The organism is Pseudomonas sp. GW822-FHT03F08, assembly GCF_058801265.1.
This window is the reverse complement of the sequence record NZ_JBXANC010000001.1, coordinates 1-113,632: the sequence shown is the minus strand read 5'-3', so window position 1 is coordinate 113,632 and position 113,632 is coordinate 1. Positions and strand designations below refer to the sequence as shown.

The window sequence follows — 113,632 nt, the reverse complement described above, 5'->3', positions numbered from 1 at the left end:
GGGATATCGACCCAGGACTGATGGTTACTGATCACCAGATACGACGTGTCGCCACGCAGATCATCGCCGCCACGAATGTCCCATTGCGTCGGGATGCACAGGCGGAAGATCAGTTTGTCGATTTCCGCCCAGGTCTCGGCAATCCACATCACCGCCCACGAGGCGTAATCGCGAAAGCGTCCCGGCAGGATCAGCTTGAGCAGGGCGAACACCATCAGCGGGCCGAACAGCACCAGGGTGTTGAGCAATAACAGCAGGGTGACGAAACAGCCGGTGAGCAGGCGGCGCATAAGCAACTCTATGAAAGCGGATGGGCGCGCCATGATAAGTGGCTTCGGGCGACAGGCCAAATCGCGGGTTACGAATGTTTCACCTTTGGCGCGTTAGCCTTGCGGGAACGATCAAGTGAACAGCGGTCTAAAATCTCGCGTCTGACGCCCCATTTCTCAAGGAAGCCCCTTACGTGAAATCCCTCCTTGCTTTGCTTTCCCTTGTTGCCCTGCCGGTGCTGGCCGCCGAGCCGACCCTGTACGGGCGTTACGAATACATCGCGCTACCGGAAATCGGCGGGCAAGTGTTCAAGGCAAAAATGGACACCGGCGCGCTGACCGCCTCGCTGTCGGCCAAGGACATCGAGACCTTCACCCGCGACGGCGAAGACTGGGTGCGTTTCCGTCTCGCGACCAAGGACGCCAGCAACAAGGTGTTCGAACACAAGATCGCGCGGATCAGCAAGATCAAGAGCCGCTCCGACGAGGACGACGAGGATCGCGACACCACGGAAGCCGCCAAGCGCCCGGTGGTCGATCTGGAGCTGTGCCTGGGCAACGTCAAGCGAACCGTTGAGGTCAACCTGACCGACCGCAGCCATTTCAACTATCCACTGCTGATCGGTGCCAAGGCGCTGCGTGAGTTCGGCGCAGCGGTAAACCCGGCGCGTCGATTCACCGCCGACAAGCCAGACTGCTAAGTGGTCTCATTGACGTAACGTCAGGCTTGGGGCACCGTTCGCGCACTTAATCCACAGGCTCGGACGCCATGCCTCATATCCTGATTGTCGAAGACGAAGCGGCGATTGCCGACACGCTGATTTTTGCCTTGCAGGGCGAGGGTTTCACCACGACCTGGCTGAGCCTCGGCGCGGCGGCGCTGGAGCATCAGCGTCAGACGCCGGCCGACCTGATCATCCTCGACATCGGCCTGCCGGACATCAGCGGCTTTGAAACCTGCAAGCAACTGCGCCGGTTCAGCGAAGTACCGGTGCTGTTCCTCAGCGCCCGGGATGCCGAAATCGACCGCGTGGTGGGCCTGGAAATCGGCGCCGACGACTACGTGGTCAAGCCGTTCAGCCCTCGTGAAGTGGCGGCGCGGGTCCGGGCAATTCTCAAGCGCATGGCACCGCGTCCGCCGGCCGAAGCCTGGTCGGGGGTGTTTCGCATCGATCCCGAGCGCGTGCAGATCAGCTATCGCGGCCAGGCGTTGAGCCTGACCCGTCATGAATTCCGTCTGCTGCAATGCCTGCTCGAACAACCGGAGCGGGTGTTCAGCCGCGAGCAACTGCTCGATGCGCTGGGGGTGGCAGCGGATGCCGGCTACGAGCGCAGCATCGACAGCCACATCAAGAGCGTACGCGCCAAGTTGCGCCTGATTCGCGCCGAAGCCGAGCCGATCCAGACCCATCGCGGCCTCGGCTACAGCTACAGCCCGGGGCACAGCTGATGTCGTTGGGGCTGCGGATTTTCCTGGTGTACGTGCTGTTTATCGGCCTCACCGGTTATTTCGTGCTCAACACCGTGATGGAGGAAATCCGCCCCGGCGTGCGCCAGTCCACCGAGGAAACCCTGGTCGACACGGCCAACCTGATGGCGGAAATCCTCAAGGACGATTTCAAGGCTGGCACCCTCAGCCAGAATCGCTGGCCGGAACTGCTCCGTGCCTATGGCGAGCGCCAGCCGAAAGCGACGATCTGGGGCCTGCCGAAAAACCAGGTCAACCACCGCATCTACGTCACTGACGCCAGGGGCATCGTGGTGCTGGACTCCAGTGGCCTCGCGGTCGGTCAGGATTACTCGCGCTGGAACGACGTCTACCTGACCCTGCGCGGCGAATACGGCGCGCGCTCCAGCCGCAGCGACCCCAATGATCCAAACTCTTCGGTCATGCACGTCGGTGCGCCGATCCGCGACGCTGGCCAGATCATCGGCGTGGTCACCGTGGCCAAACCCAACAGCTCGTTGCAACCCTATGTCGACCGCACCGAGCGTCGCCTGCTGGGTTATGGCGCCGGGCTGATCGTCTTGGGTCTGCTGCTCGGTGCGCTGTTGTCATGGTGGCTGAGCCGGGCACTGCACCGTTTGACCCGTTATGCCGAGGCCGTGAGCGAAGGGCGTCGGGTGGAAGTGCCGCATTACCGTGGTGGCGAGCTGGAACAACTGGCGAGCGCCGTGGAACAGATGCGCACCCAGCTTGAAGGCAAGGCCTACGTCGAACGCTATGTCCACACCTTGACCCATGAATTGAAGAGCCCGTTGGCGGCAATTCGTGGCGCTGCGGAGTTGTTGCAAAGCGAAATGCCGCTGGCGCAACGGCAGCGTTTCGTCGGCAACATCGACAGCGAAAGTGCGCGCATGCAGCAACTGATTGAGCGACTGCTCGATCTGGCGCAGGTCGAGCAGCGTCAGGCGCTGGAAGAACGCGTCGCTGTGCCGCTCGCTGCGCTGGTCGATGAAGTGTTGCAGGCACAGGCTGCGAGGATCGAGGGCAAGCAGTTGCGAATCGAGTGCGCCATACCGGCGGATCTGTCGCTGATCGGCGAGCCGTTTCTGCTGCGTCAGGCTTTGGGCAATCTGCTGGAGAACGCACTGGATTTCACACCGCCACGGGGGTTGCTGCGATTTGACGCCGAGCGGGTTGGCGAGCAGATCGAGTTTCGGCTGTTCAACGAAGCCGCGCCGATTCCCGATTACGCGCTGGCGCGTCTGACCGAGCGATTCTATTCATTGCCGCGTCCGGACAGTGGCCGCAAAAGCACGGGGCTTGGGCTGAACTTCGTCGAAGAGGTGGTCAAGTTGCACGGTGGCTCTCTGCGCATCGACAACCTTGACGGTGGCGTGCAGGTGCAATTGCACCTGCCGTGAGCACTCGGGCGAGCCGTCTTGCGCTCAGGACGGCGTCATCACCTCATTGATCCGGGCCTTGCTTCGGCGGTGCATCCATTGCAGTGCCGGTCGTTCGATCCACAGCCAGGACGCGATGGCCAACACGATCACGATCAGCGCCGACACGATCATGGACGGCACGAACGTCAGCGACGTCTTGTTGATCACCAATTGCTGTACGGGAAACGCATACAGATAGATGCCGTAGGAGAGGTCGAACCGGCCACGAATGGTGCTATCGATATACAACAGGCCCAGGCTCAACGTGGCCAGGCAAATGCACAGCGTGACGACCACCCCGGTCAACGGGGTTCCCGCCGCCAACGGCATCAGGCCGAGACAGGCCACCAGCGTCATTGCCATTCGATGTCTGGCGCCCAGGTATTGTTTGTAGAAGGCCAGGAGCGACCCGGCAAAAAAGGCGATACCGGCACAGCCATACACCGCCAGTTTCTGCGTCAGCGCCGAGGCGGGGCCATTGCCCAGCACATAGGTCGCAACACAGAACGCCACCAGCATTGCACCGGCCGTCGCAGCCCGGCGGTACAGACTCAGCGCGGCCGCCACCAGCAGATAAAAGGCGAATTCGATCTTCAGTGTCCACAGGCTGCCATTGAACGACTCGCTGAAGATAAAACCGTTGGTGATTTCATCGATTGCCGCGCGGCCGAACAGCGAGATGCGCAGGAAGTCGATCAGCGCCGCAGGACCGGTGATATAGCCGTCGGCAAATATCCCGCCCGCCACAAACGTCATGATGAACGCGCAGGCGATCAGCGCCGGGAAAATCCTCGCGACACGTTTGGCCAGGTAGTCGGTGACGCTGCTGGCATTGAGGAAACTGTGGGTGATCAGCAGGCCGGAGATCGAGAAGAAGGCGATGACGGCGATGCCGCCCAATGAGTTGTAGCCGGCGATGCCTGGCTCTTCCAGACCCCAAAGTGCGAAGTGGTGACTGACCAGCACCATCAGCGCGGCAAAATGCCTGATCAAGTCGAATGAGTTGTTTCGCAATTGAATAATCCTTGTTCGAACCTTGCCCTTATGGCGCGAAGTGGTCCTGCACTTGATGACGGAAAAGGCGTTTTACAGGTATTTCCACACAAAGCCCACACAACCTCCATCACAAACCCACACAGCGTTTACAGACTCGCTCCATTCCAACAAGGGAGCGTTCCGATGAACCGAAATCTGACATTCAAGCTCGGGGCCATTGCCCTGTTGATCCTGTTACTGCTGGTGCCGCTGCTGATGATCGACGGCGTCATCGATGATCGCCAGCAACTGCGCGACGGTGTGCTCGAAGACATCGCCAGAAGCTCAAGCTACAGCCAGCAGATCAGCGGGCCGGTGATGGTGCTGCCGTACCGCAAAGTGGTGCGCACCTGGAAAACCAAGGAAAAGACCGATGAGCGTTATCAGGAAATCGGCGAGGAACGTGGACGCTTGTACTTCCTGCCGGAGCGCTTCGAACTCGACGGCCAGGTGCAGACCGAACTACGTGCCCGGGGCATCTATGAAGCGCGGCTGTTCCACGCCGACAACCGCATCAGCGGGCATTTTTCGCTGCCGACGCAGTTGGGGATCAAGGAAGATTTTGCTGATTACAAATTCGATGCGCCATTTCTCGCAATCGGCATCAGTGACATTCGCGGGATCGAAAATGCCCTGAAACTGGAACTCGGTTCGCAACGCCTGGACTTTGTGCCGGGCACGCAAGTGGGCTGGCTCGGCGAGGGCGTTCGGGCGACGTTGCCGGCACTCGATACAACTCAGGTCACGGAACTGGCCTTCGGTTTCGACCTGCGCTTGCAAGGCACCGGCTCGTTGCAGGTGCTGCCGGTGGGCAAGACCAGCCGCGTGAATCTTTCCGCCAACTGGCCGCACCCGAGCTTCATCGGCAACTTCCTGCCGGCCAAGCGTGAAGTCACCGATCAGGGCTTCACCGCCGATTGGCAGACCTCGTTTTTCTCCACCAACCTGCAAGAGGCCATGAACCGTTGCGTCTCGGGCAACGATTGCGAGGCGTTCAACGGCCGCAGTTTCGGGGTGAGCTTCATCGATCCGGTGGATCAATACCTGAAGAGTGACCGGGCGATCAAATATGCGCTGCTGTTCATTGTCCTGACGTTCGCCGGTTTCTTCCTGTTCGAGATATTGAAAAGCCTGGCCGTGCACCCGGTGCAATACGCGCTGGTGGGCGTGGCGCTGGCGTTCTTCTATCTGTTGTTGCTGTCGTTGTCGGAGCACATCGGGTTTGCCCTGGCGTATCTGTTGTCGGCCAGTGGTTGTGTGTTGCTGATTGGCTTCTATGTCTGCCACGTGCTGCACAGCGTGCGTCATGGCCTGAGTTTTTCGGCGGGATTGGCGGCGTTGTATGGCCTGCTCTACGGCTTGCTCAGCGCCGAGGATTACGCGCTGCTGATGGGCTCGCTGTTGCTGTTCGGCCTGTTGGGCGTGTTCATGGTGCTGACCCGTAACCTGGACTGGTATGGCGTCGGGCAGAAACCGGCCAAGCCCCTGGAGTTTGATCTCGGAGCGGTGCAATGAGCCGGTTTGTGGGGTTGCGTGAGGATCAGCGGGAGGCAGAGGTATTGGTGACGCTGATCTTCGCGTCACTGCCTCCCGCCCCGCGCATCAAACCTTCGGCATTGTCGCAATCATCGACGGCCGCTGGCTCACTTCAAAGAACCAGTTGGCCAGTTGCGGGTTGGCTTCACGCCAGCCCAGATCCGGGAAGCGCAGATCCAGATAACCCAGTGCACAGGCCACGCTGATCGACGCGACGTCGAAATGGCAGGTCAGTTCGGCGATGGCGTCGCGCTCCAGCAGCGCCAGGGTCCGGCGGATCTTGTCGCGCTGGGCCTCGAGCCACTCGTCCCAGTGCTTTTCCGGGGCACGCAGCACTTGCTCGTAACGCACCATGACGGAGGCGTCCATGATGCCGTCGGCCATCGAGGCCAGGGTCAGACGACGCCAGCGGGCCGAGCCGTCGCGAGGGATCAGCGGGTTGCCGACGTGCTGGTGGTCGAGGTAATCGAGGATCACCCGGCTGTCATGGATGACATTGCCATCAGCCAGGCGCAGGGCCGGGATCTTGCCGAGCGGGTTGTCTTCGTTCAGCGCAGTGCTGGGGTTGACCGGTGTCAGGACGCAGTCCTGCAAGGCGACGCGATCCTGCTGGCCAGTCTCGTGCAGCAGCACCATGACTTTGCGCACGAACGGGGACAGGGTGTTGTGGAACAGGGTCATGCTGGGAGCGGACATCGGCAGGGTCTCGGTCAAGGGCAATGAACGGGCAGCATAGCGCGTTGCCCGTCAGGCTCAAGCCATTCAGTGCCGTTGCAACAGACCGCGAAGGGCGAGTGCGGCTGGCACACCCAGACCGATCCAGCTCAAGCCATCCCAGATCCCGTCGCCCAGCAGGGCGGCGAACAACCCCGCCGCACTGAGCAACGCGATCACCAGCGGTGTGCTGAAGACTTTCCAGAAATTCGACTGACGCGGTTTCATGCCGAAGCCTCCGCTGTTTCCAGCACCGGTTTCGCGGCCTTGCGCCGCACCACCCACAAGTACACGCCGCTGCCGAGGACGATGATGGTCAGTACATCGAGGGTGGCCCAGAGGATTTTCATCGGCATGCCGCCGTAGTCGCCAAAGTGCAGCGGCTGCGACATGCCCATGGCGTCCATGTACCACGGCCGTTCAGCGACCGCCGTGACCTGCAAGTTGCTGGCGTCGATCAGCACTGGCGTCAGCAAGTGCGAGGTCAGGTGGGTGCCACCCTTCATGAACACCGAGTAGTGGTGCTCGCTGGAAAACCGGGTGCCGGGGAACGCGATGAAGTCCGGTTTCATCCCCGGCGCGACTTCGCCGGCGATATCCAGCAGGCGGGTGGCCGGGGCGAGGTGAGTCAGCGGCGGCGCATCGCGGTAGGGCGCGATCATGGCGTTGAGCGAATCGTTGCGCCAGGCCGCGATGATCAGATCGGCACAGGCGCTGATCACTCCCGTCACACCGACCACCAGCGCCCAGGTCAGGGTCACCACGCCGATCAGGTTGTGCAGATCGAGCCAACGCAGACGGGTGGATTTGTCCCGGCGCACGGTGCCGAAGTCCAGGCGACGCATGAACGGCAGGTACAACACCGTCCCGGACACGATCGCCACCACAAACAGCACACCCATGAACGCCAGCAGCAACTTGCCCGGCAGTCCGGCAAACATGTCGACGTGCAGGCGCAGGATGAACAGCATCAGGCCGCCGTTGGCCGAGGGTGTTTCCAGGGCTTCGCCGGTGCGGGCGTCGAGCATGAAAGTGTGCGAGGAGTTCGGCTCGGTGCCGGCCGTCTTCGCCATGATCGTCAGCACGGTGTTCGGCTCGTCGTCTTCGAAACCGAAGTACTGCACGACTTCGCCGGGACGATGGGCTTCGGCGGCTTGCACCAGTTGCGCCAGATTCAGGTGCGGCGTATCGGCCGGCATCTCGCGCACCTGGGGTGCGTCACCGAGCAGATGCTCGATCTCGTGATGAAAGATCAGCGGCAGGCCGGTCAGGGCCAGCAACAGCAAAAACACGGTGCAGATCAGGCTGGTCCAGGTGTGGACGAACGACCAGCGGCGGATTGTTTTACTTTTCATTTCATGACCTTCAAAAACACCAAAGCCGTCCACGAGGGACGGCCTGGTTGCAGGGCCTGTTTCAGCTCAAGCGCTTACCACTTGTAGGTGGCACTGGCGACGACGCTGCGCTGGTCGCCGTAGTAGCAGTAGAAGCTGTCGCAGGTGGAAATGTAGTCCTTGTTCAGCAGGTTGGTGGCGTTGAGTGCCAGCGACGCGCCTTTGAGGCTGTTGTCCAGGCGACCGAGGTCGTAATGCACGGCGGCATCGAACACGGTGTAGGCATCAGCCTTGCCCAGCCAGGTGTTGGCCTTGTCGCCGTAGGTGTTGCCGGTGTAGCGCACACCGCCGCCGACGCCGAAGCCGTCGAGCACGCCGCTGTGCCAGGTGTAATCGGTCCACAGCGAGGCTTGCTGGTTCGGCATCAGTTGCAGGCGGTTGCCCTTGTCGGCGCCGTTCTGCACTTCGGACTTGGCCAGGGTGTAGGCGGCGATGACTTTCAGGTTGTCGGTGACATCGGAGGTGGCTTCCAGCTCCAGGCCTTTGACTTTCACTTCGCCGGTCTGGCTGGTGATCGATACGCCGTTGACGAAGGAGCTTACCGAGACGTTTTTCTGGGTCAGGTCATACACCGCGGCGGACAGCAGGGTCTTGCTGCCGGGCGGCTGGTACTTGATGCCCAGTTCCCACTGCTTGCCTTCGGTCGGCTTGAGCGATTCAGTGGAAGAGGCGTCGGCGCCACTGGTGGGCTGGAAGGATTCGGCGTAGGAAATGTACGGCACGAAACCCGAGTCGAACACGTAGCTCAGTGCCGCGTTGCCGCTGAAGGCCTTGTCGCGGTCGGTGTTGGTGGCGTCGGCCTTGTTGATGAACTTCGTACCGGTGTGCACCCAGTCTTCACGGCCACCGAGGGTCAGGCGCCATTGGTCGAGGGCCATCTGGTCCTGCACGTACAGACCGGTCTGGTAGGTCTTCTGGTCGTAGTCGTAGAACGCGGTGGAGCGCGCCGGACGCACGATCGGCTGACCGTAGATCGGGTTGAGCACGTTGGTGGTCAGACCGTCACCGAAGATCGAGGTGTAGTTGGTGTTGCTGCGCTGGTGATCCAGACCCAGCAGCAGGGTGTGGCGGATGTCGCCGGTGGCAAAGTCAGCCTGGAAGTTGTTGTCCACGGCGAACTGGCTGATGTCCTCTTCGACACTGGTGCTGGTGCGGCCGACGTTGCCAGCGTTGTCCACCTGGGTGTACGGATACGAACCCGGGGTCAGGCTCTGGAACGACAGATCCGATTTGGTGTAACGCAGGTTCTGCTTGAACTGCCACACATCGTTCAGGCGATGTTCGAAGGCATAACCGAGCGCGTAGTAGGTGCGGTCGTAGTATTCCCAGTCCGGATCGCCGAGGTTCTTGTGGTGGGAAACCTTGCCGAACGGCATGTCGATCTTGGTGCCCTGCACTGGCAGGAACTGGCTGGTGATGCCGGTATCGTCGCGGGTGAACTGGGTCAGCAGGGTGAACTTGGTGTCGTCGTCGATGTTCCAGGTCAGGCTCGGTGCGATGTTGTAGCGCTTGTTGTCGACGTGATCGACCTGCGTGCCGCTGTCACGTACCACGCCGCTGAGGCCGTAGAGGAACTGGCCGGCGTCGTCGATCTTGCCGGTGCTGGCGAAGTTGATCTGACGATGGTTGTCGCTGCCGTACTGCAACTGGATTTCGCTGCTCTGCACATCGCTAGGGCGACGGCTGACCATGTCCAGCAGGCCGCCCGGCGGGGTCTGGCCGTAAACCGACGAGGCCGGGCCGCGCAGCAGGGCGAGGCGGTCGAGGTTCCAGGTTTCCTGTTTCGGGTTGGCGTACACGCCTTTTGGCAGCGGCAGGCCATCGAGGAACTGGGTCGGTTCGAAGCCACGCACGCGCAGCCAGTCGGCGCGGGTGTCGCTGCCGTAGCTGCTGGCGGTGATGCCCGGCATGTAGCGCACGGCGTCATCGAGGCTGTGCACGCTGCGGTCGTCCATCTGCTGGCGGGTGGCGACGGAGATCGAACGCGGTGCTTCGACCAGCGCGGTGTCAGTCTTGGTGCCGGCGGCGGTGCGAGTGGCGGTGTAGCCTTCGACCGGGCCCCAGGCGCTTTCAGAGTTTTCCACACCGATTACCGAAGTTTCCGGCAGGGCCATCACGCCTTCCGGCACCGCGACCAGGGTGTACGTGCCGGTGCTGCTTTGTTCCAGTTGCAGGCCGGTGCCGCGCAGGGCGGCGCTCAGTGCGCCTGCCGCGTCATATTGGCCGTTGACTGGCGCCGACGTCTTGCCCGCCGCCAGCGACGGATTCAGCGACAGCGTGAGGCCGCCCTGGCTGGCGATCTGGTTCAGGGTGGTGGACAGCGGCGCGGCCGGCAGGTTGTAGGCGCGAACGCTCGACGCCTGTTCTGCGGCGATCAGTTGGCTGCTGGCCAGCGGGGTGCAGAGGGCAATGGCGACCGCCAGCAAACTGGGGCGCAACAAGGTGTCTAGCGAACGGGACATACGGCGGCTCCTGAATGGAAATATTTCTCAATTGCCTGTGTGCCGGACGAGAATCGAAAAGTGATAGGGCTGGATGAAAATAATTTCCATTAACGCGAAATGGACGGCGTTATGGCAGAGGATCAGGGCTTCGGATCAGCCTTGGCCACGGTGACCCACCACGGCGTGTGCTGCTCGATCTGCACCGGCAGGGTCGGGAGCAGGGCGCTCAACGCCTTGTCGGTATCGTGCAGCGGGAAACTGCCGGTGATGCGCAGGTCGGCCACCTCCGGTGCAATGCCCAGATGGCCACGACGATAGCGGCCGAGCTCGTGCACCAGGTCTTCCAGACGCGCGTTGTCCACTACCAGCATGCCGCGGGTCCAGGCGTCGGCGCCGGGGTTGAGCGCGACGATTGCGTCCAGGCCGTTGTCGCGGATCAGCACCTGCTGGCCTTCACGCAGGATCTGTTCCTGCGGATCGGATTGCGGGTGCGCCGCGACGGCCGACTGCAACACGCTCAGGCGCGTGCCCTGTTCTTCGCGTTTGACCAGAAACCGCGTGCCCAACGCGCGCATACGGCCTTCGCGGGTTTCGACGATGAACGGTCGTGCATCGCCATGACCGGTCTCGATGAGGATTTCGCCTTCCTGCAACACCACCAGCCGCTGCTTGTCATCGAACCGCACATCCATTGCGCTGTGGGTGTTGAGATTGACCACGGTGCCGTCCGCCAGCCGCACGGTGCGTTGTTCACCGGTGGCCGTGCGCTGGTCGGCGAGCCAGTAATCCAGCGGCAGATAGTGTTCTGCGGCAAACAGTGACAGGCCGACCACCGCGACAACACTGGCCAGACCGCTGCCGAGCTTGCGCACCCGGCGGCGGATGCCTTCGCGCGATTGCAGCAACGCGCTGCGGGCCGGGCCGTTGGCCACGCTGAAACGCTGGTCGAGCATGCCCAACTGACGCCAGGCACGGGCGTGTTCTTCGTTGGCGGCGTGCCATTTGGCGAATTCTTCGCGCTCCAGCGGGCTGCTGGAATCGAGGGTCAATTGCCAGGCTATCGCCGCGTCCAGCACATGGGCCGAGACCGGTTTGGAACTGGCCGGGTTCATGTTGGCTCACCGTACAGGGCGATGTAGCACTGACGGATACCCTGGGCCAGGTACTGGCGCACGCGCGGCACCGACACGCCGAGTTTGTCGGCGATCTCGGCATGGGTCAGGCCGTCGAGACGGTTATAAAGGAATGCGGCGCGGGCCTTGGTCGACAATTGGCCGAGCAGACGATCGATGGCTTTGAGGTCTTCGAGGATCAGTTGCTGCTCTTCGACCGACGGCTGTTCGCCTTCGGGGATCAGCATCAACTCAGCGAGATAAGCCTGTTCCAGTGCCGCGCGACGGAAGTAGTCGAACAGCAGACCCTTGGCGATGGCCACCAGAAAGGCTCGGGGTTCGCGGGGCGTCAGCAGTTCCTCGCGACCGAGCAGGCGGACGAAGGTGTCCTGGCTCAGGTCTTCGGCGCGTTGCGGGCAGGCCACGTTGCGGCGCAGCCAGCCCAGCAGCCAGCCGCGATGGTCGCGATACAACGCACCGACGAGCTCACTGTGAGGGCTTTGGGCTGACGACACGAAGGCACCGACTGGGAAATGTTAACTAACGAGAATTGTTCGCGATTGTGGCAGAGGTGGGAATGGTTAGCAATTGGCCACCGGTCGGGTTGTCGGGCGACAACCCGGGGCTCAGAACGAATGCGTCTGCTGGCGGCGCTTCCACTGACTCAGGCGTTGCTGCAAATTCAATGGGCTGTGAATCTGCTGCTGACGTGCCCGGCTGAACAGAATCAACGCCAGTTCCGCCGTGGCCAGTGCGTCGGCGCTGGCATGGTGGCGCTCGAACACTTCGAGCTTGAACCAGTCGATCCACTCGTCCAGCCCAGCCTCGCGGATATGCGCCTGGGGGCAAACCAGCGGTGCAATGTCGGCGACATCCAGAAACACTTGCTGCAACTTGTGGCCCAGGTGTTCTTTCACCGCCCGGCCCAGCATGTGCTGATCGAACGGCGCATGAAACGCCAGCACCGGACTGTCGCCAATAAACTCCAGAAGCTCGAGCAATGCCTCGGCCGGCTCGCTGCCGGCGGCAATCGCATTCGGCCCCAGTCCGTGGATCAACACGCTGGGGCTGAGTTTCAGTTCGCGACATTGCAGGGTGCGTTCGAACTGCTGGCTGAAGTCGATGGCGCCGTCCTCGACCACCACCGCGCCAATCGACAACACCCGGTCCTTGTTAAGGTTGAGCCCGGTGGTTTCCAGGTCCAGCACCACCCAGCGCTGTTCGCGCAGGCTGCATTCGCTCAGTTCGCGGACCGCCGGCAGTTTCGCCAGGCGTTGTTGCAGATCGTCCGGCAGAACCGGGCTGGCCGGACGCAGCCACGAGAACAGGCTCATAGCTGATACCGCAGGGTCAGGCTGCTTTGCAGGCGCTGGGCCTGACGCAGGGATTCACGCAGGATGCGCCGGTCCAGATGATTGAGGCTGTCGGGATCGACCCGGTTCGAATACGGCAGGTTTTCCCGGGTCTGGAGCTGATGCTGCTGCATGCGTGTCTGCTGGATAAAGTGATAAGCCTCCTCGTACGCGGCGCCATCCAGTCGGTCGATGACTTCTTTCTCCACCAACTGGCGGAAGCGTTCGAGGGTGTTGTTGGCGTCGATGCCATTGGCCAGAGCCAGCAGACGTGCACCGTCGACAAACGGCGTCAGGCCCTGGATCTTCAGGTCCAGCGTGGCTTTCTCGCCGTTCTTGCGGGTCAACACGAATTCACGGAAACGCCCCACCGGTGGGCGGTTGCGCAAGGCGTTCTCGGCCATCATCCGCTGGAACAAACGATTGTCGCCGACCTGATCGAGAATCCCCCGACGCAATTGCTCGCAACCCTGTTCATCGCCCCAGACCACCCGCAGATCGAAATAGATGCTTGAGCCCAGCAGGTTCTCCGGCGTTGCCTCGCGAATGAACGCGGCAAAGCGTCGGGCCCATTCGGCGCGGGACAGGCACAGCTGCGGATTGCCGGCCATGACGTTGCCCTTGCACAGGGTGAAGCCGCATTGTGCCAGGCTGTTATTGATCTGCTGGGCGATGGGCAGCAACTTGCCGCGAATCTCCGCGGCATGGGCCGCATCCCGCGCATCGAACAGAATGCCGTTGTCCTGATCGGTGTGCAGGGTCTGCTCGCGCCGGCCTTCGCTGCCGAAGCACAGCCAACTGAACGGCACACCGGGGTCGCCTTTCTCCGCGAGGGTCAGCTCGATTACCCGGCACACGGTGTGATCGTTGAGCAGGGTGATGATGTGGGTGATCTGGGTCGACGATGCGCCGTGAGCCAGCATGCGCTCCACCAGTTGGCCGATCTCGCCACGCAGAGTCACCAGTTGTTCAACCCGCTGGGCGCTGCGGATGGTCCGTGCCAAGTGCACCAGATCGACCCGTTGCAGCGAGAACAGATCACGCTCGGAGACCACGCCGCACAGACGCTGATCCTTGACCAGACACACGTGGGCGATATGCCGCTCGGTCATCGCGATCGCCGCATCGAAGGCGCTGTGATCCGGCGACAGATAGAACGGCGAGGGCGTCATGTGGCGTTCGATCGGTTCATTGAAGTCGCCAACGCCCGCAGCCACCACATGGCGCAGATCGCGCAGGGTGAAAATCCCCAGTGGCGCCTTGTGCTCATCCACCGCGACGATGCTGCCGACCTGTTGTTCGTGCATCAGCTTCACCGCTTCGCGCAGTGGAGTGGAAGGGCTGCACGTCACCGGATGGCGCATGGCCAATTCGCCCAAGCGGGTGTTCAGCGAATATTGGGTGCCGAGGGTTTCCACGGCTTTCTGCTGGACTTGCTGGTTGACCTGATCCAGCAGGCTGCTGACCCCGCGCAGGGCGAAGTCGCGGAAGGTGTTGGAGAGGGCGAACAGCTTGATGAACGCCAGTTTGTTCAGTTGCAGGCAAAAGGTGTCTTCGCCGGCCAGATGCTCGGTGCGGGTCGCCCGTTCGCCGAGCAGTGCGGCAAGGGGGAAGCATTCGCCGGTGGTGATTTCAAACGTGGTTTCGGTGCCGCCCTTGGCCGTGTGCGGCCGCTCGCCGACCACCCGGCCCTGCTTGACGATGTAGAAGTGTTCGACCGGCCCGTCGGCGGGTTTGATGATGCTCTCGCCCTGACCGTAGAAGCGCAGCTGGCATTGCTCCACCAGATAGGCCAGGTGGGCGTGTTCCATCTGATTGAAAGGGGGGAAGCGCTGGAGGAATTGCAAAGTGCCCTGAATGTTCTGCAACACCGCGGTTTTCCCTGCCTGGGTGAAGGCGTCCGCTTTACTCATAACCATTACCGCAGTCTTTTTCGAATTGTTGTTATTGGATCGTTGCAGCCATGGTCGACCCCATCGCGCGGGGTGCCCATTGGACGTAAGTCTAGGTTTGGCGTGCCGTTGGGTAGTTTTCGGATATGCCCTACACAAACAGTCGGAAATTCTCAGGTTAGCCCCTTGGAAAAAAATCCGACGAAGTGCACATTGAAGCTCTGCCCAGCGATGTCTGACCACTGTGCCAGGGGATCGATTTGAAAACGTAGAGAACGCCATGTCCGACCACGATATTTTGAGCGACGCCGAGCGGGAAGCGCTCAGCGCCGTCATGCTGGAACCCGACCTGCCGCCGCAGCGGGTACTGATCGTTGATGACGACAAGGACGCCCGCGAGTTGCTGTCGGAGATCCTGGCACTGGACGGCATTCGTTGCATGACGGCAGCCAGCGGCGAATCCGCACTCAAGATGATCGAGGAAAAACCTTCCATCGGCCTGGTGATCACGGATCTGCGGATGGGGCATGTCGGCGGTCTCGAGCTGGTCCGTCAGGTGCGCGAGTCGGTACGGGCGGCGATGCCGATCATCATTGTGTCGGGTGATGCCGACGTGAAGGACGCCATCGCGGCGATGCATTTGAGCGTGGTGGACTTTCTGCTCAAGCCGATTGATACCGCCAAATTGCTTGGACTGGTCAAGCATGAGTTGGGGATCGAGCCCTAGCTAATCCGACGCAAACAAAAAAGCCCTGATCGAAAGATCAGGGCTTTTTCATGTCCGGCATCAGCGCAGGTTACAGGCCATTGGCAGCCTTGAACTCGCGACGGCGACGGTGCAGGACCGGCTCGGTGTAGCCGTTCGGCTGTTTGGTGCCCTCGATCACCAGTTCGACCGCCGCCTGGAAGGCGATGTTGCTGTCGAAGTTCGGGGCCAGCGGACGGTACAGCGGGTCGTTGGCGTTCTGACGGTCCACCACCGGCGCCATGCGCTTGAGGCTTTCCATCACTTGCGCTTCGGTCACGATGCCGTGGCGCAGCCAGTTGGCGATGTGCTGGCTGGAGATACGCAGCGTCGCACGGTCTTCCATCAGGCCGACGTCGTTGATGTCCGGCACTTTCGAGCAACCCACGCCCTGGTCGATCCAGCGCACCACGTAACCGAGAATGCCCTGGGCGTTGTTGTCCAGTTCGTTCTTGATCTGCTCCGGTGTCCAGTTCGGGTTGACCGCCAGCGGGATGGTCAGGATGTCATCGACCGAAGCGCGTGCACGTTTGGCCAGCTCGGCCTGACGGGCGAACACGTCGACCTTGTGGTAGTGCAGCGCGTGCAGCGCGGCAGCCGTCGGCGATGGAACCCAGGCGGTGTTGGCACCGGCCATCGGGTGAGCGATTTTCTGTTCGAGCATCGCCGCCATCAGGTCGGGCATCGCCCACATGCCTTTACCGATTTGCGCACGACCTTGCAGGCCGGTGCTCAGACCGATATCGACGTTCCAGTTTTCGTAGGCGCCGATCCACTTTTCAGCCTTCATGTCAGCCTTGCGCACCATCGGGCCGGCTTCCATGGAGGTGTGGATCTCATCGCCAGTGCGGTCGAGGAAACCGGTGTTGATGAACACCACGCGCTCGCTGGCGGCCTGGATGCAGGCCTTGAGGTTGACCGTGGTGCGGCGTTCCTCGTCCATGATCCCGACTTTCAGGGTGTTGCGCTTGAGGCCCAGCACGTCTTCGATGCGACCGAACAGTTCGTTGGTGAACGCTGCTTCTTCCGGGCCGTGCATCTTCGGTTTGACGATATAGACCGAACCGGTGCGGGTGTTCTTGCGCGAAGTGTTGCCGCTCAGGTTGTGCATCGCCGCCAGGCAAGTCACCAGGCCGTCGAGGATGCCTTCCGGCACTTCATTGCCGTGCTTGTCGAGGATCGCGTCGATGGTCATCAGGTGACCGACGTTACGCACGAACAACAGCGAGCGGCCGTGCAGGGTCAGTTCGCTGCCGTCGACCTTGGTGTAGGTGCGATCCGGGTTCATGGTGCGGGTGAAGGTCTGGCCGCCCTTGGAAACGGATTCCGCGAGGTCGCCCTTCATCAGGCCCAGCCAGTTGCGGTAGATCACAACCTTGTCGTCGGCATCGACGGCGGCCACAGAGTCTTCGCAGTCCATGATGGTGGTCAGCGCCGCTTCCATCAGGATGTCTTTGACGCTGGCGGCATCAGTCTGGCCGACCGGGGTGCTGGCATCGATCTGGATTTCGAAATGCAGGCCGTTGTTCTTCAGCAGGATCGCGATCGGCGCATTGGCGTCGCCCTGGAAACCGATCAGTTGCGCATCGTTGCGCAGGCCGCTGTTGCTGCCGCCCTTGAGGGTGACGACCAGTTTGCCGTCAGCGATCTTGTAACCGGTGGAATCGACGTGGGAGCCGGCCGCCAGTGGCGCCGCTTCGTCGAGGAAGGCACGGGCGAAGGCGATGACTTTGTCGCCACGCACCTTGTTGTAGCCTTTGCCTTTTTCCGCGCCGCCGGCTTCGCTGATGGCGTCGGTGCCATACAGGGCGTCGTACAGCGAACCCCAGCGGGCGTTCGAGGCGTTGAGGGCGAAGCGGGCGTTCATCACCGGGACCACGAGTTGCGGGCCGGCGGTACGGGCGATTTCGTCATCGACGTTTTGCGTCGTTGCCTGGAAATCAGCCGCTTCTGGCAGCAGATAACCGATCTCTTGCAGGAAGGCTTTGTAGGCCACGGCGTCGTGTGGTTGACCGGCACGGCTCTGGTGCCAGCCGTCGATACGGGCCTGGAAGTCATCGCGTTTGGCGAGTAGGGCTTTGTTCTTCGGCGCCAGGTCGTGAATGACCTTGTCGGCGCCTTCCCAGAATTTTTCGGCGGTGAGGCCGGTACCGGGAATGGCTTCGTTGTTCACGAAGTCGAACAGGACTTTGGCGACCTGCAGGCCACCGACTTGAACGTGTTCAGTCATTGCTTGCCTCACTCTGCTCAGCTATTTCGCTTTTCAGCTCTTCAATTTAACAATGAAGCCTCTGGCCATTTAAACCACAAACCCCTCGACCAGTACATGCCATCGCTGGCGGCTGGGCTGGGACCAATCAACGGCTTGGGGCCTTGCTGACGGGGCTTTCAGGGTTGCGAACGTGCCTTGGGCAGACATCGATCCAACGTTATGTAGTGCGCGCTGCGGCATACTACATGATGCATTGCGGTTGTGAAAATCAGACTAATTACGTCGTTCTGCGACCCCATGACGCATTGCGGTCACGGCGCGGAACGGGATGTTCTCAAAAAACCAATGGATTGTTCCAGTTAAATATAAAAAGTTGTACACGATTTGTGATTTCGAGCGTCTGAGGCGTCTGTCGAACGCTTGCCTATACTTGTTTTTCTATAACAAAAGTCATGACAAGAGGGCTGCGCCATGGATCACCTCGTACTCACCGTCTTCGCGCCGGACAAGCCCGGGCAGGTCGAGCGCATCGCCCAATGCATCGCCGAGCACGGTGGCAACTGGCTGGAAAGCCGCATGTCACGGATGGCCGGGCAGTTCGCCGGGATTCTGCGGGTCGGCGTGCCGGCGGAGGCTTACGACGAATTAGTCGATGCCCTACAAGCTTTGTCTGCTCAGGGCATTCGTGTGCTGGTCGCCGAAAGCGGTATTGAACAGGCCTGCACCTGGAAACCGATTGCCATGGAGTTGGTGGGCAATGATCGTCCGGGCATCGTGCGCGATATCACCCGGCTGCTGAGCGAGCAGGGCGTAAACCTGGAGCGGCTGGTGACCGAAGTGCGTCCGGCGCCGATGAGCAGCGAGCCGTTGTTCCACGCCGAGGCGATTCTGGCGGTGCCGCTGACCCTGTCGCTGGATGTGCTGCAATCGCGCCTGGAAACCCTGGCCGATGACTTGATGGTGGAATTGGTACTGCGCACCGACCTGTGAAGACGGATCGGGTTATCCAGTTTAAACGTGCACCTGCCTGTGGATAACCTGTAGAGACCGACCGCCAGGCCACGTCCGCCGTGGCTTGGCGAAGAATGATCAAAAAACCGCCAGCATTCAGTGACTTGCGCACAAACGGCGGGGATCACGCTGTGGATAACCTTGGGAAGGAACGATACAGGCCACGAGAACCGTGGCCTGTGGAGGTTTGTGCGTTTTTTGATCAGCTGCGGCGGCGCAGGCTCATCCACGCATCGACGCTGTACACCGCCAGACCGGCCCAGATAAACATGAAGGCGATCAGCGTGCTGGATGACAAGTGCTCACCGAACAGCAGCACTGCCTGCAACAGCACCAGCGTCGGTGCCAGGTATTGCAGGAAGCCGATGGTGGTGTAGGGCAAATGCCGTGTGGCCGCGTTGAAACACACTAACGGCACCAGCGTCACCGGGCCGGCTGCCACCAGCCACCAGGCTTCGGAGGTGGTCCAGAACGCAGCTTGTGCACTGGTGGCGGTCGGATTGAACAGTAGCCACGCGAGGGCGATCGGCACCAGCATCCAGGTTTCCACCACCAGCCCCGGCAGTGCCTTGACCGGCGCCTGCTTGCGGATCAGCCCGTAGAAACCGAAGGTCAGTGCCAGCACCAACGACACCCACGGCAGACTGCCGACCTGCCATACCTGCTGCGCCACGCCGACCGCCGCCAGACCGACCGCCAGCCACTGCATGCGCCGCAGGCGTTCGCCGAGGATCAGCATGCCCAGCAGCACATTCACCAGTGGGTTGATGTAGTAACCCAGACTCGCTTCCAGCATCCGGCCGTTGTTCACCGACCAGACGTAGGTCAGCCAGTTGGCCGCGATCAGGGTGCCGCTGAGCGCGAGAATCGCCAGGCGTTTCGGGTTGTCGCGCAGCTCCTGCCACCAGCCCGGATGCTTCCAGACCATCAGCAACAGCGCGCCGAACAGCGCCGACCACAACACCCGGTGGATGATGATCTCCACCGCCGGCACTTCGGCGATGGCTTTGAAGTAGAGCGGGAACAGGCCCCAGATGATGTAGGCACTCAGGCCCAGAATGTACCCGCGACGCGGGTTGGCGGCTTGCATGCAGAATCCTTGCTTAGGCAGCTAACAAAGCAGCGATTGTACGGGCAGTTGTATAGACGTGTCGTGTCAGAAAAGCTTCAACGGCTCTTCATTCAATGCCGCCAGTTGTTCACGCAACGCCAGCACCTGATCGCCCCAATACCGCTCCGTGCCGAACCACGGAAAACTGTGAGGAAACGCCGGATCGTCCCAGCGTCGGGCCAGCCAGGCGCTGTAATGCATCAGGCGCAGGGCGCGCAGCGGTTCGATCAGCGCCAGTTCGCGCGGGTCGAAATCGTGGAATTCGTTGTAGCCGTCCATCAACTCCGACAGTTGTCCGAGGCATTCCTGACGATCGCCCGCGAGCATCATCCAGATGTCCTGCACGGCCGGGCCCATGCGGCAGTCGTCAAGGTCGACGATGTGGAACATCTCGTCGCGGCACATCATGTTGCCGGGGTGGCAGTCGCCGTGCATGCGGATGTTCTGATGCGGCGTGGCGGCGTAGGCATCTTCCACACGTTTGAGCAGGTCGCGGGCGACGGACTCGTAGGCCGGCAACAGGCTTTTGGGGATGAAGTTGCCTTCCAGCAACGTGTTCAGCGAGGCGTGGCCGAAGTTCTGCACGGCCAGCGCTTCGCGATGCTCGAACGGACGTGTTGCGCCGACTGCATGAATGCGCCCCAGCAACTGACCGAGGCGATACAACTGGTCGAGGTTGCCCGGCTCCGGCGCCCGGCCACCGCGACGGGGAAACAGGGTGAAGCGGAAACCGGCGTGTTCGTGCAGGGTCTGGCCGTTGTGGATAAGTGGCGCCACCACCGGGATCTCGACGTCGGCCAGTTCGAAGGTGAACTGGTGCTCTTCGAGAATGGCTTCGTTGGTCCAGCGCTGCGGGCGATAGAACTTGGCAATCAGCGGTTCGGAGTCTTCGATGCCGACCTGATAGACGCGGTTTTCGTAACTGTTGAGCGCCAGAATGCGCGCGTCGCTCAGAAAGCCGATGCTTTCGACGGCATCGAGCACGAGGTCTGGGGTGAGGGTTTCAAACGGGTGGGCCATGCTGACTCCTGCGCGCGGCAGGCTGCCGCGTCCGGCCCAGCATGGTAGCGCAGACGGGCTGTCTTGAGGGGGATCGTTCCCGCGCAGAACGCGGGAACGATCTGACTGCTGCTGTATCAGGCGCCGACGATCCCGCCATCCTCACGGGTAATCGCCATCACCGAAGAGCGCGGCTTGCCGTTCGGCAAATGCTCGGGGAAGGTCGAGCCGCCGTTCTCGCCTGGATGCTGGATCCCGACAAACAGGGTTTTCTGATCTGGCGAGAAACTGATCCCGGTGACTTCGCAACCGATCGGCCCGACCATGAACCGGCGAATCTCGCCCGTCTTGGGATCGGCGCAGAGCATCTGGTTGTTGCCCATCCCGGCAAAGTCCCCGGCGTTGCTCGAATCACCGTCGGTGAGAATCCACAGTCGGCCGGCCTTGTCGAAACCGAGGCCGTCGGGGCTGTTGAACATGTTCTGCGGGGTGATATTCGACGAGCCGCCCTTCGGCGTACCGGCATGCACGCCCGGGTTGCCGGCCACCACGAACAGATCCCAGGCGAAGGTCTTGGAACCGTGATCGTCGCGGTCGGTGCGCCAGCGCAGGATCTGCCCGTAGACGTTCTTCTCGCGCGGGTTCGGGCCGCCCACCGGCTGCCCGTCTTCGCCGCGTTTGGCGTTGTTGGTCAGGGTGCAATAGACCTGGCCGTCTTTCGGGCTGACCACGATCCATTCCGGGCGGTCCATGCGCGTGGCGCCGACCACACTGGCCGCCAGGCGTGCATGAATCAGCACTTCCGCCTGATCGGCAAAACCGCTGCTGGCGTCGATACCGTTCTTGCCGTGGGTCAGTTCGATCCACTGGCCCTGGCCTTTCGGGTGGTCGGGGTTGCCGTCGCCCGCGTCGAACTTCGCCACGTACAGGGTGCCGTGATCGAGGATGTCGCGGTTGGCTTTCGCGTTGCGGTGGTTGATGCGGTCGCGGCTGATGAACTTGTAGATGAACTCGCCGCGTTCATCGTCGCCCATGTACACCACGGCGCGACCGTCGTCGGTCTCGGCCAGGGCGGCGTTTTCATGTTTGAAGCGGCCCAGCGCTGTGCGTTTGACCGGGGTCGATTGCGGGTCGAACGGATCGATCTCCACGACCCAGCCGTGACGGTTGAGCTCGTTCGGGTTCTTCGCCATGTCGAAGCGTGGATCGAACGGATGCCAGTTGATCTCGCGGCTGGCGACCGACACGCCGTAGCGTTTCTGCGCCGGGTCGAACTGCTGCTGGGCGTTGCTGCTGCCGAAGCAGTCAGTGAAGTTCTCTTCACAGGTCAGGTAAGTGCCCCACGGGGTCTTGCCGTTGGCGCAGTTCTGGAAGGTGCCGAGGACTTTCTTGCCGTGCTTGTCGGCGCTGGTCTTCATCAGCTCATGACCGGCAGCCGGGCCGCTGATGCGTAGTGGCGAGTTGCCGTGGATGCGGCGGTTGTAGCGCGAGCCCTGAACGAACTGCCATTGGCCGTTCTTGCGCGCCACTTCGATCACCGACACGCCTTCGCAGGCCAGCGCCTTGCGCACGTCTTCCGCCGACTGCGGCTGACCGCCATGGGGGTAGAGGTAGCGGTAGTTGGTGTATTCGTTGTTGATCGCCATCAGGGCGCGATTCTTGTCGTCCGGGAAGGCGAACAGGCTCATGCCGTCGTTGTTGTCGCCGAACTGCACTTCCTGTGCAGCCGCAGTGCCGTTGCCGCTCGGGTCGAAGGCCGGGCCGTTCTTGTGCAGGGGCTGACCCCAGCTGATCAGCACCGACGACTTGTAGCCCTTGGGCAGGCTGATGACGTCGGTGGTGGCGGCCGGAATGCTGTCGAAGCCGAGCAGGCGGCTGTTGCCGGCGCTGACACCGGTGGCCAGCGCGCTGCGGCTCAACAGGCTGCCGCCGAGGAACATCGCCGCGCCGCACAGTGCGCCGGCGCCGATGAAACCGCGACGGCTCATGCCGACCATTTTTTCCAGGTCAGTGGATTGGTTTTCTTCTAATAGGCTCACATCAGGCTCCCTGCTTGGTTTTGGCAGCCACCTTAATGAGAGGCGATGACGCTTTTGTTGCAGGAACCCGCGCTAAAGCGGTGTGCCGATCAGCACATTGGACGGCGAGAACTGCACTTGCACCGGTTGTTCGACGGTCAGTCCCTGGGTGCGCAGGTGCAGCGGCTCAGCCAGGGCGCAGAGTGTCTGGCCATTGGGCAGGGCGACGCGTACTTCGCTGGGGCCGTCTTCGGCATCGAGAATGGCTTCGAGGGTACCGCTCAGAAGATTGTGACCAGATGTTGCAGCCTGTTCTCGCCCCAGCAACTCCAGCCAGCCGGCCTTGATCAGTGCCACCACTTCGGTGCCCGGTTGCAGCTCCAGATGCACGGTGCTGTCGTGGGTGATCTGCGCATCGATGCACAGGCCTTCGGCCAGTTCGAGACGGATCAGGTCATTGCGGCCCTGATGCTCGATGCTGACGACTTTGCCATGCAATTGATTGCGGGCGCTGGTCCGGAGCATCAAACGCCCCAGTAGATCCAGATCGCTGGCGTCTTCAGCGGCCTCCAGCACCTGCGCCTGTAAGGCTTGCAGCTTCTGATACAGACGCAGCACCCGTTCGCCTTCGCTGGACAGTCTGGCGCCACCGCCGCCCTTGCCGCCGACAGCCCGCTCGACCAGCGGCTTTTGCGCGAGATTGTTCAACTCATCGATGGCGTCCCACGCCGCCTTGTAACTCAGGCCCGCGCTTTTGGCGGCGCGGGTGATCGAGCCCTGTTCGGCAATGTGTTGCAGCAGGGCGATGCGCTGCGGGCGGCGGACGATGTGCTGGGACAACAGGGAAGGCAAGGACATGTCGGGTGCTTTGTGCTGGGTTGATGGTGGAGGAAGTTGGCCGCTTGGCGCGTGTGAGTCAAGCCGCGTCGCCAGGTTTCGGTGTTCGGGCCAGGCAGTAGACGTCGACCCGCGTGGCGCCCGCGTCCACCAGCAGCCGGGCCAGTGCCTGGGCGGTGGCGCCGGTGGTCAGCACATCATCCACCAAGGCCAGATGCCGACCTTGTACGTGGGCGTCTGGCAAAAGTTCGAAGGCATTGCGCAGATTGCGTTTGCGCGCCTTGGCGTCGAGTGCCTGCTGGGCGCTGGTGTCCTGAATTCGGCGCAGGATATTTTCTTCACAGGGCAGGTCCAGTTGCTTGCCGAGCCACCGCGCCAGCATTGCCGCCTGATTGAATCCACGTTGGCGCAGACGCTTGTTCGCCAACGGTATCGGTAACAAGGCATCCGGGCGTGGCAGGCCTTCATCGAAGCGATGTTGCAGGAATTGCCTGAGAACATCGCCGAGCAGGCGACCAAACGGCCATTTCGCATTGTGCTTGAATCGGGTGATCAGGCTGTCCACCGGGAAGCCGTAGGACCAGGGCACCGCCACGTGTTCGAAGGCGGGCGGATCCTTCAGGCAGCCGCCGCACGTCAGGCCCGCAGCGGGCAGCGGCAAGGCACATGTCACGCATTGATCACCCAGCCAGGGCAGTTCGGTTTCGCAGGCCACGCAGAGAGGTGTTTCGGTTTCCGCCGGCTCATCGCACAATAAACAGTGCTGGTTGTTATTTAACCAGATGTAAACCGGTCTATCTTGATGTGGTTGACAGTGCATGGCTCTTCCTTAAATATGCCGAACATCCGTGTCGTGCCTGTGGGTATTCCGTTTCCCCAGGCGCCAGCCAAGCATAACCAAGGAATCGCCCATGAGCGCCAGCACCACTGCCACCCTGCGTCACGACTGGTCTTTGGCCGAAGTCAAAGCACTCTTCGTTCAGCCATTCAACGACTTGCTGTTCCAGGCGCAGACGGTGCACCGCGCGCATTTCGACGCCAACCGCGTCCAGGTTTCCACCCTGCTGTCGATCAAGACCGGCGCCTGCCCGGAAGATTGCAAATATTGTCCGCAGTCCGGTCACTACAACACCGGTCTGGAAAAAGAAAAGCTGATGGAAGTGCAGAAAGTCCTCGAAGAGGCAGCCCGCGCCAAGGCCATCGGCTCGACCCGTTTCTGCATGGGCGCGGCGTGGAAGCACCCGTCGGCCAAGGACATGCCCTACGTGTTGAAGATGGTCGAAGGCGTTAAGGCCATGGGCCTGGAAACCTGCATGACCCTCGGTCGCCTCGATCAGGATCAGACCGAAGCACTGGCCAAGGCCGGGCTCGACTACTACAACCACAACCTGGACACCTCGCCGGAGTTCTACGGCAGCATCATCACTACCCGCACCTACAGCGAGCGTCTGCAGACCCTGGCCTACGTGCGCGATGCCGGTATGAAAATCTGCTCCGGCGGCATCCTCGGTATGGGCGAGTCCCTCGATGACCGCGCGAACCTGCTGATCCAGCTGGCCAACCTGCCGGAGCATCCGGAGTCGGTGCCGATCAACATGCTGGTGAAAGTCGCCGGCACGCCGCTGGAAAACGCTGACGACGTCGATCCGTTCGACTTCATCCGCATGCTCGCCGTGGCGCGGATCCTGATGCCGCAATCCCACGTGCGTCTGTCCGCTGGCCGCGAAGCGATGAACGAGCAGATGCAGGCCCTGGCGTTCTTCGCCGGCGCCAACTCGATTTTCTACGGCGACAAACTGCTGACCACCGCCAACCCGCAGGCCGACAAGGACATGCAGCTGTTTGCGCGTCTGGGCATTCAGCCGGAAGCCCGCGAAGAACATGCCGACGAAGTGCATCAGGCCGCCATCGAGCAGGCGCTGGTGGAGCAGAAGAGCAGCGAGCAGTTCTACAACGCGGCAGTCTGATCGTCCGTTCTTTCAGGCGCTGCCTCGGGCGGCGTCTGCTGATTCATTTGCCACCCGTGAGGCTTGCATGTCTTTCGATCTCGCCGCACGCCTTGCTGCCCGTCGTGCCGAAAATCTCTATCGCCAGCGACCGCTGCTTGAAAGCCCCCAGGGGCCGCAAGTGGTGGTCGACGGTCAGCCATTGCTGGCGTTCTGCAACAACGATTACCTGGGCCTGGCCAATCATCCGCAAGTGATCGAAGCCTGGCGCGCCGGTGCCTCGAAGTGGGGCGTCGGCGGCGGTGCGTCGCATCTGGTGATTGGCCACAGCGGCCCGCACCACGCGCTGGAAGAAGCCTTGGCCGACCTCACCGGACGGCCACGTGCGCTGTTGTTCACCACCGGCTACATGGCAAACCTCGGCGCGGTCACGGCGCTGATCGGGCAGGGCGATACGGTGCTGGAAGACCGGCTCAATCATGCGTCGTTGCTGGATGCCGGACTGTTGTCCGGCGCGCGGTTCAATCGTTATCTGCACAACGACGCCGAAAGCCTGGCCAAACGTCTGGAGAAAGCCACCGGCAATACGCTGGTGGTCACCGACGGCGTGTTCAGCATGGACGGTGATCTCGCCGACCTGCCAGCACTGGCCCGAGAGGCCAAGGCCAAAGGCGCGTGGCTGATGGTCGATGACGCCCACGGTTTCGGTCCTCTGGGCTCGAACGGTGGCGGGATCGTCGAGCATTTCGGCTTGAGCCAGGATGACGTGCCGGTGCTGGTCGGTACCCTCGGCAAAGCGTTCGGCACGGCGGGCGCGTTTGTCGCCGGCAGTGAAGAGCTGATTGAAAGTCTGATCCAGTTCGCCCGTCCGTACATCTACACCACCAGCCAGCCACCGGCGCTGGCCTGCGCAACCTTGAAAAGCCTGGAACTGCTGCGCAGCGAACACTGGCGTCGCGAGCATTTGCAGACGCTGATCCGCCAGTTCCGCCACGGCGCCGAACAGATCGGTCTGGAGCTGATGGACAGCTTCACGCCGATTCAGCCGATCATGATTGGCGATGCCGGCCGCGCCGTGCGTTTGTCGCAGATGCTGCGCGAGCGTGGGTTGATGGTCACCGCGATCCGCCCGCCGACTGTGCCCGCCGGCAGTGCTCGGCTGCGGGTCACGCTGACCGCCGCCCACAGCGAGGCGCAGGTGCAACTATTGTTAGAAGGACTGGCCGATTGCTTTGCCCAACTGAAGTCGGAGCCAAGCCATGCGTGATCGTCTGATTCTGCTCCCCGGCTGGGGCCTCGGTGTTTCCCCGCTGGAACCCTTGGCGGCTGCGCTGCGTGGGCTCGACGAACACCTGACGGTCGAAATCGAACCGTTGCCGGAGCTGGAATCCAGCGATCCTGCGGATTGGCTCGACGAACTCGATGAGCGCATTCCCCAGGACGTCTGGCTGGGTGGCTGGTCGCTGGGCGGCATGCTGGCTTCTGAGCTGGCGGCGCGGCGTGGTGAACATTGCTGCGGCTTGCTGACGCTGGCGAGCAATCCTTCTTTTGTTGCCCATGACCAGTGGCCGAGCGCGATGCCGGGGGAAACCTTCGATGCATTTCTGGCCGGTTGCAGTGCTGATCCGCGTCAGACCCTCAAGCGTTTTTCGTTGCTGTGCGCTCAGGGTGCGCAAGACTCTCGCGGCTTGTCGCGACTGTTGCAGGGCGGTGCGCCGAATACTTCACCGATCGCCTTGATGGCGGGTCTGGAGTTGTTGGCGCAGATCGATACGCGCAATGCCTTGCAGGTGTTTCGAGGCCCGCAATTGCATCTGTTTGCCGGGCTGGACGGGCTGGTGCCGGCGGAAGCCGCGGGCGAGTTGTTCGCCTTGCTGGCGGATGTCGAGGTTGGGCTGATCGAGCAGGCCAGCCATGCGTTTCTTCTGGAAGACCCCCACGGTGTGGCCGGTGCGATCCAGGCGTTTTTAAGTGAGTGTGGTGATGACTGATTTGTCTCTTGCTGCGCTGCCCGGCGGCTTGCCTGACAAGCGCCAGGTAGCGGCTTCCTTTTCCCGCGCAGCGGCCAGCTACGACAGCGTCGCCGAGTTACAGCGTGATGTGGGCACGCAGTTGCTGAATCGTCTGCCGGTGGATTTTCTGCCGTCGCGCTGGCTGGATCTGGGCTGCGGCACCGGGTATTTCACTCGGGCGCTGGCTGAACGTTTTGCGGGTAACGAAGGGCTGGCGCTGGACATCGCCGAGGGCATGCTCAATCACGCCCGGCCATTGGGTGGGGCCGCGCACTTTATTGCTGGCGATGCTGAGCGTCTGCCGTTGCAGAATTCGACCTGTGATCTGATCTTCTCCAGCCTCGCCGTGCAGTGGTGCGCAGACTTCGAATCGGTGCTCGGCGAAGCCTTCCGAGTACTGAAACCGGGAGGGATTTTCGCGTTTGCTAGTCTTTGTGTAGGGACGCTGTACGAATTGCGCGACAGTTGGCGTCAGGTCGATGGCCTGGTGCACGTCAACCGTTTCCGCGAGTTCGCTCGGTACGAGCAATTGTGTGCGGCCAGTGGTCTGCGCACGGTCAGTCTGGAGAACCGGCCACATGTGCTGCATTACCCGGATGTGCGCAGCCTGACGCACGAACTCAAGGCGCTGGGCGCGCATAACCTGAACCCCGGTCGGCCGGGCGGATTGACCGGTCGGGCGCGGATTCTGGGGCTGGTCGAAGCCTACGAGCAGTTCCGTCAGCCGCAGGGCTTGCCGGCGACTTATCAGGTGGTCTACGCCGTGTTGGAGAAACCCGTATGAGCGCAGCCTATTTCATCACCGGAACCGACACCGACGTCGGCAAGACGACGGTCGCCGCCGGGTTGCTGCATGCCGCCCGATCGGCAGGGTTGAGTACGGCGGCGGGCAAGCCGGTGGCGTCCGGTTGTGTCGTGACGCCCAGAGGTCTGCGCAACTCCGATGCCTTGGCGTTGCAGGCCGAGTGCTCGTTGCCGCTGACGTATCAACAGGTCAATCCGGTGGCGTTCGAGCCGGCCATCGCGCCGCATCTGGCGGCCCGTGAGGCAGGCGTGGCGTTGACCGTGCAATCGCTGCTGGCGCCGATGCGCGAGATTCTGGCCATGAACGCCGACTTCACATTGATTGAAGGCGCGGGCGGGTGGCGGGTGCCGTTGGCGGATCAGGACAATCTGTCGGACCTGGCCATTGCGCTGAATCTGCCGGTGATTCTGGTGGTGGGCGTGCGTCTGGGTTGTATCAGCCATGCACTGTTGACCGCCGAAGCGATTGCCCGTGACGGGCTGCAATTGGCGGGATGGGTGGCGAACATCATTGATCCGAAGACCTCGCGGCTGGAAGAAAACCTGGCGACACTGGCCGAGCGTATTCCGGCGCCGTGTCTGGGGCGGGTGCCGAAACTCAAGGCGGTCAGCGCCGAGACGGTCGCCGATCACTTGCAACTGGATCTGCTCGACTGATTTTGACTATGGGAAGGCACTGTGCCATTAGTGTTTTTGACGGGTGTTTTTCTGACGCCTCTGGTTCAATGGCACCCATTGATCCTTCCCAAGGATGAGAGCTCCCATGGAAATCTCCGGAAACACAGCTTTTTATGCAGGTCTGAGCAGCATTCAGACCGGGCAGAACCGTGTCGATCAGGCTGCCAGCCAGATCGCCAACAACACCATTGAGCGCTCGGTCACCAGTCAGTCTTCCGAGGCACAGATCGATCGCTTGCGCGGCGTGGATCGCAGCCAGCAAATGGATCCGGGCAGCGCCATGGCCGAGATGGCCCAGGGCAAGTTTCAAGTGGAGCTGGGCACGAAAGTCGCCAAGGCTTCCGATGAAATGCTCGGTACGATCATCGATACGTTCGCCTGATTTTCTGATATCCGCTTTGCCAGACGCCGCGACTGTTCGCGGCGTTTTTCGTTGTAAGTCCTTCTCCCTCAACTAATCTTTTTTCATTGCACATGGCTCGCCCGGGCGCATGTCGCGTTGCTGTGTCCGGTGTTCGAAAAATGTGATGACGAATGGCAAAAGATCGACGCTTGACAAGATTTCGGCGTAAACGTATGTTTCAAACAACTGTTTGACCGTCACAACAAATCAATGCGGTCGTTCATTCCCGGTTACATCAGCAGAGGTTTATCGCTATGCCTGACTACAAGGCCCCCTTGCGTGATATTCGCTTCGTTCGTGACGAACTGCTTGGCTACGAAGCGCACTATCAGAGCCTTCCAGCGTGTGCAGACGCAACGCCGGACATGGTTGACGCCATTCTCGAAGAGGGCGCCAAGTTTTGTGAGCAGGTGCTGGCACCGCTGAACCGTGTGGGCGACATCGAAGGTTGCACCTGGAGCGAGTCCGGCGTGAAAACCCCGACTGGCTTCAAAGAGGCCTACAAGCAATTCGTCGAAGGCGGCTGGCCAAGCCTGGCCCATGACGTCGAGCACGGTGGTCAGGGTCTGCCTGAGTCGCTGGGTCTGGCTGTCAGCGAGATGGTCGGCGAAGCCAACTGGTCGTGGGGCATGTACCCGGGCCTGTCGCACGGCGCGATGAACACCATCTCCGAGCACGGTACTCCAGAGCAGCAAGAAGCCTATCTGACCAAGCTGGTCTCCGGCGAATGGACCGGCACCATGTGCCTGACCGAGCCGCATTGCGGCACCGACCTGGGCATGCTGCGCACCAAGGCCGAACCTCAGGCCGACGGTTCCTACAAAGTCTCCGGCACCAAGATCTTCATCTCGGCCGGTGAACACGACATGGCCGACAACATCGTCCACATCGTACTGGCCCGCCTGCCTGACGCACCGGCTGGCACCAAAGGCATTTCCCTGTTCATCGTTCCGAAGTTCATGCCGAATGCCGATGGCACTGTTGGCGCTCGCAACGCTGTGAGCTGCGGCTCGCTGGAACACAAGATGGGCATCCACGGCAACGCCACTTGCGTGATGAACTTCGACGGCGCGACCGGTTTCCTGATCGGCCCGGCGAACAAAGGCCTGAACTGCATGTTCACCTTCATGAACACCGCACGTCTGGGCACCGCGCTGCAAGGCCTGGCCCACGCCGAAATCGGCTTCCAGGGCGGCCTGAAATACGCTCGCGATCGTCTGCAAATGCGCTCCCTGACTGGCCCGAAAGCGCCGGAAAAGGCCGCTGACCCGATCATCGTGCACCCAGACGTACGCCGCATGCTGTTGACCATGAAGGCATTCGCCGAAGGCAACCGTGCGATGGTGTACTTCACCGCCAAACAGGTCGATATCGTCAAGTACGGCGTGGACGAAGAAGAGAAGAAGAAAGCCGACGCACTGCTGGCCTTCATGACCCCAATCGCCAAGGCGTTCATGACCGAAGTCGGTTTCGAATCCGCCAACCACGGCGTACAGATCTACGGCGGCCACGGCTTCATCGCCGAGTGGGGCATGGAGCAGAACGTTCGCGACAGCCGCATCTCGATGCTGTACGAAGGCACCACCGGCATCCAGGCACTCGACCTGCTGGGCCGTAAAGTGCTGATGACTCAAGGCGAGGCCCTGAAAGGCTTCACCAAGATCGTCCACAAGTTCTGCCAGAACAACGAAGGCAACGAAGCCGTTAAAGAATTCGTCGCACCGTTGGCTGCACTGAACAAAGAGTGGGGCGAGTTGACCATGAAGGTCGGTATGGCTGCCATGAAAGATCGCGAAGAAGTCGGCGCGGCCTCCGTGGACTACCTGATGTACTCCGGTTACGCCTGCCTGGCTTACTTCTGGGCTGACATGGCGCGTCTGGCTGCTGAAAAACTGGCTGCCGGTACCACCGACGAGGCCTTCTACACCGCCAAGCTGCAAACCGCGCGCTTCTACTTCCAGCGCATCCTGCCGCGTACCCGTACGCACGTGGCAACCATGCTGTCGGGCGCAAACAACCTGATGGACATGAAAGAAGAGAACTTCTCGCTGGGCTACTAAGCCTTAACGCGGTCGTTCTGAAAACCGCTGCTCCTTCGGGGGCAGCGGTTTTTTTTGTGCCCGGATTTCCCCAATCCCGGGGCTGATTCCCCAGCATTGATGACGGCTTTGTTCAGCCGAACCCCTGCGCTTATTGATTCAAGATGTTTCCAGAAGGGTGGCCAATTAATTGCACTGTCCGAATTACCGGTGCTAACGAGAACTGCCTGCTCAAAGAAGCATGACGCCCGGCACTTAACAACAACAGTCAGGGTGAAGCCTATGAACATCAGTCGACTCGCTCGTTTGACCTTCTGGTTACCCATCGCGCTGTCAGTCCACAGCGCCTGGGCCGCCGACCCCGCCGAAGTCGATCCCCCGGTGCCGGAAGTCCCGTCGCTGCAATCGTTGCGCGGGATGGTGCCTCCCGATCCGTCCGGGACCGAAGGCGGGCGCAAGGTCGACCTGATGACCGACTACGTGCTCAACCGCTCTGCCGCGATCCTGTTGGGCAAGGCGTTGTTCTGGGACATGGAGATCGGCAGCGACGGCGCGACTGCGTGCGCCTCCTGTCACTACCATGCCGGTGTCGATCACCGCATCACCAACCAGCTCAACCCCGGCCAGGCCAACACCAACGCCAACGTCGCGTCGATTTTCAACAAGCCGTTTGTGGCTTCCGACATTCCCGGCGACGTGGCGACCTACGCCACGTTGTCCGGCGGCAAGGGTGGCCCGAACTACACGCTGAAAAAAACCGACTTCCCGACCCACGTGCTGAGTAATCCACTGGAGCGCAACTCGCCGATCGTTTACTCGACCGACGATGTGGTCGGTTCCCAAGGCGTGTTCGACGCCAACTTCGTCAAACCCAACCAGCCACGGTTCGACAAATGCACCCAGCAGCCGGACGGCCTGTTCCAGGTCGGCGGCATCAACGTGCGTCGTAGCACCGGGCGCAACGCGCCGTCGGTGATCAACGCCGCGTTCAACGTGCGCAATTTCTGGGACGGTCGGGCCAACAACGTGTTCAACGGATTTTCGCCGTTCGGCAATCGCGACCCGGATGCGGGGATCTACGTGACCAGCGAACGCAGCACGGTCGCCACCAAAGTCAGGCTGGCGCTCAACGATGCGTCTGCCGCCTCGCAAGCCGTTGGCCCGCCCGGCAGCCCGGTGGAAATGTCCTGCGGTGGCCGTACCTTTGCCGACATCGGTCGCAGGATGCTCGACACCCTGATGCTCAAGCAGCAGCGGATTTCCTCCAGTGATTCGGTGCTGGGGCCAGTGTCCGGCGCACGGCGTCCGACTTATCGCGAACTGATCAAGAATGCCTTCCAGCCCCGGTTGTGGAACGCCACGCAAAACGTCTCGGTGGGCGGCGCGCCGTACACCCAGATGGAGGCCAACTTCCCGCTGTTCTTTGGCCTGGCGATTCAGATGTACGAAGCCACGCTGGTGTCCGATCAGGCACCGATCGATGCCTACCTGCAAGGTGACCACACCGCGATGAACGCGCAGCAGGTCGAGGGGATGAACCTGTTCCTCGGCAAAGGCAAATGCGTCAATTGCCACGGCGGCGCGGAGCTGACCAACGCGGCCAGCCGCTTGTTGATGCACCCGCGTGAACGTATCGAGCGCATGGTGATGGCTGACAACCTGACCACCCTTTACGACAACGGCTTCTACAACACCGGTGTGCGTCCGACTTCCGAAGATCTGGCCCTCGGCGGCGCGGATGCCTGGGGCAATCCGTGGTCGTTCACCCGTCAGTACAACACCGTGTTGCAGGGCGGCCGCTCGGTCGACCCACTGGATGTCGACGTGTGCACCTTCGAAGCGCCGCTGAGTGCCGCGATTCCGTGCGACGCCACGCTCAAGCCGAATGTCGGGTTCCGCGACTCGGTCGACGGCGCGTTCAAGACGCCGACCCTGCGCAATATTGCCCTGACCGGCCCGTACTTCCACAACGGCAGTCGCGCCACGCTCAAACAGGTCATGGAGTTCTACAACCGTGGCGGTGACCGGCGCGGCGAGGATGCCAACAACACCAGCGGGTTCGAGCACCCGGCGGTGAATCAGCACAACACCTCCAACCTCGATCCGGACATGACGGCGCTGAACCTGACGCCTGACGAAATTGACGCCTTGGTGAAATTCATGGAAGTCGGCCTGACTGATCCGCGCGTCGCCTGGGAGCGGGCGCCATTCGATCATCCGTCGCTGGTCATCCCGCAGGGCCACATCGGGGATGAGAATGCCGTGACCCAGCGCCCGGCCAGTCCGAAGGTCACGACTCGTCAGGCAACGGATGCATCGCTGAATCTCAAGCCTTACGGCGCTGAAGGCCGGCCGGCGGCGGAGGGGCCGTTGCAGCCGTTCTACAACGATCTTTGAGTGGAAATGATCGTCATGGCCATCAAGCATGATGGCCATGACGAAAGTTTCATGCTTCTCAGGCAAAAAACCTTGATTGAAGGCTCAGAAACCGAGGGATTCGGCCGTTAAAGAGACAGCCTGTGATCTGGATCACATTGTGTGTGCTTAACTGGCCACATTGCAGGCACAATGCCATCTCTTTGCCAAGACGGTCGGAGCTTTACCCTTGCCGCGTTCTTCCGCTGTACGTTTCAGTCATTTCATACCTTCACTGCTGTTGTTGCTTGCGGGGTTGGCGGCTGCGTACGTCAAAGACCTCAACGTGTTCTTCACCTCGCTGTTCAACGTGCTGCCAACCCTGGTGCTGTTGCTGGGCGGGTCGTATTGCGCGGTTTATCGACGCCAGCGCGAACTGTTTCTGATGGTCACGGTGTACATCGCCTACTTCCTGCTCGACACCCAGACCGACTATTACCGCGATAACGGCAAGGTGCGCGAAGACGCGGCCGTGGTGTTCCATCTGGTCTGCCTGCTGTTGCCCCTGTTGTTTGGGTTGTTCGCCGCGTGGCAGGAGCGCACGCACCTGTTTCAGGACATGGTGGCGCGGTTTGCCGTGCTGCTGGCGTTTGGCAGCGTGGCGCTGGGGCTTGAGCAAAGCTACCCACAGGCGTTGCTGATGTGGCTCTCGGAGATTCGCTGGCCAGCCCTGCACGGCGCATGGATGAGCCTGATCCAGATGTCCTATCCGGTGTTCCTCTCGGCGTTCCTGTTGCTGGCCTGGCAGTACTGGCGCAACCCGCGACCGCTGCACGCGGCGCAACTGGTGGGGTTGCTCGGAGTGTTCTGGATGCTGCCGAAAACCTTCATCCTGCCGTTTACCCTGAACATCATGTGCAGCCAGGTGATGCTGATGATTGCGGCGGCCGTAGCGCACGAGGCTTACCAAATGGCCTTCCGTGACGAACTCACCGGCCTGCCGGGCCGTCGCGCACTCAACGAGCGCATGCAGCGTCTGGGGCGCAACTATGTGCTGGCGATGAGCGACGTCGATCATTTCAAGAAATTCAACGACACCCACGGTCACGACGTGGGTGACCAGGTCCTGCGACTGGTGGCCAGCAAGCTGTCCAAAATCAGCGGTGGCGGTAGGGCGTATCGCTACGGGGGTGAGGAATTCGCCCTGGTGTTTGCGGGCAAGACCCTTGAAGAGTGCATGCCGCACCTGGAAGTCATCCGCGAGTCGATTGCGTCCTACAACATCCAGTTGCGCAATCAGGAAAACCGCCCGCAGGACGACCAGCAGGGTCGCCAGCGTCGTGCCGGTTCCGGTGCGTCCAGTGTGTCCGTGACGGTGAGCATCGGCGTCGCCGAGCGTGTGGAGCAGCGCAACCCGGAGCAAGTGCTCAAATCCGCCGACGAAGCGCTCTATGCCGCCAAAGGAGCAGGGCGGAACTGCGTGATGGCGTTCGGTCAGAACCGTCGTGGCGCGGTGCGCATGGACAGCGCCGCAGGTTGAGTGATGACGGCGCATTCAGCGTCTGGACAGTGATTGTGGGGCAGGGTGGCCGGCAGTAGGTTGGAGAAATCTGCTGAAGGAGAAGCCACCATGCCCGAGTACAAAGCCCCCCTGCGCGACATGCGCTTTCTGATCGACCACGTCTTCGACTTCCACACCCAGTACGCGGCTCTCGGCGCCCACGACGCCAGCCCGGACATGGTCAACGCGATCCTCGACGAAGGCGCGAAGTTCTGTGAGAACGTTCTGGCACCGCTCAATCGCAGTGGTGACGAAGAGGGCTGCCATTTCGACAACGGCGTGGTGACAACGCCTACAGGCTTCAAGCAAGCCTTCGCACAATACGTGGAAGGCGGCTGGCACGGTCTGGCGGCAGACCCGGCTTACGGCGGTCAGGGTCTGCCGAGTTCGCTGGGGCTGGTGATCAGCGAAATGGTCGCCTCCAGCAACACTTCCTGGGGCATGTACCCGGGCCTGACCCACGGCGCCATGTCGGCGATCCACGCCCACGGCACCGAGGAACAGAAAAACACCTATCTGCGCAAACTCACTGCGGGCCAGTGGACCGGCACCATGTGCCTGACCGAAGCCCATTGCGGCACCGACCTGGGCATCATCAAGACCCGCGCCGTGCCTCAGGCCGACGGTAGTTACGCGGTCACCGGCAGCAAGATTTTCATCTCCGCCGGCGAGCACGATATGAGCGACAACATCATTCATCTGGTGTTGGCCAAACTGCCGGACGCGCCGGCCGGGACCAAGGGGATTTCGCTGTTCATCGTGCCGAAATTCCTGCCGGATGCAGCCGGTGAGGCGGGGGAACGCAACGGCGTTTCCTGCGGTTCGATCGAACACAAGATGGGCATCAAGGCCTCGGCCACCTGCGTGCTGAACTTCGATGACGCCAAAGGCTTCCTGATCGGCGAGCCGAACAAAGGCCTGAACTGCATGTTCACCATGATGAACCACGCGCGCCTCGGCACCGGGATGCAGGGCCTGTGTCTGGGCGAGGCAAGTTTCCAGGGCGCAATCAAATACGCCAACGACCGTCTGCAGATGCGCGCCCTGACCGGCGCCAAAGCCCCGGACAAACCGGCGGATCCGATCATCGTCCACCCGGACGTTCGACGCATGCTGCTGACCATGAAAGCCTTCAACGAAGGCAACCGTGCGCTGACCTACTTTACTGCGCAGATGCTCGATGTCGCGCACCTGAGCCCGGACGCGGACGCGCGTCAGGAGGCCGAAGACCTGTTGGCGTTCCTGACCCCGATCTGCAAGGCGTTCATGACCGACACCGGTCTGGAGGTGACCAACCACGGCATGCAGGTGTTCGGCGGCCACGGTTTTATCCGCGAGTGGGGCATGGAGCAACTGGTCCGCGATTGCCGGATCGCGCCGATCTATGAAGGCACCAACGGCATTCAGGCGTTGGATCTGCTCGGGCGCAAAGTGCTGGGCAGTCAGGGCAAGCTGCTGCGCAACTTCACCAAGATCGTTCACAAGTTCTGTGCGGCGAACGCCGGGCATGCGCAACTCGGCGGGTTTGTGGCGCAACTCGACAGCCTTAATCAGCAGTGGGGCGAACTGACCATGCAGGTCGGTATGGCGGCGATGAAGAATCCGGATGAAGTTGGCGCCGCGTCGGTGGATTACCTGATGTACAGCGGTTACATCGTCCTCGGCTATCTGTGGTTGCGCATGACGCTGGTCGCCCAGACACAGCTGGAGTCGGGCGAAGGTGATGGCGATTTCTGCCAGGGCAAACTGGCCACGTGCGAGTTTTACTTCAAGCGGTTGTTGCCACGTACTGCGGCGCATCGCGCGGCGATTGAGGCGGGCAGTGATTGCCTGATGAAATTGCCGGCGCAGTTGTTCTCGCTGTAACACGCCACTGTTAAACAAAAGAGCCCGCTGATTGCGGGCTTCTTTATGGCTGATTGCTGGTGACTAAAAATAACAAATCAGTCACCGCCTGACCCTATGTGTCGCAAAAGTTGTTGGGTTACACTCCGACTCAACGAAAACACCCTTCCACGATTCACCTGTTTTGATCTTTGCGAGGTTTGCCATGGCTGACTACAAAGCGCCGCTGCGCGATATGCGCTTCGTCCTCAATGAAGTGTTCGAAGTCGCCAAACTCTGGGCCGAACTGCCGGCACTGGCCGAGACTGTAGACGCAGAAACTGTCGAAGCCATTCTTGAGGAGGCCGGCAAGGTCACCAGCAAAAGCATCGCGCCCCTGAGCCGTGCGGCCGACGAAGAAGGCTGCCACTGGGCCGACGGTGCCGTCACCACGCCAGCCGGTTTCCCACAGGCCTATCAGACTTATGCCGAAGGCGGCTGGGTCGGTGTTGGCGGTGATCCGGAATACGGCGGCATGGGCATGCCGAAAGCCGTGTCGGCCCAGGTCGAAGAAATGGTCAACTCCGCCAGCCTGTCCTTCGGTCTGTATCCGATGCTGACTGCCGGCGCCTGCCTGTCGATCAACGCCCACGCCAGCGAAGAACTGAAAGCCGCTTACCTGCCGAACATGTACGCCGGGATCTGGGCCGGTTCCATGTGCCTGACCGAGCCGCATGCCGGCACCGACCTGGGCATCATTCGCACCAAGGCCGAGCCTCAGGCGGACGGTTCCTACAAGGTCAGCGGCACCAAGATCTTCATCACCGGTGGTGAGCACGACCTGACCGAAAACATCATCCACCTGGTGCTGGCCAAACTGCCGGACGCGCCGGCGGGGCCGAAAGGTATCTCGTTGTTCCTGGTGCCGAAAGTCATGGTCAATGCCGATGGCAGCCTGGGCGCGCGCAATCCGGCGAACTGCGGTTCGATCGAACACAAGATGGGAATCCAGGCCTCCGCCACTTGCGTGATGAACTTCGACGAAGCCGTGGGTTACCTGGTCGGCGAGCCGAACAAAGGCCTGGCCGCGATGTTCACCATGATGAACTACGAGCGTCTGGGTGTCGGTATCCAAGGCCTGGCTACCGGCGAGCGCTCGTACCAGAACGCCATCGAATACGCCCGCGACCGCCTGCAAAGCCGTTCGCCGACCGGCGCGCAGAACAAGGACAAGGTTGCCGACCCGATCATCGTCCACCCGGACGTGCGTCGCATGCTGCTGACCATGAAAGCCTCGAACGAAGGCGGCCGTGCGTTCTCCACCTACGTGGCGATGCAGCTCGATACCGCCAAGTTCAGTGAAGACGCCGCCACCCGTAAACGTGCCGAGGACCTGGTTGCGCTGCTGACGCCAGTGGCCAAGGCGTTCCTGACCGATCTGGGTCTGGAAACAACTGTCCACGGTCAACAGATCTTCGGCGGCCACGGCTACATCCGCGAGTGGGGCCAGGAGCAACTGGTGCGTGACGTACGCATCACCCAGATCTACGAAGGCACCAACGGCATTCAGGCGCTGGACCTGGTGGGTCGCAAGATCGTCGGCAGCGGCGGCGCGTTCTACAAACTGTTCGCCGACGAGATCCGCCATTTCACTGCGACCGCCAGTGCCGATCTCGGCGAGTTCACCAAACCGCTGAATGACGCCGTCGACACCCTCGACGAATTGACCTCGTGGCTGCTGGACGTGGCGAAAACCAATCCGAACGAAATCGGTGCGGCGTCGGTCGAGTATCTGCAGGTGTTTGGCTACGTGTCCTACGCCTACATGTGGGCACTGATGGCCAAGGCATCGCTGGGCAAAGAAGCGCAGGACGATTTCTACGCGAGCAAACTCGGTACTGCGCGGTTCTATTTCGCCCGTCTGCTGCCGCGGATTCACTCGTTGAGCGCGTCGGTCAAGGCTGGCAGCGAGTCGCTGTTCCTGCTGGATGCCGGGCAGTTCTGATGATGTAACGTCATGTAAGCAATCTCTTACATGACGTGCTGCTGTTCTCCCATAGGCGCAGATTGGATCCAGAGCTAATCTACATTTCATGGACGTCGCGCAGGAAGCGCAAAGCAACAACACGGACACGTAGGATTCTGCCAGGGTGGCGGAGTGAAATGGATGTCAGGGAAACAGTCTGCAAAGCCCCGCTTCGGCGGGGTTTTCTTTTGCCCGCAGAAAAGTTTTCAGCTCAGCGGATCCATGGCCGGCGCGCCTTTGAGCGGTTTGTCCTCGCGCTGCATCACCTCTTCCAGCAAGGTTCGCAGCAAGGCCAATGGCGCCTGCTGGCGTTGTACGTCGCGACATACCAGCCCGACCTTCAACGGCACACGCGGCTCACTTAGCGGTTTCCACAGTAGATCCTGATCGTCGTACTCCTTTTGCGAACGACCGGGCAGCACCGTCGCCAGACGTGTGTGCGGCAGGCTGTCGAGAATCCCCACCATATTGTTCAGTTCCGCCTGCACTTGCGGGCGGCGTCCAAGGCTGGCCAGTTGGGCCTGCCAGATCTGGCGGATCTGGAATTCTTCGCCCAGCAGCAACATCGGCAGTTCGGCGGCCTGGCTCATTGAAACCTTCTTGAATTCACGCAGCGGATGATCCGCCGGGATGACCAGCGTCAGTTCATCTTCGTACAGCATCACGCCGTGCAGCCCCGGCTGGCGTGGCGGCAGATAACTGATGCCAATGTCCAGCGAGCCATTGAGCAGGCGCCGCTCGATCTCCAGCCCCGTCAATTCATAAATCTGCACCACCAGATGCGGCTGGGCCTTGCGCACCCGCTCAAGCATTTGCGGCACCAGGCTGGTGTGCACGGTTTGCAGCACACCGATCGCCAGCGTGCGCAGCGCCTGCCCCTTGAAGTTGCCCAGCGCCTCACGCGCGCGTTGCATGCCGTCGAGCAGTGGCAGGGCGTGGTTGTACAGCGTATGGGCGGCGAGGGTCGGCAGCAGGCGCTTGCTGCTGCGTTCGAACAGGGTCACGTCGAGGTTCTGTTCCAGGTGGCGGATCTGCTGGGACAGCGCCGGTTGGGAGATCGACAGACGTTCGGCGGCACGTCCGACGTGACCTTCTTCGTAGACCGCGACGAAATAACGCAGTTGTTTGAAATCCATAAGTAACACTTATCGAAAATGCTGGGAAATCGAAATGGCCGGCGGCCGTGTGTGAGCCTAGTCTAACCGCATCCACGGGGCTTACAGGGCCGGAAAGGGCAATGACCAGCGATTGTTTCGATAACGATTACATAGGCAGTTCAAAAAACCTCAATCGAGGTTTTTTGCAATGAACCTGTTCAGCCTGCGGCGCCAGACACCAAGCCTCGATGACCTGGCTTTTGAAACCCATGAATCGGATGCCGCTGATGGCCTGAATGCCGAGCGGCTGATGCCCAGCGTCGAACGCCCGCAACAGGTGTTTGTTCGCGGCCAGGGTTCCTGGTTGTGGGACAGCAATGACCGCGCCTATCTGGACTTTTCCCAGGCCGGTGGCGCTAACAGCCTCGGCCACAGTCCTTCGGCACTGGTCAAAGCTATCGCCAGCCAGGCCCAGGCCCTGATCAACCCCGGCTTCAATCTGCACAATCGCGGCATGCTCAGCCTCGCCGAGCGTCTGTGTGCCAGTACTTCAAGCGATCAAGCATATTTGCTCAACAGTGGCAGCGAAGCCTGTGAAGCCGCAATCAAGCTGGCGCGTAAATGGGGTCAACTGCATCGCGGTGGTGCCTCGCGGATCATTGTCGCCAGACAAGGCTGCCACGGACGTAGTCTGGCGACGATTTCGGCGTCGGATAGTGCGAACCTGCACAACCGCTTTGCGCCGCTGCTGCCGGGCTTTGATCTGGTGCCGTTCAATGACCTGCCAGCGCTGCATGCAGCGGTCGATGCGCAGACCGTGGCGATCATGCTCGAACCGATCCAGAGCGATGCCGGTGTGATTCCAGCGACCGAGCATTACCTCAAGGGTGTTGAACGTCTGTGCCGTGAGTTGGGGATTCTGCTGATCCTTGACGAGGTGCAGACCGGCATCGGCCGCTGCGGCACCTTGCTCGCCGAACAATCCTACGGCGTGCGCGCCGATATCGTCGTGCTCGGCAAAGGCCTCGGCGGTGGCGTGCCACTGGCTGCATTGTTGGCGCGAGGCAAGGCCTGCTGTTTCGACTCCGGCGAGTTGGGCGGTACTCATCACGGCAACGCGCTGATGACCGCTGCAGGGCTGGTGGTGCTAGACAGCGTGCAGGACCGCGCATTCCTCGAACAGATCCGGGACAACGGCCGGCATCTGCGCGAAGGGCTCGCTCGTCTGGCGCATCGTTATGAACATGGCGAGTTGCGCGGGCAAGGGCTGTTTTGGGGACTGACCCTGTCGGAAGACTCTGCCGAGGCCGTCGTCAAAGCTGCGCTCCATGAAGGTTTGCTGCTCAACGCCCCGCAGGCCAACTGCCTGCGCTTCACCCCGGCGCTTACCGTCAGCAAGGCCAATATCGACGAGATGCTCCTGCGCTTGGCCCGTGCCTTTTCCCGGGTACGCACCGCGCAACTGCAATGCCGCAAAGGGATTGCCGTCTGACCTGAAGTTTCCCACCCGAATTCAAGAACCGTCTCGCGGTATAACGCACGCCCCACGCCTGATTCTTTTGGCGTGGGGCGTTTTTTTGTGGCCGGGTAATGGCATTCAAATGGCGAGATCGCGGGTTGTACTGAACCCTGACAAACGGCACAGGTCGATTAGCTTGTATGGCTCAGTCGAGCCAACCCCCAATCAGGAGCTGCCCCATGGACTTCATTCGAATCATCATCGCCATTCTGTTGCCGCCACTGGGTGTGTTTCTGCAGGTCGGGTTCGGCGGTGCGTTCTGGCTGAACATTCTGCTGACGCTGTGCGGTTACATCCCGGGGATCGTGCATGCGGTGTACATCATCGCCAAGCGCTGAGTTTCAGTCCGCCAGACCCATCACTCGCCGGTAGAAGCGCCACTCCTGCTCCAGCGCATGGGCCTGATTGACGGCCCGGCGGAAGCCGTGACGTTCGTCGGCGTAGTAATGCGCTTCGACCTCAATGCCGTTTTGCTCCAGAGCCGCGACCATGTCGCGGGTCTGTTGCGGCACGACCACGGCGTCCAGTTCACCCTGGAAGAAAATCACCGGTACGCGAATGTTGCCTGCGTGCAGCAACGGCGTGCGGGCCGCATAGCGTTCGGCATCTTGCTCGGGATCGCCGATCAGCCAGTCCAGATAATCGCCTTCAAACTTGTGTGTCGCGCGGCCCAGGGCTACCGGGTCGCTGACGCCGTACAGACTGGCGCCAGCGCGGAACACTTGATGGAACGCCAGGGCACACAACGTCGTGTAGCCGCCGGCGCTGCCGCCACGGATGAATGCACGCTCGCCGTCGATCATGCCGCGTTCAGCCAGATAGGCCACCACTGAGCAGGCATCCTCGACATCCACCGCGCCCCAGCTCAGATGCAATGCTTGCCGATACTCCCGGCCGTAGCCGCTGCTGCCGCGGTAGTTGAGGTCGGCGACGGCGAAGCCGCGTTGCGCCCAGTACTGGATGCGCGGATCAAGCATCGGGTAGCACGCCGATGTCGGGCCGCCATGGATGAACACCACCAACGGCGGTTTCTCATCGCCATTGTTGGCCGGGTAAAAGAAACCGTGCGCTTCACCCGAACCGCTGGGATAGCGCAGGGTTTGCGGGCGGCTGATGCGCTCGGCGGGTAGCGGTGCAACGCCGCCGGCCAGCACTTTCACTTCACGCAACTCGCGATCAATGGCGAGTACCGCTGAAGGGCTGATCGGTGAAGCGGCGATGCAGTAAATGAACTGATCATCGACAGCCAGATGACGGAAGCGACTGTAGTCGCCGGTGAAGTCTTCGCCGTTGAGGGCCAGACGACCAAAACCGCCTTCGCTCCAGCTCGCCAAAAAGCCTTCGTCGATGGGCAGCCAGGTGCAGCCGCCGAGTTGCCATGGGGCCGGCGCGTGATCGGCCGGAGCGCAAGGTAACGGTTGCAAGCCGTCTGCAGACTCGCTCCACAGCTGCCAATATCCGTTACGGTCGGTCAGGCAGCCCAGTCGGCCATTGGCATCGAAGCGCGGTTGCTGGATCGACTCTTCAATCGTTTCACCGGCCACGCAACGTGGGGCAGAAAATCCATTACCTGTGCGCTCGGCGAGCATCAAACGGGTGGACGTCCACGGTTGATGCGGGCGGCTCCACTCGATCCACGCCAGGTGCTGACCATCCGGGCTGATGATTGGCGAGGCGTAGAAATCCGCGCCTTCAGCCAGCCTATGGCGGGCACCAGTCGCCAGATCGATGGCCACTAGCCGATGGCGATCACCGTTCTCTTCAACGGCCAGCACCTGCCCGTTGGCAAAGTGCAGATCACCGTATCGGCACTCGCCCGACGTCAGAACCTCGGGCTCTCCATCCAACGTCTGGCGATACAGCTGTTGATCCGCCTCGTTGACGAAAACCACTCCATCAGGCGTCAGACAAAACGCCCCACCACCATATTCGTACACCCGGCTGCGCACGCTGAAGCCCGCAGGCGTCAGACATTTCGCCGCGCCTTCGCGCCAGTGCCAGATCCGGCATGCGGCGTCTGCGGGGCGGTATTCATTCCAGAACAAGCCATGGGCACCGAGCTGCAATTCGGCGAAATCCACGCCGGCGGCAACCGCGGCAGTGGCGCTGAAAGGCTCAGCCTTTGGCGATGAGGCGCGAGTTTCGTTCATTGCGAAAGGCCAGTTGTTCGATGGTCTGGGTGGCGTGCTCGGCTTCTTCGCGGGCCTTGAGGATCACACCGTGATGTTCGGACTTGCTGCACACCGGGTCGGCATTGCTGGCATCGCCGGTGAGCATGAACGCCTGGCAGCGGCAGCCGCCAAAGTCCTGTTCCTTTTCGTCGCAGGAACGGCACGGCTCGGGCATCCAGTCATAACCACGAAAGCGGTTGAAACCGAACGAGTCATACCAGATGTGCTGCATGCTGTGGTCGCGCACATTGGGAAATTGTACCGGCAGCTGTCGGGCGCCATGACAGGGCAGGGCAGTGCCGTCCGGCGTGACCGTCAGAAACAGGCTGCCCCAGCCGTTCATGCAGGCTTTCGGGCGCTCCTCGTAGTAGTCCGGGGTGACGAAAATCAGCTTGCACGGATGCCCTTCGGCTTCCAGTTTGGCGCGGTATTCATTGGTGATGCGTTCGGCGCGGACCAGTTGTTCCTTGGTCGGCAACAGGCCGACACGATTGAGCTGCGCCCAGCCGTAGAACTGGCAGGTGGCGAGCTCGACGAAGTCCGCTTCGAGCGCGATGCACAGCTCGATGATGCGGTCGATCTTGTCGATGTTGTGCCGATGGGTGACAAAGTTAAGCACCATCGGATAGCCGTGTGCCTTCACGGCGCGGGCCATTTCCAGTTTCTGCGCGAAGGCCTTTTTCGAGCCGGCGAGCAGGTTGTTCACTTGCTCGTCGCTGGCCTGGAAACTGATCTGGATGTGGTCGAGCCCGGCTTTCTTGAAGTCGCTGATCTTCTGCTCGGTCAGGCCGATACCGGAGGTGATCAGGTTGGTGTAGAAACCCAACTGGCGAGCTTCACGAATCAGCTCGGCGAGGTCCTGGCGCACCAGCGGTTCGCCCCCGGAAAAGCCCAGTTGCGCTGCGCCCATTTCCCGCGCTTCGCGAAATACCTTGATCCACTGCTCGGTGCTCAGCTCTTTGCCCTGCTCGGCGAAATCCAGCGGATTGGAGCAGTACGGGCATTGCAGCGGGCAGCGGTAAGTCAGCTCGGCGAGCAGCCACAGCGGCAGGCCGATTTCCGGTTTGGCCGGGACTTGCACCGATGACTCAGGCAAGTTCGATCCAGTGCTGCGCACGGGCAACCTCCATGAATTGCTCGATGTCGTCACCGAGCTCGGGCACGCCGGGGAACTGTCTGTCGAGTTCGGCAATGATCGCCGCGACATCCCGTTCACCGTCGATCAGACCGCCGATCAGCGCGGCACTTTCATTGAGCTTGATCATGCCTTCCGGGTACAGCAGCACGTGGCCTTTCTGCGCCGGTTCGTACTGGAAACGGTAGCCGGGACGCCAGGTCGGGGTCTTGCTGCGGTCGAAACTCATAAGGCGATTCCTTTATGCCAGACCCGTTGATCGGTGACGCTGTGATACGGCGGGCGGTTCAGTTCGTAGGCCATGCTCATGGCATCGAGCATGCTCCAAAGGATGTCCAGTTTGAACTGGAGAATTTCCAGCATGCGCTCCTGACCCTCGCGGGTCTTGTAGTGCTCCAGCGTGATCGCCAGACCATGCTCGACATCGCGCCGGGCCTGACCGAGACGGGTGCGGAAATATTCGTAGCCGGCCGGGTCGATCCACGGGTAGTGCTGCGGCCAGCTGTCGAGACGCGACTGGTGGATCTGCGGCGCGAACAGCTCGGTCAGCGAGCTGCTGGCGGCTTCCTGCCAACTGGCGCGGCGGGCGAAGTTGACGTAGGCGTCGACGGCGAAACGCACGCCGGGCAGCACCAGTTCCTGGGAGCGCAGTTGATCCGGATCGAGACCGACGGCCTGGCCGAGGCGCAGCCAGGCTTCGATACCGCCGTCTTCACCGGGCGCGCCGTCGTGGTCGAGCAGGCGCTGAATCCACTCGCGGCGGATTTCGCGATCCGGGCAGTTGGCCAGAATTGCCGCGTCTTTCAGGGGGATGTTCACCTGATAGTAGAAGCGGTTGGCGACCCAGCCCTGGATCTGCTCGCGGGTGGCCCGGCCTTCATACATCGCCACGTGATACGGGTGATGAATGTGGTAATAGGCGCCCTTGGCGCGCAGGGCCGCTTCGAATTCGGCGGGGGACAGCGGGGTGTCGGTCATTGCGGTTCTCCGGGGCATTCGTTACAGGACAATGCTCATGCCGTCATACGCCACTTCAACATTGCGTCGCACCAGTTCCGCGCGCTCCGGGGAGTCTTCGTCGAGGATCGGGTTGGTGTTGTTGATGTGGATAAGCACCTTGCGCTGCTCGGGAAGCTGTTCCAGCACTTCGAGCATGCCGCCGGGGCCGTTCTGCGCCAGGTGGCCCATTTCGCGACCGGTGCGGGTACCGACGCCACGGCGCTGCATTTCATCGTCGTCCCACATCGTCCCGTCCACCAGCACGCAGTCGCTGCCGGCCATGATGTCCAGCAACGGCGCGTCGACCTTGCCCAGGCCCGGGGCATAGAACAGTTTGCCGCCGGTGCTGAGGTCTTCGACGATCAGGCCAATGTTGTCGCCCGGGTGCGGGTCGAAACGGTGTGGCGAATAGGGCGGTGCCGCACTGCGCAACGGCAGCGGGGTGAAGCGCAGGTTCGGGCAGGCGGCGACGGTGAAGCTCTGGTCGAGTTCGATGCGGTTCCAGTCCAGCCCGCCGTTCCAGTGCTTGAGCATGGTGAACAACGGGAAACCGGTGCTCAGGTCTTCGTGGACCATGTCCGTGCACCAGACCTGATGCGGGCAGCCTTCGCGCAGGCTGAGCAGGCCGGTGGTGTGGTCGATCTGGCTGTCCATCAGGATGATCGCGCTGATGCCGGTGTCACGCAGGGCTCGGCCCGGTTGCATCGGGGCGAAGCTCTGAAGCTGCGCGCGGATGTCCGGCGAGGCGTTGCACAGCACCCAGTTCACGCCGTCATCGGAAATCGCGATGGACGATTGGGTGCGGGCCTTGGCATTCAGGCTGCCGTCGCGAAAACCGGCGCAATTGACGCAGTTGCAGTTCCACTGCGGAAAACCGCCACCGGCGGCCGAACCCAGAATCTGGACGAACATGAACGCTCCATCATTTCAACGCTGAAAATAAAACGCCCCGGCGAGCCGAGGCGTTGCACTGCAGTGTTCTGCTTGAGGCAGGACTCAGCGGCTGGCGAAGTACATGGTGACTTCGAAGCCGATGCGCAGGTCGGTGTAAGCAGGTTTGGTCCAGGCCATCGGGTGACTCCTTTTTCAGGTGGGTGAGATAGCGCTATCCATAGGTATAGTCCACGGCAGCGCAGGGATGTTCCAAATAGTTAGGTGGCTATGTTACTCAAAATTTCAGGGGGTTGGCCCGTGAATCTTTGAGAAAGCTCCTTGCAGCCCCGGTAATGATCATTTTGCCGCTTGCCAGGGCGTGCCCGGCGCAAGGTTGTTGGACAGGCCGTGCCAGCCGCCCTCGGCGCGGATCAGGCGTTGTGCGGCGGCCAGCAATGCCGGGCGATCCAGTTGAGCGATGGCGCAGCGCAGTTGTGCCAGATAATCCGACGAGTGGCCGGCGAGTCGGGCCTGCCACAGGAACTCGGCCGCATCTTTGCCGGACAGGGCGCTGTCATCGAACTGATCGGCAAGCGTCTGGCGTTGCTGGGTGAGGCTGGCGTCATCGAGTTGTTCGATCAGGGCTGGCAGGCCATCGAGAAACTGCTGAATGTGGTCGAGCAATTGCGCGGTGGTAGCCGAGGGCGATTGCACACCGAACAGCAATCCGCTCTGGCCATGAATCTGACGCAACCCGCTGAACACCGCGTAACCGAGTTGCAGTTCGACTCGCAGGCGTTGGTAGAAAGGTGTCTGGCACAGGTGCGCGAGCAGGCGCCACGCGGCTTCATCGGCGATTTCGTGGCTGGCGGTCGGGCAGAACAGCAGCAAGGCGTGTTCGCTGGAGTCGCTGTCGATTTGCTGCCACAGGTATTGGGCATTGGTTGCCCAGGGGGCGGGCAATTGACTGTCCGGGATGCCGGGGATGCGGCTCAGGGCCAGGCCCATGGCGGATTGGGTCTGTGGGTTGAGTCCCAGCGCCAGACCGTCCCAGCGCGAAGTTGTCCACAGGTGCGTGGCATTGTCAGACGTCGTTAGCGATTGCAGGGCGTGTTCGGGTAATGCCTTGAGCAATTGGCGAATCGGCATCAACGGAGTTTCCGGCTCACTTCGCGCGGAATCGGCATCAACTTGCGTCAGATGTTTCAGCGCATGCTCGAGGACGCTGGGCAATATGTCCTGCAGACCGGTCACCTTCAATAGCCACTGATTGCCCGTGGTGCTGAACGAAAGCTCGACCCCGGCCTGGCGTGCTTCATCCGACACTTCCCGCAGACTGCGTTGCAGTTTCGCTTGCAGGTCGGCCGTGGCCGCCGCTTCCATCTGCCAACGCACATACACCGCACCTTCGTCAGCGTTATCCGGCAGTGCCTGGCTGAATTGCATCGGCGAGCGTTCACGACGGCTGCGCGAGCGATCCTGAGCAAACGTGCGCAGGCCACGGTGGGCACTGGTCTGGCCACGGATCAGGCCGGCGTTGGCCAGCGGTTCGGCTGTACGCAAAAACGGGTTGGCGGCGGGCAGATGCCAGTGGCCGCTGAAGTTATCCACAGTGCCGATTTTGCCGAGAATTTCTTTGAGCGCCGCAACGGCCGATTCGGACAAGCCGCTTTCGAGTTGTTCGCTGTCGAGCCGCGCCAGATTCAGTGCGCCGCAGACTTGCTGCTGGCGTTGATGCAGCGCCGCATATTCCTCACGCAATACCGGCCAGTCCTGCTGTGCGGCGAAGAAACTCAGCCAATCCAGCCATTGCTCGCGAATGGCATCGAGTGACCCGCAGGGTGCAGTGAACTGAAGATGCAGCAACGCCTGCTCTGCGAACTGGTACTGCACGCAGGCCTGCAAACCATTCGCGAGACCCTGCTGCTGCAAGTGGGCGAGCAATCCACCGGGTTTGGCGCTGTTCAACCAGTGACAGAGAAACGCCAGCGCTTCGGCCGACGACTCCGGCAGGTCCTCCAGCGCAAACAGCAGATTGCTGCGCCGCTCGCCGACCTGTTGATAACTTGTCTGTGGGTTGTCCATCAAGCGAGCTGGGGCTGCCTGTGCAGTTTTATCCCCAGCGGTCAGCGCGGCGGCAAACTGCTCGGCCAGCACTCGCAGCTCTTCAATGCTCTGCGACCCGACCAGACTCAGGGTCATCTGCCCCGTGCGGTAAAACTGCTGATGGAAGTCTTTCAGTGCCTGCTGAAACTCCGCGTGTTCTACCGGCAGACTGTCGCGGTTCCCGGCATGAAAACCACGCAACGGATGCGCTGCTGACAAGCCTTCGAACAGCGCCTCTTGCTGCTGAGCTGCGACATCCTGGGACCACGCGACAAACTCTGCCTGCAACACTTCCCGTTCCCGCAACTGATCGTCCGGATTCATACGGGGATGGGTGAGCATGTCTGACAGACGCTCCAGCCCTCCGCTGAAGGACGCTGGCGGCAACTCAAAGAAGAAATCGGTGGTGCGCTCGCGGGTGCTGGCATTCACCTGGCCGCCGTGACCTTGCACGTAGGCCATCAGCCCTTGGACTGCAGGAAAGCGCTCGGTGCCGAGAAACAGCAAATGCTCAAGGAAATGCGCCAGTCCCGGCCACGCCAACGGCACGTCATGACTACCGGCAGCCACCCGCAACGCGGCGGCGCTGCGCTTCAGGCCGGGCACGTGACGCAGGGTCACGCGCAAGCCGTTGGCCAGGGTTTCGGTGTGGGGGCGGGGATGAGTCGGCGCAGGCATGGGCACTTCCAGAACAGTGAAGTGCCAATGCTAGCGGATTAGCGCTTGTTGAGCGCGTCGTAAAGTTCGGGGCGGCGGTCGTTGAAGTAGCGGTTGGCACTGCGGGAGTCGACCATCAACTGGCGATTGAGCTCACCGACGATCAAGGCTTCATCCAGCCCTGCCTGGGCGATGCGGCTGCCATCCGGCGCGGCAATGCTGCTTTGTCCGCAGTAATGGATGTCGCCTTCGTGGCCGCAGTAGTTGGCGTAAGCCACGTAGCACTGGTTTTCGAAAGCGCGAGAGCGTACGGAAACATCGGCAATGAAATCGAAAGGAATCATGTTCGCCGTCGGCACCAGAATCAGCTCGGCACCTTCAAGGGCCAGGCGCCGGGCGTTCTCCGGGAACTCCAGGTCGTAGCAGATCAGGAATCCGAGTTTCCAGCCGTTGAGTTCGACGATGGGAAACTCGCCATCGCCGGGGCTGAACATCGAACGATCCAGATCGCCGAACAGATGTGTCTTGCGGTAATTGCACAGGCGCTCGCCGTTCGAATCAATTAGCTGCACGGCGTTGTAGATTTGCCCATCCGCCGTGCGCTCAGGATACCCGTAGAGAATCGCCAGGCCGGCAGCCTTGGCGATCCGTCCGACTTGCTGCGCCCATTCACCGTTGTAGACCTCGGCCAACGTCGCGACCGCTTCCTTGCCGATGTTGTAGCCGGTCAGGAACATTTCCGGCACCACCAGCAGGTCGGCACCTTTGGCCTCCATCGCCAGTTGTTGCAGGCGCTGAAGGTTGGCGGCGGGTTCCAGAGGCAGCGGTGGGCATTGGTAAAGGGCTACACGCATCAGGGATTCCTCTTACTCGGGCAGGGCGATCGGGCCGATGTCATTGAACACATCACCCGGACCAGGGTTCTCTGTATGTGTGGACCCGCCGAAGTGCTTCATGATTCCCCACACCGCGTTGAGCGAGGTCTGCACTGCGCCTTCAACCCACGCTGGCGTCCACGATACGTCGTCGCCGGCGATGAAAATCCCGCGCTGCTCCGCCGGCATGTCGTCCTGCATGAAGTGCGCGTACATGCGCTGGTTGTAGCGATAGTGGCCGGGCAGGGCGCCCTTGAATGCGCCGAGGAAGTGCGGGTCGGCTTCCCACGACACGGTGATCGGGTCGCCGATGATCCGCGCGGCGATGTCGACTTTCGGGTAAATCTTCTTCAGTGCATCCAGCGCCAGTTTCACGCGTTTTTCCACCGGGTGCGGGAGCATCTTCAGCGCGTCGCTCATCCACGAGTACGACAGGCAGATCACGCCCGGTTTGTCGTCGCCGTTGTCGAACAGGTAGGTGCCACGGGTCAGGCGGTCGGTGAGGGTCATGCTCATCAGGTCGCGGCCGGTTTCCGGGTCCTTGTCCTTCCAGAACGGCCGGTCGACCATCACGAATGTCTTCGACGATTGCATGTAGCGAGTGCGGTCGAGCGCCATCCACATTTTTTGCGAGAACAGGGTTTCGTCGCATTCGATCTGGGTGGTCAGCAGCCAGCTCTGGCAAGTGGTCAGCACGGCAGCGTATTCGCGGGTGTCGCCATTGTTGTCGGTGACCGCGAAACGTCCGTCAGGCGCGTGGGCGATTTTCTTCACCCCGGAGCGCGGCGCGCCATGGTGCAACGACTTGAGGCTAGTGCCTTGCGGCCAGTGTACGCAGCGCTCCGGCGCATGACGCCAGATGCCCTGCGGCACTTGTTCCACACCGCCGACCACCAGGTGCTGGTGATCGTCGCAGTTGGTCATCACCACACGGAAGATTTCCAACATCGAGTTGGGGAAGTCCGAGTCCCAGCCGCCGGTACCGAAACCGACCTGGCCGAACACTTCGCGGTGATGGAACGACAGTTTGGCGAAGGCTTTCGACGTGGCGACAAAGTCGTAGAACGTGCGGTCGTCCCACAGCGGCACGAGGGTGTTCCACAGTTCTTTGAGGCGTGGCACGTCGCGGTCGCGGATCGCTTGCTGGATATCGGCGAACTGCGAACCGGCCTCCAAGGCGTCGGCCCAGGCGTCAGCCACTTCCTGGAACAGCGCAGGAAGATCCTTCAGGCTCTGTGCGTAATGGGTTTTGCCTTCCAGGTCGATCACGGTGCTGCCGGAGGCCGGCGTCAGCGGGTTGGGGAAGGGCTTGGTCTCCAGACCGAGTTTGTCGACGTAGTGATAGAACGCGGTGGAAGACACCGGGAAGCGCATGCCGCCGAGCTCGGCGACGATGCCATCAGTGCCGTTGAATGCTTGGGAACGCAAACGGCCGCCGAGCTTCGAGGCCTCATAAACGACGGGTTTCAAGCCCAGTTTCATCAGCTCGTAAGCCGCCACCAGACCTGCAATGCCGGCACCGACGATCGCCACTTCGGCGCCGTGATTGTGCTCGGGAATGCTGCCGAGACCGGCCGGGTGTTCGATCCAGTCGTCGAAGGCGAAAGGAAAGTCCGGGCCGAAAATGGTGATCGGTTTCTTACCGTCTGCAGGATGGCGATTGTTCTTGTTCATGGCTGACCTTGCTGGCGACCCGACGCAGGATGCGCGTCTGAGTATAGGAAAAGATGCCAGCCATTCTAGGGAGCGTAGAACACGTTAATAAGACGCAAAGTGTCGTCGTTTTGAGCGTTGGTGCTGCAATCTGACGAATATAATGATCAGACTGGATGTCCGCGATCAATTTTGCTGCTGAGGATGATTGAGGTCGTGGTCTTCTCCACGCCGTCTACGCTGCCGATCTGATCCAGCAATTGATCCAGTTGTTCCGGCGAGTCGGTTCGCAGCCACGCCACATAATCAAATTCGCCACTCACCGCACACAACTGCTGCACCTGAGCCATCGCACTCAACCGCCGCAACACCTCTTTGCCGGAGCGCGGCTGCACCTTGATCCCGACATACGCCTGCAACCCGCCATCCACGACGCGTTGGCCCAGGCGCACGCCATAACCGGTGATGACTTTGGCCTTTTCCAGTCGCGCCAGCCGCGAAGTCACGGTCGTGCGTGCGATGCCCAGTTGCCTGGCCAGCATTGCCACGCTTTCACGGGCGTTGATTTGCAGGGCAGCGATCAGCTGGCGGTCGATTTCATCAAGCACGGGTGGGCGGATGTCGGGCAAGGGCAGGCTCCAGCGGTACGGATCAATGGGGCTGCATGTTACAGGCTCGTCACGCGAGGCGCTTGTGGGCGCTGATTGAACGGCTGGGGTCAGGCAGTCGCTGGATCGGGAGATTTTACTGAAACAAAAGAACGGACAAATGATTTGACTTGCCTGCTGCCTTTATCAAAAATGGCCTCAAGAGCGCGAAATCCGCTGCCTTGCAGGGCTTCAGCGGACGTAGGTACCTCAGCGATGCTGCAACATCGGTGTAAGGTGAGACCTCTTCATCCCATTTCCTGAGGATGCCAATATCAGGATTCAAATACTCAAGGGGAGCCAACAGGCTCCCCTTTTTGTTTGTCCTGAAGAACGTATCGCTTGTAGAGAAGTTCGCCCTGGCGGTGCCTGTTCATAGCTCTTGCCGGGGCATGCATGAAGTTCCACAGGACGTGTCCGTGCCTGACATCCACCACGACGAGCATGTCATTCTTTGCCTCGTAGGCGTTGATGAAGGCTAGGCGGTATCCGCCGTTGTCGTACAGGATTCTCCAAATTTCAAAAGGTCCCGTCAGCGTATCAATGGCATGCCGAACGTAGCGCTCTCGTGAGTCAGCGCGTTTTTCGACGATGTGGGCGAGCTTGTCCCTCATCACCGCAACGTTTCCGATCGGCGTGAGGATGGTCACTGCCAGTAGCGCCTCGTCGATGAAGCCGAAGTGAGCCAGGAGAATCTTGAGGGCGCCTTGCGCATCGTCTGCCCTTTTTACCTCATCGATTACCGCTGACCGAAACTCCCTGGCCAGCGTTCGCAGATCGGGCAAAGCTAAGTCGATCCATGTTTGTTGGCCACCTGCTTCTTTGACCAGTGGCGCAGCACTCATGAGCATGAAAGTAATCCTTGGCGGGCAGCGGCGCCCGGAGATTACTCGCTCGGAGAAAAGGCCAACAAGGCCGAAAACTGAGTAGAAACACAGCTTGGGAAATTACCTACAGACCTTGCGGTAGTCTTCCGAACATTGCGTTGTTGAATACCGTAATCGCCAAACGACAGGCGAAAAAAAGCCGCACATATGCGCGGCTTTTTCATGTTTGGTGGGCCCACACGGACTTGAACCGTGGACCAAAGGATTATGAGTCCTCTGCTCTAACCAACTGAGCTATAGGCCCTCAGTAGGCCGCGGATTATAGCGACGGTTTCTCGGCTGTGCTATCCGAAAAATCTGATACGGCTATACGAAGAAACGTTGCGGCGAACTCCTCGGGTGGAAGCGGCAGGCTGACGATGTAGCCCTGGATCTGTTCACAGCCTTCGGCGGCGAGGAATTGTTGTTGGGCCTGGGTTTCCACGCCCTCGGCGATCACGGTGAATTGCATGCTGCGGCCCAGGGCGATGATGGCGCGGACAATCGCCGCGTCGTGCGGGTCGTCGGGCAGGCCGCGGACGAAAGACTGGTCGATCTTGAGGATGTCCAGCGGCAGGCGTTTGAGGTAGCTCAGCGAGGAGTAACCGGTGCCGAAGTCGTCGATGGCCAGTTGCACGCCGAGGTGTTTGAGTTGATGCAGCACCGCCAGGGCTTCTTCGGCCTGGCTCATGATGAAGTTTTCGGTAATTTCCAGTTGCAGTAAATCCGGCCTGAGGCGGTTGTCCTTGAGCAGTTGTTCGATGCGTCCCAGCAGGTTCGGCTGGCGCAGTTGTGCGCCGGCCAGGTTGACCGACAGTGGGCCCAGGGATTCGTAAATCTGGTTCCACTCGAACATCTGCCGGCAGGCGGTTTCCAGCACCCAGTCGCCGATTTGCAGGATCATGCCGTTCTCTTCCGCCAACGGTATGAAGTGCTCCGGAGGCACCTCGCCGAAGGTCGGGTGGCGCCAGCGGATCAGGGCTTCGGCGCCGACCAGAGAGTGATCGTCGAGGCTGATTTTCGGTTGGTAGTAGAGGTACAACTCCTCGCGTTCGATAGCCCGACGCAGCTCATGTTCCAACGCCACCCGCTCGCTGGCCTGGGCGGTGAGGTCGCGGGTGTAGCTTTCGACACGGTTGCGGCCCTTGGCCTTGGAGCGGTACATCGCCGCGTCGGCGTTCTTGATCAGGGTGGCGACGTCACAGCCGTCACGGGGATAAAGACTGGTGCCGATGCTGGCGCTGATGAAAAACTCATGCTCGCCCGCCTGGAACGGTGCGCCGAAGCAGTTCAGCAGTTTGGTGGCAATGTTGTCGGCATCACCGGCCTGTTGCAGGCCGGGCAGCAGGATGATGAATTCGTCGCCCCCCAGCCGCGCCACGGTATCGATATCGCGCAGTTGTTCTTTGAGGCGTACGGCGATGCCCTTGAGCAGCAGGTCGCCAACCGGGTGACCGAGGCTGTCGTTGATGTGCTTGAAGCGGTCGAGGTCGAGGAACAGCACTGCGCCGAGGCTGCCGTTTTCCTGCTGGCTGTTCAGCGCCATCTGCAGACGGCTTTCGAACAGCGTGCGATTCGGCAGGCCGGTCAGCGGATCGTGGTGGGCCTGGTAATCGAGTTTGGCCTGGGCATGCTTGAGGCTGGAGATGTCGGCGAATACCGCGACGAAGTGGGTGATGAACTTGTCGCGATTGCGCACGGCGCTGATGGTGAGCCAACTTGGGTACAGCTCGCCATTCTTGCGTCGGTTGGAAATCTCGCCTTGCCAGTGGCCTTCGTCCGTCAGCTGATGCCACATCGCCGCGTAAAACGCGCTGTCGTGCAGCCCTGAGGCCAGCAGGCGCGGGGTATGCCCGAGCGCCTCGCTTTCGCTGTAACCGGTGATTTCGGTAAACGCACGGTTCACCGCACTGATGTGCTGTTGAGTGTCGGTGATCAATACGCCTTCAGCGGTGCTCTCGAATACGGTGGCGGCCTGTTGCAGTTTTTCCTGCATCAGGTGGCGCTCGGTGATGTCCCGGGCGATGGTCAGCATGCAGTCTTCGTCGCCGATCGGCAGTGGACGGCTGGACACCTCGCAGAGGCGGATCTGCCCGTCACTGCGGCGGATGTGGCAGGTGAAATCGCGAACGAAACCGTCGCGGTGCAGCAGATCAAGCATCTGTTTACGTTCGTTGAGGTTGACCCAGATCCCCAGATCCAGCGCCGAGCGGTCCACCGACATGGCGCTGTTAAAGCCGGTGATGCGGCTGAAACCTTCGTTGACCTCCAGCAGCAGGCCATCGCTCTGGCGCGACAGCAGCAGCCCGTCCGGCGAGGCGTGGAAGGCCTTGGCGAACTTCTCTTCGGAGGTTTGCAGTTGTTGCTGGGTTTCCTTGAGTGGAGAAATGTCGCGCACCACCACGACCAGCGCCGGTGTGGTATCGAGCTCGAACGGTTCGGCAGAAATCAGCCCGGTGAACACCTGGCCATTGTTGCGACGAAAGGGCATCTCCAGGTTGCGGATGCTGCCAGCCTGCAGGCGCTGCAGCAGGCCCGGCCCGACGCCGGGAATGCCCCAGATGTTGAGTTCGGTGGCGGTCTGGCCGATGACTTCTTCGGCTCTCAGCCCGATCTGCTCTTCAAAGGCCTCGTTGACCTCCAGCAGGCAGCCGTCGGACAGCCGCGCAATCACCAGAATGTCCGGGCATTGCTGGAATACCGAGGCGAATTTCTGCTCTGACAGACGTAGCGCTTCTTCGGTGCGCTTGGTTTCGCTGATGTCGATCATCAGACCGCGCATCACCGGCTCGTGGCCGTGTTCGATCAGGCTGACGATATCGCGCACCCACAAGCAACGGCCGTCAGCAGTGATCACTCGATAATCGAGGCTGTGATCGCGCCCGGCAAGGACCTCGTGATCGCAGAAGCTTTGCGCGCGGGTCAGGTCTGCCGGGTGGATGATGTTGCGCCAGAAGCCCGGTATCAGCCAGTGCGACAGTGGATAACCGAGCAGATCCTCGGCGTGGGGCGAAACGTAGCTGTAGGTGAAATCGCTGATTCGCGCTTCCCAGGCGATGGCCGACAGGCTCTCCACCAGTCCGCGATAGTGGTATTCGCTGCTGCGCAGTTCCTGCTCGAGGTCTATGCGTCGGGCAATTTCCGAGCTCAAGCGGCGGTTGATGCGGATCACCACGGCCAGGATGATCACCAGCAGCAACAGGCCAGGCAAGCCGTAGACCAGCAGATCCGACCAGAATGTCCGATGATCGAGGACGTTGCCTACCCAATGTTCCTGGATGCTGCTGATTTCTTCCGGGGACATGTCGGCCAGGACTTTATCCAGGATGCTCACCAGCATTTTCTTGTCCCGGGGCACCCCCATGGCCAGTTGATAGCGATAGGGGGTTTCGCCGCTGACATACAGCCCGTCGAGCTTGAGCTGGCGCAGGCTCCAGACGCTGGAGGCGAGATCGCCGACCACCGCGTCTACTTCATCTGTGGCCAGGGCCTGAAGGGCCGAGCTGACATTGGGCATGGCGACCAGATTCAGGTCGGGATGGTGCGTGCGCAGCAGTTCGTGAGGGGCATAGTTTTCGACAACGGCGATCTTCAGCCCGTACAGATCCTCGATCTTGCGCGGTTGCGGGCCGCCGACGTGGGCGAGGATGACGATCGGAAAGTCGAGGTAGGGGCGGGTGAAAGCCAGGTAATTCTGGCGTTCCGGGGTGGACATGATGCCCGGCAGCAAATCGATTGTGCCGTTTTTGGCCTGTTCGAGCACCACCGTCCAGCTCACGGGCTCGATCGGTGTCAGTTTGATCGCCAGGCGCTGACGGATCACATCGATATAGTCCGCCGCCAGGCCCTGATAACGGTTCTGGTCGTCCCGAAACTCAAATGGCGGCCACGATGCATCGACACCCAGGCGCAAGTCCGGGTGAGCCGCCAGCCAGCTACGTTCTTCATCGGTCAGAGTCAGCGCGTCAGCCGTTGCGGTCCAGATCATCAGTGACAGCAAAAAAAGCACGGACGCCAGTCTGGGCATAACGGTCTCGTTATGGCTCGGGGGAATGTTTCGAGTGTAGACGGGCTGTGCGCGAGGGAAGGGCGGAGCGAGGTATTTAATCTGCCCATAAACAAAACCCCCGGCCTGGGCCGGGGGTTCTGGTGTCACTCGTCGAGGAAGGAGCGCAGATGCTCGCTTCGCGTCGGGTGGCGCAGCTTGCGCAGCGCCTTGGCTTCGATCTGACGGATCCGCTCGCGGGTCACGTCAAACTGTTTGCCGACTTCTTCGAGCGTGTGGTCGGTGTTCATGTCGATACCGAAACGCATGCGCAGTACCTTGGCTTCACGGGCAGTAAGGCCGGACAGTACTTCGCGAGTCGCTTCTTTCAGGCTCTCAACAGTGGCGACATCGATTGGCGACTGCATGGTCGAGTCTTCGATGAAGTCACCCAGATGGGAGTCTTCGTCATCACCGATCGGGGTTTCCATGGAGATCGGCTCTTTGGCGATCTTCAATACCTTGCGGATCTTGTCCTCAGGCATTTCCATGCGTTCACCCAGCTCTTCCGGGGTCGGTTCGCGACCCATTTCCTGCAGCATCTGCCGGGAAATACGGTTGAGCTTGTTGATCGTCTCGATCATGTGCACCGGAATACGGATGGTGCGGGCCTGGTCGGCGATCGAGCGAGTGATCGCCTGACGGATCCACCAGGTGGCATAAGTCGAGAACTTGTAACCGCGACGGTATTCGAACTTGTCCACCGCTTTCATCAAGCCGATGTTGCCTTCCTGGATCAGATCGAGGAATTGCAGACCGCGGTTGGTGTACTTCTTGGCGATGGAGATCACCAGACGCAAGTTCGCTTCAACCATCTCTTTCTTCGCGCGGCGGGCTTTCGCCTCACCGATCGACATGCGACGGTTGATGTCCTTGATCTCGGCAATGGTCAAACCGGTTTCGGTTTCCAGCGCGGTCAGCTTTTGCTGGCAACGAATGATGTCCGGTTGCACGCGGCCAATGGCTTCGGCGTACTTGCTCTTGCCTTTGGCCAGGGCGTCGGACCAGCTTTCGTCGACTTCGTTGCCCGGGAACTGGCGCAGGAAATCGGCACGCGGCATACGTGCATCACGTACGCACAATTGCATGATCGCGCGCTCTTGCTGACGCAGACGATCCAGCGCACTGCGAACGCGCTCGACCAAGGCTTCGAATTGCTTCGGCACCAGTTTGATCGGCATGAACAGCTCGGCCAGGGCCAGCAACTCGGCAACGGCTGCCTTGTTGTGACGACCGTGCTTTTTCAGCGCCTTGCGGGTGATTTCCATCTGGTCAGCCACGGCGCCGAAACGCTGGGCAGCAATGACCGGATCCGGACCGCTTTCGGCTTCTTCTTCGTCATCGGAAGCTTCGGCGTCATCGTCCTCGGAATCGTCGTCCGCTTTCGCGGCTTTCGCATCGATCGGCGGCGGCACTTCGGCGGCCGGCGGTGTAATGCCGTCGTCCGGGTCGATGTAACCGCTCAGAACGTCGGACAGGCGACCGCCTTCGGTGGTGACCCGAGTGTATTCGGAGAGAATGTGGTCAACCGTGCCCGGGAAGTGCGCGATTGCGCTCATCACCTCACGGATGCCCTCTTCGATACGCTTGGCGATTTCGATTTCGCCTTCACGAGTCAGAAGCTCGACCGTACCCATTTCGCGCATGTACATGCGCACTGGGTCAGTGGTGCGACCGATATCGGTCTCCACCGCTGCCAACGCAGCGGCTGCTTCTTCCGCAGCGGCCTCGTCGGTATCGGCGTCGGCCAACATAAGGGCGTCCGCATCCGGAGCACTCTCGTGTACGGGGATCCCCATGTCGTTAATCATGCGGATGATGTCTTCCACCTGCTCAGGATCTGAAATATCCTCGGGCAGGTGGTCGTTGACCTCGGCGTAAGTCAGATACTTCTGCTCACGACCCAGTTTGATCAACTCAATAATACGAGACTGCTGTTGCGCTTTTCCGGACATAACACCCTATCCACTGAAGGTCTTGGCGGGCAAAAAACAAGCCGAGGATTATACCTGAGCTATGACCTCACGCGCCAGTTGAGGTCGGGTTTGATGCAGGAACATCCCGTTTAAGCAACTCGAGCAGCAAAGATTTTTCTTCGGCGCTCAAATCGCTTTGACGTGATTTCCTGGAAAGTTGTTCCAGCTTTCGCTCGCGCTGGCGGGCGGACAAGCTAGTTATGGTGTCGAAAAACTGTTGTTCAAGGTTTTCTCCGTTGACCAGCCATTCCTTTTCTGCCAGGCGGGTCAGCAATCGACCCTGCTCGGTGCCGTGCCATCGCGAGATCAACTGAAAAGAGTTTAGCTGAGGATTCTTTTGTACGGCCTCAAGCGAGGCCACCAGAAGCTGGGTGTTGGTATTGTCTTCGTCCGCGAAGTGACCGGCGGTCTCGACTTTCAGGGCCAGCTGCGGGTGGTGGATCACGGTTCGCAGGGCGGCCATGATCGGTGTTTCGACGGCGGCCGGTATCCGTGGGGCACGCGGTTGATCGCGATCACCACCACGTTTGCCATTTTTGTCCCAGGGTTTCTTGTCCCATTTCTTGCCGCCGGCGCCGGATTTCTTCGGTGTCCATTCCTGCTGCGGCACATACATGTCCTGTGCCTGCGGCTGATGGTAGTCGCTGTAGTCCGGTATTGCGTCGTAATCGATGCCTGGATCGTAGGCGGGCGGTGCTTCCTGTGGTGCGCTCTGGGCCAGCTGACTGACGGTCTCGCTGCTCAGACCGGTGATTTCGGTCAGGCGCTGACGCATCAGGATCCGCAGATTGGCCCCCGGCACCTTGTCGATCAGCGGTGCGGCAAGGGTGGCCAGGTGCGCCTTGCCTTCGAGCGAGCGAGGGTCGGCCTCTTCGGTCAGTTGCTGGAAGAAGTAGTCCGCCAGCGGTTGTGCGTGCTGGTTGATTCGCGCCCGGAAGGCGTCGGTGCCTTCGGCTCGGATCAAGGTGTCCGGGTCTTCGCCTTCAGGCAGAAACAGGAAGCGCGCGCGGCGACCGTCCTGCAGGCTGCTCAGCGTAGCTTCCAGTGCGCGCCAGGCGGCGTTGCGGCCGGCCTGGTCGCCGTCAAAGCAGAACAATACGTTCGGCACGACGCGAAAAAGACGTTTCAGGTGTTCTTCACTGGTGGCCGTGCCCAGCGTCGCGACGGCATTGCGCAGGCCTTGCTGGGCCAGGGCGATGACGTCCATGTAGCCCTCGACGACGATGATTTCGTCGAGGTTGCGGTTGTTCTTGCGTGCTTCATAAAGGCCGTAGAGTTCCTGGCCTTTATGGAATACCGGGGTTTCCGGCGAGTTCAGGTATTTCGGTTTGTCGTCGCCGAGAACTCGGCCACCGAAGGCAATGATGCGCCCACGGGTATCGCGGATCGGGAACATCACACGATCACGGAAGCGATCATAGCGTTTGCCGGTTTCGGCGTTCTCGATCAGCAGGCCGGCGTCGATCATGGCTTTCTGCTGCAGGGTGTCGCTGCTCAGGTGCTTGAACAGGTTGTCCCAGCCCGGTGGGGCAAAGCCGAGGCCGAAGTCTCGGGCAATCTCGCCGGTCAGGCCGCGACCTTTTAGGTAGTCCACGGCAGCCTTGCGTGCCGGGTGGCTCTTGAGCGCCTGCCGGTAAAAATCGGCGGCGGCGGTCAGCAGCGGATAAAGCGGCGAATCGGTCGGCTGTCGCGGTTTGTGCGAGCGGCCACCTTCTTCGCGCGGGATTTCCATGCCCGCCGCCTTGGCCAGATCCTCGACGGCCTGGGGGAAGTCCAGGTTGTCGTGATCCATGAGAAAACCAAGCGCGTTGCCGCCAGCGCCGCAGCCGAAGCAGTAATAGAACTGCTTGTCGGGGCTTACGCTGAACGACGGGGTCTTCTCTTTATGAAACGGGCAACAGGCGGTGTAGTTTTTGCCGGCCTTCTTCAGTTGCACGCGCGAGCTGACCACGTCGACGATGTCGGTGCGGTTCAGCAGGTCGTCAATGAAGCTCTGGGGAATCAGCCCGGCCATGGCGTTCTCGTCTGCGCTGTAATGGGTCCGATGCGAAGGGCGGCCGGACGATCATGGTGTGAGGCGCGCAAGATAAAGTGCGGCTCGACCAGTGTCGTTGACGTAATCGCTGTCGGGAAGTGTATCTGCCGAAAATTCACTGACGTTAGTACTCATCAGTCTTCGACTATTTGAAAGTGTTGCGCTGAATCCGCTGACGGCCGGTATGCTGGCCTCGGATAGCTCATGAAACGGGCACGCAAGCAGGTGCCTTGGGCTGATCGTCGTAAGAGGAATCAGTGGGTGTGCTCGTCAGTAGCCTTGAAAGGCTCGTCAGAAAAGACGTGCACCGCTGGCAAAAGAGCCAGGCCTGACGCGGTGAAGCGGATTTGTCTCGGTCGCGTGTGCGGCTTCGACGGTGAAGCATCAAGCGTTTTACGCAAATGCCATAAGCCCGGCTGAGGGCCGGGCTTGGCAGAAGCTTGCTACGATCGTCTGTGTATTAGTACAGACGAACGGCGCGGCGCTGTTCGCGCTGAACTTTCTTGGCGTGACGCTTAACAGCGGCTGCTGCCTTGCGCTTACGCTCAGAAGTTGGCTTCTCGTAAAATTCGCGGCTACGAACTTCAGCCAGTACACCGGCTTTTTCGCAGGAGCGCTTGAAACGACGCAGAGCTACGTCGAAGGGTTCGTTCTCTTTAACTTTGACGGCTGGCATCCAGAGCTACCTTCATTCATTACCGGGGTCAACATCCTCGCGGCAAAAGAGCACTTGAAGACGTCGGTTTTTAAGGGTTGCGGATGTTAACCCCTCAACGCTCGGAATGCAAAGCCTCTGATCGAAAACCGCTGGTCGGGGCATCCAGTGGCGACTATTATGCGCGCCTTCGAATTCAGCCTAAACAAGGCGCAAACCCATGCTAGTACTGGGATTAGAAACTTCCTGCGACGAAACCGGCGTCGCTTTATACGACAGTGAACGCGGTCTGCTGGCCGACGCATTGTTCAGTCAGATCGACCTGCATCGCGTCTACGGCGGTGTGGTGCCGGAGCTGGCCTCGCGCGATCACGTCAAGCGCATGCTGCCCTTGATCCGTCAGGTGTTGGCCGAGGCCGACTGCGTGCCGACCGAGATCGACGCCATCGCCTACACCGCGGGTCCTGGCCTGGTCGGTGCCTTGCTGGTCGGTGCTTCGTGCGCTCAGGCGCTGGCGTTTGCCTGGGGTATTCCGGCCCTCGGTGTGCACCACATGGAGGGCCACTTGCTGGCGCCGATGCTGGAGCCAAAGCCGCCGGAATTTCCGTTCGTCGCTTTGTTGGTTTCCGGTGGTCATACGCAGCTGGTTCAGGTCGATGGCATCGGCCAATACAGCCTGCTGGGCGAAACCCTTGATGACGCCGCAGGCGAAGCGTTCGACAAGACCGCGAAGATGATGGGCCTCAACTACCCGGGCGGCCCGGAAATCGCCAAATTGGCGGAGAGGGGCGTCGCAGGACGTTTCACCTTCCCGCGTCCGATGTGTGATCGCCCAGGCCTTGATTTCAGCTTCAGTGGCTTGAAGACCTTTGCCCTCAATACCTGGCAGCAGTGCGTCAGCGCCGGGGACGACAGCGAGCAAGCCCGTTGCGACATCGCGCTGGCGTTCCAGCAGGCCGTGGTGGAGACTTTGACCATCAAGTGCAAGCGTGCGTTGAAGCAGGCCGGCATGAAGCGTCTGGTGATCGCTGGCGGCGTCAGTGCCAACAAGGCGTTGCGTGTATCGCTGGAGAAAATGCTCGGCGACATGAAGGGCGATGTGTTCTATGCCCGTCCAGAATTCTGCACCGACAATGGCGCAATGATTGCGTTTGCCGGTTGCCAGCGTTTGCAGGCTGGCCAGCAGGAAAGCCTGGCGATCAGCGTGCAGGCGCGCTGGCCGATGGAGCAGTTGTCGGCGCTGTGATGAGCGGCGCTCACGTGCGGTATTTAAAAATGCCGTTCGCGCCCGGCAAACAGGTCGCGTAGATTGCCCCGGTGGCGCCAGACGATCAGCAGCGTCAGCGTGCTCATCGGCAGCAGCGCCTCCGGTTCCTGCCAGGCCAGTAATGGCAGGGTCAGGGGCGTGGCGATCAGCGCTGCCAGCGAGCTGGTGCGGGTCAGATAGAACGTCAGCAGCCAGGCACACACGGCCAGCAACGCGGCAGGCGGATACAGGCCCAGCAGCATGCCGGCCGCCGTGGCAACGCCCTTGCCGCCGCGGAAACGGAAGTACAGCGGGAACAGGTGACCGATCACGGCGCAGACGCCGATCCAGGCCTGATCCTGTAGTGGAAGGCCCGCTGCCGAAGCGATCAGCACCGGCAGCAGGCCTTTGCACAGATCACCCAGCAGGGTCAGGATCGCGAGTTTGCGACCGGCCAGGCGCAGCATGTTGGTGGCACCGGCATTACCCGAGCCACTCATTCGCGGGTCCGGATTTCCGGTCAGGCGGCTGAGCAGAATGGCGAAGGACAGCGAGCCGAGCAGGTAGGCGAGGATCGCCAGTAACCAAAACATGCTAACTATTCCGGGCGAGGACGCCCTGATTCTAACGGCGCATTGCGCCCTTGTCGTGCAGCGGAGAAAAGTGCTTGGACAGAGTGTTTATCGAGGGCCTGGAAGTCGACACCGTGATCGGTGCCTACGACTGGGAGCGCGGCATCCGACAGTGCCTGCGCCTTGATCTGAGCTTCGCCTGGGACAATCGCCCGGCTGCTGCCGGTGACGACCTGACCCTGGCACTCGATTACGCCAGTGTTTCCACGCGGATCCAGGCCTTTGCCGAGCAATCCCAGTATCAACTGGTCGAGACCTTCGCCGAGCGTCTGGTCGAAGTGCTGATGAACGAATTCAAGATTACCTGGGTGCGTCTGAAGCTGACCAAGCCTGGCGCGGTCCCGGCCGCCAAGGGTGGTGTGGGCGTGGAGATCGAGCGCGGATGTCGCTGACTCAGGTCTATCTCGGGCTCGGTAGCAATATCGAGCGCGAAACCCATTTGCGCGCAGGTCTGGATGCCCTGGCCGGTTTTCTGGTGGATATCCGCTGTTCGGCGGTGTTCGAAAGCCAGCCGGTGGGGATCAAGAGCGGGCCTTTCTACAACTTCGTGGTCTCGGCGTTTACCGATCTACCGTTGATGGAGCTGGATCGTCGGCTGAAATTCATCGAGGCGGATAACGGTCGTTATGCCCCGGATCGCAAGGGGCTGCCGCTGGATATCGACGTCTTGCTGTACGGCGAGCTGGCAGGCAATTTCGACGGGCTGATCCTGCCCCGGGCCGAAATTCTGAAAAATGCCTTTGTGCTGTGGCCGCTTTCGCTGATTGCGCCGGATCGTGTACATCCAGGCGTGGGAAAAAGTTTTGCCACGTTGTGGGCCGAGGCGCAGATCGATCAGGTGTTGGCACCGGTCGGATTTGAATGGCGCGGTATTCAGCTCACGCCTTCAGATCTGTTGAACTGACTGGAGCCATCGCGAGCAGTCTCGCGATGGCTCCAGATGTTCTCAGGAAGACGCTGATTCCTTGTAAGCCTTCAACGCCTTGAGCCGTTCGCGCTTGAGCGCTTCGCCCAGTTCGGGGCCCTGGAAGCCCTTCTCCAGCAGCGGCTGTACCGCAACGCCCCGAGCAGCGCTGGCTGCGCCGCGCAGGTAATCCGCCTGTGGATAACTGCGCTGCTCAAGTCCTTTGCGGCCTCGGGCATCCATCTCGCACGCGACGATAAATTCTTCGAAACGCTGCGGTCGGCGATAAACATCAAAGCTCTGCAGCAATTCCAGCAAGGTCGACGCCTTCAGCTCCAGGGCGCGATGACCGTGGGTGTGGTACTGGCCGACCAGCAAGGCCAGTTCCTGACAATCCTTCGGTGCCTTGAAGCGCTCGTTGACGGCTTTGATCAGCTTCAGGCCTTTGTGCTCATGGGCGATATGCCGCGGCCATTCCTCTTCCGGCGTCAGACCTTTGCCGAGGTCGTGCAGCAGGCAGGCCCAGCGCACTGTCAGCGGTTGCTGGTGCAGGGCGGCTTGCTCAAGCACGCTCAGCGTGTGAATGCCGCTGTCGATTTCCGGGTGATGGGCTTCCGGTTGCGGTACGCCGAACAAGGCATCGACTTCCGGCATCAGTACTTTCAGAGCGCCGCAATCGCGCAGTACCTGAATGAACACCTGCGGCTGATTTTCCATCAGTGCGCGGGAAATCTCTTTCCAGCTGCGTTCGGCGGTCAGTGCCTCCAGTTCGCCGGATTCGCTGAGCTCGCGCATCAGTTCCAGCGTCTCGGGCGCGACCTTGAAGCCGAGTTCCGCGTAACGAGCTGCAAAGCGGGCAACACGCAAGACTCGCAGGGGATCTTCGGCGAACGCGGGGGAAACGTGACGCAGGATTCGATCGTCGAGATCGCGCTGGCCGTGATACGGGTCGGTCAGATTTTGCTGATCGTCCTCGGCCATGGCGTTGATCGTGAGGTCGCGACGGATCAGGTCTTCTTCGAGCGTGACCTCGGGACTGGCGTGAAAGGTGAATCCGCCATAACCGCGACCGCTCTTGCGCTCGGTGCGGGCGAGGGCGTACTCCTCGCCGCTTTTCGGGTGAAGAAACACAGGGAAATCCGCGCCTACCGGGCGAAACCCTTTGGCGAGCATTTCTTCTGCGGTGGCACCGACCACCACCCAATCGATGTCGGTGACCGGTTTGCCCAGCAGGCGATCACGTACTGCGCCGCCGACCTTGTAAATCTGCATAAAAAACCTCCGTTGGCCCGACAGGATAACCCTTGCGCCGGACTTTCGGAGGCCAGAACGGGATCAAAGATGAATGACGGCCAGATCGAGCCGACCGTAATCCCCCTCGCCGTGTTCGCTGCGGGGCGGTACGTGGTGGGTTTTCATGATCTGGTCGCCCTGCAGGGTTTCCAGATGAATGTCGAAACCCCACAACCGGTGCAGGTGCTTGAGTACCTCTTCGGTGGAGTCGCCCAGCGGTTTTCGGTCGTGCTGCTGGTGACGCAGGGTCAGTGAGCGGTCGCCGCGCCGGTCGATGCTGTAGATCTGCACGTTCGGTTCACGGTTGCCGAGGTTGTACTGCGCGGCCAGGGTCTCGCGGATGATCCGGTAGCCGCCCTCGTCATGAATGGCGGGCACCAGCAGATCGTCCTTCTGGTCGTCATCGAGGATGCTGAACAGTTTCAGGTCGCGGATCACCTTGGGTGACAGGTACTGCAGGATGAAACTCTCGTCCTTGAAGCTGCTCATGGCGAACTTGATGGTCGACAGCCAGTCGGTGCCGGCGATTTCCGGGAACCAGCGACGGTCTTCTTCCGTCGGTTCTTCGCACATGCGCCGGATGTCGCGGTACATGGCAAAACCCAGTGCGTAAGGGTTGATGCCATTGTAGTAGGGACTGTCGAAACCTGGCTGGAACACCACGCTGGTGTGAGACGTGAGGAACTCCATCATGAAGCCGTCGGTGACCAGACCCTCGTCGTACAGGTCGTTCATCAACGTGTAGTGCCAGAAGGTTGCCCAGCCCTCGTTCATCACCTGGGTCTGGCGCTGTGGATAGAAATACTGGGCGATCTTGCGCACGATCCGCACGATCTCCCGCTGCCAGGGCTCCAGCAGCGGCGCGTGTTTCTCGATGAAGTACAGGATGTTTTCCTGTGGCTCGGCCGGGAAGCGTGCGTTGTCCTTGTCGCTGTATTTGTCTGCGCCCTTGGGAATGGTGCGCCACAGGTCGTTGATCTGTTTCTGCAGGTGTTCTTCGCGATCCTTCTGCCGGCGCCGCTCTTCCTCGGCGGAAATCGGGTACGGACGTTTGTAGCGGTCGACGCCGTAGTTCATCAAGGCATGGCAGGAGTCGAGCAGGTCCTCGACCGCGTCGATGCCATGGCGCTCCTCGCATTGCATGATGTACTGCTTGGCGAACACCAGGTAATCGATGATCGAGCTGGCATCGGTCCAGGTGCGGAACAGGTAGTTGCCCTTGAAGAAGCTGTTGTGGCCGTAGCAGGCATGGGCCACCACCAGCGCCTGCATGCAGATGGTGTTTTCCTCCATCAGGTAGGCGATGCACGGGTCGGAGTTGATCACGATCTCGTAGGCCAGCCCCATCTGCCCGCGACTGTAGGATTTCTCGGTGCTGAGGAAGTGTTTGCCGTAGGACCAGTGGTGATAGCCCAGCGGCATGCCGACCGAAGCATAGGCGTCCATCATCTGTTCGGCGGTGATCACTTCAATCTGGTTGGGATAGGTGTCCAGGGCGTACCCGGCCGCGATCCGGGCAATTTCGCGGTCGTAGGTCTGGATCAGCTCGAATGTCCATTCGGAGCCGGTGGAAATGGGTTGGCGCTTCTGCTCTTTGGCGGTCATGTCACTAACCTGCGCTGGAAGAGTTCACGGAAGACCGGATAGATATCTCCGGCCGAGACCAGCTGCTGCTGGGCAAAAGTGTCAGAAAAGGCTTCGGCGATGCGTTCGTACTCGTACCACAGGGCCTGATGTTCGCGCGGGGTGATCTCTACGTAAGTGTAGTACTGCACAAACGGCATGATCTGATTGATCAGGATGTCGCGGCAGATCGGCGAGTCGTCGTTCCAGTTGTCGCCGTCGGAAGCCTGTGCGGCGTAGATGTTCCATTCGTTGCTCGGGTAGCGCTCGGCCATGATCTCCTGCATCAGTTTCAGTGCGCTGGAAACGATGGTGCCGCCGGTTTCCCGCGAATAGAAAAACTCTTCTTCGTCCACTTCCCGTGCGCTGGTGTGGTGGCGGATGAACACGACGTCGATCTTGTCGTAGTTCCGCTTGAGGAACAGGTACAGCAGGATGAAGAAGCGTTTGGCGATGTCCTTGGTCGCCTGGGTCATGGAGCCGGAAACGTCCATCAGGCAGAACATTACAGCTTTGGAGCTAGGGTTCGGTTGCTTGATCAGCAGGTTGTACTTGAGGTCGAAGGTGTCGAGGAACGGCACACGGTGGATACGTGCGCTGAGTTTTTCGATTTCGGCTTCGAGATTCTGGATATCGCCGAAGTTGTCCGGTTCTTCGCGTTTCAGGCGGGCCAGTTCTTCCTTGGCTTCGCGCAGTTTGGCGCGGCTGCTGCCGGACAGCGCGATTCGCCGGGCGTGGGCCGAGCGCAGTGTGCGAATGATGTTGATCCGGGACGGGTTGCCCTCGTTGCTGATCCCGGCGCGGACGGTCTTGAAGGTATCGGTGCCGCTCAGGTTGCGTTTGACCAGGTTGGGCAGTTCGAGGTCCTCGAACATGAATTCGAGGAATTCTTCCTGGGTGATCTGGAAGACGAATTCATCCATGCCTTCGCCGGAGTTGCCGGCCTTGCCCGGTCCGCGACCGCCGCCGCCTCCCGGTGGGCGGGCGATGTGTTCGCCTGCGGTGAATTCCTTGTTGCCGGGGTGAACCACGGTCTGCTTGCCGCCACGGCCGTGGTGAAGCACCGGTTCGTCGATGTCGCGACCGGGAATGCTGATTTGCTCGCCGTGCTCCATGTCGGTGATGGAGCGCCGGCTGACCGCCTCTTCGACAGCCTTCTTGATGTGGTCACGGTAACGCCGCAGGAAGCGCTGACGGTTCACCGTGCTCTTGTTCTTGCCATTGAGACGTCGGTCGATCACATAGCTCATGACTGCTCCTTAGAAGCTGTCCTGCAAAGGGGCGAGCGGTCATGCAGCGTTGAACCGAATGCCAAGGGACGCACACGCTCCCCCAAGCGCTTTGGGTGCTGCCTGAACCTCGCTACCGCCTTTCGAACACCTTCCAGAGGCCTGTGTAGCAGAAAATGTGCACACAAGCCTCGGGCTGACGACAACCGGTCTGACCGGCCGCGGTTTACTGTGATTTTCTGACCCGCAGATACCACTCGGAGAGCAGTCGTACCTGTTTGTCGGTGTAGCCGCGTTCGACCATTCGTGTAACGAAGTCGTTGTGTTTCTGCTGATCCTCTTTGCTGGCCTTGGCATTGAAGCTGATGACCGGCAGCAGATCCTCGGTGTTCGAGAACATTTTCTTCTCGATGACCACCCGCAGTTTTTCGTAGCTGAGCCAGGTCGGGTTCTTGCCGTTGTTGTTGGCCCGGGCGCGCAGTACGAAGTTGACGATTTCGTTGCGGAAATCCTTCGGATTGCTGATGCCGGCCGGTTTCTCGATTTTTTCCAGTTCCTCGTTGAGGGCGACGCGGTTGAGGATCTCGCCGGTTTCCGGATCGCGGTATTCCTGATCCTGAATCCAGAAGTCCGCATACAGCACGTAGCGGTCGAAGATGTTCTGGCCGTACTCGCTGTAAGACTCGAGGTAGGCGGTCTGGATTTCCTTGCCGATGAATTCGATATAACGCGGCGCCAGGTATTCCTTCAGGTAGCGCAGATAGCGCTCGCGGGTTTCGGCCTGGAACTGTTCCTGTTCGATCTGCTGTTCCAGCACATAGAGCAGGTGCACCGGGTTGGCGGCGATTTCATGCGGGTCGAAGTTGAAGACCTTGGACAGGATCTTGAACGCGAACCGGGTCGACAGACCGTTCATGCCTTCGTCGACGCCCGCCGAGTCGCGATATTCCTGGATCGACTTGGCCTTTGGATCGGTGTCCTTGAGATTTTCGCCGTCGTACACCCGCATCTTGGAGTAGATGTTGGAGTTTTCCGGCTCCTTCAAGCGTGACAGCACGGTGAACTGCGCCAGCATCTTGAGGGTGTCCGGCGCGCAATGGGCCTTGGCCAGGGAACTGTTGAACAGCAGTTTGTCGTAGATCTTCACTTCGTCGCTGACCCGCAGGCAGTACGGTACTTTGACGATGTAGATCCGGTCGATGAAGGCTTCGTTGTTCTTGTTGTTGCGGAAGGTGTGCCACTCCGATTCGTTGGAGTGGGCCAGCAGGATCCCGGTGAACGGAATCGCGCCGAGGCCTTCGGTACTGTTGTAGTTGCCTTCCTGAGTGGCGGTCAGCAACGGGTGCAGCACCTTGATCGGTGCCTTGAACATTTCGACGAATTCCATCAGACCCTGGTTGGCCCGGCACAGCGCGCCCGAGTAGCTGTAGGCATCGGCGTCGTTCTGCGGATATTCCTCGAGTTTGCGGATGTCGACCTTGCCGACCAGCGCCGAGATGTCCTGGTTGTTCTCGTCACCGGGTTCGGTCTTGGCCACGGCGATCTGGTTGAGGATCGACGGGTAGAGCTTGACCACGCGGAACTGGCTGATGTCGCCGCCGAATTCGGCCAGGCGCTTGGTCGCCCATGGCGACATGATGGTGTTCAGGTAGCGCCGGGGAATGCCGAAGTCTTCTTCGAGGATCGCGCCATCTTCGGTGGCGTTGAACAGACCCAGGGGAGATTCGAAAACCGGTGAACCCTTGATGGCATAGAAAGGCACTCTTTCCATGAGTTGTTTCAGCTTCTCGGCCAGGGAGGATTTACCACCACCGACGGGGCCGAGCAGGTAGAGGATCTGTTTCTTCTCCTCGAGGCCCTGGGCGGCATGGCGGAAATACGACACGATCTGGTCGATGCATTCTTCCATCCCGTGGAAGTCTTCAAAGGCCGGATAGCGGCGGATCACCTTGTTCGAGAAGATTCGCGACAGCCTCGAGTTGGTCGAGGTGTCGAGCAGCTCCGGTTCGCCGATGGCCATTAACAGACGTTCGGCAGCGGAAGCGTAGGCGCTACGGTCTTTCTTGCACAGCTCCAGGTACTCTTGCAGCGAGAGTTCTTCCTGGCGTGTGGACTCGAAGCGTTGTTGGAAGTGGCTAAAGATACTCATGACGTCACCTCGCTCGATACGTGGAGCCGACGCCGGATCACTCAGTCGATGCTGGCAAGCAGCCGCTAAGGCAGCTGTTGTTTACCCCCCAGAACCCCTCCGCGATCGACAACCGCGAAAGTCACTCCCGATGACCCGTGCGCCGGTGTACCGGCTCTCCCCTGTTTTGGATGGCCTGGGCTTAAGGATAGTTGGGAATTCAGGAGGTAAAGGCGAGATACGTAATTAGTTGTGGCAGACCGTTCGTCTGCCACCGCGCGAGCCCACGGGAGCCGGGGCTTGCACGTTACAAAAAAATTATTCGGAGGTGCCTTGCGCGGTTTCCGAAGGAAAAGTCGTACGCCATAGCTCGAAGCCACCGTCCATGCTGTAGACGTCGGAGAAGCCCTGGCTCACGAGATACGCCGCGGCACCCTGGCTCGAGTTGCCGTGATAGCAGACCACGACGGTCGGAGCATCGAGGTCGGCCCCCTGGATGAAGGCGTGCAGGGAATGATTGTCCAGATGCTTCGAGCCGCTGATGTGCAGCGCCGCGAATGTGGCTGGGTCACGGACGTCGACCACCACGGCACCTTGCTCGCGCAGGGCCTGGGCCTGTTCTGGGGGGATACGTTTGAATTCGCTCATGGCGGGTTCCTGTGGCTCGGCTGAAAACGCAGTCTAACGCGCAGCGCTGACTGGCGAGGATTCGGTGATCAATGGCGCGACCGGGGGCAGGACGCCGCCGTGTTCGTCGCATTTGCACGACAGCCGTTCAAAGCTGTCGACGTTCATCAGGGTCAGGCTGCCGCCCCACACGCAACCGGTGTCGAGGGCTGAAATGCCGGGTTCATGGACATTGCCTTCCAGCGCCGCCCAGTGGCCGAAAATGATTCGCAGGCCACGGGTCTTGCGCTCCTTGTGTTGGAACCAGGGCTTGTAGCCCGGTGGCGCGGTGTCGAGGCCTTCCTTGCTCTTGAGGTCGAGCTTGCCCTCAGCGGTGCAGAAACGCATGCGCGTGAAATAGTTGGTGATGACCCGAAGGCGGGTGACGCCTTTGAGCTCGCTGTCCCACTTCGCCGGCTCGTTGCCATACATGCCGTCAAGGAAGGCCGGGAACAGGTTGTCGTCGCGTAATGCGGTTTCGACTTCCTCGGCGTACTTCAGTGCCTTGCGCAGCGACCATTGCGGTGCAATGCCGGCGTGCACCATGGCGACTTCACGTTGCTCGTCGTAGTGCATGAGTTTCTGCTGGCGCAGCCATTCCATCAGTTCGGCGCAGTCCGGCGCTGCGAGAATCTCGCGCAGCGTGTCGGACTTCTTCATCCGCTCGATGTTTTTCGCCGCTGCCAGCAGGTGCAGGTCGTGGTTGCCGAGTACGCAGACCAGCGATTCACGCATGCCATAAAGGAAACGCAGGGTTTCCAGCGATTGCGGGCCACGGTTTACCAGGTCACCCACCAGCCACAACCGATCCACTGCCGGGTCGAACGCAACCTGCTTGAGCAGGCACTTGAGCGGTTCGAGGCAGCCTTGCAGGTCGCCGACGGCATACGTCGCCATTAGTGCAGGGCTCCGGGAACGGCGAGGCGGAAGGGTTTGATGATTGCGTCGAAATGCTTGCCGTCGCTGGCGACCATTTCATAGCTGCCCTGCATGGTGCCGACCTTGGTGGTCATGACCGTGCCGCTGCTGTAGGTGTGGCTTTTTCCCGCGTCGATCAGTGGCTGTTGGCCCACCACGCCGGCGCCGCGCACCTCTTCGACATGACCGTCGCCATCGGTGATCACCCAATGCCGGGAGATCAGTCGGGCTGACTGCTCGCCATTGTTCTGCACGGTGATGGTGTAGGCGAAGGCAAAGCGGTCGTGCTCGGGTTGCGATTGGTCTGCCAGATAGTGAGTTACGACACTGACATCGACCTGATAACGAGGATCAGACATGCAAAAGGCCTTAAGGACAAAGCGGAACGCGGGGTGTCGCCGATGGGTTGAGTCTAGGCAAGTATCGGGCAGGAGACCAGAGCGGTGTCCTGCCCGAGCGCAATGCTTGCCTGTCAGTCGGCAGCGGGTGTTGGTGCGGGCTGTTCGGCGAGCTTGTCGGCCAGGCGCACGAATGCCGCCAGGTCAAGCTGCTCGGGGCGCAGACTGCCATCGACGCCGGCGGCTTCGATTTCAGCGTTGCTCAGCAATTGCTTGAGGGTGTTGCGCAAGGTCTTGCGGCGCTGGTTGAAGGCTTCGCGCACGACGCGCTCCAGCAGGCGATGGTCCTTGGCCGGGTGCGGCAGTACCGCGTGCGGCACCAGGCGGACGATGGCCGAGTCGACCTTCGGCGGCGGGTTGAAAGCACCCGGGCCGACGTTGAACAGGTGTTCGACCCGGCAATGGTACTGAACCATGATCGACAGACGGCCCCAGTCACCACCACCCGGACCTGCGGCGAGACGCTCAACCACTTCCTTCTGCAGCATGAAGTGCATGTCGCGGATGATGCCGGCGTTGTTCAGCAGGTGAAAAATCAGCGGCGTGGAGATGTTGTACGGCAGGTTGCCGACCACGCGCAGGCTGTTCGGTGCGGCGTTCAGGGTATTGAAGTCGAACTTCAGCGCATCGCCCTGATGCAGGTTGAAGTTGCTCTTGCCGGCGAACTGCTGGTTGAGGATCGGGATCAGGTCCTTGTCCAGTTCCACCACGTCGAGTTGTGCACCGCTGTTCAGCAGGCCTGCGGTCAATGCACCCTGGCCCGGGCCGATTTCCAGCATCCGGTCGTCAGGCTTGGCGCTGATGGAGCGCAGGATGCGGTCGATGACGCCGGCATCGTGCAGGAAGTTCTGGCCAAAGCGTTTGCGCGCCTTGTGTTGGTATTGCTCGGTCATAAACGGGTCTCGGCCATCTGGTAGGCGGTTTCCAGGGCGACCTGCAGGCTGCCGGTGTCGATCTTGCCGCTACCGGCCAGATCCAGGGCGGTGCCGTGGTCGACGGAGGTGCGGATGATCGGCAGGCCCAGGGTCACGTTGACTGCAGCGCCGAAGCCTTTGTACTTGAGCACGGGCAGGCCCTGGTCGTGGTACATCGCCAGCACTGCGTCGCAGTGCTCCAGATATTTGGGGGTAAACAGAGTGTCGGCAGGCAGCGGGCCACGAAGGTCCATGCCCTCGCCGCGCAGGCGCTCCAATGTGGGTTCGATGATGTCGATTTCTTCATGGCCCAGGTGTCCACCTTCACCGGCGTGCGGGTTGAGTCCGCAGACCAGGATGCGCGGTTGGGCGATGCCGAATTTGTCTTGCAGGTCGGCGTGCAGAATTCGCGTGACCCGTTCCAGTCGCTCCGGCGTGATCGCATCGGCGATGTCGCGCAGGGGCAGGTGAGTGGTGACCAGCGCCACGCGCAAACCGCGGGTAGCGAGCATCATCACGACCTGGGCGGTGTGGGTCAGGTCGGCGAGGAATTCGGTGTGGCCGGAAAAAGCGATGCCCGATTCGTTGATCACGCCCTTGTGCACCGGGGCGGTAATCATTCCGGCGAAATCGCCGTTCAGACAGCCATTGCCGGCGCGGGTCAGGGTTTCAAGGACGAATGCGGCGTTGGCCTTATCCAGTTGCCCGGCGACCACGGGGGCGCTGAGCGGGGTGTCCCAGACATAAAGGCTGTCGGCCGGCGCCGGAAGATCCGGCCATTGACCGGGCGACACAGGCAGCAGACTGACGGCCAGCCCCAGCTGCGCGGCCCGCTCTTGGAGCAGGTCGCGGCTGGTGATGGCAATCAGGGGATGTGGCTGGGCTTGCGAGGCGAGCAGCAGGCACAGGTCGGGACCGATGCCGGCTGGTTCGCCGGGTGTCAGCGCGAAACGCTTGGGTTTCACTGCGCTGCCTGGTCTGCACCAGGGAGTTTGATCTCTACGTACGCTTCGTCACGGATCTGACGCAGCCAGGTTTGCAGCTCTTCATCGTATTTGCGGTTGCGCAGTACGGTCATGGCTTGCTGCTCACGGGCCTGTTCGGTGCTGTCAGTGGCGCGACGACCAAGGACTTCCAGAACGTGCCAGCCGTACTGGGTCTGGAATGGCTTGGACAGCTGACCCTGAGGGGACTTGGCCATCACGGCGCGGAATTCCGGTACCAGTGCGTTCGGGTCGATCCAGTTCAGGTCGCCGCCGTTGAGGGCAGAGCCTGGGTCTTCCGAATACTTCTTGGCCAGTTCGGCGAAATCTTCACCGGCCGAGATGCGGTTATAGAGCGATTGAGCCAGTTCCTTGGTCTTTGCTTCGTCGCGAACCGGACTTGGCTTGACCAGGATGTGGCGCACATGCACTTCATCGCGCATCTGGCTTTCGCCGCCGCGTTTTTCCAGCAGCTTCAGGATGATGAAACCACCCGGAGTGCGTGCTGGCTGAGTGATGTCGCCGACAGCCATGCTGCTCAACTCGCGGTCGAACGGCGGTGGCAGTTGAGCAGCTTTACGCCAGCCCATGTCGCCGCCTTCCAGAGCGTTGTCGCTGCCGGACTTGGCAACGGCCAGTTGACCGAAATCGGCGCCTTGCTTGAGTTGCTGATAAACCTCCATCGCCTGACGTGCAGCGCTCTGAATTGCTTCAGAGTTGGCGCTTTCCGGGGTCGGGATCAGGATGTTGGCCAGGTGCAGCTCTTCGGACAGTTGCATCTTGCCCAGGTCGGAGGCGAGGAAGTTCTTCACTTCCTGCTCCGATACCTGAATGCGTTCTGCAACACGGCGCTGACGCACGCGGCTGATGACCATTTCCTTGCGGATCTGCTCACGGGCGCCTTCGTAACTCAGGCCGTCGTGAGCCAGGGCTGCGCGGAACTGATCGACAGTCATGTTGTTGCGCTGGGCAATGGTGCCGACAGCCTGGTTCAGTTCTTCATCGGTGATGCGGATACCGGAACGTTCGCCGATCTGCAGTTGCAGGTTTTCGACGATCAGGCGCTCGAGCACCTGTTGGTCCAGTACGCCCGGAGGCGGCAAGCCGCCACCGCGCTTGGCGATGGTTTGCTGAACTTCGTGGACGCGTTGATCCAGCTGGCTCTGCATGACCACGTCGTTGTCGACGATGGCCACCACTTTATCGATGGACTGCACCGCGGCGTTGGCCGCGGTACCCAGGAACAGCGCGCCCAGCATCAGCGGGCGCAGACAATCAGAAAGCTTGGTCTTCACGTTGACGATAACCTTGGATGCCTTTGTCGAGGAAGCTCTCTACCTTGGCGCCAGTGAGGCCGCCGAGTCCCTTCAGAACAATTTGTAGGAAGACGCCGTGGTCGCCTTTTTCGTTTTGCGGAGCTTCCTGACTGAACTCGTCGTAGGAAACCCAGTAACGGTTGATCAGGCGCAGTTTCCAGCAGCAGTTGTCGTACTCGAAACCACCGAAGGCTTCCAGTGTACGGTTGCGGTTGTAGTCGTACTGCCAGCGGCTGATTGCGCTCCACTGTGGAACGATCGGCCAGATGACCGAGAAGTCATGCTGCTGGATCTTGTAGTAGTCCTTCACGTAGCCAGGCTGGCCCGGGGTGCCGTAGTCGCCACCACCCACCGACCATTTGCCGGTGTTCTGGTCGTAACGAACCTGGTCGTTGCGATAGCGATAACCGAGGTTGACCACCTTGTTCGGGTTGTCTTCAGGCTGGTAGTGGAACATCGCGCTGCCGGAACGTGGGCTGCGGCTGTCCGGATCCCAGTTGTAGTCGGCAGTGGTGCGCCAGTCGCGGTTCCAGCGATATTCGTATTCCAGCGCATAAGGCGAAACGTTGGAATGCGCATCGTCGCGGGTCTTTGGATCGATACCTGGCAGTTGGACTTCGCGATCCTTGAAGTACAAGGCCTGGCCGACACTGATACGTTGACGTTCGAAGCCGTCGTCTTCGATCCAGCGGCTGGTTACACCCAACGAAAGCTTGTTCTCGTCGCCGACCCGGTCGGAACCGGAGAAACGGTTGTCACGGAACAGCGAGGAATAGTTGAAGGTGTATTCGCTGGTGTCGAACACTGGGATGTCTTCTTGATCCACCTCAGGTACATAGAGGTAGAACAGACGCGGTTCCAGGGTCTGGCGGTAGTTCTTGCCAAAGAACGACGTGTTGCGGTCGAAGTACAGGCCGCTGTCGATGCTGGCGATCGGCACGCCACGGTTTTGGTTGCTGCCAAAATTACCGTTGACGTATCGGGCGCCGTTCGCTGCAGCGAATGCCTTCTGGGCAACGATGTCGCTTTTGCCCTGGCCGTCCAGGTCCAGTTGGTACTGGGTGTACTGGTACTTGAGCGATGGCTTGAGGAAGCCATACGTCCAGTTCAGCGGCAGGCTGACGCCAGGCTTCAGATTCAGGCGATCACCGTTGGCACGAGCCAGGCCGGTCACGTTGGTATCCAGGCGCGGCGAGACAGTGCCGTCTTCGTTGACGAAGTCACCGGTTTTCAGATCGCGGTCAAAGCGAACGAGTTCGGTCTCGTAATCGAAGTTCAGGCCTTCCGGGTGGTACGGCAGTTTGCCATTGAAGGTGATCTGCGGCAGGCGCCCGTAAGGTGTGATGTTCGAAACGGTTGCCAGCTGATACTGCTGAGCATTCAGGATGGCGGTGTAGTTATCGCCACGGTAGGCAACCAGACCCTGCTGATTCACGAAGTCCTGGCTCTTCACGCCGATCTGGTCGGTGGTCAGGTCCTGGAAGTAGTACGGATCGCTGATCTTGGTGTAGTCAACCTGGGTGAACACGCGGGAGTCGAGACCGCCCTTGTGTTGCCAGTTGTACATGTAGCGATTTTTTTCGTAATCGGTCTGCTTGCTGCGATCGGTGTCTTCGTCGTTGAGGTACGCGGCGCCGAACTGACCTTCGCTGGATTTGGTCAGATAACGGAATTCGCCTTCCACCAACATGCCGCGCTTGCTCATGTAGCGCGGGTACAACGTGGCATCGTAGTTCGGTGCCAGGTTGAAGTAGTACGGGGTGACCAGCATGAAGCCGGTGTCGCTGCCGGTGCCGATGGTCGGCGGCAGGAAGCCCGACTGACGACGGTCGTCGATCGGGAAATAGATGTACGGGGTGTACAGGATCGGAATGTCCTTGACCCGCAGTGTCACGTTGGTCGCGGTACCGAAGCCGGTGGCAGGGTTCAGGGTAATGTTGTTGCCCTTGAGCTGCCAGGCGTTGCTGTTCGGTTCGCACGTGGTGTACGTGCCGTCCTTCAAGCGGATGATCGCGTTCTCGGCGCGCTTGGCGTACAGCGCGTTACCGCGGATGCGCGACTTGTGCATCACGTATTCGGCGTTGTCGACTTTCGCTTCACCGGTGTCGAGCTGCACATCGGCGTGGTCGCCGACGATCAGCGCGCCATTGTCGCGGATGCGCACGTCGCCCTTGAGTTCGGCGCGGCTCTCGGCCTGATAGAGGCTCGCTTCCTGGGACTCGACCTGCATGCTGCCCTGACGCAGAACCACGTCACCGGCCAGCGTGCCGACCTGATCTTCGGTGTTATAGCGCGAGGCTTTCGCGCCGATGAAGGTCGGGGCGTCACTTTTATTCGTCTTGTCATTCATGCCAGGACGAATTGGTTCGATATAGGAACCAGAGCAGTAAGGACCTGTCTCGGCCAGTTGGGCGGCGGTGAGCTTCTCGCGCGGAACCCAGTCGAGGTGACTGTAGTCTTCGCTACGGGATTTCAGGCCACGGCCCTTGGACTCGGTGACCAGCACGGGTTTGGGACCGGAGTCCGAAACGCTGCCGTTCTCGGCCGGGGTTTCGCCGGTGGCGCTGACGGCACTGCCGTCATGCACCGGACGCGGTGGCAATGCAGCCGCCGACGTCTTTGGCGAACAGGCCCAGCCGCCCGTAGCCGAGACGGCGCAGTCATACTGCTCGGCGGCGACAACGAATGAACTGGCCAGAGGTTGCATAGCCAGCAGACTGCCGGTTACCAACAACGGAAATTTTTTACGAAACGCGGGGGATTTCAATGCCATCTTATTAGTCCGGGCTTCCTGCGTGCCATCTGCCCGCGGTGTGGGCCGCACGCCTCTCGATGGTCTGAAAAAGATGCTGGATAATAAAGCATGACCCGCTTGACGGCTAGCGCCGTCGGAGACCCTTGCAATGCCTGACCAAGATGTACGCTTGCAACACCTGAAAGTTTGGCTCGATGAGCAGTTGGCAACCCTTTTTGCCGATCAGGGCTGGGGTGTCGTACCCCCGGCCACGTTGACTGCGGCCAGCAGCGACGCGAGTTTCCGCCGTTATTTCCGTTGGGAAGGCGCCGGTCGCAGTTTCGTCGTGATGGACGCACCGCCGCCCCAGGAAAACTGCAAACCGTTCGTGGATATCGCCTTTTTGCTGGCGAAATCCGGAATTAACGTGCCGAAAATTTATGCCGAGGACCTCGAGCGCGGATTTCTTTTGCTCAATGACCTGGGCAACAAGACCTATCTCGACGTGATCGACAGCGAAAATGCCGATGCATTGTTCAGCGATGCCTTGCAGTCGCTGCTGGCATTTCAGCAGTTGCCGATGGTGGCACCGCTGCCGAGTTATGACGTCGCGCTGTTGCGTCGCGAGCTGGAACTGTTCCCCGAGTGGTACGTGAAACGCGAACTGGGTGTGGAATTCGACGCCACGCAACAGCAGCAATGGCAACAGGTCAGCGATCTGCTGATCGACAGCGCGCTGGCCCAGCCAAAAGTGCTGGTGCACCGCGACTACATGCCGCGCAACCTGATGCTCAGCGAGCCGAACCCCGGCGTGCTGGATTTCCAGGACGCGGTGTACGGCCCGGTGACCTACGACGTGACCTGTCTGTTCAAGGACGCCTTCCTCAGTTGGCCTGAAGAACGCGTACGTGGCTGGCTGGAAAACTACTGGCAGCAGGCGGCAGCGTTGAACATCCCCGTGCAGCCGGACTTCGAAGACTTCCTGCGCGCCAGCGACCTGATGGGTGTGCAACGTCACCTCAAAGTCATCGGTATCTTCGCCCGCATCTGTCACCGCGACGGCAAGCCACGCTACCTCGGCGATGTGCCGCGCTTCTTCTCTTATATAGAAGCGGTGATCGCACGCCGTCCGGAATTGGCGCAACTGCAGGCACTGCTGGTCAGCCTGCGTAGCGGAGTGACTGCATGAAGGCAATGATTCTGGCGGCCGGCAAAGGCGAGCGCATGCGCCCGCTGACCCTGACCACCCCCAAACCGCTGGTGCGTGCCGCTGGCGTACCGTTGATCGAGTACCACCTGCGTGCCCTGGCGACGGCGGGTTTCAGCGACATCGTGATCAACCATGCCTGGCTCGGTCAGCAGATCGAAGATTACCTGGGCGACGGTTCGCAATTCGGCCTGAGCATCCGTTACTCGCCCGAAGGCGAACCTCTGGAGACCGGTGGCGGTATCTTCCGCGCCTTGCCGTTGCTCGGTGACGAAGCGTTCCTGGTGGTCAACGGTGACATCTGGACCGATTACGACTTCAGCGTGCTGCACCAGCCGATCACCGGGCTGGCGCATCTGGTGCTGGCGGACAATCCGGCCCATCACCCGACGGGCGATTTCTGTCTGGTCGGCGACCAGGTGCAGGACGGGCAACCGGAGACGGCGACCCTGACCTACAGCGGCATCGCTGTGCTGCACCCGCAATTGTTCGATGGCTGCACGGACGGCGCCTTCAAACTGGCACCGTTGCTGCGCAAAGCCATGGCGGACGGGCAGGTGAGCGGTGAGCGACTGAAAGGCCACTGGGTCGATGTCGGTACGCACGAGCGTCTGGCTGAAGCCGAAACCTTGATAGAAGCGAGTCGCTGATATGTTGTGGCCAGGGACTCTGATTGGAGCCGGAGCGGGTTTTGCTATCGCCAGCATTCCGGGGGCCATGCTTGGGGCTTTGTTGGGGCAGGCGCTGGATCGGCGCCTGCATTTGCAGAGCTGGGGGCATTTGCGGGAAAAACTCGGCGGCCAGCCGATGCTGCGCAACGACGAGTTGTTGTTCGTCTTGCTCGGGCGTCTGGCCAAGAGTGACGGGCGGGTCACCGACGGTCATATCCAGCAGGCGCGTCAGGAGATGCGCGCGCTGGACATGAGCGAGCCGGCGCAGCGCCGGGCCATTGCTGCGTTCAATCGCGGCAAGTCCGGCGGGGATCGCCTGCGCGGTTATCTGCGGCGTCTCAGCGCTCAGCCCCATGCGGCCGAAGGCGTGTTGCGCGCCTGCTGGCGGATGGTCTGGGCCGATGGCCGGGCCGGCAGCAGCGAGCGCGAACTGCTGGCGCAATGGGGCAAGTGGCTGGGCTGGACGACTCACCAGATTCAGGCGCTGGCGGCGGATTACGAGCCGAACAAACGCCCGATCGTCAGCGCAGCGGTGAGTTACCAGGATGCGATGCGCCTGCTCGGCGTGTCGGCGACCAGCGAACCGGCACAGATCAAACGCGCCTATCGTCGCCTGCTCAGTCGCCATCATCCGGACAAGGTGGCCGGGGCCGGTGCGACGGCGGCCCAGGTGCTCGAGGCAACTGAAAGAACTCGCGACTTGCACAATGCCTACACATTGATTCGCGAGCGGCGGGATTTCCGCTAGACGAAAAAAAAGATCGCAGCCCAGGCTGCGATCTTTTTTTGTGCGGTCGGTCAGTCTGAGGTTTGCGGATTCAACCAGCCGCGCACCCGGCGGAACAATTGTTCCTGCTCGGCCTTGTTGTCGGGCAACGCCTTGAGCGCGACCTGGCTGAACGCCGACGTCTTCAAGCGCTTGCTGGCCTGCAAACGCTCCAGTGCAGCGTTGCGATCCAGCGGCTTGTCCATATAGAAGATATCGGCGGTCGGCAGCTTCAGCAGTGGCGTCAGTTCTGCCAGTTCAGGCTTGGCCTTGGGCGGTACTTGCGCGGCGACCATCACCAGTTTCTCCACTTGTGCCGTCTGCTTTTCGTTCAGGAAACGCGCGGCCCAATAGGCACCGGTGCCGTGCCCGAGCACCACGATGCTGTGCGCGCCTTGCTGCTCGGCGTAGGCAATCGCTGCGTCGATGCGGGCGAAGATTCGTTCTGCGTCGGCCTTGGCCTGTTCTTCGGTGGTTTCGGCGACGACCTTGTCCGCCACATCCGCTTCACCGCCAGCGGCTTGCTCTATCGGTTCGGCAGTGGTCGAATCCTTGCTGCCTGCATCGGCGGTTTTCGGCGCTGCGGGCACTTCGATCACGCGCGGTGCGATGGCATCGCTTTGCAGGTCGGGCAGGGTGATACTCAGGCTGTTCCACTCGACGTCCGGCAATTTGCGCCGCAGCGGGCCGATTGCTTGGGGCCAGTCAGCGGTTTCGCCGGCGCCGGGGATGAGGATCACCACGCCTTTGGGGTCAGCCGTGTTGGCCGGTTTCCACAGCGCGAGGAAAGTGTCGCTGCCGGCCTGCAACTGTTGCTGTTCCTGGGCCGGGACTTTGCGTTCGAGTGCCGAGGCTTCTTCCTGACTACGCTCAAGCAATGGCTGGCGTTCGACCGGTTTTTCTTCGGCGGGTTTTTCCGCGGCTGCGGCGGGTGCCGGATCGGCGGCTTCGACGGAAAACGCACAAGGCAGGATCAGCGACAGGCACAATGCTGGCATTGCCAGGCGAGAGACAGGGGGCATCGGTTATTCCAGGCCAGAAAGTATCCCGGCAGCCTAATGGGTTGGTCAGAATTTGTCAGTGTATGGGATTTCAATGATGCGTTTTTGCTGCCTGTGGGTTATCGGCTGTCTGGCGTTTCCCTTGATGGGGTGGGCCGCGCCTGCGCCGCCGAGCCATGTTGCGCAGTTGTCGGCGGGCCAGCAACAGTGGCTGACCCAGCACAATGAATTGCGCGTCGGCCTGATTCTTCAGGCGCCGTACGCGCAATACGACCGGCGCTTGCAGCGGCTGTCCGGGGCCAATGTCGAGTTGATGAAATGGATGGCCAAGGCCCTCGACATCGAACTCAGCTGGCGCAACTTCCCCGATCTGGAACAACTTGAAGCCGCCGCGCGGGACGGCGAAATCGATATTGCGCCGGGCCTGACCCAGACGCCCGGCTCGCTGCGTCTCTGGCAGTTTTCCGATCCCTACATGCGCGTGCCGCAACTGGTGGTCAGCGACCAGAAAGTGAGCAGTTCGGTTGAACTGGAAAAACTCGACAGCCAGGCCCGGGTCGCCGTGCGCATGCCCAGCGTCACCGCCGATTACCTGCGCGGTAACTATCCCCATCTGAATTTGCAAGGCGTGCCGCTGGAGCGTCAGGCGTTGCAGTTGCTGTTGAGTCAGCAGGCGTCTTACGCGGTGGTGGACGAAGCGCAATTGGGGCGGCTGTCGACAGAACCGGAGTTTGCCGGGCTGGTCGTGGTCGGCGACATTGGTCTACCGCAGCTGCTGCGGGTCGCCACCCGTCGTGACTGGCCGGAGCTGGCCGGGATTGTCGAAAGTGCCTTGCGGGCGATCCCGGCAAAAGATCTGGAGCGCCTGCACACCCAATGGCTGCAACCCAAGTACCCGCGGCTTTCGGAGTCGCCGGGGTTCTGGCAGAACCTGAGCCTGTTGTTCGCCGTGTTGCTGCTCAGTTGTGCGGCGATCGTCTTCTGGCAGCGGCGCCAGCAACACAGCCTTGAACAACGCCTGCTCGCCGCCCGGGAAGACATCGCCCTGCGCGCCGCCAGCGAAGAAGCCCTGCGCCTGACCCAGTTTTCCATCGATCAGAGCACCGTCGGCATCCTCTGGGTCAACTGGGACAGCCACGTGCGCTACGCCAACCGCGCGGCGGAGCACATGCTCGGTTATCCACAGGGCGCGCTGATCGAACGACCGCTGATCGACTTCGAACCCGGCCTGCACATGGATCGCTGGCTCAACCTGTGGAAACGCGCCCGGGCCAGTGAAGAAGGGCCGCTCAGCTTTGAAACGAGTTGTGTGCGCGCCGATGGCAGCATCCTGCCGGCGGATGTGTCGTTGAGTTTTCTGCGCTTTCGCGACAGCGAATATCTGGTGGTTTATCTCACTGACGTCACCGAACGCCGGCGGGCCCTGGCCGCGTTGCAGGAAAGCGAGGCGCGCTTGCAGGGCATCGCCGCCAACGTGCCGGGGCTGGTGTTCCGCCTGGAGCGGGCGCCGGTGACCGGGCAGATCGACTTTGCCTACATCAGCGAGGGCAGCGAAAGTCTGGTGGGCTACGCGCCGGCCGCCATCGCCCATCGCGACATGGGCCTGCGCAGCCTGGTGCACCCGGACGACAAGGCCGGTTATCACCAGACTCAGGACCGGGCGCTGGACACCGACAGCGACTGGTCGTGGCAGGGGCGGATCCTGACGCGGCAGGGCGAACAGCGCTGGGCCGAGATCAAGGCCATCACCCGGCAACTGGAGGACGGCGCCTACGTCTGGGACGGCATCGTCTGGGACATCACCGAAAGCAAACGCATCGAACTGGAACTGGCGGCATCGCGCGAACAACTGCGCGAGCTGTCGGCGCATCTCGAAAGCGTGCGGGAAGAGGAAAAAGCACGCATTGCCCGCGAGGTTCACGATGAGCTGGGGCAGATGTTGACGGTGCTGAAACTGGAGACATCGATGTGCGAACTGGCCTACGCGCAACTCGACCCCGGTCTGAACGAACGCCTGAACAGCATGAAGCGCCTGATTGCGCAGTTGTTCCAGTTGGTGCGCGATGTGGCGACGGCGTTGCGCCCGCCGATCCTCGATGCCGGGATCGCCTCGGCGATCGAGTGGCAGGCCCGACGTTTCGAGGCGCGCACGCAGATTCCGTGTCTGGTGCAGGTGCCGGACAATCTGCCGCCGCTGAGCGATGCCAAGGCCATTGGCCTGTTCCGCATCCTTCAGGAAGCGCTGACCAACGTCATGCGCCATGCCCAGGCGCATACTGTGGAACTGACGCTGGCGCTCGAAGGCGCCGATTTGTGTCTGACAGTCAGCGATGATGGCGTAGGATTTGTCGCCGCTGCGGGCAGGCCAACATCCTTTGGGCTGGTGGGCATGCGTGAGCGGGTGTTGATCATGGGCGGTCAGTTGTCACTCGACAGCGAACCGGGCGAGGGCACCACACTGAGCGTGCGGGTGCCATTGGATGAGGAGAAGTAAGTGATCCGTGTACTGGTAGCCGAAGACCACACCATCGTTCGCGAAGGCATCAAGCAATTGATCGGCCTGGCCAAGGATCTGCAAGTGGTGGGGGAGGCGAGCAATGGCGAGCAGTTGCTTGAAACCCTGCGCAGTGTGCCGTGCGAGGTGGTGCTGCTGGATATTTCCATGCCCGGGGTCAACGGGCTGGAAGCGATTCCGCGTATCCGCGCACTGAACAATCCGCCGGCGATTCTGGTGCTGTCGATGCACGACGAAGCGCAGATGGCCGCCCGGGCGCTGAAGGTCGGCGCCGCCGGGTATGCGACCAAGGACAGCGATCCGGCGCTGTTGCTGACGGCGATTCGCAAGGTCGCGGCGGGCGGGCGCTACATCGATCCGGAACTGGCCGACCGCATGGTCTTCGAAGTCGGCCTGACCGATACACGACCGCTGCATTCGTTGTTGTCCGAACGCGAATTCTCGGTATTCGAGCGCCTGGCCCAGGGCGCCAACGTCAACGACATCGCCCAGCAACTGGCCCTGAGCAGCAAGACCATCAGCACCCACAAGGCGCGGCTGATGCAGAAGCTCAACATCACTTCACTCGCCGAGCTGGTGAAGTATGCGATGGAACACAAGCTCCTTTAATCCGCATATCCAATAGCGACAGGCGCTTTTGCCGGTTCCTGCGGCTGGAACTTCAGGGCTCGCACCTGACGTGTCCAAACGCGCCATCCTTGTAGGGCAATCCCTACCCCCGGCCTTCCATCCGGCTGAGGCGATTCTCTCCTGCGCCCCGATTTGCGTGACTGCAAGCAGCCACTAGGCTTAATCCCACAGCAGTCATCAATAACAAAGGTGTGGGTATGAGCCAGGTCGAATCAAACGCAGGGGCCAGTGATGTGCTGGTCAGCTTTCGTGGAGTGCAGAAGAGCTACGACGGCGAGAACCTGATCGTCAAAGACCTCAACCTGGACATCCGCAAGGGCGAGTTCCTGACCCTGCTCGGGCCGTCCGGCTCCGGCAAGACCACCAGCCTGATGATGCTCGCCGGTTTCGAAACACCGACCGCCGGTGAAATCCTGCTGGCCGGGCGGGCGATCAACAACGTGCCGCCGCACAAACGCGACATCGGCATGGTGTTCCAGAACTACGCGCTGTTCCCGCACATGACCGTCGCCGAGAACCTGGCGTTCCCGCTGACCGTGCGCGGCCTGAACAAGAGCGACGTCAGCGACAAGGTCAAGAAAGTCCTGAGCATGGTGCAGCTCGATGCCTTCGCTTCGCGCTATCCGGCGCAGTTGTCCGGCGGCCAGCAACAACGTGTGGCGCTGGCCCGCGCACTGGTGTTCGAGCCACAACTGGTGCTGATGGACGAACCCCTCGGCGCCCTCGACAAACAGCTGCGCGAACACATGCAGATGGAAATCAAACACCTGCACCAGCGCCTCGGCGTGACCGTGGTCTACGTGACCCACGACCAGGGCGAAGCCCTGACCATGTCCGATCGCGTCGCTGTATTCCATCAAGGTGAGATCCAGCAGATCGCCCCGCCGCGCACCCTCTACGAAGAACCGAAAAACACCTTCGTCGCCAACTTCATCGGCGAAAACAACCGCCTCAACGGTCGCCTGCTCAGCCAGAGCGGCGAGCGCTGCGTGGTCGAGTTGGGGCGTGGGGAAAAGGTCGAGGCGCTGGCGGTCAACATCGGCCAGACCGGCGAGCCGGTCACCCTGTCGATCCGTCCGGAGCGCGTCAGCCTCAACGGTTCGAGCGATCAATGCGTCAACCGCTTCTCCGGGCGGGTGGCCGAATTCATCTATCTGGGCGACCACGTCCGGGTGCGCCTGGAAGTCTGCGGCAAGACTGACTTCTTCGTGAAACAACCGATTGCCGAGCTCGATCCAGCGCTCGCGGTCGGCGACGTGGTTCCGCTTGGCTGGCAGGTCGAACACGTTCGTGCACTCGACCCACTTCTAGAGGCGCATTAATCGCCCCGGCAATACCAACACCAACCCTGCACGTGGAGAGAACAATAAATGTTGAGATCCCTGAAGTTCACAGCCCTGACCCTGGGCCTGATGGGTGCGGCAAGCGCAATGGCCGCTGGCCCGGATCTGACCGTGGTGTCGTTTGGCGGGGCGAACAAGGCGGCGCAAGTCAAAGCCTTCTACGCACCGTGGGAAGCAGCAGGCAACGGCAAGATCGTCGCCGGCGAGTACAACGGTGAAATGGCCAAGGTCAAAGCCATGGTCGACACCAAGAGCGTGTCCTGGGATCTGGTAGAGGTTGAATCGCCGGAACTGTCCCGTGGCTGCGACGAAGACATGTTCGAGCAACTCGATCCTGCGCTGTTCGGCAAGACCGAAGACTACGTCAAAGGCGCGATCCAGCCGTGTGGCGTGGGCTTCTTCGTGTGGTCGACCGTGCTGGCCTACAACGCCGACAAGCTGAAAACCGCACCGAGCAGCTGGGCGGACTTCTGGGACACCAAGAAATTCCCGGGCAAGCGCGGCCTGCGCAAAGGCGCCAAGTACACCCTCGAATTCGCACTGATGGCCGACGGTGTTGCGCCGAAAGACGTCTACAAAGTGTTGGCCAGCAAAGATGGTCAGGATCGCGCATTCAAGAAACTGGACGAACTCAAGCCAAGCATCCAGTGGTGGGAAGCCGGCGCCCAGCCGCCGCAGTACCTCGCCTCCGGTGACGTGGTCATGAGCTCGGCCTACAACGGCCGGATCGCGGCGGTGCAGAAAGAATCCAACCTGAAAGTGGTGTGGAACGGCGGCATCTACGACTTCGACGCATGGGCCATCCCGAAAGGTCTGGACGCCAAGCGTGCGGAAGCGGCGAAGAAATTCATCGCCTATTCGGTGCAACCGCAACAGCAGAAGACCTATTCGGAAAACATCGCCTACGGCCCGGCCAACACCCAGGCTGTACCGCTGCTGGCCAAGGATGTCCTGAAAGACATGCCGACCACCCCGGAAAACATCGCCAACCAGGTGCAGATCGACGTCAGCTTCTGGGCTGACAACGGCGAGCAACTGGAGCAGCGCTTCAATTCCTGGGCTGCGAAGTAAGGCGTGATGCCTACGCGGCGTCACCCCAAGGGTGACGCCGTCATTCAAAAGATTTTCGGAGTACGTCATGGCCATCGCCGTTCCCCTGAACGAGGGCAACAGCCCCACCTTGAAGCAGCGGCTCAAGCACGCCGAGCGGGTCAACCGCTGGAAGGCCCAGGCGCTGATCGCGCCGCTGGTGCTGTTTCTGTTGCTGGTGTTCCTGGTGCCGATCGTGGCGCTGCTCTACAAAAGCGTCGGCAACCCGGAAGTGGTGGGCGGCATGCCACGCACCGTGGCAGCCATTGCCAGTTGGGACGGTCGCGGACTGCCCGCTGAGCCGGTCTACAAGGCCGCCGGCGAAGACCTCGCCGAAGCCCGCAAAAACCAGACCTTGGGCGATCTGTCCAAGCGCTTGAACATGGAGTTGGCCGGCTATCGCAGCCTGCTGACCAAAACTGCCCGTTCGCTGCCATTTGCCAGCGAGCCGAGCTCTTATAAAGAAGCGCTGGAAGGCCTCGACGAGCGTTGGGGCGATCCGGCCTATTGGCAAGCGGTGAAGCGCAACACCAGCAGCATCACCCCGTTCTACCTGTTGGCGGCGGTGGATCATCGCATCGACGATCTCGGCGAACTGGCCCCGGCCACCCCGGATCAGGCGATCTACCTCGACATCTTCGCCCGGACCTTCTGGATGGGCCTGATCATCACCGTGATCTGCCTGGTGCTGGCCTATCCGCTGGCGTACCTGTTGGCCAACCTGCCGTCGCGTCAAAGCAACCTGCTGATGATTCTGGTGCTGCTGCCGTTCTGGACCTCGATTCTGGTACGAGTCGCCGCGTGGATCGTGTTGCTGCAATCCGGCGGATTGATCAACAGCGCGCTGATGGCAATGGGCGTGATCGATAAACCGCTGGAGCTGGTGTTCAACCGTACCGGGGTTTACATCTCGATGGTGCACATCCTGCTGCCGTTCATGATCCTGCCGATCTACAGCGTGATGAAAGGCATCTCGCCGACCTACATGCGCGCCGCGATTTCCCTGGGTTGCCATCCGTTCGCCAGTTTCTGGCGGGTGTACTTCCCGCAGACCTATGCCGGTGTTGGCGCCGGTTGCCTGTTGGTGTTCATCCTCGCCATCGGCTACTACATCACCCCGGCGTTGCTGGGCAGCCCGAACGATCAGATGGTCAGCTACTTCGTCGCGTTCTACACCAACACCAGCATCAACTGGGGCATGGCCACTGCGCTCGGCGGGCTGTTGCTGCTGGCGACCGTGGTGCTTTATCTGATCTACAGCTGGCTGGTGGGCGCCAGTCGCCTGCGCCTGAGCTAAGGGGAGTTTGAAATGCTGAGTCCTTATATGTCGCCCGTCGAGCGGGTGTGGTTCTACAGCTTGCGGATCCTCTGCGGCTTGATCCTGTTGTTCCTGATCCTGCCGGTGCTGGTGATCGTGCCGCTGTCGTTCAACTCGGGCAGTTTCCTGGTGTACCCGCTGCAAGGTTTTTCGCTGCACTGGTATCAGGACTTCTTCGCCTCGGCGGAATGGATGCGCTCGCTGAAGAACAGCATCATCGTCGCCCCGGCCGCGACGGTGCTGGCAATGGTTTTCGGTACGCTGGCGGCCATCGGCCTGACCCGTGGCGACTTCCCCGGCAAGGCGCTGGTGATGGCGCTGGTGATTTCGCCCATGGTGGTGCCGGTGGTGATCATCGGTGTGGCCAGTTACCTGTTCTTCGCGCCGCTGGGCTTGGGCAACAGTTTCTTCTCGCTGATCGTGGTGCACGCGGTGCTGGGTGTGCCGTTCGTGATCATCACGGTGTCGGCAACATTGCAGGGGTTCAACCATAACCTGGTGCGGGCGGCGGCCAGCCTCGGCGCTTCGCCACTGACCACGTTCCGTCGGGTGACCTTGCCGCTGATTGCGCCGGGGGTGATTTCCGGTGCGTTGTTTGCCTTCGCCACCTCGTTCGATGAAGTGGTGGTGACGCTGTTCCTTGCCGGCCCTGAGCAAGCGACGCTGCCTCGGCAGATGTTCAGCGGGATTCGCGAGAACCTGAGTCCGACGATTGCGGCGGCGGCGACTCTGCTGATTGCCTTCTCGGTGATCCTGCTGCTGACGCTTGAGTGGCTGCGTGGGCGTAGCGAGAAACTGCGCACCGCTCAGGTCTGACGACTGCACGATCCGGGTTGTCTGCCATTCATGCGCTGAATGACAGACAACCCGAATTCCCCAGCTACGCTTGTGCTCAGCTCCCACATCTATAAGAGGCTGCGCACGATGAGTCTTTCCTCGTTCAAGATTGCTCACAAACTGATCACCGGCGCCGGGGCCATCGAGCAACTGGCGGCCGAGCTCACACGGCTGGACATCGACAACCCGCTGATCGTCACCGATGCCGCGCTGGTCAAGTCCGGCACGGTGCAGTTGGCGCTGGCGCAGATCGGCGAGCGCGAGTACGAAATCTTCGACCGCGTGTTGCCGGATCCGGAAATCGCCATCGTCGAGGACTGCATGCGCGTCTACCGCGAGGGCGGGCATGACGGGTTGATCGGCCTCGGTGGTGGCAGCGCCATCGACATCGCCAAGAGCGTCGCGGCGTATGCCGGTTATCACGGTGCGCTGGAAGATCTGTTCGGCGTCGATCAGGTGCCGCGCAAGGGCCCGCCGCTGATCGCCATCCCGACCACGGCCGGCACGGGTTCTGAAGTGACCAACGTCGCCATTCTTTCGGACAAGGTCGCGCAATTGAAGAAGGGCATTGTCAGCGATTATCTGTTGCCGGACGTGGCGCTGGTCAGCCCGCAAATGACCCTGACCTGTCCGCGCAGCGTCACCGCCGCCAGTGGTGTCGATGCGCTGGTGCATGCCATCGAGTCCTATCTGTCGCTGAATGCCTCGCCGATCACCGATTCGCTGGCCATCGGCGCGATCAAGTTAATCGCTCGCTCATTGCCCAAGGCCTACGCCAATCCGTCCAATCTGCAAGCCCGGGAAGACATGGCCACCGCGAGCCTGATGGCCGGCATGGCGTTCGGCAATGCCGGGGTCGGCGCGGTGCATGCGCTGGCGTATCCGCTGGGCGGGCGTTTCAACATTACCCACGGCGTCAGCAATGCGCTGTTGCTGCCTTATGTCATGACCTGGAACAAGATGGCCTGCGTCGAACGGATGCAGGATATCGCCGAAGCCATGGGGGTGAAGACCGCTCATCTGAGCCTCAATGAAGCGGCGGACCGTGCCGTCACGGCGATGACCGAACTGTGCGCAGCGGTGGACATTCCGCAGGGTCTGCGCAGTTTCGGTGTGCCCGAAGAGGCGATTCCGGCCATGGCCGTAGAGGCCGCAGGCATCGAGCGCCTGATGCGCAACAACCCGCGCAAGCTCAGCGCTGCCGACATCGAGAAGATCTACCGGGCGGCGTACTGAGAATCCGCCGGTCATCGGTCATGGCACAACCCAATCATCGCGGTCACGGTGCGCGCGCGGAAACTTGAGGTATACAATGCGCGCCATCGTGATTTAGCTCAGAAAAGGTGCGTCATGCAGCCCTTCGTTATTGCTCCGTCGATTCTCTCCGCCGACTTCGCCCGCCTGGGCGAGGAAGTGGACAACGTTCTGGCCGCCGGTGCCGACTTCGTTCACTTCGATGTCATGGACAACCACTACGTACCGAACCTGACCATCGGCCCGATGGTCTGCGCCGCGCTGCGCAAGTACGGCGTGACCGCGCCGATCGACGCGCACCTGATGGTCAGCCCGGTGGATCGCATCGTCGGTGACTTCATCGAGGCCGGCGCCACCTACATCACCTTCCACCCGGAAGCCACGCTGCACGTCGATCGTTCGCTGCAACTGATCCGTGAAGGCGGCTGCAAATCCGGCCTGGTGTTCAACCCGGCGACCCCGCTGGACGTGCTCAAGTACGTGATCGACAAGGTCGACATGGTCTTGCTGATGAGCGTCAACCCGGGCTTCGGCGGGCAGAAATTCATTCCTGGCACCCTCGACAAGCTGCGCGAAGCGCGCGCGATCATCGATGCCTCGGGCCGTGACATCCGCCTGGAAATCGACGGCGGCGTCAACGTCAACAACATCCGTGAAATCGCCGCTGCCGGCGCCGACACCTTTGTGGCCGGCTCGGCGATCTTCAATGCGCCGAACTATCAGGAAGTCATCGACAAGATGCGTTCCGAACTGGCGCTGGCTCGCCCATGAGCGGATTTGAGCAGCTGTTCCCGGGGCAACTGCCGCGGTTGGTGATGTTCGATCTGGATGGCACGCTGATCGATTCGGTACCCGACCTGGCGGCGGCGGTGGATAACATGCTGCTCTCCCTCGGGCGCAAGCCTGCCGGTATCGAGTCGGTGCGCGAGTGGGTCGGTAACGGTGCGCCGGTGCTGGTGCGCCGTGCTTTGGCCGGCGGCATCGATCATTCCTCCGTGGATGACGTCGAAGCCGAGCATGCGCTGGAGGTGTTCATGGAAGCCTACGGCGCCAGGCATGAGCTGACCGTGGTCTATCCCGGCGTGCGCGATACCCTGAAATGGCTGCACAAGCAGGGCGTGGCCATGGCGCTGATCACCAACAAGCCGGAGCGCTTCGTCGCGCCGTTGCTGGATCAAATGAAGATCGGCCGCTACTTCAAGTGGATCATTGGCGGCGACACCCTGCCGCAGAAGAAGCCCGATCCGGCGGCACTGTTCTTCGTCATGAAGATGTCCGGCATCCCGGCCTCGCAATCGCTGTTCGTCGGCGATTCGCGCAGCGACGTGCTGGCGGCGAAAGCAGCGGGGGTCAAATGTGTCGCGCTCAGTTATGGCTACAACCATGGTCGGCCGATTGCCGAGGAATCCCCGGCGCTGGTGATCGACGATCTGCGCAAGTTAATTCCCGGTTGCCTGGATACGGCCGCTGAGATAACGTTGCCCGACGCTTCTCAATCCCCTTCTGGAAACGCCATCGTGGTGGTCACCCGCAAACTCTGGATGAAAGTCATCAAGGCCCTGGCCCGCTGGCGTTGGCGCGCCTGACTTGTTCCTGGCCGGCCTGCCGGCGCGTTTGCACACCTGACTGATTTGCACCTCACACCACGAGGCACCCTATGATCCGCGAAGAATTCCTGCGTCTGGCCGCTGAAGGCTACAACCGTATCCCGCTGGCCTGCGAAACCCTGGCCGACTTCGACACGCCGCTGTCGATCTACCTGAAACTGGCCGATCAGCCCAACTCCTACCTGCTCGAATCCGTGCAGGGCGGCGAGAAATGGGGCCGTTACTCGATCATCGGCCTGCCGTGCCGCACTGTGCTGCGGGTTCATGATCATCACGTCAGCATCACCGTCGATGGCGTCGAGACCGAAAGCCACGACGTCGAAGACCCGCTGGCCTTCGTCGAAACCTTCAAGGCCCGCTACAACGTGCCGACCATTGCCGGTCTGCCGCGTTTCAACGGCGGCCTCGTGGGTTACTTCGGTTACGACTGTGTGCGCTACGTAGAGAAGCGCCTCGGCAAATGCCCGAACCCGGATCCGCTCGGCGTGCCGGACATCCTGCTAATGGTCTCCGATGCGGTGGTGGTGTTCGACAACCTCGCCGGCAAGATGCACGCGATCGTGCTGGCCGACCCGGCGCAGGCCGATGCCTACGAGCAGGGTCAGGCGCAACTGCAGCAACTGCTGGAAAAACTGCGTCAGCCGATCACCCCGCGTCGAGGCCTGGATTTCAGCAAGCAGCAGGCCGCCGAGCCGGTGTTCCGCTCCAGCTTCACTCAGGATGACTACGAAAAGGCCGTCGACATCATCAAGGAATACATCCTCGCCGGCGACTGCATGCAGGTCGTGCCGTCCCAGCGCATGTCGATCGACTTCAAGGCGGCGCCGATTGATCTGTACCGCGCGCTGCGTTGCTTCAACCCGACGCCGTACATGTATTTCTTCAACTTCGGTGATTTCCATGTCGTCGGCAGTTCGCCGGAAGTACTGGTGCGGGTCGAAGACAACCTGATCACCGTGCGCCCGATTGCCGGCACCCGTCCTCGCGGGGCCACCGAAGAGGCTGACGTGGCGCTGGAAGAGGACCTGCTGTCCGATGACAAGGAGATCGCCGAGCACCTGATGCTGATCGACCTTGGTCGCAACGACACCGGGCGTGTTTCGGAAATCGGCTCGGTGAAGCTCACCGAGAAGATGGTCATCGAGCGTTATTCCAACGTGATGCACATCGTGTCCAACGTCACCGGCCAGTTGAAGGCCGGGTTGACGGCGATGGACGCACTGCGGGCGATCCTGCCGGCGGGCACCTTGTCCGGCGCGCCGAAGATCCGCGCGATGGAAATCATCGACGAACTGGAACCGGTCAAGCGTGGCGTGTATGGCGGGGCGGTCGGTTACTTCGCCTGGAACGGCAACATGGACACCGCGATTGCAATTCGCACCGCGGTGATCAAGAACGGCGAGCTGCACGTGCAGGCCGGTGGCGGCATCGTTGCCGACTCGGTGCCGGCGCTGGAATGGGAAGAAACCATCAACAAGCGTCGGGCAATGTTCCGAGCTGTTGCGTTGGCCGAGCAAACCCCGGACTGAGTGACGGGTGATTCAGCCATAAAAAAACGCGGCGCCTGTGAGGGCGCCGCGTTTTTTATGGCCTTCTGATCAGAAGTCGAGACTTACGCCAACATTGACCCCTTGCTGGGTAAAGTCGTCATCCTTGCGAATGTTGTAGCTGGCGCGAAGGGCCACGTCCTTGGTGAGGTTGTGGCTCACGCCCAGATTCAGGCGGTTCAGGTTGGTTTGCGGTGTGTAGCCTTCCAGGGTGTAGCGATTGTTCGGCAGGCTGTTGAGGTTCATCGTCAGATCCTGGGCGTCGTCGTTGTATTCGCGCTCGTGGGCGAATTCGCCGAATACCTGGGTTTGTGCGGTGATCTGGTATTTGCCCTGGATGCCGAGGCCGAGGCGGCGGGAGTTGCGCGATTGGTCATCGAAGGTCAGCGCAGTAGAGTCCGCGCCTTTTTCCGAGTAGCCGTCGACTTCCACCTTGCCGAAATCGGCGCTGACGAAGGGCGACAGGTGCCACGGGCTGTTCGCCTCTGGCGCGATGTCGTAGCCGACACGGCCGCCGATGGCCAGTACGTAGCCGTCGGTGTCGCCTTTCTCGCCACGTTCGTTGACCCCCAGCTGGAACTTGCGCTTAAGGCTGTCGTAGTCCAGATGTCCGGCGGTAACGGCCAGGTCACCCCACCAGCGGTTTTGCTGGTACTGGGCGAACGCGGTGCCCATGTAGGAGTTGAGTTTGTACTCGGAGTCGTTGTCGCCGGCTTCGATTTTCTGGTGATAGAAACCTGCCGCCACACCGACACGCCAGGCGTCGTCGAGGCGGTAGCTGCCGCCGATGTTCAGGTTGTAGCCATTGCCATCGGCACTTGCCCCGGCGTGCTGGTCATCGAAGTCCTGGTGCTGGCCGCCGCCGGCGACAATCGCCCGCCATTGGCCAACGCCTTGCCAGTTTTCCCAGTCGGCCAGCCATTGATTGCGCAGTTCGTCCTGATGCGCACGCAACGTGCCCTGGGCCATTTCCGGCAGCAGGGTCAGTTCCCATGGAGCAGCCAGCAACGAATAGGCGTAATCGGCAATCAAGCGTTGCCCGGCTTCGGTCGGGTGCACCGAGTCGTTGTAGATCAGCTTGGTCGGATCCGGCGTGGCGCTGTTGATCCCGTACCGGGCGTTTTCGAGGCAACTGTTGCCGCTGAAGCAGGTCGTGACCAGATTCTGATCGGTGGCGAGGCCGAACTGTGCCGGGTTGGCAAACGTCTCTTTGAGCAATACCGGAATGTTCAGCGGGATGATGTTGGCGTTGATGGTTTGCAGTTGGCTCACCAGTTCGGTGTTGAACTGGGCGCTGAGCTGGGACGTGAACGTCTGCAATGCGGTGCCATTGAAAGCCGGGGTAAAGCCGATGTCAGGCAGCAACCAGACCATGATGTAGCGGGCGCCTGCGCCTTGCAGAGTCCGAACACTGCTGGCCAGGCGATCAGCCGCAGCGCTGGCCTGATCGAGACTGGTGACGCGACCTTGCAGGAAGTCGTTACCGCCCCCGGTCAGGTAGTACAGGGCATTCGGATCAGCACGAAAGCCGTTCGACGGCAGGTAGCCGGCGCGGGTGCGTTCGCCGGTGTCGGACGTGCTGGTGATCGAATCAAGAATCTGGTCAGTGCGGTATCCGCCCACCGCCCAGTTGTTGCCGTCCGGCAAACCCTGGCCGGCGCGTACTGCCGAGTCCGCGGAAGCGGTCTGGTCCGGCGTGAAGCCCAGCCGACCGCCGATCAATTGGGTGGCATTGAGCGAGTACAACTCACCGCTGCCGTTGTGGTAGTTCGGGCCGGTGCGGTTGGTGAATCGCTCGACTGAACCGGCGGGGCCGCCGCTGTCGGTGAACGTCCCGGCATCACTGAGGCTGTCGCCGAAGACGATGAAATTCGAATAAGGATTGGGCGCGGCATTCGCCTGGGCGCAGGCCATCGCGAGCAGGCATCCGGCGAGCGGTACAAACAACGTCTGTTTGATCATGAGCAAGTCCGTTTATTTATTGTTGTATGGAACGAAACGACAGTACCAAAAACTTCCGGCGTTTTGCCATCGGTCGTCAACCCTCCCATAGTTTTCCCCCCGTCAGGCCCGGCCATATTGCACGCTCTGCCCAGCTAAGTTACTGTGCGGGAACGTATGAACGAGACCTTCCCCGTGTTGATCACCAGCAAACTCCTGGATCAAGTCATCAAGGCACACGCCCGCTGGCGTTGGCGCGCCTGAATCTTTTCTGCCGGCCCCGCCGGATCTGTATCGCTTTGCCTTCCTTGCCCGTTTGAAATGCCGCTTTGCCGTCGCCACTTGTGCGTCCGACATCGTGCAGCGTCCTGGCAAGTCATCCGAAGGCTGTTTCCAAGTCAGAATTCAAGAGGTTCGAAACGCCATGTTGCTGATGATCGACAACTACGACTCCTTTACTTACAACGTTGTGCAATACCTCGGCGAGCTGGGTGCCGAGGTCAAGGTCGTGCGCAACGACGAGCTGACCATCGCCGAAATCGAAGCGCTCAACCCGGAGCGAATCGTGGTGTCCCCCGGTCCGTGCACACCGACCGAAGCCGGCATCTCCATCGAAGCCATCAAGCACTTTGCCGGTAAACTGCCGATCCTCGGCGTCTGCCTCGGCCACCAGTCCATCGGCCAGGCCTTTGGCGGTGACGTGGTGCGTGCCCGGCAAGTGATGCACGGTAAGACTAGCCCGGTATTCCACGAGGACAAGGGCGTATTCGCCGGCCTGAACCGTCCGCTGACCGTCACCCGCTATCATTCCCTGATCGTCAAGCATGAGACCTTGCCCGATTGCCTGGAGCTGACCGCGTGGACTCAGCACGATGACGGCTCGGTGGATGAAATCATGGGCCTGCGTCACAAGACCCTGAACATCGAGGGCGTACAGTTCCACCCGGAATCGATCCTCACCGAGCAGGGCCACGAACTGTTCGCCAACTTCCTCAAACAAACCGGCGGCACGCGCTAAGGACTCTCCATGAATATCAAGACAGCCCTGAGCCGTATCGTCGATCACCTCGACCTCAGCACCGATGAAATGCGTGATGTGATGCGCGAAATCATGACCGGCCAATGCACGGACGCGCAGATCGGCGCGTTCATGATGGCCATGCGCATGAAGAGCGAAAGCATCGACGAAATCGTCGGCGCGGTGTCGGTAATGCGCGAGCTGGCCGACCAGGTCGAACTCAAGACCCTCGACGGCGTGGTCGATGTGGTCGGCACTGGCGGTGATGGCGCAAACATTTTCAACGTGTCTACCGCTTCATCCTTCGTCGTTGCCGCTGCCGGCTGCACAGTGGCCAAACATGGCAACCGCGCGGTGTCGGGCAAGAGCGGCAGCGCCGACCTGCTGGAAGCGGCCGGGATCTACCTCAACCTGACCCCGGTTCAAGTGGCGCGTTGCATCGACAACGTCGGCATCGGTTTCATGTTTGCCCAGACTCACCACAAAGCCATGAAATACGCCGCCGGCCCGCGCCGCGACCTCGGCCTGCGTACCCTGTTCAACATGCTCGGCCCGCTTACGAATCCGGCCGGCGTCAAACATCAGGTCGTCGGTGTATTCACTCAGGCACTGTGCCGGCCATTGGCCGAAGTCTTGCAGCGTCTGGGCAGCAAACATGTGTTGGTGGTGCATTCGAAGGACGGTCTGGACGAATTCAGCCTTGCTGCGCCGACTTTTGTGGCCGAGCTGAAGAACAACGAAATCACCGAATATTGGGTCGAGCCGGAAGATCTGGGTATGAAGAGCCAGAGTCTGCATGGCCTGTCGGTCGAGGGTCCGGAGGCTTCGCTGGCGCTGATCCGCGATGCGCTGGGCAAGCGCAAGACCGAGAACGGCCAGAAGGCTGCGGAAATGATCGTGCTCAATGCCGGTGCGGCGCTGTACGCCGCCGATCTGGCAACAAGTCTGAAAGAAGGCGTGGCACTTGCCCACGACGCTCTGCACACCGGTCTCGCTCGGGAAAAACTCGAGGAGTTGGGTGCCTTTACCGCGGTATTCAAAGTGGAGAATGAGGGATGAGTGTACCGACGGTTCTGGAAAACATTCTGGCCCGCAAGGTTCAGGAAGTCGCCGAGCGTAGCGCCCGTGTGAGCCTGAGCGAGCTGGAAAGTCTGGCCAAGGCGGCCGATGCACCCCGTGGTTTTGCCCGTGCCTTGCTGGCGCAGGCCAAGAAAAAACAACCGGCAGTGATCGCCGAAATCAAGAAGGCTTCGCCGAGCAAAGGTGTGATCCGCGAGAACTTCGTTCCTGCCGATATCGCCAAAAGCTATGAGAAGGGCGGGGCGACCTGTCTGTCGGTGCTGACGGATATCGACTACTTCCAGGGCGCTGATGCTTATCTGCAGCAGGCCCGTGCCGCGTGTTCGCTGCCGGTGATCCGCAAGGACTTCATGATCGATCCGTACCAGATCGTCGAAGCCCGTGCGCTGGGCGCCGACTGCGTGCTGCTGATTGTCTCCGCGCTGGATGACGTGAAAATGGCCGAGCTGGCTTCGGTGGCCAAAGGCGTCGGTCTCGATGTGCTGGTGGAAGTCCACGACGGCGATGAGCTGGAACGCGCATTGAAGACCCTCGACACGCCGCTGGTCGGGGTCAACAACCGCAACCTGCACACCTTCGACGTGAGCCTGGAAACCACCCTCGACCTGCTGCCGCGCATTCCGCGCGATCGTCTGGTGATCACCGAGAGCGGGATCCTCAACCGTGCCGATGTCGAACTGATGGAAATCAGCGACGTTTATGCGTTCCTGGTCGGTGAAGCGTTCATGCGCGCCGAAAGCCCGGGAATTGAACTGCAACGTCTGTTCTTCCCTGAGCGCGGCGTTCCGGTGAGCGGTTCGACCCTCGACTGATCGACTCTTCGCAGGCGCCCGTATCCCTCCGGGAGCGGGCTTGCCCGCGAAGGCAGCATAAGATTCACCTCAGGCTCAACGTCCTATGGAAACCTTATGATCCCCACTTCCCTGACCATCGAAACCGGCCTGCAAGCCGAGCAGGATCTGCTGGCCTCGGTCTGCGCCGGTGATGCCGAATTCGGTCTGCTGTTCTGGCAGCCCAGTGATCGCGCTCTGGTCATGCCGCGCCGCTTGAACCGGCTTCCCGGATTCGATCACGCCTGTGAAGTCTCCGCCGCTGCCGGCTGGCCAGTGTTGTTGCGTGAAACCGGCGGTGAACCTGTTCCGCAATCCGCTTCGACGATCAACATTGCTCTGGTCTACGCGCCGCCTCGCAGCGAAGGCGATCTGAACCGCATCGAAACCGGTTACCGGCGTCTGTGTGATCCGATCTGTGAGTTGCTGGATGAGTTGGGTGGCACGTCTTCGCTGGGTGAAATCGATGGCGCGTTCTGCGATGGTCGTTTCAACGTCAACCTCGACGGCCGCAAGATGGTCGGCACCGCTCAGCGCTGGCGCCAGAGTCAGGGTGGGCAGCGTCCGGTGGGATTGGTGCACGGTGCGATGCTGCTGGATGACGAGCGCGAATCGATGGTTGCGGCGGTCAACCGCTTCAATGAAGCGTGTGGCCTGGAGCAACGGGTACGCGCTGCAAGCCACATCGCGTTGCATGAGAAATTCCCGGCGCCCCATGCCTTGGCGCGACTCGATGAACTCTTTCGTTTAATGCTGGCGCAGATCTACGCCGCCTGAGCGTTCGAACTCAGCGAGTGCCGAAGACCACCATGGTCTTGCCTTTCACATCCACCAGGTTGCGTTCCTCAAGATCTTTGAGCACGCGACCGACCATCTCCCGCGAACAACCGACAATCCGCCCGATTTCCTGACGGGTCACCTTGATCTGCATGCCGTCCGGGTGGGTCATCGCATCGGGTTGCTTGCACAGCTCCAGCAGGCAGCGGGCCACACGGCCGGTGACATCGAAGAACGCCAGATCGCCGACCTTGCGCGTGGTGTTGCGCAAGCGTTGTGCGATTTGTCCGCTGAGCACGTAAAGAATGTCTGGATCCTGCTGCGACAGCTCACGGAATTTGGCGTAGCTGATTTCCGCGACTTCGCACTCGACCTTCGCCCGCACCCAGGCACTGCGCTCCTGTTCCTGGCCGGCCTGTTCGAACAGGCCCAGCTCACCGAAGAAATCCCCGGCATTCAGGTAAGCGATGATCATCTCGCGGCCGTCGTCATCCTCGATCAGGATCGTGACCGAGCCGCGGATGATGAAGTACAGCGTGTCCGAGCGATCCCCGGCGCAGATGATGTTGCTCTTGGCCGCATGGCGCCGGCGCTGGCAATGCATCAGCAGTTTGTCGAGGTTCTTGATTTTAGGTGTGGGGGTAATACCAACCATGGTTGTATCCCGAAAAGACTGCACGGTTATATTTGGTTTTTATATGAGGCGCTGAGGCGGTCGCTACAAATACTGGCTAGGCGCCAGTGAATTGGCGCCAGCTTACCAGACACTTCGTCGAAAATTCGAGAAATTACCTACGCGGTAAAGGCATCCGTCCTAGGATCAGCGCTCGCAGTCAAACCGGGGCCCTGTGCTAAGCTGGCGACCCTTTTTTCTACAGTGGAGTCTTGGCGATGAAGGCACGCATCCAATGGGCTGGCGAAGCCATGTTCCTCGGCGAATCCGGCAGCGGTCATGTCGTGGTCATGGACGGTCCGCCGGACGCCGGTGGTCGCAATCTGGGTGTTCGCCCGATGGAAATGCTCCTGCTGGGCGTTGGCGGTTGCAGCAATTTCGACGTGGTCAGCATCCTGAAGAAGTCCCGTCAGGCGGTTGAAAGCTGCGAAGCTTTCCTGGAAGCCGAACGCGCGACCGAAGATCCGAAAGTGTTCACCAAGATCCACATGCACTTCGTGGTCAAGGGTCGTGGCCTGAAAGAAGCCCAGGTCAAACGCGCCATCGAGCTGTCGGCGGAGAAGTATTGCTCGGCCTCGATCATGCTCGGCGCGGCCGGCGTGGCGATCACCCACGATTACGAAATCGTCGAACTCGGCTGAGCCGACATTCAACTATCATAAAAGCAGTGCAGACTCTGGCGATCCCCCGCTGACGTCTGCATAATGCGCCACTTTTTTCAGGGCAGTGATCGGTCAACCGACGGGTCTTCCGCCTGAACAGATAACCAAAATCGCCATCGCGAAGAGGTGTTAACCGTCCTACGCAGGTGCGTCGTTCGCACTTGACGGGCATGCTTGATCACGCGGCCGGGCCGCATACATAGAGAGTTTTTAACGGTGAAAAGCAAACTCAAGCTCCACGGGTTCAATAACCTGACAAAGACCTTGAGCTTCAACATCTATGACATCTGCTACGCGGAAACCCCGCAAGACCAGCAGGCTTACGTCGAGTACATCAATCAAGAGTACAACGCGGAACGCCTGACGCAGATCCTCACGGAAGTTGTCGAAATCATTGGTGCCAACATTCTGAACATTGCCAGTCAGAACTATGAGCCTCAGGGTGCCAGCGTCACGATTCTCATCTCGGAAGAACCGGTCACCCCGACCGAAAGCCAGATCGAAGAGTCCCCGGGTCCGCTGCCGGAAATCATCCTGGCCCACCTCGACAAGAGTCATATCACGGTGCATACCTACCCGGAAATCCATCCGGACGCCGGTATTGCGACGTTCCGTGTGGATATCGACGTGTCGACCTGTGGAGTCATTTCACCGCTCAAAGCGCTCAACTTCCTGATTCACCAGTTCGATTCGGACATCGTGACCGTGGATTACCGTGTGCGCGGCTTCACCCGTGACGTTGAAGGCAACAAGCACTTCATCGACCACGAGATCAACTCGATCCAGAACTACCTTTCTGAAGACACCCGCGACGCGTACCAGATGACCGACGTGAACGTGTACCAGGAAAACCTGTTCCACACCAAAATGCTGCTGAAGAACTTCGAACTGGATAACTACCTGTTCGGCGATGCCACCAGCAATCTGTCCTCTGAGCAACGCGCCCAGGTGACCGAGCGTGTGAAGCACGAAATGCTGGAAATCTTCTACGCGCGCAATATGCCGAGCTAAGAAGTCCAGGCACAAAAAAAGGCGACTGCTTTGCGGCAGTCGCCTTTTTTATGGGCGTTTTTCAGATTCGGTAAGTGCTTTTGGTCATCACTTTGGCCAACAGGCTCATGCCGAACTTCACCGGCGCCGGGAAGCGAAAACCGCCGGCCTCCAGCGCACTTTCTGCGTGATGTTCTTCATCGATACGCATCTGCTCCAGAATTGCCCGGGATTTCTCATCCTCGGCCGGCAATTGTTCCAGATGCTCGTTCAGGTGCTTGCACACCTGATGCTCGGTCGCGGCGACAAAACCGAGGCTGACCTTGTCGCTGATCAGCCCGGCGACTGCGCCAATCCCGAACGACATGCTATAGAACAGCGGATTGAGCACGCTGGTGTGGCTGCCCAGCTGATGAATGCGCTGTTCGCACCAGACCAGATGATCGATCTCTTCTTCGGCCGCATGCTCCATGGCTTCGCGAACCTGCGGCAGCTTGGCGGTCAGGGCCTGACCTTGGTACAGCGCCTGGGCACAGACTTCACCGGTATGGTTGATGCGCATCAGGCCGGCGACGTGGCGGGTGTCTTCGTCGCTCATCTGCACATCGGGCTGCACGATGGCCGGCGACGGACGGTACGGCTGGCCGCTGAAGGGCAGCAGGGTTCGCATTGCGGCATCGGCTTGCAGCAGAAGACGGTCAATTGGCGAATAGTGACGTTGGGTAGTCATGCTGACCTCCGGGAAGAATCTCGGCGGCCAGTTTAACCGAATCGGCCGGGGAAGGTTTGCGCTGGGTCATGTGGGAGCAGGGCGCTCCCACAGATTTCGAGGTCGATCAGCCCGGTGGCCAGTTCATCTGGCGTTGACCGAGTACGTGCATATGAATGTGGTAGACCGTCTGCCCACCCTTTTCATTGCAGTTCATCACCACCCGGAAGCCTTCCTCGCAACCCAGTTCCAGCGCCAGACGCTGGGCGGTGAACAGGATATGCCCGGCCAGTGCCTTGTCGTCTTCGGTCAGGTCGTTGAGGGTGCGCACCGGTTTCTTCGGGATCACCAGAAAATGTACGGGTGCCTGTGGGGCGATGTCGTGGAACGCCAGAACCTGGTCGTCCTCGTAGATGATCTTCGCCGGGATTTCCCGGTTGATGATCTTGGTGAAAAGAGTATCCACAGCTGTTTTCTCCATTGTGTGAGCTGGCCTGAGTGTACTCATGAGGTATAAGTCCGCCCAGTGTTTTACCGTAGGACGATTCAGCGAGGGCAGTAAGCTTTGTTAACCATGCCGACGATGGTGCGGTTGAGCCAGCGCGAACCTAGTCGTGGCAGAAAGGCGAACCAGCGGTTTCTGCGCCCGGGAATGATGATCGCGCGGTTTTTCTCCAGGGCGCGCACGGTATACAGCGCGACCTCTTCGGGGCTCATCAGCAGTTTGCTGGCGTTGAGTTTGTCGTTGTTCAGTTGCGCCGTGCGAAAGAACGCCGTGCGCGTCGGCCCTGGGCAGAGCACCGAAACTTTCACGGCGCATTTTTTCAGTTCCACCCGCAGCGCTTCGGAAAAATGCAGAACATAGGCCTTGCTGGCGTAGTAGGTGCTCATCCATGGGCCTGGATTGAAAGCCGCCACCGACGCCACGTTGAGAATCTGCCCGCCGCCCTGCAGGGCCATGCTGTTGCCGATCGCGTGGCACAGACGCGTGAGGGCGAGGATGTTCACTTCGATCAGGTCCTGCTCGGTCATCCAGTCCTGGGCCAGGAAAGGGCCGCACGTGCCGATGCCGGCACAGTTCACCAGCAGATCGATCTGCCGGTCACCTTCTTCAAGCTCCAGCAGAAACCCGGACAGGCGCAACGGCTCACCCAGATCGCAGGCCCGGAACAGTACCTCCACGCCGAAACGCTGGGTCAGTTCAATCGCAATGCTTTCCAGCTGATCACGCTGTCGGGCCACCAGAATCAGGCTGCGGCCACGGCGGGCCAAGGCTTCGGCCATGGCCAGGCCGATGCCGCTGGAGGCGCCAGTGATCAGAGCGTAACGGGTCATGCAGTTCTCCATCGCAACAGCTCCGCGCCGTGGACGCAGGTGTCACGGCGGGGAGCGCTGTTCATTCTTTCGCAGAGTCTACAGGGGCCGGAGCGGCTTCGGCTGCATCGTCCACTGAATTCGGCGCGGGCTCGACTTCGACATCGACTTCATCAGCGGTCACCGAACCGCTCTCATAACTGCTTTCGAGGCTGGTTTCGTACTCCTGCTGGATCGCGGAGATCCCGCCCAGCATTCCGCCGACGAAGAACAACCCGATAAAGACGATCCACAGAGAGCACAGCACTTTGACGGCTGTGCTGTTCGGTGGCGGTGGCGGGCCATAGCGATTGGCGCCGGTATTGCCGGGCATGACCATGATCACCAGCGGGAAGAAGCTGCCCACGAACGGTACCAGGGTCAGTAGCCAGAGCCAGCCTGACCAGCCGATATCGTGCAGACGCTGAATGCTGAACAGGATGCCGACGATCGCGAAGGCCAGGAACAGGAAGAAGGCGAAGATACCGCCAATGATCAGGCCGGAGGTCGAATCGGCGCTCACCAGGCCCAGACCGATCAGCGCAAACACACCGATGATTGGCAGTGTCACCAGACTCAGTACCATCGACCATGCCAGGTAGCGCAGGCGTCCGATCCGTCCTTCGACGCTCAATGGCTTGAGCGCGGCGAACTCCGGCAGGTGTTCACCGACACTTGCCCGAGGTGGTGCATAGGGTGAGTCGGGCTCAGCCACGGCAGCGGAGTGTTCCTGGACATCGGACAGATTCAGTTCGATGGCTGTTTCTGTCTCGATCCGGGCGTCGATCCCTGTCTTGCCCAGCGCTTGCAAATAAGCCTGGGCGTCGCTGTGTGACAGGTCGCGCTTGAGGGCAACGGCGCGTCCATTGAACAGGCGCTCGATGCCGGCCACGTCACTCTTGAACAGGTCGGCCAGATTGAGTTTGGCCGTGGTGATATCGACGCCAGGCTGAAGGGCTCCGTCGAAAACGATCTTGTAACGCGGTTCGCTCATGACCGAGGCATCCTTGTCGCGAAAGAAATTGAATTGAAGCGTGTTGCAGTCGCCAAGTGTAAGGCCAGTCGGGCAATGACTGGCCGGAATTTTCTCAGCGTGGCCAGCGTTTCGGAAGTTGCGCCGCGTGTTCCAGCGCCTGGCGATACTCGGCATCGAGGCGTGCCACCAGTTGGTCCACGCTCGGCAGATCGTCGATTTCGCCTACCCCCTGGCCGGCCGACCACACGGTTTTCCAGGCCTTGGCTTCATCGTTGATCGGTTTGAGCTTGTCGCCGAAGTTCACTTCACCTTTGCCTTGCAGCGCAGCCGTGTCGAAACCGGCAGCTTCCAGGCTTTGACGCATGAAGCTGGCCGGTACTCCAGACACGGCAGGAGTATGAATGATGTCCGCTGCCTTGGCTGTCAGGAGCATCTCCTTGTAGGCGTCGGGCGCATGACTTTCAGTCGTACCGATGAATCGTGTTCCGAAGTAGGCCAAATCCGCGCCAAGTAGCTGTGCGGCGAGAATCTCATGGCCGTGGTTCAAACATCCTGCAAGCAGCAGCGTCTTGTCGAAGAACTGACGAATCTCGGCAATCAGCGAGAACGGGCTCCAGGTGCCGGCATGGCCACCGGCGCCGGCGGCAACGGCGATCAAGCCATCGACGCCGGCTTCAGCGGCTTTTTCCGCATGGCGGCGAGTCGTCACGTCGTGGAACACTAGGCCGCCATAGCTGTGCACGGCGTCCACCAACTCCTTCACCGCACCGAGGCTGGTGATGACGATGGGTACTTTGTGTTCGACGCAGATGTTCAGATCCGCCTGCAGACGCGGATTGCTCTTGTGAACAATCAGGTTCACGGCATAAGGCGCCGGGTTATCCAGTGTCGCCAGTCCCGCTTCGATCTGTTCCAGCCAGGCCTTGAATCCGCTGCTTTCGCGTTGGTTGAGCGCCGGAAAGCTGCCCACCACGCCATTGCGACAGCACGCGAGCACCAGTTCAGGATTGGAAATCAGGAACATCGGCGCAGCCACGACGGGCAGGCGCAGACGTTGTTCGAGCAGAGCGGGCAGCGACATCGGAAGTACCCCGGAAAGTTGAACCAGTTGAAGTTAGAACGGCTTGACCACGACCAGAATTACGATAGCCAGCAATATCAGAACCGGCACTTCATTGAACCAGCGATAAAAGACATGGCTGCGGGTGTTCTCGCCACGGACAAAACGTTTTACCTGCGCGCCGCACATGTGGTGATAACCGATCAACAGCACGACCAGGGTCAGCTTGGCGTGGATCCAGCCACCGCTGCTGAAGATGCTCGGGTTCAGGTAAATGAGCCAGCCGCCGAAGATCAACGCGGCGATCATCGCCGGGCCCATGATGCCGCGATACAGCTTGCGCTCCATGACGCTGAAGCGTTCCTTGCTGATCGTGTCTTCACTTTGTGCGTGATAAACGAACAGTCGTGGCAGGTAGAACAGCCCGGCAAACCAGCACACGATGCTGACGATATGAAGCGCTTTGATCCACAGATAGAGCATTTTTGTTTATTCCCTCATTCACGGTAGGCCGGATAGTAGAGGCTTGAGCGTCCGCACGTCACCTTGACGGTTGTCGCAGGGGCGCGCGGCCCCTATTATCGACGGCTTTCCAGTGGGTTCGTTGAGGGCAGGTTTATGGTCAAGGTCGGTATCGTCGGCGGCACGGGTTACACCGGTGTCGAACTGCTGCGTCTGTTGGCACAGCATCCGCAGGCAGAAGTGGTGGTGATCACTTCCCGATCCGAGGCCGGTCTGGCCGTGGCAGATATGTACCCGAACCTGCGCGGTCACTACGACGGTCTGGCATTCAGCGTGCCGGACATCAAGACCCTGGGCGCCTGCGACGTGGTGTTTTTCGCCACTCCACACGGGGTTGCCCACGCACTGGCCGGCGAATTGCTGGCTGCGGGCACCAAGGTCATCGACCTGTCGGCGGATTTCCGTCTGCAGGACGCGGATGAATGGGCCAAGTGGTACGGCCAGCCGCACGGTGCGCCGGAGCTGCTGGACGAAGCGGTTTATGGCTTGCCGGAAGTCAACCGCGAGCAAATCAAGAAAGCACGCCTGATCGCGGTGCCGGGTTGCTATCCGACCGCAACGCAGCTGGGTTTCCTGCCGTTGCTTGAGGCAGGTCTGGCCGATACTTCGCTGCTGATCGCCGACTGCAAATCCGGTGTCAGCGGTGCCGGCCGTGGTGCTTCCGTGGGCTCGCTGTATTCCGAGACGTCGGAAAGCATGAAGGCCTATGCGGTGAAAGGTCACCGTCATTTGCCGGAAATTCGTCAGGGGCTGCGTCGTGCGGCGGGCAAGGATGTCGGTCTGACCTTCGTGCCACACCTGACACCGATGATTCGCGGCATTCATTCCACGCTCTATGCGACCGTGGTTGATCGCTCGGTGGATCTGCAGGCACTGTTCGAAAAGCGTTATGCCAATGAACCGTTCGTCGACGTGATGCCGGCCGGCAGCCATCCGGAAACCCGTAGCGTGCGCGGTGCCAACGTCTGCCGAATTGCGGTTCACCGTCCACAGGATGGTGATCTGGTGGTGGTGCTGTCGGTGATCGACAATCTGGTCAAGGGCGCGTCGGGTCAGGCGGTGCAGAACATGAACATCCTGTTCGGTCTGGATGAGCGCTTTGGTCTGTCCCACGCGGGCATGCTGCCGTAACGGTTTGTTGTACGCGTAAAAAAGGCCCGTTGAACGGGCCTTTTTGCATTCTGGTCGGTTGATCAGCTTTATTGATATACCGTAACAATAGTTGACCGATTTTCTAGGACAAGCGGATAATGCGCGTCATCACGCATTATGGCGGCGTAACGCCGGGAGATAGTCAGCATGAGCGTCGAATCCTTCACCCCCACGGCTTTGCAATTCACCCAGGGTGCCGCGCACAAGGTGAAGAGCCTGGTCGATGAAGAGGGGAATGATCGCTTGAAGCTGCGCGTATTCGTTACGGGCGGCGGTTGTTCAGGGTTTCAGTACGGCTTCACCTTCGATGAGGATGTGGCCGAGGACGACACCATCGTCGAGCGCGAAGGCGTGAGTCTGGTGGTTGATCCGATGAGCTTCCAATACCTGGCGGGTGCCGAGGTGGACTACCAGGAAGGTCTGGAAGGTTCGCGGTTCGTGATCAAGAACCCGAATGCCACCACGACGTGTGGTTGCGGCTCCTCGTTCTCGATCTGATTTCGCTTCAACGTACACAATAAAACGCCGCAGAACTCCAGGGTTCTGCGGCGTTTTGTTATCTGCATTTTGCCTTAGTTGGGGTAGATGGCGCCGAGTACGCGCAAGCCCTTTGCGCCGGTGACGCTGGGGCGATTGGCGGTGATGCCCTCCAGGCAGCAATGGGCCAGCCAGGCGAAGGCCATGGCTTCAACCCAGTCTGGATCAACACCGTGAGTCGCAGTGCTGGCGACTTTCGCGTTGGGCAGCAGGTCTGCAAGGCGCTTCATCAGCGTGGCGTTGTGGGCGCCGCCGCCGCAGACCAGGAGTTCTTCGGTATCTGTTTGAGCGCTTTGCAGCGATTCGACGATGGTCAGCGCCGTCAGCTCGAGCAGCGTTGCCTGTACGTTTTCGGGTGTGAAACCCGGCAGGTGTGACAGATGCTGTTCCAGCCAAGGCAGGTTGAACACTTCCCGGCCGGTACTCTTCGGGCCTTGGGTCGAGAAGAAGGGATCGCTCAGCAATGCCTTGAGCAGGACCCGCTCAACCTTGCCGCTGGCTGCCCATTGACCGTTGCGATCATAGTTTTCCCCGCGCTGCTGGTGAATCCACGCATCCATCAGAACATTCCCAGGCCCGCAGTCGAAACCGGCTACAGGCTTGTTCGGCTCGATCAGGCTGAGATTGCTGAAGCCGCCGACATTCAGGACCGCGCGGTTACCGGTACGCTCTTCGAACAACGCTTCGTGGAAGGCAGGAACCAGAGGGGCGCCTTGACCGCCGGCGGCCACATCACGGCTGCGGAAGTCACTGACGACCGTAATGCCGGTCAGTTCGGTCAGCAGGGCAGGGTTGCCGATCTGTACGGTGAAACCGCGTGCCGGCTCATGGCGAATGGTCTGGCCGTGGCTGCCGATCGCGCGAATGGCTTCGGGTTTGAGCTGTTGCTGCTTGAGCAGGGCATGGATCCCTTGGGCTGCAAGCTTCACCCAGTTCTGCTGGGCAATGGCCGAGCGGGCGATCTCGTCGGGGCCGCTGGCGCACAAGCCAAGCAGCTCGGCGCGCAGGGAGTCAGGCATGGGAATGTAGTGCGTGGCGATCAGGTTGATCGCCGAGGTCTGCTCGATCAGGGCGATGTCCAGACCGTCGAGGCTGGTTCCGGACATCACGCCGATATAGAGAGCCATTGCTTAACGCTTGCTCGAGGCCAGCATGGTGGCCTTCTCTTGGTCCATGCGAGCCATCAACGGCTGGCTCTGTGCCAGGAAGCGGGCGCGTTCGGCTTTGGCAATCGGGTCGGCCATTGGCAGCTTCTGGCCCAGTGGATCGACGTGAACACCGTTGACCTGGAACTCATAGTGCAGGTGCGGACCGGTGGACAGGCCGGTGGTGCCGATGTAGCCGATCACCTGGCCCTGCTTGACGGTACCGCCGGTTTTCACGCCTTTGGCGAAACCCTGCATATGGCCGTACAGCGTGCGGTAGGTATTGCCGTGCTGAATGATCACGGTGTTGCCGTAACCGCCACGACGACCGGCCAGCAATACTTTGCCGTCACCGGCAGCCTTGATTGGCGTACCGCGTGGGGCGGCGTAATCGACACCTTTGTGGGCGCGGATCTTGTTGAGGATCGGGTGTTTGCGGCCCATGGAAAACTTGGAGCTGATGCGGGCGAAGTCCACCGGCGTGCGGATGAACGCCTTGCGCATGCTGTTGCCATCGGCGGTGTAGTAGCTGCTGTTGCCCTGCTTGTTGGTGTAACGCACGGCGGTGTAGGTCTTGCCGCGGTTGGTGAAGCGGGCGGACAGGATCGGGCCGTTGCCGACGGCTTTGCCATTGACCACTTTCTGCTCGTAGATCACGTCGAACTCGTCACCCTGGCGGATATCCTGGGCGAAGTCGACGTCGTAGCCGAAAACGCTGGCCATATCCATGGTCAGGCTGTGGGACAGGCCGGCGCGGGCGGCGGACTGGGACAGCGAGCTGTTGATCACGCCGTGGACATAAGCAGTACGAACGGTAGGTTTGGCGGTTACGCGGTTGAATACATAACCCTTGTCGTTCTTGGTCAGGGTGATGGTTTCGACGTCGCTGACCTTGCTGTGCAGGTTGGTCAATTGGCCTTGCGGGTTGAGCTCGAATTCGAGTTTCTGGCCGTGTTTGAGCTGGCTGAACTGCTTGGCCTGTTTGTCGCTGGCCAGCACGTCATGCACGGCTGCAGCGGGAAGGCCGACCTTCTCGAACAGTGTCGAAAGGGTATCGCCCTTGGAGACGATCACTTCCCTGTGGCCTGGAGCCTTCTTTTCAGGAGCGACCGGAGCAGGCGCTGGCGCGGCCTGGGCGGTTTGAGGTGCGTCTTCTGCGCTGTTTTCGATCTGCGCGAAGGGCGAGGCTACTGGCTCATTTGTGGCTTGAACCGCGTCAGCAGCGTCTTGATCTTGTGTCAGTTGTTCAGCAGGACTTTCCAGTTCAAGGCTCAGGGTCGTCTTTTTGGCTTCAACATCACTGGAAGGAAATACCAGGAGCGCCAGGCTGAGAAGGGCGGCGATCCCACTTGCGGCAAGCAGGTGGGTCTTCGGGTAAAGCGGTGGCGCTTTAGACGGTTCAGTGGTCATAAGTAGTTTTGACTTTGAAAAGATGAATTGGAAAAGATGAATGACATGATGAAGATGAAATAACTGTATAAAATATAACCAAATCATCTCTGAGGCAAGTCCGCAGGCATCTCGCCCGTGGATTGGTGTCCGTGCGCCGGGCAAAACTTGTAATTGGTGCGCGATCTTGTATGGTTGGTTCCCTTTGAATCTGAGCCTTGCGGGTCTGTTATGAAGTCGGTTGAAGAGCAGCTAGCGCTGATCAAACGTGGTGCGGAAGAATTGTTGGTCGAGTCCGAGCTGATCGAAAAGCTCAAGCGTGGCCAGCCGCTGCGAATCAAGGCCGGCTTCGATCCAACGGCGCCGGATCTGCACCTTGGTCACACCGTGCTTATTAATAAGCTGCGCCAGTTCCAGGAGCTGGGGCATCAGGTGATCTTCCTTATAGGTGACTTCACCGGAATGATCGGGGATCCGAGTGGCAAGAGTGCAACTCGTCCTCCGCTGACCCGTGAGCAGGTTCTGGAAAATGCCGAGACCTACAAGACTCAGGTCTTCAAGATTCTTGATCCGGCGAAAACCGAAGTCGCGTTCAACTCCACCTGGATGGATCAGATGGGGCCAGCGGACTTTATTCGTCTGACTTCGCAGTACACCGTGGCTCGTATGCTTGAGCGTGATGACTTCGACAAGCGCTACACCACCAATCAGCCAATCGCCATTCATGAGTTCCTCTATCCGCTGGTACAGGGGTATGACTCGGTTGCATTGCGCGCGGACGTGGAGCTGGGCGGTACTGATCAGAAGTTCAACCTGTTGATGGGGCGCGAGCTGCAGCGTGGTTATGGTCAGGAAGCTCAGTGCATTCTGACGATGCCCCTGCTCGAGGGGTTGGATGGCGTTAAGAAGATGTCCAAGTCGTTGGGCAACTACGTCGGTATCCAGGAAGCGCCGGGCGTCATGTATAGCAAGCTGGTTTCGATCCCGGATGCGTTGATGTGGCGTTACTTCGAGCTGCTCAGCTTCCGTTCGATGGATGAGATCAATGCTTTCCGTGCTGATGTAGAGGCGGGTGCCAATCCTCGCGACATCAAGATCAAGCTGGCTGAAGAAATTGTTGCGCGTTTCCATGGTGAAGAGGCTGCTGCCAGTGCCCACCGTGGTGCGGGTAACCGTATGAAGGATGGCGAGTTGCCGGATGATTTGCCGGAAGTCGAACTGACTGCTGCCGAAGATATGCCGATTGCTGCCGTCCTTAATAAGGCTGGCCTGGTGAAGAACTCGGCGGCTGCTCGTGACCTGCTGGCTTCTGGCGGTGTGCGTGTAGATGGTGAGGTTGTCGATCGTTCCTTTATATGCGTGCTGGGTGCGACTCATGTTTGCCAGGCCGGCAAGAAGGCTTTTGCACGGATTACGCTGAAATCCGAGTAAGGTTGAAATTAGGGGTTGACGGCAGATTCTGGAGGCCTATAATTCGCCCCACTTCCGGCGCAGTCGAAACGGAAAACTCCTTGAAACTCAA

General features: G+C 60.7%; 99 protein-coding genes and 1 tRNA gene (1 of these 100 cut by a window edge). 44 read left to right on the top strand and 56 right to left on the bottom strand.

Annotated features, from left to right (window positions below; all coding sequences use genetic code 11):
- Positions 1-290, bottom strand: partial view of a 1-acylglycerol-3-phosphate O-acyltransferase, YihG family gene (gene yihG, locus AC1RME_RS00500; protein ID WP_493090227.1) — the 5' portion only. It extends 598 nt beyond the left edge of the window; only the first 290 of its 888 coding nucleotides appear in the window; the start codon lies at positions 288-290; its stop codon lies beyond the left edge, outside the window.
- A 173-nt stretch (positions 291-463) separates the two neighbouring features.
- Here yihG and rloA2 point away from each other — a divergent pair, with 173 nt between their 5' ends.
- The 3 genes from rloA2 to creC all read left to right on the top strand — a co-directional run bounded on the left by rloA2 (position 464) and on the right by creC (position 3,137).
- Positions 464-970: a retropepsin-like aspartic peptidase RloA2 gene (gene rloA2, locus AC1RME_RS00495; protein WP_096817804.1), complete on the top strand. Its 507-nt coding sequence runs from the start codon at positions 464-466 to the stop codon at positions 968-970.
- 68 nt (positions 971-1,038) lie between these two features.
- The gene (creB, locus tag AC1RME_RS00490) at positions 1,039-1,719 is read left to right on the top strand and encodes a two-component system response regulator CreB (RefSeq protein WP_096817806.1); all 681 of its coding nucleotides are present in this window, start codon (positions 1,039-1,041) and stop codon (positions 1,717-1,719) included.
- Positions 1,719-3,137, top strand: a complete 1,419-nt coding sequence (gene creC / locus AC1RME_RS00485; RefSeq protein ID WP_096817808.1) for a two-component system sensor histidine kinase CreC — start codon at positions 1,719-1,721, stop codon at positions 3,135-3,137. The genes creB and creC overlap by 1 nt, the downstream gene beginning before the upstream one ends.
- A gap of 24 nt (positions 3,138-3,161) precedes the next feature.
- Here the strand turns inward: creC and AC1RME_RS00480 are convergent, their stop codons facing one another.
- Positions 3,162-4,172, bottom strand: coding sequence for an acyltransferase family protein (locus tag AC1RME_RS00480; protein WP_096817810.1), 1,011 nt, complete (start codon positions 4,170-4,172; stop codon positions 3,162-3,164).
- 165 nt (positions 4,173-4,337) lie between these two features.
- On the opposite strand from AC1RME_RS00480, the gene creD reads away from it, so the two are divergent.
- A complete protein-coding gene (gene creD / locus AC1RME_RS00475) occupies positions 4,338-5,708 on the top strand; it encodes a cell envelope integrity protein CreD (RefSeq protein WP_096817812.1) in 1,371 nt (456 codons plus the stop codon).
- Positions 5,709-5,795: 87 nt separating this feature from the next.
- Here creD and AC1RME_RS00470 read toward each other — a convergent pair whose 3' ends face one another.
- From AC1RME_RS00470 to AC1RME_RS00435, 8 genes are all read right to left on the bottom strand, one after another.
- A complete protein-coding gene (locus tag AC1RME_RS00470) occupies positions 5,796-6,425 on the bottom strand; it encodes a glutathione S-transferase (RefSeq protein ID WP_096817813.1) in 630 nt (209 codons plus the stop codon).
- A gap of 66 nt (positions 6,426-6,491) precedes the next feature.
- Complete coding sequence (locus AC1RME_RS00465) at positions 6,492-6,671, bottom strand: hypothetical protein (RefSeq protein ID WP_096817815.1); 180 nt, start codon at positions 6,669-6,671, stop codon at positions 6,492-6,494.
- Positions 6,668-7,798, bottom strand: a complete 1,131-nt coding sequence (locus tag AC1RME_RS00460; RefSeq protein ID WP_096817817.1) for a PepSY-associated TM helix domain-containing protein — start codon at positions 7,796-7,798, stop codon at positions 6,668-6,670. The genes AC1RME_RS00465 and AC1RME_RS00460 overlap by 4 nt, the downstream gene beginning before the upstream one ends.
- Positions 7,799-7,872: 74 nt before the next feature.
- A complete protein-coding gene (locus tag AC1RME_RS00455) occupies positions 7,873-10,299 on the bottom strand; it encodes a TonB-dependent siderophore receptor (RefSeq protein ID WP_096817819.1) in 2,427 nt (808 codons plus the stop codon).
- Positions 10,300-10,421: 122 nt separating this feature from the next.
- A complete protein-coding gene (locus AC1RME_RS00450; protein WP_493090224.1) occupies positions 10,422-11,393 on the bottom strand; it encodes a FecR domain-containing protein in 972 nt (323 codons plus the stop codon).
- Positions 11,390-11,908, bottom strand: a complete 519-nt coding sequence (locus AC1RME_RS00445; RefSeq protein WP_096817822.1) for an RNA polymerase sigma factor — start codon at positions 11,906-11,908, stop codon at positions 11,390-11,392. Before AC1RME_RS00445 ends, AC1RME_RS00450 begins: the two co-directional genes overlap by 4 nt.
- A 111-nt stretch (positions 11,909-12,019) precedes the next feature.
- Positions 12,020-12,727 carry a 3'-5' exonuclease gene (locus AC1RME_RS00440; RefSeq protein ID WP_493090222.1) on the bottom strand — a complete coding sequence of 236 codons (708 nt, stop codon included), beginning with the start codon at positions 12,725-12,727 and terminating at the stop codon, positions 12,020-12,022.
- Entirely contained in the window at positions 12,724-14,664 is a 1,941-nt protein-coding gene (locus AC1RME_RS00435; protein ID WP_096817826.1) for a putative nucleotidyltransferase substrate binding domain-containing protein, read from the bottom strand. Before AC1RME_RS00435 ends, AC1RME_RS00440 begins: the two co-directional genes overlap by 4 nt.
- Before the next feature lie 253 nt (positions 14,665-14,917).
- Between AC1RME_RS00435 and AC1RME_RS00430 the strand changes: the two genes are divergently transcribed.
- Positions 14,918-15,364, top strand: coding sequence for a response regulator (locus AC1RME_RS00430; protein ID WP_096817828.1), 447 nt, complete (start codon positions 14,918-14,920; stop codon positions 15,362-15,364).
- A 70-nt stretch (positions 15,365-15,434) separates the two neighbouring features.
- Here the strand turns inward: AC1RME_RS00430 and AC1RME_RS00425 are convergent, their stop codons facing one another.
- Complete coding sequence (locus tag AC1RME_RS00425; RefSeq protein ID WP_493090220.1) at positions 15,435-17,612, bottom strand: malate synthase G; 2,178 nt, start codon at positions 17,610-17,612, stop codon at positions 15,435-15,437.
- 453 nt (positions 17,613-18,065) lie between these two features.
- Between AC1RME_RS00425 and AC1RME_RS00420 the strand changes: the two genes are divergently transcribed.
- A complete protein-coding gene (locus AC1RME_RS00420) occupies positions 18,066-18,584 on the top strand; it encodes a glycine cleavage system transcriptional repressor (RefSeq protein WP_011336250.1) in 519 nt (172 codons plus the stop codon).
- Positions 18,585-18,807: 223 nt separating this feature from the next.
- On the opposite strand, the gene rarD is transcribed toward AC1RME_RS00420, so the two are convergent.
- The 5 genes from rarD to AC1RME_RS00395 all read right to left on the bottom strand — a co-directional run bounded on the left by rarD (position 18,808) and on the right by AC1RME_RS00395 (position 24,390).
- Positions 18,808-19,695 (bottom strand): EamA family transporter RarD, encoded by an 888-nt coding sequence (rarD, locus tag AC1RME_RS00415; RefSeq protein WP_096817833.1) that lies wholly within the window; start codon positions 19,693-19,695, stop codon positions 18,808-18,810.
- Positions 19,696-19,761: 66 nt separating this feature from the next.
- Complete coding sequence (locus tag AC1RME_RS00410) at positions 19,762-20,736, bottom strand: serine/threonine protein kinase (RefSeq protein WP_096817835.1); 975 nt, start codon at positions 20,734-20,736, stop codon at positions 19,762-19,764.
- Between the two features lie 116 nt (positions 20,737-20,852).
- The gene (locus AC1RME_RS00405; RefSeq protein WP_096817837.1) at positions 20,853-22,754 is read right to left on the bottom strand and encodes a PhoX family protein; all 1,902 of its coding nucleotides are present in this window, start codon (positions 22,752-22,754) and stop codon (positions 20,853-20,855) included.
- Positions 22,755-22,826: 72 nt separating this feature from the next.
- Positions 22,827-23,591: a TOBE domain-containing protein gene (locus AC1RME_RS00400; RefSeq protein WP_096817838.1), complete on the bottom strand. Its 765-nt coding sequence runs from the start codon at positions 23,589-23,591 to the stop codon at positions 22,827-22,829.
- Between the two features lie 58 nt (positions 23,592-23,649).
- Complete coding sequence (locus AC1RME_RS00395) at positions 23,650-24,390, bottom strand: ComFC family protein (RefSeq protein ID WP_493090218.1); 741 nt, start codon at positions 24,388-24,390, stop codon at positions 23,650-23,652.
- Between the two features lie 91 nt (positions 24,391-24,481).
- Here AC1RME_RS00395 and bioB point away from each other — a divergent pair, with 91 nt between their 5' ends.
- The 11 genes from bioB to AC1RME_RS00340 all read left to right on the top strand — a co-directional run bounded on the left by bioB (position 24,482) and on the right by AC1RME_RS00340 (position 39,197).
- Positions 24,482-25,537: a biotin synthase BioB gene (gene bioB / locus AC1RME_RS00390; RefSeq protein ID WP_085731680.1), complete on the top strand. Its 1,056-nt coding sequence runs from the start codon at positions 24,482-24,484 to the stop codon at positions 25,535-25,537.
- A gap of 67 nt (positions 25,538-25,604) precedes the next feature.
- Complete coding sequence (gene bioF, locus AC1RME_RS00385; RefSeq protein ID WP_493090216.1) at positions 25,605-26,783, top strand: 8-amino-7-oxononanoate synthase; 1,179 nt, start codon at positions 25,605-25,607, stop codon at positions 26,781-26,783.
- Positions 26,776-27,507 carry an alpha/beta fold hydrolase gene (locus AC1RME_RS00380; RefSeq protein WP_493070017.1) on the top strand — a complete coding sequence of 244 codons (732 nt, stop codon included), beginning with the start codon at positions 26,776-26,778 and terminating at the stop codon, positions 27,505-27,507. Before bioF ends, AC1RME_RS00380 begins: the two co-directional genes overlap by 8 nt.
- The gene (gene bioC / locus AC1RME_RS00375; RefSeq protein WP_096817846.1) at positions 27,500-28,312 is read left to right on the top strand and encodes a malonyl-ACP O-methyltransferase BioC; all 813 of its coding nucleotides are present in this window, start codon (positions 27,500-27,502) and stop codon (positions 28,310-28,312) included. Before AC1RME_RS00380 ends, bioC begins: the two co-directional genes overlap by 8 nt.
- Positions 28,309-28,989 carry a dethiobiotin synthase gene (gene bioD, locus AC1RME_RS00370; protein ID WP_493090214.1) on the top strand — a complete coding sequence of 227 codons (681 nt, stop codon included), beginning with the start codon at positions 28,309-28,311 and terminating at the stop codon, positions 28,987-28,989. Before bioC ends, bioD begins: the two co-directional genes overlap by 4 nt.
- A 106-nt stretch (positions 28,990-29,095) precedes the next feature.
- The gene (locus AC1RME_RS00365; protein WP_085731685.1) at positions 29,096-29,392 is read left to right on the top strand and encodes a pyrroloquinoline quinone biosynthesis protein PqqE; all 297 of its coding nucleotides are present in this window, start codon (positions 29,096-29,098) and stop codon (positions 29,390-29,392) included.
- Between the two features lie 275 nt (positions 29,393-29,667).
- Positions 29,668-31,473, top strand: coding sequence for a phenylacyl-CoA dehydrogenase (locus tag AC1RME_RS00360; protein ID WP_096817852.1), 1,806 nt, complete (start codon positions 29,668-29,670; stop codon positions 31,471-31,473).
- 261 nt (positions 31,474-31,734) lie between these two features.
- Entirely contained in the window at positions 31,735-33,849 is a 2,115-nt protein-coding gene (locus AC1RME_RS00355; protein WP_493070013.1) for a cytochrome-c peroxidase, read from the top strand.
- 208 nt (positions 33,850-34,057) lie between these two features.
- Positions 34,058-35,347, top strand: coding sequence for a GGDEF domain-containing protein (locus tag AC1RME_RS00350; protein WP_096817856.1), 1,290 nt, complete (start codon positions 34,058-34,060; stop codon positions 35,345-35,347).
- 90 nt (positions 35,348-35,437) lie between these two features.
- Positions 35,438-37,234 carry an acyl-CoA dehydrogenase C-terminal domain-containing protein gene (locus AC1RME_RS00345; RefSeq protein ID WP_493090212.1) on the top strand — a complete coding sequence of 599 codons (1,797 nt, stop codon included), beginning with the start codon at positions 35,438-35,440 and terminating at the stop codon, positions 37,232-37,234.
- Positions 37,235-37,418: 184 nt separating this feature from the next.
- Positions 37,419-39,197, top strand: a complete 1,779-nt coding sequence (locus AC1RME_RS00340; RefSeq protein ID WP_493090210.1) for an acyl-CoA dehydrogenase C-terminal domain-containing protein — start codon at positions 37,419-37,421, stop codon at positions 39,195-39,197.
- A gap of 227 nt (positions 39,198-39,424) precedes the next feature.
- Here the strand turns inward: AC1RME_RS00340 and AC1RME_RS00335 are convergent, their stop codons facing one another.
- On the bottom strand, positions 39,425-40,354 hold the full coding sequence (locus AC1RME_RS00335; protein ID WP_192559142.1) for a LysR family transcriptional regulator: 930 nt from the start codon (positions 40,352-40,354) through the stop codon (positions 39,425-39,427).
- A 169-nt stretch (positions 40,355-40,523) separates the two neighbouring features.
- Here AC1RME_RS00335 and AC1RME_RS00330 point away from each other — a divergent pair, with 169 nt between their 5' ends.
- Positions 40,524-41,807 (top strand): aspartate aminotransferase family protein, encoded by a 1,284-nt coding sequence (locus AC1RME_RS00330; protein WP_493090208.1) that lies wholly within the window; start codon positions 40,524-40,526, stop codon positions 41,805-41,807.
- 206 nt (positions 41,808-42,013) lie between these two features.
- Complete coding sequence (locus AC1RME_RS00325) at positions 42,014-42,172, top strand: YqaE/Pmp3 family membrane protein (protein WP_003228885.1); 159 nt, start codon at positions 42,014-42,016, stop codon at positions 42,170-42,172.
- A 3-nt stretch (positions 42,173-42,175) separates the two neighbouring features.
- Here AC1RME_RS00325 and AC1RME_RS00320 read toward each other — a convergent pair whose 3' ends face one another.
- From AC1RME_RS00320 to rpsU, 16 genes are all read right to left on the bottom strand, one after another.
- Positions 42,176-43,984 carry a S9 family peptidase gene (locus AC1RME_RS00320; protein ID WP_493090206.1) on the bottom strand — a complete coding sequence of 603 codons (1,809 nt, stop codon included), beginning with the start codon at positions 43,982-43,984 and terminating at the stop codon, positions 42,176-42,178.
- The gene (gene pqqE, locus AC1RME_RS00315) at positions 43,950-45,086 is read right to left on the bottom strand and encodes a pyrroloquinoline quinone biosynthesis protein PqqE (RefSeq protein WP_371807421.1); all 1,137 of its coding nucleotides are present in this window, start codon (positions 45,084-45,086) and stop codon (positions 43,950-43,952) included. The genes AC1RME_RS00320 and pqqE overlap by 35 nt, the downstream gene beginning before the upstream one ends.
- Positions 45,087-45,093: 7 nt before the next feature.
- Entirely contained in the window at positions 45,094-45,369 is a 276-nt protein-coding gene (gene pqqD / locus AC1RME_RS00310; protein ID WP_007959876.1) for a pyrroloquinoline quinone biosynthesis peptide chaperone PqqD, read from the bottom strand.
- Positions 45,366-46,118 carry a pyrroloquinoline-quinone synthase PqqC gene (pqqC, locus tag AC1RME_RS00305; protein ID WP_011336228.1) on the bottom strand — a complete coding sequence of 251 codons (753 nt, stop codon included), beginning with the start codon at positions 46,116-46,118 and terminating at the stop codon, positions 45,366-45,368. Before pqqC ends, pqqD begins: the two co-directional genes overlap by 4 nt.
- A 21-nt stretch (positions 46,119-46,139) precedes the next feature.
- Positions 46,140-47,051 (bottom strand): pyrroloquinoline quinone biosynthesis protein PqqB, encoded by a 912-nt coding sequence (pqqB, locus tag AC1RME_RS00300; protein WP_493065745.1) that lies wholly within the window; start codon positions 47,049-47,051, stop codon positions 46,140-46,142.
- Positions 47,052-47,135: 84 nt separating this feature from the next.
- Positions 47,136-47,210 (bottom strand): pyrroloquinoline quinone precursor peptide PqqA, encoded by a 75-nt coding sequence (pqqA, locus tag AC1RME_RS00295; RefSeq protein ID WP_003444522.1) that lies wholly within the window; start codon positions 47,208-47,210, stop codon positions 47,136-47,138.
- 159 nt (positions 47,211-47,369) lie between these two features.
- Entirely contained in the window at positions 47,370-49,796 is a 2,427-nt protein-coding gene (gene pqqF, locus AC1RME_RS00290; protein ID WP_493090204.1) for a pyrroloquinoline quinone biosynthesis protein PqqF, read from the bottom strand.
- A 38-nt stretch (positions 49,797-49,834) separates the two neighbouring features.
- On the bottom strand, positions 49,835-50,629 hold the full coding sequence (locus AC1RME_RS00285; protein ID WP_493065747.1) for a carbon-nitrogen hydrolase family protein: 795 nt from the start codon (positions 50,627-50,629) through the stop codon (positions 49,835-49,837).
- A gap of 12 nt (positions 50,630-50,641) precedes the next feature.
- Positions 50,642-52,324: a flavin monoamine oxidase family protein gene (locus AC1RME_RS00280; RefSeq protein ID WP_249483337.1), complete on the bottom strand. Its 1,683-nt coding sequence runs from the start codon at positions 52,322-52,324 to the stop codon at positions 50,642-50,644.
- A gap of 146 nt (positions 52,325-52,470) precedes the next feature.
- Positions 52,471-52,932 carry an Lrp/AsnC family transcriptional regulator gene (locus AC1RME_RS00275; protein ID WP_007959884.1) on the bottom strand — a complete coding sequence of 154 codons (462 nt, stop codon included), beginning with the start codon at positions 52,930-52,932 and terminating at the stop codon, positions 52,471-52,473.
- A gap of 308 nt (positions 52,933-53,240) precedes the next feature.
- Positions 53,241-53,801, bottom strand: coding sequence for a PBECR2 nuclease fold domain-containing protein (locus AC1RME_RS00270; protein ID WP_192559136.1), 561 nt, complete (start codon positions 53,799-53,801; stop codon positions 53,241-53,243).
- 203 nt (positions 53,802-54,004) lie between these two features.
- Positions 54,005-54,081 (bottom strand) — tRNA-Ile (locus tag AC1RME_RS00265).
- A gap of 15 nt (positions 54,082-54,096) precedes the next feature.
- The gene (locus AC1RME_RS00260) at positions 54,097-57,843 is read right to left on the bottom strand and encodes a bifunctional diguanylate cyclase/phosphodiesterase (RefSeq protein WP_102619783.1); all 3,747 of its coding nucleotides are present in this window, start codon (positions 57,841-57,843) and stop codon (positions 54,097-54,099) included.
- A gap of 125 nt (positions 57,844-57,968) precedes the next feature.
- Positions 57,969-59,816 carry an RNA polymerase sigma factor RpoD gene (rpoD, locus tag AC1RME_RS00255; RefSeq protein WP_096817878.1) on the bottom strand — a complete coding sequence of 616 codons (1,848 nt, stop codon included), beginning with the start codon at positions 59,814-59,816 and terminating at the stop codon, positions 57,969-57,971.
- Positions 59,817-59,883: 67 nt separating this feature from the next.
- Positions 59,884-61,851: a DNA primase gene (gene dnaG, locus AC1RME_RS00250; RefSeq protein ID WP_493090201.1), complete on the bottom strand. Its 1,968-nt coding sequence runs from the start codon at positions 61,849-61,851 to the stop codon at positions 59,884-59,886.
- A gap of 481 nt (positions 61,852-62,332) precedes the next feature.
- A complete protein-coding gene (gene rpsU, locus AC1RME_RS00245) occupies positions 62,333-62,548 on the bottom strand; it encodes a 30S ribosomal protein S21 (RefSeq protein ID WP_002551877.1) in 216 nt (71 codons plus the stop codon).
- A 199-nt stretch (positions 62,549-62,747) separates the two neighbouring features.
- On the opposite strand from rpsU, the gene tsaD reads away from it, so the two are divergent.
- The gene (gene tsaD / locus AC1RME_RS00240; protein WP_493090199.1) at positions 62,748-63,773 is read left to right on the top strand and encodes a tRNA (adenosine(37)-N6)-threonylcarbamoyltransferase complex transferase subunit TsaD; all 1,026 of its coding nucleotides are present in this window, start codon (positions 62,748-62,750) and stop codon (positions 63,771-63,773) included.
- A gap of 23 nt (positions 63,774-63,796) precedes the next feature.
- Here tsaD and plsY read toward each other — a convergent pair whose 3' ends face one another.
- A complete protein-coding gene (gene plsY, locus AC1RME_RS00235; protein ID WP_096817882.1) occupies positions 63,797-64,366 on the bottom strand; it encodes a glycerol-3-phosphate 1-O-acyltransferase PlsY in 570 nt (189 codons plus the stop codon).
- A gap of 74 nt (positions 64,367-64,440) precedes the next feature.
- Between plsY and folB the strand changes: the two genes are divergently transcribed.
- Together folB and folK are read left to right on the top strand one after the other, a co-directional pair.
- Positions 64,441-64,797 carry a dihydroneopterin aldolase gene (gene folB / locus AC1RME_RS00230; RefSeq protein ID WP_011336216.1) on the top strand — a complete coding sequence of 119 codons (357 nt, stop codon included), beginning with the start codon at positions 64,441-64,443 and terminating at the stop codon, positions 64,795-64,797.
- A complete protein-coding gene (gene folK, locus AC1RME_RS00225; RefSeq protein WP_096817884.1) occupies positions 64,788-65,309 on the top strand; it encodes a 2-amino-4-hydroxy-6-hydroxymethyldihydropteridine diphosphokinase in 522 nt (173 codons plus the stop codon). The genes folB and folK overlap by 10 nt, the downstream gene beginning before the upstream one ends.
- 42 nt (positions 65,310-65,351) lie before the next feature.
- Here the strand turns inward: folK and AC1RME_RS00220 are convergent, their stop codons facing one another.
- The 11 genes from AC1RME_RS00220 to AC1RME_RS00170 all read right to left on the bottom strand — a co-directional run bounded on the left by AC1RME_RS00220 (position 65,352) and on the right by AC1RME_RS00170 (position 79,550).
- Positions 65,352-66,581 carry a multifunctional CCA addition/repair protein gene (locus tag AC1RME_RS00220; protein ID WP_096817886.1) on the bottom strand — a complete coding sequence of 410 codons (1,230 nt, stop codon included), beginning with the start codon at positions 66,579-66,581 and terminating at the stop codon, positions 65,352-65,354.
- Between the two features lie 63 nt (positions 66,582-66,644).
- The gene (locus AC1RME_RS00215; protein WP_096817887.1) at positions 66,645-68,207 is read right to left on the bottom strand and encodes a SpoVR family protein; all 1,563 of its coding nucleotides are present in this window, start codon (positions 68,205-68,207) and stop codon (positions 66,645-66,647) included.
- Entirely contained in the window at positions 68,204-69,475 is a 1,272-nt protein-coding gene (locus AC1RME_RS00210; RefSeq protein ID WP_096817889.1) for a YeaH/YhbH family protein, read from the bottom strand. Before AC1RME_RS00210 ends, AC1RME_RS00215 begins: the two co-directional genes overlap by 4 nt.
- Before the next feature lie 205 nt (positions 69,476-69,680).
- A complete protein-coding gene (locus AC1RME_RS00205; protein WP_096817891.1) occupies positions 69,681-71,603 on the bottom strand; it encodes a PrkA family serine protein kinase in 1,923 nt (640 codons plus the stop codon).
- Between the two features lie 297 nt (positions 71,604-71,900).
- Positions 71,901-72,230, bottom strand: coding sequence for a thiosulfate sulfurtransferase GlpE (gene glpE, locus AC1RME_RS00200; RefSeq protein WP_007959911.1), 330 nt, complete (start codon positions 72,228-72,230; stop codon positions 71,901-71,903).
- Between the two features lie 33 nt (positions 72,231-72,263).
- On the bottom strand, positions 72,264-73,145 hold the full coding sequence (locus AC1RME_RS00195) for a symmetrical bis(5'-nucleosyl)-tetraphosphatase (protein WP_102619788.1): 882 nt from the start codon (positions 73,143-73,145) through the stop codon (positions 72,264-72,266).
- The gene (gene apaG, locus AC1RME_RS00190; RefSeq protein ID WP_493090196.1) at positions 73,145-73,525 is read right to left on the bottom strand and encodes a Co2+/Mg2+ efflux protein ApaG; all 381 of its coding nucleotides are present in this window, start codon (positions 73,523-73,525) and stop codon (positions 73,145-73,147) included. The genes AC1RME_RS00195 and apaG overlap by 1 nt, the downstream gene beginning before the upstream one ends.
- 113 nt (positions 73,526-73,638) lie before the next feature.
- Positions 73,639-74,457 carry a 16S rRNA (adenine(1518)-N(6)/adenine(1519)-N(6))-dimethyltransferase RsmA gene (gene rsmA, locus AC1RME_RS00185; RefSeq protein ID WP_096817896.1) on the bottom strand — a complete coding sequence of 273 codons (819 nt, stop codon included), beginning with the start codon at positions 74,455-74,457 and terminating at the stop codon, positions 73,639-73,641.
- Positions 74,454-75,443, bottom strand: coding sequence for a 4-hydroxythreonine-4-phosphate dehydrogenase PdxA (gene pdxA, locus AC1RME_RS00180; RefSeq protein WP_096817898.1), 990 nt, complete (start codon positions 75,441-75,443; stop codon positions 74,454-74,456). The genes rsmA and pdxA overlap by 4 nt, the downstream gene beginning before the upstream one ends.
- Complete coding sequence (gene surA, locus AC1RME_RS00175; RefSeq protein ID WP_141401754.1) at positions 75,440-76,756, bottom strand: peptidylprolyl isomerase SurA; 1,317 nt, start codon at positions 76,754-76,756, stop codon at positions 75,440-75,442. Before surA ends, pdxA begins: the two co-directional genes overlap by 4 nt.
- Positions 76,737-79,550 (bottom strand): LPS-assembly protein LptD, encoded by a 2,814-nt coding sequence (locus AC1RME_RS00170; protein ID WP_096817900.1) that lies wholly within the window; start codon positions 79,548-79,550, stop codon positions 76,737-76,739. The genes surA and AC1RME_RS00170 overlap by 20 nt, the downstream gene beginning before the upstream one ends.
- Positions 79,551-79,680: 130 nt before the next feature.
- Here AC1RME_RS00170 and AC1RME_RS00165 point away from each other — a divergent pair, with 130 nt between their 5' ends.
- Genes AC1RME_RS00165 through AC1RME_RS00155 form a run of 3 tightly spaced genes read left to right on the top strand, consistent with a single transcriptional unit; the run spans position 79,681 to position 82,137 of the window.
- Complete coding sequence (locus AC1RME_RS00165) at positions 79,681-80,700, top strand: aminoglycoside phosphotransferase family protein (protein WP_493090194.1); 1,020 nt, start codon at positions 79,681-79,683, stop codon at positions 80,698-80,700.
- Positions 80,697-81,368, top strand: a complete 672-nt coding sequence (gene murU / locus AC1RME_RS00160; RefSeq protein ID WP_096817903.1) for an N-acetylmuramate alpha-1-phosphate uridylyltransferase MurU — start codon at positions 80,697-80,699, stop codon at positions 81,366-81,368. The genes AC1RME_RS00165 and murU overlap by 4 nt, the downstream gene beginning before the upstream one ends.
- A 1-nt stretch (position 81,369) precedes the next feature.
- A complete protein-coding gene (locus AC1RME_RS00155) occupies positions 81,370-82,137 on the top strand; it encodes a TerB family tellurite resistance protein (protein WP_096817905.1) in 768 nt (255 codons plus the stop codon).
- Between the two features lie 50 nt (positions 82,138-82,187).
- On the opposite strand, the gene AC1RME_RS00150 is transcribed toward AC1RME_RS00155, so the two are convergent.
- The gene (locus AC1RME_RS00150; RefSeq protein ID WP_493090192.1) at positions 82,188-83,177 is read right to left on the bottom strand and encodes an alpha/beta hydrolase family protein; all 990 of its coding nucleotides are present in this window, start codon (positions 83,175-83,177) and stop codon (positions 82,188-82,190) included.
- A 73-nt stretch (positions 83,178-83,250) separates the two neighbouring features.
- On the opposite strand from AC1RME_RS00150, the gene AC1RME_RS00145 reads away from it, so the two are divergent.
- From AC1RME_RS00145 to trpE, 10 genes are all read left to right on the top strand, one after another.
- Complete coding sequence (locus AC1RME_RS00145; protein WP_096817909.1) at positions 83,251-85,650, top strand: PAS domain-containing sensor histidine kinase; 2,400 nt, start codon at positions 83,251-83,253, stop codon at positions 85,648-85,650.
- Positions 85,651-86,280 carry a response regulator gene (locus AC1RME_RS00140; protein WP_003228820.1) on the top strand — a complete coding sequence of 210 codons (630 nt, stop codon included), beginning with the start codon at positions 85,651-85,653 and terminating at the stop codon, positions 86,278-86,280.
- A 218-nt stretch (positions 86,281-86,498) separates the two neighbouring features.
- Positions 86,499-87,623 (top strand): ABC transporter ATP-binding protein, encoded by a 1,125-nt coding sequence (locus AC1RME_RS00135; protein WP_085667439.1) that lies wholly within the window; start codon positions 86,499-86,501, stop codon positions 87,621-87,623.
- Positions 87,624-87,671: 48 nt separating this feature from the next.
- On the top strand, positions 87,672-88,715 hold the full coding sequence (locus tag AC1RME_RS00130) for a polyamine ABC transporter substrate-binding protein (RefSeq protein ID WP_096817911.1): 1,044 nt from the start codon (positions 87,672-87,674) through the stop codon (positions 88,713-88,715).
- A gap of 67 nt (positions 88,716-88,782) precedes the next feature.
- Positions 88,783-90,030: an ABC transporter permease gene (locus AC1RME_RS00125; RefSeq protein ID WP_493065751.1), complete on the top strand. Its 1,248-nt coding sequence runs from the start codon at positions 88,783-88,785 to the stop codon at positions 90,028-90,030.
- A 12-nt stretch (positions 90,031-90,042) separates the two neighbouring features.
- Entirely contained in the window at positions 90,043-90,867 is an 825-nt protein-coding gene (locus tag AC1RME_RS00120; RefSeq protein ID WP_096817915.1) for an ABC transporter permease, read from the top strand.
- A 108-nt stretch (positions 90,868-90,975) separates the two neighbouring features.
- Positions 90,976-92,124 (top strand): iron-containing alcohol dehydrogenase, encoded by a 1,149-nt coding sequence (locus tag AC1RME_RS00115; RefSeq protein WP_192559128.1) that lies wholly within the window; start codon positions 90,976-90,978, stop codon positions 92,122-92,124.
- Between the two features lie 114 nt (positions 92,125-92,238).
- Positions 92,239-92,913 (top strand): ribulose-phosphate 3-epimerase, encoded by a 675-nt coding sequence (gene rpe, locus AC1RME_RS00110; RefSeq protein ID WP_007918813.1) that lies wholly within the window; start codon positions 92,239-92,241, stop codon positions 92,911-92,913.
- Positions 92,910-93,728: a phosphoglycolate phosphatase gene (locus AC1RME_RS00105; protein ID WP_493090188.1), complete on the top strand. Its 819-nt coding sequence runs from the start codon at positions 92,910-92,912 to the stop codon at positions 93,726-93,728. The genes rpe and AC1RME_RS00105 overlap by 4 nt, the downstream gene beginning before the upstream one ends.
- Before the next feature lie 71 nt (positions 93,729-93,799).
- Complete coding sequence (trpE, locus tag AC1RME_RS00100) at positions 93,800-95,278, top strand: anthranilate synthase component I (RefSeq protein WP_493090186.1); 1,479 nt, start codon at positions 93,800-93,802, stop codon at positions 95,276-95,278.
- 69 nt (positions 95,279-95,347) lie between these two features.
- Here trpE and estP read toward each other — a convergent pair whose 3' ends face one another.
- The gene (gene estP / locus AC1RME_RS00095; RefSeq protein ID WP_493069981.1) at positions 95,348-97,258 is read right to left on the bottom strand and encodes an esterase EstP; all 1,911 of its coding nucleotides are present in this window, start codon (positions 97,256-97,258) and stop codon (positions 95,348-95,350) included.
- Positions 97,259-97,661: 403 nt separating this feature from the next.
- Between estP and AC1RME_RS00090 the strand changes: the two genes are divergently transcribed.
- The 4 genes from AC1RME_RS00090 to AC1RME_RS00075 all read left to right on the top strand — a co-directional run bounded on the left by AC1RME_RS00090 (position 97,662) and on the right by AC1RME_RS00075 (position 100,942).
- On the top strand, positions 97,662-98,255 hold the full coding sequence (locus tag AC1RME_RS00090) for an aminodeoxychorismate/anthranilate synthase component II (protein WP_007956309.1): 594 nt from the start codon (positions 97,662-97,664) through the stop codon (positions 98,253-98,255).
- Between the two features lie 9 nt (positions 98,256-98,264).
- Positions 98,265-99,314 (top strand): anthranilate phosphoribosyltransferase, encoded by a 1,050-nt coding sequence (trpD, locus tag AC1RME_RS00085; RefSeq protein ID WP_096817925.1) that lies wholly within the window; start codon positions 98,265-98,267, stop codon positions 99,312-99,314.
- The gene (gene trpC / locus AC1RME_RS00080; protein ID WP_096817929.1) at positions 99,311-100,147 is read left to right on the top strand and encodes an indole-3-glycerol phosphate synthase TrpC; all 837 of its coding nucleotides are present in this window, start codon (positions 99,311-99,313) and stop codon (positions 100,145-100,147) included. The genes trpD and trpC overlap by 4 nt, the downstream gene beginning before the upstream one ends.
- Positions 100,148-100,243: 96 nt before the next feature.
- Positions 100,244-100,942, top strand: coding sequence for a lipoate--protein ligase family protein (locus AC1RME_RS00075; RefSeq protein WP_493090184.1), 699 nt, complete (start codon positions 100,244-100,246; stop codon positions 100,940-100,942).
- Positions 100,943-100,952: 10 nt separating this feature from the next.
- Here the strand turns inward: AC1RME_RS00075 and crp are convergent, their stop codons facing one another.
- Positions 100,953-101,597, bottom strand: coding sequence for a cAMP-activated global transcriptional regulator CRP (crp, locus tag AC1RME_RS00070; protein WP_085709238.1), 645 nt, complete (start codon positions 101,595-101,597; stop codon positions 100,953-100,955).
- A 236-nt stretch (positions 101,598-101,833) separates the two neighbouring features.
- Between crp and AC1RME_RS00065 the strand changes: the two genes are divergently transcribed.
- Both AC1RME_RS00065 and speD read left to right on the top strand, forming a co-directional pair.
- The gene (locus tag AC1RME_RS00065; protein ID WP_003228794.1) at positions 101,834-102,256 is read left to right on the top strand and encodes an OsmC family protein; all 423 of its coding nucleotides are present in this window, start codon (positions 101,834-101,836) and stop codon (positions 102,254-102,256) included.
- 237 nt (positions 102,257-102,493) lie between these two features.
- Positions 102,494-103,288, top strand: coding sequence for an adenosylmethionine decarboxylase (gene speD, locus AC1RME_RS00060; protein WP_007956315.1), 795 nt, complete (start codon positions 102,494-102,496; stop codon positions 103,286-103,288).
- Between the two features lie 61 nt (positions 103,289-103,349).
- Here the strand turns inward: speD and coq7 are convergent, their stop codons facing one another.
- The 6 genes from coq7 to hemJ all read right to left on the bottom strand — a co-directional run bounded on the left by coq7 (position 103,350) and on the right by hemJ (position 107,848).
- A complete protein-coding gene (gene coq7 / locus AC1RME_RS00055) occupies positions 103,350-103,997 on the bottom strand; it encodes a 2-polyprenyl-3-methyl-6-methoxy-1,4-benzoquinone monooxygenase (protein ID WP_493090182.1) in 648 nt (215 codons plus the stop codon).
- Between the two features lie 106 nt (positions 103,998-104,103).
- Complete coding sequence (locus tag AC1RME_RS00050; RefSeq protein WP_003228789.1) at positions 104,104-104,442, bottom strand: histidine triad nucleotide-binding protein; 339 nt, start codon at positions 104,440-104,442, stop codon at positions 104,104-104,106.
- 80 nt (positions 104,443-104,522) lie between these two features.
- Positions 104,523-105,311 (bottom strand): SDR family NAD(P)-dependent oxidoreductase, encoded by a 789-nt coding sequence (locus AC1RME_RS00045; RefSeq protein WP_007956321.1) that lies wholly within the window; start codon positions 105,309-105,311, stop codon positions 104,523-104,525.
- A 61-nt stretch (positions 105,312-105,372) separates the two neighbouring features.
- Complete coding sequence (locus AC1RME_RS00040) at positions 105,373-106,323, bottom strand: DUF805 domain-containing protein (protein ID WP_096817935.1); 951 nt, start codon at positions 106,321-106,323, stop codon at positions 105,373-105,375.
- A gap of 94 nt (positions 106,324-106,417) precedes the next feature.
- Positions 106,418-107,386, bottom strand: coding sequence for an NAD(P)H-dependent flavin oxidoreductase (locus tag AC1RME_RS00035; RefSeq protein ID WP_096817937.1), 969 nt, complete (start codon positions 107,384-107,386; stop codon positions 106,418-106,420).
- A 33-nt stretch (positions 107,387-107,419) separates the two neighbouring features.
- Positions 107,420-107,848: a protoporphyrinogen oxidase HemJ gene (hemJ, locus tag AC1RME_RS00030; protein WP_096817939.1), complete on the bottom strand. Its 429-nt coding sequence runs from the start codon at positions 107,846-107,848 to the stop codon at positions 107,420-107,422.
- A 135-nt stretch (positions 107,849-107,983) separates the two neighbouring features.
- Here hemJ and argC point away from each other — a divergent pair, with 135 nt between their 5' ends.
- Together argC and erpA are read left to right on the top strand one after the other, a co-directional pair.
- Positions 107,984-109,018 (top strand): N-acetyl-gamma-glutamyl-phosphate reductase, encoded by a 1,035-nt coding sequence (gene argC, locus AC1RME_RS00025; protein ID WP_096817941.1) that lies wholly within the window; start codon positions 107,984-107,986, stop codon positions 109,016-109,018.
- A gap of 168 nt (positions 109,019-109,186) precedes the next feature.
- Positions 109,187-109,537, top strand: coding sequence for an iron-sulfur cluster insertion protein ErpA (gene erpA / locus AC1RME_RS00020; RefSeq protein WP_003228776.1), 351 nt, complete (start codon positions 109,187-109,189; stop codon positions 109,535-109,537).
- A gap of 74 nt (positions 109,538-109,611) precedes the next feature.
- Here the strand turns inward: erpA and AC1RME_RS00015 are convergent, their stop codons facing one another.
- The gene (locus AC1RME_RS00015; protein WP_096817943.1) at positions 109,612-110,703 is read right to left on the bottom strand and encodes an anhydro-N-acetylmuramic acid kinase; all 1,092 of its coding nucleotides are present in this window, start codon (positions 110,701-110,703) and stop codon (positions 109,612-109,614) included.
- Positions 110,704-110,706: 3 nt separating this feature from the next.
- A complete protein-coding gene (locus AC1RME_RS00010) occupies positions 110,707-112,131 on the bottom strand; it encodes a peptidoglycan DD-metalloendopeptidase family protein (RefSeq protein ID WP_096817945.1) in 1,425 nt (474 codons plus the stop codon).
- Between the two features lie 210 nt (positions 112,132-112,341).
- On the opposite strand from AC1RME_RS00010, the gene tyrS reads away from it, so the two are divergent.
- Complete coding sequence (gene tyrS / locus AC1RME_RS00005) at positions 112,342-113,541, top strand: tyrosine--tRNA ligase (RefSeq protein WP_096817947.1); 1,200 nt, start codon at positions 112,342-112,344, stop codon at positions 113,539-113,541.
- Positions 113,542-113,632 lie beyond the last annotated feature (91 nt).

What these genes read in the sequence shown, in the direction of transcription:
- AC1RME_RS00285 (WP_493065747.1), bottom strand. Translation starts at nt 50,629, where the DNA reads ATGCGTGTAGCCCTTTACCAATGCCCACCGCTGCCTCTGGAACCCGCC.
- AC1RME_RS00010 (WP_096817945.1), bottom strand. Translation starts at nt 112,131, where the DNA reads ATGACCACTGAACCGTCTAAAGCGCCACCGCTTTACCCGAAGACCCAC.
- dnaG (WP_493090201.1), bottom strand. Translation starts at nt 61,851, where the DNA reads ATGGCCGGGCTGATTCCCCAGAGCTTCATTGACGACCTGCTGAACCGC.
- hemJ (WP_096817939.1), bottom strand. Translation starts at nt 107,848, where the DNA reads ATGCTCTATCTGTGGATCAAAGCGCTTCATATCGTCAGCATCGTGTGC.
- AC1RME_RS00340 (WP_493090210.1), top strand. Translation starts at nt 37,419, where the DNA reads ATGGCTGACTACAAAGCGCCGCTGCGCGATATGCGCTTCGTCCTCAAT.
- AC1RME_RS00320 (WP_493090206.1), bottom strand. Translation starts at nt 43,984, where the DNA reads ATGAACGAAACTCGCGCCTCATCGCCAAAGGCTGAGCCTTTCAGCGCC.
- AC1RME_RS00015 (WP_096817943.1), bottom strand. Translation starts at nt 110,703, where the DNA reads ATGGCTCTCTATATCGGCGTGATGTCCGGAACCAGCCTCGACGGTCTG.
- bioB (WP_085731680.1), top strand. Translation starts at nt 24,482, where the DNA reads ATGAGCGCCAGCACCACTGCCACCCTGCGTCACGACTGGTCTTTGGCC.
- AC1RME_RS00115 (WP_192559128.1), top strand. Translation starts at nt 90,976, where the DNA reads ATGAGTCTTTCCTCGTTCAAGATTGCTCACAAACTGATCACCGGCGCC.
- bioD (WP_493090214.1), top strand. Translation starts at nt 28,309, where the DNA reads ATGAGCGCAGCCTATTTCATCACCGGAACCGACACCGACGTCGGCAAG.
- AC1RME_RS00355 (WP_493070013.1), top strand. Translation starts at nt 31,735, where the DNA reads ATGAACATCAGTCGACTCGCTCGTTTGACCTTCTGGTTACCCATCGCG.
- argC (WP_096817941.1), top strand. Translation starts at nt 107,984, where the DNA reads ATGGTCAAGGTCGGTATCGTCGGCGGCACGGGTTACACCGGTGTCGAA.
- AC1RME_RS00455 (WP_096817819.1), bottom strand. Translation starts at nt 10,299, where the DNA reads ATGTCCCGTTCGCTAGACACCTTGTTGCGCCCCAGTTTGCTGGCGGTC.
- rarD (WP_096817833.1), bottom strand. Translation starts at nt 19,695, where the DNA reads ATGCAAGCCGCCAACCCGCGTCGCGGGTACATTCTGGGCCTGAGTGCC.
- rpsU (WP_002551877.1), bottom strand. Translation starts at nt 62,548, where the DNA reads ATGCCAGCCGTCAAAGTTAAAGAGAACGAACCCTTCGACGTAGCTCTG.
- trpC (WP_096817929.1), top strand. Translation starts at nt 99,311, where the DNA reads ATGAGTGTACCGACGGTTCTGGAAAACATTCTGGCCCGCAAGGTTCAG.
- AC1RME_RS00325 (WP_003228885.1), top strand. Translation starts at nt 42,014, where the DNA reads ATGGACTTCATTCGAATCATCATCGCCATTCTGTTGCCGCCACTGGGT.
- AC1RME_RS00270 (WP_192559136.1), bottom strand. Translation starts at nt 53,801, where the DNA reads ATGCTCATGAGTGCTGCGCCACTGGTCAAAGAAGCAGGTGGCCAACAA.
- AC1RME_RS00380 (WP_493070017.1), top strand. Translation starts at nt 26,776, where the DNA reads ATGCGTGATCGTCTGATTCTGCTCCCCGGCTGGGGCCTCGGTGTTTCC.
- AC1RME_RS00195 (WP_102619788.1), bottom strand. Translation starts at nt 73,145, where the DNA reads ATGGCGACGTATGCCGTCGGCGACCTGCAAGGCTGCCTCGAACCGCTC.
- AC1RME_RS00170 (WP_096817900.1), bottom strand. Translation starts at nt 79,550, where the DNA reads ATGGCATTGAAATCCCCCGCGTTTCGTAAAAAATTTCCGTTGTTGGTA.
- AC1RME_RS00220 (WP_096817886.1), bottom strand. Translation starts at nt 66,581, where the DNA reads ATGCAGATTTACAAGGTCGGCGGCGCAGTACGTGATCGCCTGCTGGGC.
- plsY (WP_096817882.1), bottom strand. Translation starts at nt 64,366, where the DNA reads ATGTTTTGGTTACTGGCGATCCTCGCCTACCTGCTCGGCTCGCTGTCC.
- AC1RME_RS00045 (WP_007956321.1), bottom strand. Translation starts at nt 105,311, where the DNA reads ATGACCCGTTACGCTCTGATCACTGGCGCCTCCAGCGGCATCGGCCTG.
- AC1RME_RS00090 (WP_007956309.1), top strand. Translation starts at nt 97,662, where the DNA reads ATGTTGCTGATGATCGACAACTACGACTCCTTTACTTACAACGTTGTG.
- trpD (WP_096817925.1), top strand. Translation starts at nt 98,265, where the DNA reads ATGAATATCAAGACAGCCCTGAGCCGTATCGTCGATCACCTCGACCTC.
- AC1RME_RS00150 (WP_493090192.1), bottom strand. Translation starts at nt 83,177, where the DNA reads ATGCCCCCTGTCTCTCGCCTGGCAATGCCAGCATTGTGCCTGTCGCTG.
- AC1RME_RS00425 (WP_493090220.1), bottom strand. Translation starts at nt 17,612, where the DNA reads ATGACTGAACACGTTCAAGTCGGTGGCCTGCAGGTCGCCAAAGTCCTG.
- AC1RME_RS00335 (WP_192559142.1), bottom strand. Translation starts at nt 40,354, where the DNA reads ATGGATTTCAAACAACTGCGTTATTTCGTCGCGGTCTACGAAGAAGGT.
- AC1RME_RS00035 (WP_096817937.1), bottom strand. Translation starts at nt 107,386, where the DNA reads ATGTCGCTGCCCGCTCTGCTCGAACAACGTCTGCGCCTGCCCGTCGTG.
- AC1RME_RS00165 (WP_493090194.1), top strand. Translation starts at nt 79,681, where the DNA reads ATGCCTGACCAAGATGTACGCTTGCAACACCTGAAAGTTTGGCTCGAT.
- AC1RME_RS00345 (WP_493090212.1), top strand. Translation starts at nt 35,438, where the DNA reads ATGCCCGAGTACAAAGCCCCCCTGCGCGACATGCGCTTTCTGATCGAC.
- AC1RME_RS00365 (WP_085731685.1), top strand. Translation starts at nt 29,096, where the DNA reads ATGGAAATCTCCGGAAACACAGCTTTTTATGCAGGTCTGAGCAGCATT.
- erpA (WP_003228776.1), top strand. Translation starts at nt 109,187, where the DNA reads ATGAGCGTCGAATCCTTCACCCCCACGGCTTTGCAATTCACCCAGGGT.
- AC1RME_RS00205 (WP_096817891.1), bottom strand. Translation starts at nt 71,603, where the DNA reads ATGAGTATCTTTAGCCACTTCCAACAACGCTTCGAGTCCACACGCCAG.
- creB (WP_096817806.1), top strand. Translation starts at nt 1,039, where the DNA reads ATGCCTCATATCCTGATTGTCGAAGACGAAGCGGCGATTGCCGACACG.
- creC (WP_096817808.1), top strand. Translation starts at nt 1,719, where the DNA reads ATGTCGTTGGGGCTGCGGATTTTCCTGGTGTACGTGCTGTTTATCGGC.
- AC1RME_RS00210 (WP_096817889.1), bottom strand. Translation starts at nt 69,475, where the DNA reads ATGAGCTATGTGATCGACCGACGTCTCAATGGCAAGAACAAGAGCACG.
- AC1RME_RS00450 (WP_493090224.1), bottom strand. Translation starts at nt 11,393, where the DNA reads ATGAACCCGGCCAGTTCCAAACCGGTCTCGGCCCATGTGCTGGACGCG.
- AC1RME_RS00460 (WP_096817817.1), bottom strand. Translation starts at nt 7,798, where the DNA reads ATGAAAAGTAAAACAATCCGCCGCTGGTCGTTCGTCCACACCTGGACC.
- AC1RME_RS00430 (WP_096817828.1), top strand. Translation starts at nt 14,918, where the DNA reads ATGTCCGACCACGATATTTTGAGCGACGCCGAGCGGGAAGCGCTCAGC.
- tsaD (WP_493090199.1), top strand. Translation starts at nt 62,748, where the DNA reads ATGCTAGTACTGGGATTAGAAACTTCCTGCGACGAAACCGGCGTCGCT.
- rpoD (WP_096817878.1), bottom strand. Translation starts at nt 59,816, where the DNA reads ATGTCCGGAAAAGCGCAACAGCAGTCTCGTATTATTGAGTTGATCAAA.
- AC1RME_RS00065 (WP_003228794.1), top strand. Translation starts at nt 101,834, where the DNA reads ATGAAGGCACGCATCCAATGGGCTGGCGAAGCCATGTTCCTCGGCGAA.
- AC1RME_RS00420 (WP_011336250.1), top strand. Translation starts at nt 18,066, where the DNA reads ATGGATCACCTCGTACTCACCGTCTTCGCGCCGGACAAGCCCGGGCAG.
- AC1RME_RS00075 (WP_493090184.1), top strand. Translation starts at nt 100,244, where the DNA reads ATGATCCCCACTTCCCTGACCATCGAAACCGGCCTGCAAGCCGAGCAG.
- pqqC (WP_011336228.1), bottom strand. Translation starts at nt 46,118, where the DNA reads ATGACCGACACCCCGCTGTCCCCCGCCGAATTCGAAGCGGCCCTGCGC.
- estP (WP_493069981.1), bottom strand. Translation starts at nt 97,258, where the DNA reads ATGATCAAACAGACGTTGTTTGTACCGCTCGCCGGATGCCTGCTCGCG.
- bioF (WP_493090216.1), top strand. Translation starts at nt 25,605, where the DNA reads ATGTCTTTCGATCTCGCCGCACGCCTTGCTGCCCGTCGTGCCGAAAAT.
- AC1RME_RS00440 (WP_493090222.1), bottom strand. Translation starts at nt 12,727, where the DNA reads ATGAGCCTGTTCTCGTGGCTGCGTCCGGCCAGCCCGGTTCTGCCGGAC.
- AC1RME_RS00120 (WP_096817915.1), top strand. Translation starts at nt 90,043, where the DNA reads ATGCTGAGTCCTTATATGTCGCCCGTCGAGCGGGTGTGGTTCTACAGC.
- folK (WP_096817884.1), top strand. Translation starts at nt 64,788, where the DNA reads ATGTCGCTGACTCAGGTCTATCTCGGGCTCGGTAGCAATATCGAGCGC.
- rpe (WP_007918813.1), top strand. Translation starts at nt 92,239, where the DNA reads ATGCAGCCCTTCGTTATTGCTCCGTCGATTCTCTCCGCCGACTTCGCC.
- AC1RME_RS00145 (WP_096817909.1), top strand. Translation starts at nt 83,251, where the DNA reads ATGATGCGTTTTTGCTGCCTGTGGGTTATCGGCTGTCTGGCGTTTCCC.
- creD (WP_096817812.1), top strand. Translation starts at nt 4,338, where the DNA reads ATGAACCGAAATCTGACATTCAAGCTCGGGGCCATTGCCCTGTTGATC.
- pqqF (WP_493090204.1), bottom strand. Translation starts at nt 49,796, where the DNA reads ATGCCTGCGCCGACTCATCCCCGCCCCCACACCGAAACCCTGGCCAAC.
- tyrS (WP_096817947.1), top strand. Translation starts at nt 112,342, where the DNA reads ATGAAGTCGGTTGAAGAGCAGCTAGCGCTGATCAAACGTGGTGCGGAA.
- AC1RME_RS00470 (WP_096817813.1), bottom strand. Translation starts at nt 6,425, where the DNA reads ATGTCCGCTCCCAGCATGACCCTGTTCCACAACACCCTGTCCCCGTTC.
- bioC (WP_096817846.1), top strand. Translation starts at nt 27,500, where the DNA reads ATGACTGATTTGTCTCTTGCTGCGCTGCCCGGCGGCTTGCCTGACAAG.
- coq7 (WP_493090182.1), bottom strand. Translation starts at nt 103,997, where the DNA reads ATGACTACCCAACGTCACTATTCGCCAATTGACCGTCTTCTGCTGCAA.
- pqqB (WP_493065745.1), bottom strand. Translation starts at nt 47,051, where the DNA reads ATGTTCGTCCAGATTCTGGGTTCGGCCGCCGGTGGCGGTTTTCCGCAG.
- AC1RME_RS00215 (WP_096817887.1), bottom strand. Translation starts at nt 68,207, where the DNA reads ATGACCGCCAAAGAGCAGAAGCGCCAACCCATTTCCACCGGCTCCGAA.
- AC1RME_RS00105 (WP_493090188.1), top strand. Translation starts at nt 92,910, where the DNA reads ATGAGCGGATTTGAGCAGCTGTTCCCGGGGCAACTGCCGCGGTTGGTG.
- AC1RME_RS00155 (WP_096817905.1), top strand. Translation starts at nt 81,370, where the DNA reads ATGTTGTGGCCAGGGACTCTGATTGGAGCCGGAGCGGGTTTTGCTATC.
- trpE (WP_493090186.1), top strand. Translation starts at nt 93,800, where the DNA reads ATGATCCGCGAAGAATTCCTGCGTCTGGCCGCTGAAGGCTACAACCGT.
- AC1RME_RS00395 (WP_493090218.1), bottom strand. Translation starts at nt 24,390, where the DNA reads ATGCACTGTCAACCACATCAAGATAGACCGGTTTACATCTGGTTAAAT.
- murU (WP_096817903.1), top strand. Translation starts at nt 80,697, where the DNA reads ATGAAGGCAATGATTCTGGCGGCCGGCAAAGGCGAGCGCATGCGCCCG.
- crp (WP_085709238.1), bottom strand. Translation starts at nt 101,597, where the DNA reads ATGGTTGGTATTACCCCCACACCTAAAATCAAGAACCTCGACAAACTG.
- AC1RME_RS00410 (WP_096817835.1), bottom strand. Translation starts at nt 20,736, where the DNA reads ATGGCCCACCCGTTTGAAACCCTCACCCCAGACCTCGTGCTCGATGCC.
- AC1RME_RS00465 (WP_096817815.1), bottom strand. Translation starts at nt 6,671, where the DNA reads ATGAAACCGCGTCAGTCGAATTTCTGGAAAGTCTTCAGCACACCGCTG.
- AC1RME_RS00330 (WP_493090208.1), top strand. Translation starts at nt 40,524, where the DNA reads ATGAACCTGTTCAGCCTGCGGCGCCAGACACCAAGCCTCGATGACCTG.
- glpE (WP_007959911.1), bottom strand. Translation starts at nt 72,230, where the DNA reads ATGAGCGAATTCAAACGTATCCCCCCAGAACAGGCCCAGGCCCTGCGC.
- AC1RME_RS00280 (WP_249483337.1), bottom strand. Translation starts at nt 52,324, where the DNA reads ATGAACAAGAACAATCGCCATCCTGCAGACGGTAAGAAACCGATCACC.
- AC1RME_RS00125 (WP_493065751.1), top strand. Translation starts at nt 88,783, where the DNA reads ATGGCCATCGCCGTTCCCCTGAACGAGGGCAACAGCCCCACCTTGAAG.
- AC1RME_RS00130 (WP_096817911.1), top strand. Translation starts at nt 87,672, where the DNA reads ATGTTGAGATCCCTGAAGTTCACAGCCCTGACCCTGGGCCTGATGGGT.
- AC1RME_RS00260 (WP_102619783.1), bottom strand. Translation starts at nt 57,843, where the DNA reads ATGCCCAGACTGGCGTCCGTGCTTTTTTTGCTGTCACTGATGATCTGG.
- AC1RME_RS00135 (WP_085667439.1), top strand. Translation starts at nt 86,499, where the DNA reads ATGAGCCAGGTCGAATCAAACGCAGGGGCCAGTGATGTGCTGGTCAGC.
- apaG (WP_493090196.1), bottom strand. Translation starts at nt 73,525, where the DNA reads ATGTCTGATCCTCGTTATCAGGTCGATGTCAGTGTCGTAACTCACTAT.
- pqqD (WP_007959876.1), bottom strand. Translation starts at nt 45,369, where the DNA reads ATGAGTTTCGACCGCAGCAAGACCCCGACCTGGCGTCCCGGCTACCGT.
- AC1RME_RS00040 (WP_096817935.1), bottom strand. Translation starts at nt 106,323, where the DNA reads ATGAGCGAACCGCGTTACAAGATCGTTTTCGACGGAGCCCTTCAGCCT.
- rsmA (WP_096817896.1), bottom strand. Translation starts at nt 74,457, where the DNA reads ATGACCGAGCAATACCAACACAAGGCGCGCAAACGCTTTGGCCAGAAC.
- AC1RME_RS00435 (WP_096817826.1), bottom strand. Translation starts at nt 14,664, where the DNA reads ATGGTTATGAGTAAAGCGGACGCCTTCACCCAGGCAGGGAAAACCGCG.
- AC1RME_RS00360 (WP_096817852.1), top strand. Translation starts at nt 29,668, where the DNA reads ATGCCTGACTACAAGGCCCCCTTGCGTGATATTCGCTTCGTTCGTGAC.
- AC1RME_RS00400 (WP_096817838.1), bottom strand. Translation starts at nt 23,591, where the DNA reads ATGTCCTTGCCTTCCCTGTTGTCCCAGCACATCGTCCGCCGCCCGCAG.